Source organism: Micromonospora sagamiensis (assembly GCF_014680085.1).
Taxonomy (GTDB): Bacteria; Actinomycetota; Actinomycetes; order Mycobacteriales; family Micromonosporaceae; genus Micromonospora; species Micromonospora inyonensis.
Genome location: NZ_AP023438.1, coordinates 3,552,273 through 3,667,615, shown reverse-complemented (window position 1 = coordinate 3,667,615; position 115,343 = coordinate 3,552,273). Strand labels below are relative to the sequence as shown.

Genomic DNA, 115,343 nt, shown 5'->3' with positions numbered 1-115,343 from the left:
TCCATCTCCGCCACCACCTCACGCATCACGAAGATGCTCTCCGCCTCCAACGCGTCCAGGTGGGTCGTCTGGTACAGCGCCGATCCGCTGTTCATCGCTGTTCCTTTCCGAGCAGGGACGTCTCCGGTGCGGCCGTCCCGGCGGCGGCCGTGGACAGCTGCCGACTCAGGGCCTCCAGCAGCGGCGCGGCCAGTTCCGGGCGGCAGACCAGCAGGTCGGGCAGGCGCGGATCCACCTCGTTGTAGCTCAGCGCGCTGCCGTCGATCCGGCAGGCGTGGAACCCGGCCGTCGTGGCCACCGCCACCGGTGCCGCCGAGTCCCACTCGTACTGCCCCCCGGCGTGGATGTACGCGTCCACCTCACCGGTCACCACCGCCGCGATCTTCGCCCCCGCCGACCCCATCGGCACCAACTCCGCACCGATGTCCTCGGCCAGGTCGGTCAGGAACGCGGGGGGACGACTCCGGCTCGCCGCCAGCCGGATCGGGCCGTCGACGCCGGCCCGTTCGGTGCGCGGGCGCAGCGGGAACTCCGTGGTCAGCACCCGCCCCTGGGCGGGCAGCCCCACCGCCCCGGCGATCAGCCGGTGCGGGGTGGAGGCGTGCCGGTGCCAGAGCGCCACGTGCACCGCCCAGTCCGAACGGCCCTCCTCGGAGAACTCCCGGGTCCCGTCCAACGGGTCGATGATCCACACCCGGTCGGCGTCCAGCCGGGTCGGCCCTCCCCCGGCCGACACCGAGCGGCGGGAGTCGTCGTCCTCCTCGGAGAGCACCGTGTCGGTCGGCCGCCAGCGGGCCAACTCGGCGAGGAGGAACTCGTGGGAGGCCCGGTCGCCGGCCGCCTTCAGCGCGGCCGGGTCCGCGTGGCCGCGCTCGGCGCGTACCGCGAGCAGGAGTTCGCCCGCGCGGGCCGCGAGCCAGTGGGCGAGCCCGCCGTCGGACTCCGGTGGATTCATCGACATGTGCGCTCCTCGTACGGGATCGGTGGACGGGGTCACTGGACGGCCCGCCGGGTGAAGGACCGGACGCTGAGCCAGGTCAAGGCGGCGGCCATCCCGGTCAGCGCCAGCAGGCAGACCCAACCCGGCATGTGCGGTACGTCGGGCAGCATCGCGCCCCGGACCCCCTCCGAGACGTACGTCATCGGGTTGAAGGCGGTGACCACCTGGAACCAGCGCATCGACTCCAATCGGGGCCACGGGTAGTGGATGCAGCCGGTCCAGATGATCGGCGTGACGATGACCGAGAAGGTGACGTTGATCCGCTGGATCGGGAGGATGGTGGAGAGGGTCATCCCGATGCCGCCGCCGACCCACGCGCCGAGCAGGGCCACCAGCAGGGCGGTCGGCAGGCCCTCCAGCCGCCACGGCGCGGAGCCGACCACCAGGGCCCCGAGCGGGTACATCAGCACCGCCGCGAGCAGGCCCCGGATGGTGGCCACCACCAGCTTCCCCACCGCGACCAGGCTGGTGGGAAGCGGGGCGAGCAGCCGGTCCTCGATCTCCATGGTGAAGCCGAACTCCTTCACCAGCGGCAGGGCGGTGCTCTGCAACGCGGTGGTGAGGGCGGCCAGCGCGATCACGCCGGGCAGGAAGAGGTTGGCGAACGACCGTTCGACGATGCCCTGCCCGCCGAGGATCGTGCTGAACACGAAGAGCATGAACAGCGGGGTCATGCCGACCTGGATCAGGATCACCCACAACTCCTTGCCGGTGACCAGCAGGTCGCGGCGGAGCAGGGCGAGGAAGACCCGGGCGGCGGGCGGGCGGTCCCGGACCTCGCGGCGTACCGGGGTGGGGGTGTCGAGGGCGGTCACCGCGGGTCCCTTCCGGTGAGTTCGATGAAGACGTCCTCCAGGCTCGGCTCACCGATGTGGATGTCGTTGAGCGCCGCCGACCGTCCGGTGAGCACGGCCAACGCCGGACCGAGCAGCGCGGCGGGGTCGGTGGCCAGGTGCAGGCGTACCCGGATCCGGCCCCCGCCGGCCCCGGCCAGGGTGGCGGTCGACGCGTTGCCGTTGGCCCGCGCGCGGGCGGCGAGCGCGGCCAGTGCGCCCGGCCCCAACTTGGCGAGCGCGGCCCGGCCCGCACCGCCCAGGCCGGCACCCCGACCCGCGCCGGCCGCGCCGACGGGCAGCGGCCGGCGTTCCGCCTTGCGTACGCCGTCCAGCTCGCGCAGCGCGGCGACGACCTCGTCGGCGTCGTCGCGGGCGGTCGGGGTGACCGTGAGGTCCAGGATGGCCTGCCCGGCCAGACCCCGGACCAGGTTCTGCGGGGTGTCCAGGGTGAGCAGCTTCCCGTGGTCCACGATGCCCACCCGGTCGACCAGGTTGGCGGCGTCGTTCATCTGGTGCGTGGTGAGCACGATGGAGACGCCGCGCTCGCGCATCTCCCGGATCCGGCTCCAGATCAGCAGCCGGGTCTGCGGGTCCAGCGCGTTGGTCGGCTCGTCGAGGAAGAGCACCTCGGGCTCGTGCATCCAGGCCCGCGCGATCATCAGCCGCTGCGCCATCCCGCCCGAGTACGCCTCGATCCGCCGGTCCGCGCGCTCGGCCAGGCCGAAGCGGTCCAGCAGCACCTTCGCCCGTTCCTCGGCCTCGGCCCGGGGCACCCCGTGGTAGGCGGCGTGGTAGAGGAGGTTCTGCCGGGGGGTCAGTGCGCGGTCGAGGTTGTTGTGCTGGGGCACCACCGCCAGGTGGGCACGGGCACCGACCGGGTCCCGGCTGACGTCGACGCCGCCGACCAGGGCCCGGCCACCGGTGGCCCGGAGCCGCGTGGTGAGGATGCCGATGGTGGTCGACTTTCCGGCCCCGTTCGGCCCGAACAGCCCGAAGGTCTCACCCGGCGCGACGGTGAACGACAGTCCGTCGACGGCGTTGGTCGTGGCCCGGGGGTAGCGCTTGACGAGGTCGACGACCTCGACCGCCGGACCGTCTCTGCTGGGCATGCCTTCTCCTGTTCTCGGTGCGGGTGCCGGTCGGCGTCAGGAGCCGGCCGGTCGGGGGTGCGCGCTGAAGAACTTCCAGATCTCCGCGGTCGCGTCCAACGCGGTCGAGGGGGGTTCGAGGCCGAGAAGCTGCTCGGCGCGGGGGTTCGGCTTCCCGCCCGGCCACTGGTGGCCGGCGTCGGCGATGGTGATCAGGTCGACGGCGCGGCCCTGCGGGCAGGACGTCGTCGACCGGGTCACCGGCCCGTCGGTGCGCTCGGTCGGTGCGGGGCAGTCGTCCACCGCGCGCCACTTCGCCATCAGCTCGGTCAACGGCGGCCCGTCGATCTTCACCGGGTTGCGGCCGGTACCACCGTTGTCACGCTTGCCCGGACCACCCCGGTACGGCATGGTCTCGTCGCGCAGTCCGTGGATGTGCAGCACGCTGACCGGGGCCGGTGACGCGCACTCACCGGCCAGTGTGGTGGCCACCGCGCCGACCGCGGCGAAGAGGTCGGTGTCGCAGGCCAGCCGGTACGCCAGCAGCCCGCCGTTGGAGATCCCGGTGACGTAGGTGCGGGCCGGGTCCACCGGCATCCGGTCGCGGAGGGTGCCGACGAGCGCCTCGATGAAGGCGACGTCGTCGACCCCCTGCCGGACCGGCTGGCCGCAGCAGAGTTCGCTGGCCGCCCAGGCCCGCTTCAGCCCGTCCGGAAAGGCGACCACGAAGCCACCCCGGTCGGCCTCCTCGGTCCAGCCGTACGCCTCCTCGGCCTGCTCGCCGGTGCCGGCCGCGCCGTGCAGCATGACCACCAGCGGCACCGCACCGGTCAGTTGGAGCGAGGCCGGCCGGTACAGCCGGTAGGTGCGCTCCCGGCCGTCGACGGTGAGGGTGTGCTCGCTCGACCCGGCCGGCACGTCGGAGCCGGACGGGCGCCCGGTGGCGCTCGGTGCCGGCGCACCGTCGCCGCCGCGCCGGTCGTCGCCCCCGTTGCCGGTGCACCCGGCGAGGGCGGTCACTCCGACCAGGGCGACGAGGAATCCGGCGAGCAGGGACGGGGAGCGGAGCCGGCGGGTGCCGGCGGGGGCACCCGCGGTACGGGAGGTCGTGGCCTCCCGGCAAAGGGCAGTCAAAGGCATCATATGCCCACTTTCACCGACAAACGTTCGAGGAGTGTTAAGACTTCGCTACGCACCGTGCAAAGTCAGGTTGGGGTCGGGCCCCGGCGGTGGGATCTGCGCCGCGCAGCACCGCCGGGACCCGGTCAGGCGTGACTACCAGCGGCGGGTGTCGTACCGGATCAGTTCCCAGCCACCCTCGGGCACGTCGTCGGTCGGGTCGGCCCGCAGGTTCATCGGGTTCGCCATGCCGAGGTAGAGCGTGGCGCCGTCGGAGACCATGTTGCGGATGCCGTAGTTCAGGTAGTTGCCGACGCCGGAGTCGCTGACCAGCTTCGCCGGCTCGTGGGTGGACTCGAAGACCATCAGGTCACCGCCGTAGACCGGCTCGGGCAGCGGGTCGTCGTCGTCGGCCGCCGCCGCCAGCGACGGAGCGCTGAGCGCCTCGACGCCCGCCTCGGCCGGCAGGCCAGCCATCCTGGCGGCCTCCGCGCCGAGTTCCTTGGCGAGGTAGCTCCAGTCCATCGTGCCGACGTAGAGCTTGCCGCCGGCCACCGCCATCTTCCAGGTGTAGTTCAGGTACGGGTTGCCGAAGCCGGACGACCCGTAGAGCGGGGTCTGCCCGGTCGAGACCTTCGCCCAGGCACCCGCACCGGCGTTCGCCGCCGGGTCGTACGCGGGCAGCTCGGTCGCCCCGTAGAGCAGCTCGATCTTCTGCTTCGGCTCACCCAGCCGCTTGCCCCGGTAGATGCTGATCGACCGCTGGGTGTTCTGGATCGTCGCCTGCCTCGCCTCGTCGGTGGCCGGCGGGTAGGCCAGCAGGTGCTGCCTCGTCGCCTTCAGCGGCACGTGCATGGTGCCCCAGTAGAGGTACCCGCGGAAGGAGACGAGGCCACCCAGGCCGTAGCCGCCGGCGACCACCGGGTCCGGCTCGTACGTGGAGACGTCCCAGACCTGCTGCCAGCCGTCCGCGTCGTCGGGGGTGAGGCCGGGGGCACCGTTGGCGAGCACCGGGCTCATCCAGACCGCGGCGAGCTTGCTCGGCGGGGCGGGCTCGTCGGCGGCGGCGCTGGCCAGCTCGCCGTCCGAGCCGGGCCAGGTGCTGACGACGACCCGACCGTCGTGGACGGTGATGTCGGCGGCCTGCGCCGGCAGGTTGGCGACGACCTGGAAGTTGAACGGATCGGTCTTGCTGCCGACCCAGCGCAGCACGTGACCGCGCAGCGAACCGTTGGCGCCGACGCCGACACCCGCGTACAGGGCGCCCTCGGCCACCGTGAAGTGCCGGATGTTGCCGAACTCGGGGAAGTTCCGCGAGCCCAGGAAGGCCCCGGTGTCGGTGTCGAAGGCGAACATGTTGATGGACTTGCCGATGGCCGGGCCACCGAGCAGGGCCACCCCGCCGAAGCTGCCGGCCGCCCGGATGCCGGTCGTGCTCCGCAGCCGGTCCGAGTGTTCCTTCGCGGCACCGGTCACCAGGTCGCTCTTCTCGGTGAGCTGCTTGGTCTCGGTGTCGTAGCTGTAGAGGCGGGGCATCCGGTGGTCACCCAGATATCCCGGTAGCTGCGGGTTGGTCTTGACGATCTGGCTCTCCTGGTACTCGCAGACCCAGTCGTCGTTGAGGACCGGCTCGTTGCTGCCCAGTTGCCGTCCGCTGGTGAGGCAGTTGACGTTCGCGCCGGTGCCGAAGTAGAGGTTCTTGCCGGCCCGGGTCATCCCCCACAGGTAACCCTGGTTCACCTTGGCCTGCCCGGAGGCGCACGGCGGTCCCGCCGGGTAGGGCTGGCCGACACCGGCGAAGCACTCGTCCGCTTCGGCCTTCGCGATCACCTGCGGGTTCGGCTGGTGGTGCCGGTCGTCCTCGGCGGTCGGCGCGCCCAGCGCGGTCGCCGGGACCGTGAACGCGGTCCCGAGCCCCAGTACGGCGACGGCCGCCCAGAGCCGCCGCGAGTGGATCCGGATTGGTTTCACACTGTCTCGCTTTCGTGCAGGGTTATCGGAGACGGTCCGGCCGAGACGGCCGGACCGGGGGCTGGGAGGTCGACGGGCCCGGTCAGCCGACCGGCTGGCGGGCACGGGACGGGTCGACGACGCGGTCGGCGACCCGCTCGGCCCACCCCTCGGCGTCGTCGAAGTCGAGGAAGCGACCGAGCCGGCCCAACTCGGCGACCGGGTCGGCGACCAGTTCCTCGTACCGCATGGTCAACAGGTGGGCGGGCTTGTGGTCGGCCAGCGCCTGCTCGGCCTGGGCCGCCATGAACGCGCAGAGTCCGAGGTAGCGGCGCAGGTCCTGGCCGCGCTCGCGGAGCGCTTCGGCGGTCAGCCGGTCCGGCAGGTACTGCTCCAGCTCCTCCGGTACGGCGTCACCGGGCTGCACCCGGAACGGGTCCAGCCCGCAGCGGCCGAGGAACTCCACGCGGAGCTGGATGAGCTGGAACGACGAGTGCCGGCTCATCGACTTCGCGGTGGGCTCCCAGTCCCGGGTCAGGTAGACGATCTTCGCCTCCGGGAAACCCCGGAGCAGGTACGGGGCCACGTGGCTGGAGCCTCCGGAGCGCTCCACCCAGCGCTTCCGGCCGGTCAGCACGGCCAGCAGGTCCAGGAAGTCCTGGTGGTGCCGGGCCACGCTCTGCTCGGGGAAGTCGGGCACCCGGCGGGCCAGCTCGTCGAAGAGGGCGTCCGGGTCGTCGGAGACCTTCGACAGGGTGATCGCCAGGATCCGGGGCAGCTCGGTCATCCGGTCGCCCCACCGGCCGGTGGACGGGTAGTGCAGCTCCTTCGGCGGCAGCCCGATCCGGAACAGCGTGGCCAGTTCCGCCTTGGGGCTGGCCAGCACATCCCAGTACTCCGCCCCGGTGATCACCTCGGCGCTGCGCGCCCAGGGTGCCACCGACATGAAGAACTCCTGGGCGGAGAGCGTGTCCGGCTCCTCCGCGATCAGGTCGGAGAGGAGCGTCGACCCGCACCGTCCACTGCTGATGATGATCGACCGACCGGTGATCGGGGTGTCCATCGGGAGTCCTCCTGCGAGTTGCGTGGTCATGAGGTGGTGGTGTGGTCGACGGCGAGTCCACCCGCGACGGCGACCCCGCGCCCGGCGGGAGTCCCTCCTCCGGCGGGCAGCGCGCATTCGGCGGCCAGCCAGTCGAAGACGTGCCGGCGTACCTGCTCGGGCTGGTCGATCAGGACGGTGTGCTTCTCCTCCGGCAGCACGACCGTGCGGGCCTGGGGAAGCAGGGACCGGACCGACGGGGCCAGCTCGTGCACCGCCGACCGGCCGCCGTAGAGGCAGAGCACCGGGCAGCCGATGGCCGCGAGCTGGTCGGCCGGCGGCAGTGCGCTGGCCGGCAGCTCCTCGGCGAGCGTGGTGCTGGTCAGCATCCGTCGGGTGTCGTCGGCCCGGCGGGCGGCGAGCCGCCCCCGGCGGAGCCCGATCTCGGCCACCGCGCCCTCCCGGGGGAGGCGGTCGACGACCCGGGCGAGGCGGACCTTCACCCGGGCCATCCACTCCTCGATCGGCGGGGCCGACTCGACGGCCACGATCCCGGCGACCCGATCCGGGTGCCGCGCCGCGTACCCGAAGGCGATCGTGCCGCCGAAGGAGTTGCCGCAGAGCAGCACCGGACCGGTCACGTCCAGCTCGGTGAGCAGTCCCGCCAGGTCGTCGACGAAGTCGGCGAGGGCGTACCCGGTGGCCGGACGGTCGCTGCGACCGTGCCCGCGCAGGTCGTACAGGACGACCGGGAACCCGGCGGCGGCCAGCGGCTCGGCGAGCGTGAAGTACCAGCTCGCCATGGTGTCCGAGGCCATGCCGTGGATCAGCACGGCGGTCGGCATCGGCGCGGAGCCGTCGGCCGGCGGCGGGTGGGGCGGGTCCAGGCGCTGCGTGTGCAGCGTGATCCCGTTCGCCCGGACCATGGTCACCGGGCGGCCACCTCGACCGTGCCGCCGGCCTTCGCGTCGATCGCGTCGGCGATGTGCGTGACCAGGTGTCCGACGGTCAGGTCGGCGACGTTCTCCAGGTCCAGCTTGGCGACGAAGTGCGCGAAGTTGACGGTGTCCCCGTACCGGGTCTGGAGCCGGCCGGCGAGGGAGACCACGTCGATGCTCTCCATGCCGAGCTCGTCCCGGAAGGTGGTGTCCATGGTGATCTCCTGATCGGCCACGAAGTCACCGAGCACGGCCTGGATCATCTGGGTGATGTCGGCGAGGACCTTGACCTGCGTCGCGGACATGGGGTTGCTCCTTTGCGTTTCGACTGATCGGTGCGGGGGGTCAGGAACGGGTGCCGCCGGGGGCGGTGGCGGGCTCCGGCCCCCAGGTCCAGGCCACGACGTAGCGGCGGGGCGGCAGGTCGTCGGAGTTGGCGACCTCCCGGTGGCCGACCCGGTAGGTGCGGCCGGCCGTCTCGACGGTGAGCGCCTCGTCGGTGGCCGCCCGGACGGCGATCGGGTGCGGGCCGCCGGCCGGGCCGACGCCCTCCGCCTTGCCGACCGCCTCCCGGGCCGCCCGGAACCGGGTCGCCCAGAGCTGGCGTCGCGCGGCGTCCGTGCCGGCCAGCGACTCCAGCAGCGCGGTCTCCGCCGGGTCGAGCACGCAGCCCGCCGGCAGGTCGGCGATCTCGGCGACGTCGATGCCGACGCCGGGTCCACCGATCGGTTCACCGGGGGTACGCGGCTTCGCGATGGCCACGCCGATCTCCTGGCAGTGGGCCAGCGACACGTCGCAGTCGCGCCAGTCCCGGCCTTCGCGGGCCTGGACGAACGGGCGGCCGTCCGGGTCGTTGCCGACGGTCAGCTCGATCGGGTAGATGTCGGTGTGCCCGTCCTCCCAGAGGCGGCCCCGGACGGCGTCCTTGGCCGCGATCCGGCCGAGCATCCACTGCTTGCGGGTCTTCGCCGGGTGCCGTTCGTACTCGGCGTTGGCGGCGCCGCCGAGGATGCCGCGGGCGGCCATGCCCCGGGTGACCAGGTCGGTCCAGCAGTCGAAGGCCATCGTCCAGCCCTCCGGCTGGAACAGCGACATCGGGTACTTCTCCGGGAAGCGCTCGGCGACCCGGGCCTGCGGGTGGCTGTCGAAGCGCCGGTCCACCGCGCCGTTGATCTGCGCCCAGACCCGCCCCTGGTAGCTGAGCTGGGTGTCCGCGACGAGTTGCCCGTCGTCGATGGAGCGGACCCGGGCGACGCACTCGAACGCCCGCCCGGCCGGCGGGGGCGGCCCGAAGAACTGGACGTTGCGGAGGCCGACCGGCAGCGCCACGGTCCGGATCGGCTGGGTGGTGATCAGCCAGTTGCCGATGACCTGGAGCGCGTTGTCCAGCAGCGCGCCGGGCGGCACCGGGGCGGTCACGACGCCCCGCACGTGCATGTCACCGATGGCGTGGATCTTGGTGACCCCCTGGAACCGGGGACCGTGGAACATCAGCCGCTCCGCGTACATCTCGTCCGCGGGGAGGGTGGTCGGACGCTCGGTGGCCGGGTCGTGCGTCCACGGCTGCTCGGTCGGCTCCGGGTAGGCGGTGGCCATCTCGACGGTGGCCCGGGCGTACGAGCCGATCGCGCAGGTGTACCGGTTCGACCCGGCCTCCCGCACGGTGATCTCGACGTCCTGGGCCGGCTCGGCGATCAACCAGCGGTTGAACTTGGCGTCGTGCACCTCGATCACCCGCTGGCCGGGCAGCAGCTGCTCGGCGGCGTCCATCATGTGCTGGACCAGGGCGGTCGCCGGCACCACCGGCCAGCGGTCCTCGATGTTCGGCCAGTCGTCCGGCTGCACGAAGAAGCAGTGGTCCCGCAGGTACGGCATGGTCTCGATGGAGACCCGCAGGGTGACCCGACCGACCTCCCGGCTTGCGGCCGGGGCCGGGCGGGCGGCCGGCGGGGTGGCCGGCCGCTGTGGGGCGACGGTCGGCGGGGTGGCCCGGACCGGCGTGACCGGACGGGCTCCGGCGACCGGCGGGGTGCCGGGCCGGGGCGGGGTCGGTGCGGCGCCCGGTCGGGGTGCGGCGGCCGGCGCGGTGCCGGTGCGGGAGGCGACCGGCGGCACGACGGCCGACCGGGGCGCGGCGGCCGGCGGGGTCGCCGCAGTGGCGGGACGCGGCTGGACGGGCGCGGCCGTGCCGCCCGCCTTGGCCAGCACGCTCGCCGTGCCCTGGGCGGTGTCCCGGAGCAGGGCGGCGAGTTCCGCGGCGGCCCGGGAGTGCCCGGCGAGCTGGTTCAGCGCGGCCAGGGCCCCGGCGGTCTCACCGGTCGCCGCCGGCGCGGCGGGCTGGGCGGCAGCGGCCGGAGCGGCGGCGACCGGGGACCCGTTGCCCGAGGTCGGGAGGCCGAGCAGGCCGGCTGCGTCCTCACCGAGCCGGACCAGCGGCCCACCCAGGTCGAGCTTGATGGTCGGGCCACGCTTGCCGCTGCCCACGGTGCTCTTCGCCGCCGGGGCACGGCCGCCCGGGGTGGACAGCACGCGCAGGTCCGGCGACCCGCCCTCCACCCAGAGCGCGGTCGCCACCCGGCGGAGCTGGTTGAGCCCGCTGCGGTGCGAGACGTTGACCGGGATCGCCAGGTGGTCCTTGCCGCGCAGGTTGTCGTCGACGAGCGAGGCGAGCTGCCCGGCGCCGACCTGGAGGAAGACCCGGAAGCCGGCGTCGTACATGTTGGCGACGGTCTGCCGGAACCAGACCGGCTCCATCATGTGCCGGATGAACAGGTGGCGAATCTCGTCGATGTCTTCGGGACACGGCGCGGCCAGGGTGCCCGACCAGATCGGCAGCTGGCTCGGCTGTACCCGCAGCCGGCCCAGCGCGTCGCCGATCGAACGGAGCCCGTCACCGAAGATCGGGGTGTGGAACGCCGACTTGAACGGCAGCTTCTGGCAGAAGACGTTCCGCCCGCGCAGCACCTCCACCAGCCGGTCGACCTCGGTCTCCGGCCCGTTGACCACGCACTGCTGGGGCGCGTTGTCGTGCGAGAGCACCACCCCGGGGAAGTCGGGCAGCAGAGGCGTGACCTGGTCCGCCGCCGTGGCGGCGGCGGCGAAGACGTACCCGGAGATCTCCACCGACTCGGCGCTGAACATGGCGAGGAACTCGTCCATGCTGGCCCCGTCGGCCTGGCCACTGACCGCCGCGGCGGTCCACTCGCCGATGCTGTGCCCGGCGACCGCGTCCGGCGTCACGTTCATCCGGCGCAGCGCCTCGTGCAGGATCTTGCCCACCTCGATCAGGCCGGCGCCGTGCTGCCCGAGGTCCGCCATCGACCAGGGGCGGTCCGGCAGGCCGAAGTGGGCGGCCAGGTCGGTGGTCCGGGGCGCGAACTCCGCCTCCAGACCCGGGAAGACCGAGATAAGCTTGCCGCCACCGGCCAGCAGCGGGTCCGGGGTGAACCAGATGTCCCGGCCGCCCCGCCACGCCTGGCCACGGGCGACCGTCTTGCGGGCCACGGTCAGCAGCTTGTCGCTGGGATTGACGATGCCGAGCCGGACGCGCTCGGAGCCGTCGACCGGGCCGGGCGCGGCCTGGGCCCGCTCGGCACCGAGCCGGCGTACCGTCGCGTCGTCGGCGGCGAGCAGTTCGGCGAGCGCGGCCGGGGTCGACGCGGCGAGCCAGAGCACCTGGTCCGGCTCGTCCACCACGACCTTACCGTCGGCCGTCGCGGTCAGCCCGGACGTCGGCAGGGCGACCCCGGCCGAGTCGGGCACCTGCTCGACGATCACGTGGGCGTTGATGCCGCCGAAGCCGAAGGCGTTCACCCCGGCCCGGCGCGCACCGTCGCTCTCCCAGGGCTGGGCGGAGGTGATCGGCGCGAACCGGGTCTGGGCCATCTCGGCCCGGGGGTTCTCGCAGTGCAGGGTGGGCAGCAGCACGCCCCGGTAGACGGCGAGGGTCGCCTTGATCAGGCCGGCGGCGCCGGCCGCCGGCATGGTGTGGCCGATCATCGACTTCACCGAGCCGATCACCGGCTTCGGCCCGCCCCGGTACGCCCCGAAGGTCTGCCCGATGGTGGTCAGCTCGGCCGCGTCACCGGTGGGGGTGCCGGTGCCGTGCGCCTCCAGCAGGCCCACCGCGTCCGGCGCGGTGGGGTCGAGCCCCGCCGCCGCCCAGGCCCGTTCGATGGCCAGCACCTGACCGGAGACCGCCGGGTTGAACATGCTCGCCGACTTGCCGTCGCTGGAGACCCCGCTGCCCCGGATCACCGCGTAGATCCGGTCGCCGTCGCGCAACGCGTCGGCGTACCGCTTGAGCACCACGATGCCGGTGCCCTCGCCGATCAGCAGCCCGTCGGCGTTCGCGTCGAACGGCCGGATCTCGCCCTGCCGGGACAGCGCCCGGAGCTGGTTGAACACCGACCAGAAGCTGATGTCGTGCACGTGGTGCACGCCGCCGGCCAGCACCGCGTCCAGCCGACCGTTCTGCAACTCGGTGATGCCCTGGTCGACCGCGATCAGCGACGAGGCGCAGGCCGCGTCGATCGTGTACGCCGGACCGCGCAGGTTGAGCCGGTTCGCCACCCGGGAGGCGGCCAGGTTCGGCACCAGGCCGATGGTCCCCTCCGGCTGGTACGGACCGAGCCGCTCGTCGAACTTCTTGCGCAGCATCTCCAGCCGGGCCGGGTCGACGTCCGGGATCAGCTCCCGGAGGATGCTGATGACCTGGCTGGACATCCGGACCCGCTGGGCGTACCGGGCCTGGGCGGGGCTGAGGATGCCACCCCGGCCCAGGATCACCCCGACCCGCTCCCCCGACGGGAGCCGGTCCGGGCCGCCCGCGTCGTCGATGGCCTTCGCGGCCACCTCCAGCGTGATGAGCTGGTCGGGCTCGATCTCGTGCACCGACGCGGGCATCACGCCGAACTTCAGCGGCTCGAAGGTGGCGTACTCGTCGACGAAGCCGCCCCGCCGGCAGTACATCCGGTCCGCCCGGTGGGCCTGCTCCGGGTCGTAGAACTCCTCGTCCCAGCGGTGCGTCGGCACCTCGGTGATCGCGTCCACCCCGGCGACCAGGTTGCGCCAGTAGCTGTCCAGGTCGCCGGCCCCGGGCATGAGCGCGGCCATCCCGACGATCGCGATCTGCTGATCGGGCTTGGTCACGGCGGTCACCACCCCGACGCGGTGTAGACGACCGAGGTGTCGCCCGGCTCGGCCCAGGCCAGCTCACGGAGCAGGCTGAGCGCGCCCTCCTCCGGGTCGATCAGGCCGATGCCGCGGCGGGCGTACTCCCGGCTCAGCTCGGCGGTGACCATGCCGCCGTGGCCGGCACCCGGGGCCCAGGGGCCCCAGTGGACGGTCAGGCAGCGGATCCCGGTGCTGGTGGACCAGCGGGTGCCGATGGTGTCCAGGGCGTCGTTGGCGGCGGCGTAGTCGGCCTGGCCCCGGTTGCCGTAGGCGGCGGCGATGCTGCCGAAGAAGACCACGAACTTCGGCTGGTCGGGCAGGTCGTCGAGACCGGCCAGCACGGCCCGGGCCCCGTTGACCTTGACGTCGAAGACCCGGGTGAAGGACGCCGGGTCCTTCTCGGCGATCAGCTTGTCCTCGATGATGCCGGCCGCGTAGACCAGGCCGTCGAGCCGACCGTGGTGCCGGTGGATGTCGGCGAGCAGCGCCTTCGTCGCGTCCGCGTCCCGCACGTCGAGGGTGTGGTAGCGCACCTCGCCGCCGAGTTCGGTCAGTTCGGCGATGGTCGCCTCGACCTCCCGGCCGGCCAGGATCGCCGACGCCCGGCGCTCGATCTCGGCCGGGGCGCGCAGCCCCTGCTTGACCAGTGCGGCGCGCAGCTCGGTCTTGTCGCGGGCGGCGGCCAGCTCCGCGTCCTCCGGACCCGCCGGCCGCGGGGTACGACCGACCAGCTCGATCCGGCAGCGGCCGGCCGAGGCGAGACTGCGGGCGAACCAGGGGGTGATGCCCCGGGCCCCGCCGATCAGCACGACCACCGACTCGTGGCTGAGGCCGAGCGCGGCGACCTCGGCGGCCCCGTCACCGGCCGGGCCGGCACCCCGGGCGGCCAGCGCACCCAGGTCCACCTGGACCAGGTCGGCGACGTACCGCTCGTCGCCGCGCCGGGCGACGACCGGGGGCTTCTCCTCGCCGACGGCCAGCAGCTCGTCGAGGAGCTGCCGGGCCAGGACCTCCGGTTCCCCCTCGGCGTCCAGCTCGACGAAGCGGGCGGTCAGGTCCGGGTACTCCCGGGCGATGGTGCGGAACAGGCCGGGCATGCCGTCGGCGGTGCCACCGGCAGCCGGTGCGCCGGCCCCGATCAGCCACCGCGGGTTGGTCGCCAGCACCCGCTTGACCAGCGGGAACACCGACGGCAGCAGCGGTCCTTCGGTGCGGGTGAGCCCGTCGAGCAGCAGGAACCCGTCGAAGCCCTGGTCGGCCTGCTCGCTGTCGAGGACACCGAGCTGTCCACCGGCGCCGTGCTCACCGAGCAGCTCCGCCAGGTGCGCCCCGACGGCTCCGCCTCCGGTGATCAGGAACTGCCTGCCGGCGAGGAGTTCGGCGGGGTCGCCGAGGGGCGCGGGCCGGACCGACTCCCGGGGCACCAGCCGCTTGGGCGGGATGCCGGGGTTCGCCAGTTCCTCGGCCGCTGCCGGGGCGGCGGCCGGGGTCGGCGCGACCTCGGCCGGGGCGGCCGTGGCGTTCATCTTCTGGTCGAGCCAGGTGACCATGGCGCGGACGGTCCGGGCCTTGACCAGGTCCTCCAGCTCCGACTCGTCACCCTCCACCGCGAGATCCAGACGCTGCGCGACCTCACCGGCAACCTCAGCCCGCTTGATCGAGTCGATCGACAGATCCGCCTCCAGATCCAGATCCAACTCGATCAGATCCACCGGATAACCCGTCCGCTCACTGATCACCGCAAGGATCGCGGCCTGGAAGTCCGCCAACGACGCACCACCCACCGGAGCAGCCGGAGCCGCGACAGCAGGGGCGGCGGGGGCGGCGGCGACCGACGCGGACACCGTGACGGTGGCCGACATCTTCGCCTCGAGCCAGGTGACCATGGCGCGGACGGTCCGGGCCTTGACCAGGTCCTCCAGCTCCGACTCGTCACCCTCCACCGCGAGATCCAGACGCTGCGCGACCTCACCGGCAACCTCAGCCCGCTTGATCGAGTCGATCGACAGATCCGCCTCCAGATCCAGATCCAACTCGATCAGATCCACCGGATAACCCGTCCGCTCACTGATCACCGCAAGGATCGCGGCCTGGAAGTCCGCCAACGACGCACCACCCACCGGAGCAGCCGGAGCCGCGACAGCAGGGGCGGCGAGGGCGGCGACCGGCGCGGCGGTGCTGCCCATCCGCTGGTCGAGCCAGGTGACCATGGCGCGGACGGTCCGGGCCTTGACCAGGTCCTCCAGCTCCGACTCGTCACCCTCCACCGCGAGATCCAGACGCTGCGCGACCTCACCGGCAACCTCAGCCCGCTTGATCGAGTCGATCGACAGATCCGCCTCCAGATCCAGATCCAACTCGATCAGATCCACCGGATAACCCGTCCGCTCACTGATCACCGCGAGAATCGCGTTCTGGAAGTCCGCCACCGACGGACCGGCCGGGGCAGCGGGAGCGGCCGGGGCGGGTGCCGGCGGGGCGATGGTGGGCGCGGGAGCGTACGTGGCGGTCGCGGCCATCGCGGACCCACCGTTGGTGGAGACCGCCATCGCCGGAACCGGCGCGGGCTCGGCCGCCGGAACGATGTGCGCCGGGACGATCTGCGCGGGCGCGGGCTGCACCGGAGCCAGCGCCGAGCCGTTCGGGTACCCGTCGGTCCGGTGCGGTTCGGCCGGCTGCCAGACCAGGCGTCCGCCGCTGCCACCGTCGCCGAGGAAGGCGAGCATGATGTCCCGCTGCGAGGCGATCATGTCCCGGGTGGTCCGCAGGAACTCGCCGAGCAGCTCGCCCCGGATGTCCTGGACGACGTGCTGCACGGGGGCGGGAGCGGGGGCAGGGGCAGGGGCGTGGGCGTGGGCACCGTTCGAGGGGCTCATCGGCAACTCCTTGACGATTCGGGGAGGGGTCATGCCACCGGGGAGGCAGTCGCCGTTCTGGTCGCGGACGAGCTGCCCGTCGACCGTCCAGATCGGACGGCGGTGCGGCACTGCGTCGCGGCGCGGACCACCGACCCGTCCGTGGAACAGCCAGTCGGTGCGGATCGGCACTCCGGCGCAGGCGATCTCGCCGACCGAGATGAGGAATCCGCGCAGTCCCTCGGCCGGTCCGCGCTCGGTGGCGACGGCCCGGTACGGCCGGTCACCGAGCACCGCCTTCACCAGCTTGCTGAGCACCTGGCCGGGGCCGACCTCGACGAAGGTGCGGGCACCCGCGGCGTACATGGCCTCGATCTGCTCGACGAAGCGGACCGGTTCCCCGATCTGCTCGGCGAGCTGCTGGCGGAGCTGGTCGAGGTTGTCGACGTAGGGGGCGGCGGTCAGGTTGGACCAGACCGGGATGCGCGGCTCGCTGATCCGCCGGTCGGCCAGCACCTCGGCGAAGCGCTCCACCGCACCGGCGACCAGCGGGCTGTGGAAGGCACAGGCCACCGGGATGAGCTTCGCCGAGAGGCGGGCCTCCTTGAGCGCCACCACCGCCGCCTCGACCTTGGCGGTCGGGCCGGAGATGACGATCTGCTTCGGCGCGTTCCGGTTGGCGAGCACCACCTCGCTGGTCAGCCCGGCGCTGGCCAGCACCTGGGCCACCTGCTCGCCGGTGGCGCTGACCGCGGCCATGGTGCCCGGGTCCTCGCCGGTCGCGCCGAGGATCGCCGCGGCCCGTTCCCGGCTGAGGTCGAGCAGGGTACGGGCGTCGAACGCACCGGCCACGCAGAGTCCGACGAGTTCGCCGTAGCTGTGCCCACCGGTCATGTCCGGCCGGACGCCGAGGCGGCGCAGCAGGTGGTCGACGGCGAGTCCACCGATACCCAGCACCGGCTGGGCGACCCGGGTGTCGCGGACCCGGTCCTCCTGCCGCCTGCGGCTCTCCTGGTCGAAGGCGGTCGGCGGGAAGAGCAGCTCCGCCGCGTCGCGGTCCAGTTCCAGGTAGTGCCGCAGCTCGGGGAAGGTGACGAAGAGTTCGGCGAGCGCACCGGGTCGCTGGCTGCCCTGGCCGGGGAAGAGGAAGGCGACCTTGCCGGGCTCGGCGTCCCCGGTCGGTTGCACCAGACCTCGCGCCGGGTCGTGCTCACCGGCGAGGGCCCGGCGCAGCAGGGTGTCCAGCTCGGCGGTGTCCCGGGCGACGATCGCGACCCGGGTCGGTCCCCGCCGTCCGGCGGCCTCCCCGGCGACCTGGGCGGCCAGCTCGGCCAGCCGGCCCGGGCGGTCCCGGTCGGCGTCGGCGGCGAGCCGGTCGGCCAGCTGCACGATCGCCTGGTGGGCGGCGGCGGAGTCGACGCCGGGGAAGCAGAACAGCTCCGCCGGCCAGGTCCGGCGCGCGTGCCGGGGCTCCGGGGCGTCGCCGTACGCGGCGAGCACGGTGTGGAAGTTGGTGCCGCCGAAGCCGAAGGCGCTCACCCCGGCGATCCGCTCCCGCGCCGGGACCGGCCAGGGGCGGGCCTCGGTGTAGAAGGCGAACGGGCTCCGCTCCGGGTGCCAGGCCGGGTTGGGCCGCTCCAGGTGGATGGTCGGCGGCCGGATGCCGTTGTAGAGGGAGAGGGCCACCTTGATCACGCCGGCCAGGCCGGCGGCGCACTTGGTGTGCCCGATCTGCGACTTCACCGAGCCGAGCGCGCAGCTTCCGGGCTCCGCGCCGGCCTCGGCGAACATCTTCGTGAGCGTCTCCAGCTCGGTCCGGTCGCCGACCACCGTGCCGGTGCCGTGCGCCTCGACCAGGCCGACCTCGCGCGGCGAGACGCCGCTGCGGCGGTACGCCCGGTCCAGTGCCCGGCGCTGCCCGTCCGTCCGGGGCGCGGTGAGGCCGAGGGCGCGCCCGTCGCTGGAGCCGCCGAGGCCCTTGACCACCGCGTAGATCCGGTCGCCGTCCCGCTCGGCGTCGGCGAGCCGCTTCAGCACGATGCAGGTCACGCCCTCGCCGAGGGCGATGCCGTCACCGGTCGAGTCGAACGGGCGGGACCGGCCGGTCGGCGAGAGCGCGTGCGCGGAGGTGAACATCAGGTAGTCGTTGATGCCGTTGTGCAGGTCCGCGCCGCCGCAGATCATCATGTCGCTGTCGCCGCTGAGCAGTTCCTTGCAGGCGGCGTCCATGGCGGCCAGGGACGAGGCGCAGGCCGCGTCGATGGTGTAGTTGGGGCCGCCCAGGTCGAGCCGGTTCGCCACCCGGCCGGCGATCACGTTCGCCAGGACGCCGGGGAAGCTGTCCTCGGTGACCGTCGGGAGCAGTTCCTCCATCTCGGCGGGCACGTCGCCCAGGTACGCCGGGAGCATGGTGCGCAGGGTCTGCGCGTGTCCCATGTCACTGCCGGCCTCCGCGCCGAACACCACGCCGGTGCGGGAGTGGTCGACGCCCGGGGCGTCGTAGGCGTACCCGGCGTCGACCAGCGCCCGGTGGGAGATCTCCAGGGCGAGCAGCTGGGTCGGGTCGATGCTGGCCAGGGCGGCCGGGGGGATGCCGTAGCCGATCGCGTCGAAGGGCACCGGCTCGATGAAGCCGCCCCACTTGGAGACGCTGATCCGGCCGGTCTGCCCGGGGCCGACCTCCGGGGCGTAGTAGAGATCGGTGTCCCAGCGCTGCGGGGGCACCTCGCCGACGGCGTCCGCGCCGCTGAGCACCGTACGCCAGAAGCTCTCCAGGTCCGGCGATCCGGGCAGGATGCAGGCCATCCCGACGATGGCGATGTCCAGCGGCGCGGGCGCCTCCTCGACCTCGGCGGGCGGTGCCAGCCGGTCCCGGATCGCGTCGAGGCTGGCGCCGTGGTAGGTGCGCGCCCCGGCGCTGACCGAGTCGTGCAGCCCGGCGATGGTGGTCGCGTCGTCGCGCAGCACGACGATCTGCCCGGCCATGAACATGCCCTCGGCGGCCTGCTCGTCCTCGCCGACCGAGCGCAGCGTGTCGCCCTCGCGCACGATGCCCTTACTGGCGATCCGCGCCCGGCCGATGTTGAGCTTCTCCAGCTCCTGCCACGCGTCGCGGCTCTCCATCCCGGACTCGCGCAACTCGTCGCGGCGTTGGTAGAAGTCGTCCACGAACGGGGTGGGCAGGCAGCGGGTGACGTGCCCGGGGGCGGTCTCCAGCAGCGCGGTCCGCTCGGCGGCGATCGCCTCGCGCTGGAAGCGCGGCTGGACCGCGTTGTGTTCCACCGCCTCGGCGGTGAAGAGGTACGCGGTGCCCATCAGCACGCCGATCCGCGCGCCCCGGTGGGCCAGCGGGGCCGCCATGGTGGCGACCATCGCGGCCGAGCGGGCGTCGTGGATGCCGCCGGCGAAGAACACCTGGAGTGCCGTGGCCGCGTCCGGTTCGGCGTCGAGGTACTCCTCGAGCACCATCAGCTGGGCCTCCCAGAGCGGGAAGCTGGCCCGGGGTCCGGTGTGGCCGCCGCACTCGGCGCCCTCGAAGATGAACCGGCGGGCCCCGGAGCGCAGGAACTGCCGCAGCAGCCCCGGCGACGGGACGTGCAGGAACGTGGTGATTCCCTGCTGCTCCAACGCCTTCGCCTGCGGCGGCCGGCCACCGGCGATGATCGCGCAGGCCGGACGCAGCTCCCGGATGACCTCCAGTTGCGCCTCGCGTATCTCCTCGGGGGCGAAGCCGAGCACGCCGACGCCCCAGGGCCGGTCGCCGAGGCGGGCGGCGGTCTCGGTGAGGATGCGGCGGGTCTGTTTCGCGCCGTTGAGGGCGAGCGCGACGAAGGGCATGCCGCCGTCCTCGGCGACGGCGGCGGCGAAGCCGGGCTCGTCGCTGACCCGGGTCATCGGCCCCTGGGCGACGGGCACCCGGATGCCGAGGTCCACGGCCAGCGGCGATCCCGGCGCCAGCACCTCACCGGCGGCGTCGTCGGTGGCGGCGTCGAGCATGATTGCCCGGATGCCCCGGACGGCGGCGGCGGTGTCCGGCCAGCGCTCGGCGAAGACGCTGGCGAGCCAGCCGTCCTGGCCGATCGGCACCAGCTCGGAGTCCTCGTCGTGCGGGCCGCCGCGCCGGATCCCCCGGACGCCGTCGACCAGCACCGTCTCGGAGCCGTCCATCCGCCGGATGGCGGTCCGCACGTCGGTGGGCAGCTCGGACTCGGGCATCAGCGCGAGCTGACTGTCCAGGACGACGCCGGCCGCGCCGCCGACCAGACAGGCGGCCGCGGTGCGGGGGCCGACGCCACCGGCGACCCAGACCGGCAGGTCGAGGGTCTCGTCGGCGACGAGTTGCTGGAGCAGGACGAAGGAGCTGAGGTCGCTGCCCCGGCCACCGGCCTCCATGCCCCGGGCGATCAGTCCGTGTGCGCCGGCCTCGGCGGCGGCGCGGGCCTCGTCCCGGCTGGTCACCTCGACCAGCACCCGGTAGCGGGGGGCGGTCTCGGCCACGTCCCAGGGCGAGTCCGACGTCAGCACGACCAGGTCGACCCCGTCGGGCGCGATCCGCTCCACCTCGTCCAGGGTGGCCTGGCACCCGGCCGGTACCCGTACCCCCAGCGGCCCGGGCGACCAGGCGACGGCCTGGGCCAGCGCGCGCAGCGCCCAGTCGTCGCCGCCCGCCAGATCCAACACTCCCACCCCACCGCCGACGCGAGCGGCGGCGGCCAGCCGCGGGGCGGGCTCCAGGGCGCCGCCGGGATTGACGACCATGACGAGGTCGCGCGTGTACGTTGCAGTACTCATCGGGCTCCCACTTCGTTCGCGAGGGTCTCGCGTTGCGACGGGCTGGATCGGTCAAACCACGAGTGACCAGAACCGAATTTGCATGAATCGATGTTGCGCTCCGTAACAAGCTAGTGGCAGCTTGTTACCGAATGATTAACACGATCCCGGACGTGAAGAAGCCTCGCAATCCCTACCGAGCGGGCGGGATATGCCTCAACCGCTGCCAGGAAGAACCGACGAGAACCGGTCGAGAACCACTGGAGGCGGGGCCGGAACGGCCGGCGAGAGGGTTGTTAATTACTCACGAAACAATTAGCCGACCCGGGCCCCCAAAGACCAGAAACACGAGACGCATCCATCTGTCTCAATATCTGGACGGGCTCTTGTCAGGGCGCCCGGCGGCCGTGGACGATCCGTTTTCGTCCCCCAGCCGCCATTCCCTATCGAATAGCTCTGACTTACCCGAGAGTGGGGTGAGGAACCCGGACGACCGGATGCCCTGATCAGCCGACCCGATACGGCCCGCCACCTGCCGCTTCGGCTGACCGACGACCCGCAGGAGCGCCCCCTGGACGCCGGGACCACCCCTCCCGCCGCCTCCCACCTAGTGATAAGTGGCTCGCGCCACAGATCATGCGGCGCCCGATTCAGCCCTTAACGATCGTTTTTCCCGCCACGTCCGGTGAGCGCCGCCTCGCCCCACCCCCGGCGTCCGCCGTACGGGCCGGCAAAGCCCCCGTCACCAGCACGAACGCTCGACCGTCCGGCCCCGAAGGGATTGCCGACGCGCTTGCGTGACGAACCCGCTAACTCTGATTACCTCTTTATGATCGGCGGTTAAAAGTGCGTAAACTCATCCTGCTCGCCCTGGTCGGCTTTGGCGCACAACTTGTTGACGGCAGCCTGGGGATGGCATACGGAGTGACATCCACCACATTGCTTCTCGCCATCAACACCAGTGCCGCCAGCGCGTCCGCGACCGTTCATCTGGCCGAAATCGGCACGACGCTCGTCTCCGGGGCCGCCCACTGGAGATTCGGCAACGTGGACTGGCGGGTGGTGCGCAGGGTCGGCGTACCGGGAGCCCTCGGAGCCTTCCTGGGCGCGACCTTCCTCTCCGGTCTCTCCACCGCCGCGGCCGCCCCGCTCATGTCGCTGATCCTGCTGGCCCTCGGCAGCTACGTGCTGATCCGCTTCACCGTCGCCGGGCTGCCCACCGGACGCGTCGGGCTGCCGCTGCGCAAGCGCTTCCTCGGTCCGCTGGGCCTGGTCGCCGGTTTCGTCGACGCCACCGGCGGTGGCGGTTGGGGCCCGGTCGGCACCCCCGCCATCCTCGCGAGCGGCCGGATGGAGCCGCGCCGCGTGATCGGTTCGATCGACACCAGCGAGTTCCTGGTGGCGGTCGCCGCCAGCCTCGGCTTCCTGGTCGGGCTCGGTTCGCAGAACATCGACTACGGCTGGGTGGTCGCCCTGCTGCTCGGCGGCATGGCCGCCGCGCCGCTCGCGGCATGGCTGGTCCGGAAGGTCCCGCCCCGGGTGCTCGGCTCCGCGGTCGGCGGCATGATCATTCTCACCAACGGCCGGACCCTGCTGCGCAGCGAGTGGATCGACGCCCCGGCGGCTGTCCGGTACGTCTGCTACGCCGTCGTGACGGTCACCTGGGCGGCGGCGGTGGTGTGGTCGGTCCGGCAGCATCTCGCCACCCGGGACGCCGCGGCGGCCGCTCCCGCCGACCGGGCCGGGCTGGCCGACGGGGTCAGCTCCTGACCTGACTCCCGACCGGACAGGACTCGTCGCCCCGGGTCGGTCAGGCCCGCCCAGCGGTGCCCGGCCTGCCGACCCCGGGGCGACGCGGTCGCGCCCGCCCCAGCACCACCACGACCGTGCCGACCAGCAGCACGCCCAGACCGGGCAGGGCGAGCGGCTGCGGGAGCTGCCCCAGCCAGAGCCAGCCGATCAACGCCGCGCCCGGCACCTCCAGCAGGATCAGCACGCTCACCGTGGTGGCCGAGACCCGCCGCAACGCGTAGTTGAACATCGAGTGCCCGAGCAGCTGCGCTCCGGCGACCAGCGCGAGGATCACCAGCCAGGTGTCGGTGTCGTACCCGCCGAGCGGTATCCCGCCGACCAGGCAGACCACGAGCAGGACGGCGGCGCAGACGCTGTAGCAGATCGTGGTGTAGGTGGTGGTGCTCAGCGTGGCGCGGGCCCGCTCGCCGAGGGCGGTGTAGCCGGCGATGAAGACGGCGCCCGCGATGGCCAGCAGGTCACCGGCGAAGGCCCGACCGGAGACGGCGAAGTCCGCACCGCTGGCCAGCACCGCCCCGAGCACCGCGATGCCGATGCCGACCCACACCGGGCCCGGCAGCCGCCGCCCCTGCCAACGGGCGATCAGCCCCTGCCAGACCGGTTGGGTGGCGCCCAACGCGGTCGCGGCGGCGACCGAGGTGAGTTGCGCGCTCGGCATCCAGGTGGCGAAGTGCCCGGCCAGCGCCACCCCGGAGAGCACGCAGTACCAGCCCTCGCGCCGGCCGGCGGCCGACGCCAGGACCCGGAACTCGGCACGGCGGCGGACCAGCGCCCACGGCGCGACGACACCGGTGCCGAGCAGGTTCCGCCAGAAGGCGATGGCCAGGGCGGGCGCGGTCGCGAACGCGATGAGCGGTGCCGACGAGGAGACCGCCGCGACGGCCACCACGATCGCCCCGGTGGTCAGCGGGTCGAGCGGCGGATGCCGCGGTGACGGGTGCACGGAGAACGGGCCGGCGGGTCAGCGGCGGCGTACCCGGTGCAGGCGGAAGGGCTTACGGGTCCGGCGCACGGCGGGCGTGTCCCGGGGCGGCTCGGCCAGCGAGTCGTCCGGCAGGGCGGACCCGGCGAGCGGCGTCCCCGCCGGGTCCAGCCGGCTCAGCACGCAACCGTCCGCAGCCCACCGACCCACCAGGTCGGTGGCGGAGCCGGACGCGTTCAACCGCTTGCCGGCCACCGCCGGGGCCACCGTGGCCCACAGTTCGCTCTCCGGGTCGACCCGGGAGACCCGCGCCGGGAAGGTCACGATCCGGCCGCCGTGGTCGCCCCGGAGGGTCACCTCGGCCTCCGCCGCCCCGGCCAGGTCGGGCGCCGTCTGCTCCCCCGGGCCGCTCACCACGAACAGCGCCCCCTCCAGGGGTACGCACCAGAGCGCGAGCGCAGGGCCGCCCGACACCCGGACCCAGGCCACGGCGGCCTTCTTCGACGCCTCGTCGACCAGGGGCGTGGCCGCCCGCTCCTCCACCTCGTCGCTCACACCGGGAATCCTGCCCTACCCCGGCCCCGCCCGCCGGACGGACCTCCCGCCCCGCACGGCCGACCACGCGGGTGGCGACGCTCCGGCGGCTCGGCGTCCGTGCGGAGCGGGGGATCAGCCGAGGAAGGGCGGGATGTTGATCTCGCCCCGGGCGACCGGCATCACCTGGCCGCTGACCGTCGCGCCCAGCACGGTTCCGCCGGCCGCGGTGACCGTGCAGGCCAGCACGGACGGGCGGTTCAGCTCGAAGCCCTGCTCGACGGTGTACGACGACCGCCCCTCACCGGGTAGCAGGCCACTGGCGACCAGCCACACGCCCAGACCGAGGGCGGCCGAGCCGGTGGCCGGGTCCTCGGGCACCCCCATCCCGGGCACGAACACCCGGGACCGGGCGGTTTGCGTACCGGCGTCCCAGGAGAAGACGCTGACATGCTCCACCCCGTACCGCTCCGCCGCCCTCGCGTCGACCCGCGCGCGGGCCAGCGCGTCCGGGCGGACCGGCAGGTAGGGGAACTCCAGCCCACAGCCGGCCACCCGGGGCGCCGGTCCGGCATGGTCACTGGCCCGCAGCCCGGCCACCTCCAGCAACGGTTCCACGTCCAGCTCCGGTCCGAGCGTCGGCATCCCGCCGGTCAGCGTGGCGGCCGTGCCGGTCACCTCGACCGGCAGCACCCCCGCCCCGCACTCCTGCGTCACCGCACCGATGTCGAACCAGCCCCGCCGGCACGCGGTCACCGCCGCGCCCACGCTCGGGTGGCCGGCGAAGGGCAGCTCCGCCGCCGGGGTGAAGATCCGGGCCCGGTACGTCGCACCGGCCTGGGTGGCGGGCAGCACGAACACCGTCTCGGAAAGGTTGAACTCCCGCGCGAGCGTCTGCATCTGCTCGGTGGCGAGTCCGTCCGCGCCGAACACCACGGCCAGCGGATTGCCGGCGAACGGGCGGTCGGTGAAGACGTCCACGATCTCGTAGGCCAAGGTCGACATGTTGATAAACACTAGGCGCATAGGCTGGTCGACGTGAGCACGCCGACCCGGGTCTACATCGCCCGACTCGCCGGAGTGGCCGTATTCGACCCGAACGGCGACCAGGTGGGGCGGGTCCGCGACGCGGTGGCCCGGCTCCGGCCGACCAACCGGCCGCCCGAGGTGGTCGGGCTGGTCGCCGAGATGCCGATGCGCCGACGCATCTTCCTCTCCATCAACCGGGTCACCACCCTCGAGGCGGACGCGGTGGTGCTCGGCACCGGGACGCTGAACCTGCGTCGCTTCGAGAAGCGTCCCAACGAGCTGCTGGTCCTCTCCGAACTGCTCGACCGCCGGGTGCACCTCGACCCCAACGGGCAGTCCGGCACCGTGGTCGACGTGGCGATGGAGCGCACCCGGGGCGGCGAGTGGTCGCTGAGCCGGGTGGCGGTCCGGGAGCACACCGGCCGGCTCACCCGCCGGGGCCACCTGTACCAACTCGACTGGGCCAAGGTGCGGGGGCTCACCGGCTTCGCCGACACCCGGGGGACGGCCAACCTCCTCGCCGTCCTGGAGGACATGCGCCCGGCCGACCTGGCCAACGCCCTCCAGGAACTGCCTGACCTGCGCCGCAACGAGGTGGCCGCGGCCCTGGACGACGAGCGCCTGGCGGACGTGCTCAGCGAGCTGCCCGAGCACGACCAGGTGGAGATCCTCTCCGCCCTCGGCCGGGAACGCGCCGCCGACGTGCTGGAGGAGATGGACCCGGACGACGCGGCCGACCTGCTCAACGAGCTGCCCCCGCCGGAACAGGACGTGCTGCTCGACCTGATGGAACCGGACGAGGCCGACCCGGTGCGCCAGCTGCTCAAGTACACCGCGGGCACGGCGGGCAGCGTGATGACCTCCGAGCCGGTGATCCTCCCGCCGGACGCGACCGTCGCGGAGGCGCTGGCCCGGATCCGGGAGCCGCAGCTCTCCCCCGCCGTGGCGGCGCAGGTCTTCGTCACCCGCGCCCCGATGACCACCCCGACCGGGCGCTACCTGGGGATGGTGCACTTCCAGCGCCTGCTCCGGGAGCCTCCGGCCGACCTGCTCGGCGGGGTGGTGCTCAACGACATCGACCCGCTGCGCGAGACCACCCCCCTGCCGGAGATCACCCGCCGGATGGCGACCTACGACCTGGTCGCCATGCCCGTGGTGGACCGCAACAACCGGCTGGTCGGCGCGGTCACCGTGGACGACGTGCTGGACCACTCCCTGCCCCGGGACTGGCGGGAGCGGGACACGGCCGCGGACCTGCCCGCGGAACCGCTCGCCGGCTCGCCGACCGGGTACCGGCTGACGGACGGTGGGCATGGCTGAGCAGCGCCGCCCCGAACGGCTGGACCAGCCGGCGGAGCCCCGCACCGTCAAGCTGCCCCGGTTCGACCCGGAGGCGTTCGGACGCTGGTCCGAGGGGATCGCCCGGGGCATGGGTACGGCGAACTTCATCGTCTACATGACGGTGGTGATCGCGGCCTGGTTCGGCTGGAACACCCTGGCCCCCGCCCACCTGCGCTTCGACCCGTACACCTTCACCTTCCTCACCCTGATCCTGTCGTTGCAGGCGTCCTACGCGGCCCCGCTGATCCTGCTCGCGCAGAACCGGCAGGCCGACCGGGACCGGGTCTCGCTCGAGGAGGACCGTCGCCGCGCCACCATGCAGAAGGCGGACACCGAGTACCTGGCCCGGGAGATCGCCGCGCTGCGGATCGCCATGGGGGAGGTGGCCACCCGGGACTTCCTCCGCTCCGAGCTGGCCCGGCTGGCCGAGGAGCTGGACGAGGCCCAGCAGCGCCGCCACCGGCTGGAACGCCGGCAGCAGGAGAAGCCCAGCCAGCGCCCCGACCCGCTCGACGAGCCCCGGGACGAACCGGACGGATTCTGACCGGCGTGCCCGGGCCGCCGACTGGCTCACACCGCCCCCGCTGCCCGTGGTCACGGACGGGCACCGACGTAGCATTGCCGGCATGTCAGCACCCGTCAGCACCGTCTCCGACGCCGTCCAGGCCGCGCTGGCCACCGTCGACGACCCCGAGATCCGCCGGCCCATCACCGACCTCGGCATGGTCCGCTCCGCGGTCGTCGGCGACGACGGCGTCGTCCGGGTCGCGCTGCTGCTCACCGTCGCCGGCTGCCCGCTGAAGGAGAAGCTGCGCAGCGACATCACCGCCGCCGTCGGCGCGGTGCCCGGGGTCACCGGGGTGGAGATCGAGTTCGGCGTGATGAGCCCCGAGCAGCGGCAGTCGCTCCAGGCGAAGCTGCGCGGCGGCGGCTCGGCCGAGGAACCGGTCATCCCGTTCGCCCAGCCCGGCTCCCGGACCCGGGTGTACGCGGTGGCCAGCGGCAAGGGCGGCGTCGGCAAGTCCAGCGTGACGGTCAACCTGGCCGCGGCGCTCGCCGCCCGGGGGCTCTCCGTCGGCGTGGTCGACGCGGACATCTACGGCCACTCGGTGCCCCGGATGCTCGGCGCGGACGCCCGTCCGACCCGGGTGGAAGACATGATCATGCCGCCCCAGTCGCACGGCGTGAAGGTCATCTCGATCGGCATGTTCACCGCCGGCAACGCCGCCGTGGTGTGGCGCGGCCCGATGCTGCACCGGGCGTTGCAGCAGTTCCTCGCCGACGTCTACTGGGGCGACCTGGACGTCCTCCTGCTCGACCTGCCCCCGGGCACCGGCGACGTGGCGATCTCGCTGGCCCAGCTGCTGCCGAACGCGGAGATCCTGGTGGTCACCACCCCGCAGGCCGCCGCCGCCGAGGTGGCCGAGCGGGCTGGGGCGATCGCCCTCCAGACCCACCAGCGGGTGGTCGGCGTGATCGAGAACATGTCCTGGCTGGAGCTGCCGGACGGTTCCCGGATGGAGGTCTTCGGCGCAGGTGGCGGGGCGACCGTGGCCGAGTCGCTGACCCGCACCATCGGCGCGCAGGTGCCGCTGCTCGGGCAGATCCCCCTCGACACCCGGGTCCGCGAGGCCGGCGACGCCGGCACCCCGATCGTGCTCGCCGAGCCGGCCGCCCCGGCCGCGAAGGCACTGGACGCGGTCGCCGACCGGCTGGCCCTCCGCCGCGAGTCGCTGCTCGGCAAGCCCCTCGGCCTCAAGCCCGCAGGCCGCTGACCGACGCCACCCGGCCCCGCCGCTCGCGGATCGGGGTCAGGTAGCTGACCGACGCCATCTGACCTCGCCGTTCACGGCCCGGGGTCAGGTGGCGTCGCTGTCGAAGCTGCGGGGCCGGGGCGGCGTGGAGGTCGGGGCGGCACCGGAACGCAGGTCCGCCGCCGTGGCCACGTCGTTCAGCTCCTTGTGCACGCCGGTGACGTCGGCACGCAGGTCGTCGTAGATGCCCTGCAACGGCTTCCGGATCGCCTGCTCGTCCTCCTCGCTGAGCAGGTGCTTGCGGATGAACGCCTTGGGGTGCAGGTCCTCCAGCTGGATGTCGGTGCCCAGCTCCCGGCTCAGGTCGGTGGTGGCGTTGCGGGCCATGTTGCGCAGGTTGCGCACCATCCGCAGGCCGTCGCTGATGACCGTGGGCAGCCGGTCGCCGAAGATCAGCAACGCGAGCAGCAGCAGCGCACCGATCTCCCACCAGTTCAGGTTGTCGAACACGCGCAGCCTCCTCCTCGGCGTCTGCGGGCAAGCGTACGCACGCCGGAGGGCTTCCGGGAGGGGGTCGCCGCCTACTTGGCGTCCGCGGCCAGCGTCACCGAGGCGTTCTGCAGGGTCGAACCCCGCCGGTACTCGACCGTCACCACCGACCCGGGGGCGAACTTGCGCACCAGGGCGATCAGGTCGGTCGGCTCGGACAGCGGACGCCCGGCCAGCCGGAGGACCACGTCCCCGGCCTTCAGCCCGGCCTCCGCCGCCGGCCCGGAGGGCTCGACCGTGACCAGCCGTACGCCCCCGGTGGCACTGGGGGCGGCACCCGGTCCGGGCACCTCGGCGCCGATCACCGTACGGCGTGCCTTGCCGGTGCCGATGATGTCCTGGGTGATGCGCTTGGCCTGGTTGATCGGGATGGCGAAGGCGAGGCCGATGTTGCCGGCCTCCTGCCCTTCGGAGACCAGCGACTTGATCGTCGAGTTCACCCCGATGACCCGCCCCGCGCCGTCCACGAGTGGGCCACCGGAGTTGCCGTGGTTGACCGCCGCGTCGGTCTGGATCGCCGCGTAGTAGCGGACCGGTCCGCCCGGCTCACCGGCCCGCATGGTCCGGTCCAGGGCGCTGACGATGCCGGCGGTCACGGTGTTCGCCAGGGAGAGCGGCGAACCGATGGCGAGCACCGGGTCGCCGACGGCGAGGGCGTCCGAGTCGCCGAACTCGACCGGCCGCAGCCCCGTCCGAGCGACCTTGATCACAGCGATGTCGGACTCCGGGTCCTGCCCGACCAGGTTGGCCGGGGCGGAAGAGCCGTCGTTGAAGATCACGGTCGCCTTGCCGTTGCCGCCGGCGATCACGTGGTCGTTGGTGATCACGTGTCCGTCGGCGCTGGCGATGAAGCCGGAGCCCTCGCTGGTGCCGGCGGCACTGCCGACCCGGACGGTGACCACGCTGGGCAGCACCCGCGCGGCGACCCCGGCCAGCGAGTCCGGCTTGCGCTGGGCGGCCACCGGCGGGTCCTGTGACTGGGCCCCGAGCACCGTCCCGCCCGCGCCGCCGCGCACCGCGAACGCGTAGCCCAGCGCCCCGCCGAGCGTGCCGGCGAGCAACGCGGCGACCACGGCGATCAGCAACGCCTGGCGCAGCGCCGGTCGGCGGGGCGTGTCCGGGTCGGCCACCGGTTCGGGTTCCGCCCCCCGCACCGGCGCGGCCGGCAGCACCACGGCGGCGGGTGCCACCGGATCCCGCCACGGGTCGGCCAGCGCGTCGGACCACCACGGCGAGGTGGCGCCCGTGGTGTGCACACCGCCGGCCGGTACGCCCCGGCTGTTCGCCGGTCCGCCGTACCCGCCGCCGTTCGCCAGTCCACCGTTCGCCGGTCCGCCGTACCCGCCGCCCGGTGGCGCTCCCCCGGCCACCGGCGACTGCGGCGGTGCGGGGTTCGCGGCGGGCCGGCGCCAGTCCCAGCCGTCGGTCACGTCGGTGCCTCCCAGTCCGTCCCGAGCCCCGTGCGCCGGGGGCGGACCGGCGGCACCGGCCCGGCCGCGACGGACGGGATCACCATCCAGGATTGCACGGATACCCGGCCCCGGGTCGACGGTCGTACCGGGCGTACCCCACACCGACCGACCGCGTGGCTGCGTCCCTCGACCGTCGCCTCTAGGCTCATACGGCGAACCCGCCCCGCTCCACTCCCGCCGCCCCTCGGAGGTGCCCCATCGCCACGGCCGCCAGTTCCGGCAGTTCGACGGCGCAGGCCCTGCAGTTCGCCGAGTCGTACGTCGCCGAGGACCTCGTCCTGCGCACCGCCCGCAGTCTCGCCGAGGAGGTGGGCGTCGACACGGTGACCACCGGGACCGGCGCTGCCCTGCGGCTGCTCGCCGCCGCCGGCAGCGCCCGGGCGGTGGTGGAGATCGGCACCGGCACCGGGGTGAGCGGCATCTGGTTGCTGCGCGGCATGCGGGCCGACGGCGTGCTCACCACGATCGACGTGGAGGTCGAGCACCAGCGGATCGCCCGCCGGATCTTCGCCGAGGCGGGCTTTCCCGCGGGGCGGACCCGGATCATCACCGGCCGCGCCCTGGACGTCCTGCCCCGCCTCGCCGACGGCGCGTACGACCTCGTGTTCGTCGACGCCGAGGTGACCGGGGTCAGCGCCTGCGTGGACGCCGCGCTGCGACTGCTCCGCCCGGGCGGGGTGCTCGCCGTCAACGGTGCGCTCGCCGGCGGACGGATCGGCGACCCCGCCGCCCGCGACATGGAGACGGTGACCCTGCGCGAGGCCATCAAGGCGCTCCGGGAGTCGGACGAGTGGGTGCCCGCCCTGCTCCCGGTCGGTCACGGCCTGCTGGCCGCCATCCGCTGCTGACCACCCCACCACCAGGGCTCTCCACCCACCGCCGGCTCCAGATGCCGCCGGCTTCGGGTGCCTGCAGGGGTCCCCTCCTCATCAAAAAACGGTAGGAAGGGCCCCCTGCAACCACCTCAGACAACCGCCGAGACGACCGCCTCACCGGCAACCACCTCGGGCGGCCGCTCAGCCCAGTGTCGCCAGCCAGCGGAGCAGGCCCCGGACGCCCCAGCCGGTGGCACCCTTGGCGAGTTCCGCCTTGGCGTCGGACGACCAGGCGGGCGCGGACATGTCGAAGTGCACCCACCGGTCCCGCAGGTCACCGGTGAACTCCCGCAGGTACAGGGCGGCGACCACGGAGCCCGCGCCCCGGTTCGGGGCGCTGTAGAAGTCGGCCAGGTCACTGCCGAGGTACTCGACGTAGTCGCCGACCAGCGGCATCCGCCAGGACCGCTCGCCCGCCTCGGCGGCGGTGGCGACCAGCGCCTCGGCCAGTTCGTCGTTCTCGGTGTACATCGCGGCGGTCCGCGTACCCAGCGCGATCGAGTTGGCCCCCGTCAGGGTGGCCAGGTCGACCAGCACGTCGGGGGCGAGCCGGTCCACCGCGTACGCGAGCGCGTCGGCGAGCACCAGCCGTCCCTCGGCGTCGGAGTTGGTGGACTCGCTGGTCAGCCCGCCGTAGTGCTGGATCACGTCGCCCGGACGGAAGGCCGAGCCGGAGACCGAGTTCTCGGCCAGCGGGACGAGGGCGGTGACCCGGACGGGGAGGCGCAGCGCGGCGGCCCCGAGGGTGGCGGCGACCACGGCGGCGGCTCCCGCCATGTCCTTGCGCATCAGCTTCATGCCGGAGAGCGGCTTGATCGAGATGCCGCCGGTGTCGAAGGTGATCCCCTTGCCGACCAGCACCACGTGGGTCGTCGCGCCGGCCGGATGCCAGCCCAGCTCGACCAGGCGGGGGCCCTTGGCCGAGCCGCCGCCGACGGCGAGGATGCCGCCGAAGCCCGCCTCGGCGAGTTCGTCGGGCTGCCAGACCCGCAGATCCACCTCGGGCAGGTCGGCGGCGAGTCCGGCGACCTGGTCGGCGAACCACTCCGGGTTCTTCACCGACGCCGGCATGTTGGTCAGGTCCCGGGCGAAACAGGTCATCCGGGCGGTGGTGCGGGCCGTGTCGAGTGCGCCGTCGTACCGTCCCGGCTCGGCGACCGCGACCTCCAGCTCGGCCAGTGCCGGGCTCGACCCGGCATCGGTCAGCCGGAACCGGTAGGACGCCAGCAGCGCCCCCTCGGCCAGGCCGCGTACCGCCTCCGGCGGCGCGTCGGCCGGCAGGGCAACGGTGACGGTGGGCTCCTCCGCGAGGGCACGGACCAGCGCGGCCCCGGCGGCCCGCCAGCTGGTCTCGTCGCCGTCACCCACGCCGAGCATCAGCAGCCGTACGGGGGTGGCCAGTGGCCGCAGGTGGAGCCGTGTCTCACCGGCGGCCCCGGTCAGCGCCGCCGCCGACACCAGGGCGGTGGCCTCTGCGACCAGGTCGTCGGGGAGTGTTGCCGCCGTCGGGACCAGCGACGCCGGGGCGTCCGTCCCCTCGACGCTTCGGACAGGTAGGACGAGGGTGTCGAACCGGCCGGGACCGGTCACCAGGCGGATGTCCAGCACGCTTTGCCGTACCTCCAGGGATTCTCAGGACACGAAGAGCCTGAGCCACCGGTGTACCGGTGGCTCAGGTTCTTCCGGACCACCCGGGCGGCGGACGCCGCCCGGGCCACTCCTCCATCAGCCGGCGGCTGCCTTCAACGCGTCACCGAGCGCGTTGGCCTCGTCGGGAGTCATCTCGACGACGAGCCGGCCACCACCCTCCAGCGGAACCCGCATGACGATGCCCCGGCCCTCCTTGGTGACCTCCAGCGGACCGTCGCCCGTCCGCGGCTTCATCGCCGCCATGTTGTCTCCCCTCAGACCTACACCAGGGTCGGTGGGTTGCCCCACAGCCACTACGCGTTAAACCCACCACGCGCCGACGCGCGGTGCTGACCAACGATTTTCCCTGATGAACACCGCCGGACCCAAACCGAAGCAACCTAGATGTAACAGCGCCTAGCATATCCCGAGATGGCCTGTCACAATGTGCGGTCATGCAGGCACGGTCGGCACTCTTCGACCTGTACGGCGACCACCTCCGCCCCCGGGGCGGCCGGGCACCGGTCGCCGCCCTGGTCAAACTGCTCGCGCCCCTCGGTATCGCGCCCCCGGCCGTCCGTACCGCGGTCTCCCGGATGGTGCGCCAAGGGTGGCTCGACCCGAGCCGACTCGCCTCCGGACCGGGCTACGCGATAACTCCGAAGGCGGCCCGACGACTGGACGAGGCCGCGTCCCGGATCTACCGCACCGCCCGGACCGGCTGGGACGGCCGGTTCGACCTGATCGTGCTCGACGCGCCGAACGGTCGCCGGGAACGGCAGCGACTCGCCACCACCCTACGCTTCCTCGGCTACGGCACCCTCGACGAACAGACCTGGATCGCCACCCGGGCCGCCGAGGACGTCGACGTCGTGCTGGCCGAGGCCGGCGTCCGGTACGAGCGCTTCACCGCCGCCCACGCGGCCGGCACGCCGGGCGCGGTGGCCATGGTCCGTCGCGCCTGGGACCTCACCGAGATCGGCCAGGCGTACGAGGACTTCGTCGCCGACCAGCGTCCGCTGCTGGCCACGGTCACCGCCCGCAGCGGTGACGAGGAGGCGTACGCGGCACGATTCCGGCTGGTGCACGCGTGGCGTACCTTCCTGTTCAAGGATCCGCAGTTGCCCCCGGCCCTGCTGCCCGAGCGTTGGCCCGGTACCAGCGCCGCCAGTTTCTTCGACCGGCACGCGGCCCGGCTCCGCCCGGCCGCCGACCGGTACGTGGAACAGTGCCTCGACCTGGGCAACCGCGCCGTACGACAGAAGGGTCGTTAGACACGTGACCGAGCCGCTCCTGGTCGACCGCACCGACGCGGTCGTCACCCTGACGCTGAACCGCCCCACGGCCATGAACGCGCTCGACGTCGCGCTCAAGGAGGCCCTGCGCGACACCCTCGCCGAGTTGGAGACCGACCGGACCTGCCGGGCGGTGGTGCTCGCCGGGGCGGGCGGGCAGTTCAGCGCCGGCCAGGACCTGCGTGAGCACGTGGAGACCCTGGAGTCGACCAAGGGCGACCCGCTGGCCACCGTCGGCGCGCACTACAACCCGATCGCCGCCCGCCTGGCCAACCTGCCCAAGCCGGTGGTCGCGGCGGTACGCGGCATGGCCGCCGGGGCCGGGGCGTCACTGGCCTTCCTCGCCGACATCCGGATCGGTGGGCCGAGGACCAAGTTCCTGATGGCCTTCGCCAAGGTGGGGCTGGCCGCCGACACCGGCGCGTCCTGGACGCTGCCCCGGCTGGTCGGGCACGCCAAGGCGATCGAGCTGCTGATGCTGGCCGAGCCGGTGGGTGCCGAGGAGGCCCGCCAACTGGGGCTGCTCAACCAGCTCGTGGCGGACGACGAGCAGGTGCTGCCGACCGCCCAGGAACTCGCCGCCCGGCTGGCCGCCGGCCCGACCGTCGCGTACGGGGCGATCAAGCGCCAGCTCTCCATCGCCGACGCGGGCACGCTCGCCGACGCACTGGCCGCCGAGGCGCAGGCCCAGACGATCTGCGGGGGCACCGCCGACCACCGCGCCGCCACCCGCGCCTTCGTCCGCAAGGAGCAGCCGGTCTACGAGGGGCGCTGAACCGACCCGGCCCGCTAATCCGTTTCCGCTGGTTCCGCCGGTGCCGTTCGCGCTGGCGGGGTCAGCGGCCGGACGACCACCGGGGCTCGGAAGCGCGTCGGCGCCCCGCTCCCGCGTCACGCGGTCGACGAACGTGGTCGCGTGAAGGGAAGCTGGCGCCGGCTTCCCGCCGGCGTTACCCGCGCCGGGGGGGGGACGCTAGTCGTCCTCCTCCGGGTCCTGGTTGGCCTCGGCGCCCAGCACGAACGCCTGCATGGCCAGTTCGTCCCCGCTCGGCGAGACGTACGCGGGCAGTTCCCGGGGGCCCAGCTCACGCACGTACGACCAGAAGATCCGCACCGCCTCGGCCGGGCTCGCCGCCTCGATCGGCAGGTCCAGGCTGACCAGCCAGGTCCGCCGGGGCGGCGGTGGCCCGAGCCGGTCGGCCAGGCCACGCCAGCGGTCGGCGGCGAGCGGGGTGACCGGACCGGCCGGCACCAGCCCGTCGACCGGCAGCGGCTCGTCGAAGAGCCGCCGGGTGTACGACACGACCAGCGGCGTCCGCGTACCGTCGGGGTCGGGGTCGTCCGGATCCTGCTCGGTCTCCCCGCCGGACTCGACCCGGCCGAGCGCGACCAGCGACGGTGGTTCCCCGTCGACGACCACCGCGACCCGGTCGCCGGGGGCCGGTCGGTGCTCGCTCTCCAGCCCGGTCAGCTCCAGCGTGTCGTGGTGGACGAGCCGCTCGGCCTCGTACCGGTCGGCGGGGAGCAGCACGGCCCAGGCGCGGCCGGTGTCGGTCATGTCCGTCATCCCATCACGCCGCCGGGGCGAGGACGACGTGACAGCCGGCGAGGTGGTCGTCGACCATGCCGGTGGCCTGCATCAGGGCGTACGCGGTGGTCGGTCCGACGAAGCGGAAGCCGCGCTTCTTGAGCGCCCTGGCCAGCGCGGTCGACTCCGGCGTCACCGCCGGCACGTCGGCCAGCCGGCCGGGCCGGGTCGACCGGGCGGGCGGGGCGAAGGACCAGAGCAGCGCGGAGAGCCCCGCTGGCAGGTCGAGCGCGGCCCGCGCGTTGGCGATCGCCGCCTCGATCTTGGCCCGGTTACGGACGATGCCCGCGTCACCGAGGAGACGGGCCACGTCGGCCTCGCCGTAGTCGGCGACGGTGGTGATCCGGAAGTCGTCGAAGGCCCGCCGGAACGCGTCCCGCTTGCGCAGGATGGTCAGCCAGGAGAGGCCGGACTGGAACGCCTCCAGCGTGATCCGCTCGTAGAGCGCGTCGTCACCGCGCAGCGGCCGACCCCACTCCCCGTCGTGGTAGGCCGCGTAGTCCGGGGTGCTTGCGCCCCATCCGCAGCGGGCCAGCCCGTCGGCACCGGTAACCAGGTCGTCCACGGCGTCCACGGTAGGTCACCCTCTGCCAGACCATTGCCTCGGCCCGCCGGGCTGCCTATCGTTCTTGTTACCAGTCGGTAGAGGCGCTCTCCGACGCGGCCGGCGACGGTGGGAGGCGCGGCCCGATGAAGGAGTTCCCGGACGTCATCGCCTGGTCGATCCCGGCCTTCCTGCTGCTGCTCGTGCTGGAACGGGTCTCCTACCTGCTGCACCGCGACGACGACGAACTCGGCTACGCGGCGGCGGACACCGCCACCAGCCTGACCATGGGGCTCGGCAGCGTCGGGACGGACCTGCTCTGGAAGATCCCGATCACCGCCGCGTACGCGCTGCTGTACACGCTCACCCCGCTGCGGATCGCCGAGGTCTGGTGGACCTGGCCGCTCATCCTGCTCGCGCAGGACTTCTGTTACTACTGGTCGCACCGGGGCCACCACGTCGTCCGGATCCTCTGGGCCACGCACGTGGTGCACCACTCCTCGGAGCGGTTCAACCTCTCCACCGCGCTGCGCCAGCCCTGGACGAGCGTGGCGGGTTGGATCTTCTACGTGCCACTGGTCCTGGCCGGCGTGCATCCGGCGGTGGTCGCCTTCTGCGGCTCGGTCAACCTGCTCTACCAGTTCTGGATCCACACCGAGCGCATCGACCGGATGCCCCGGTGGTTCGAGGCGGTCCTGAACACCCCGTCACACCACCGGGTGCACCACGCCTCGCAGGGCGGCTACCTGGACCGCAACTTCGGCGGGATCCTGATCGTCTGGGACCGGCTCTTCGGCACGTTCGCCCCGGAACGGGAACGCTGCGTCTACGGCCTGACCAAGAACATCGCCACCCACAACCCGCTGCGGGTGGCGTTCCACGAGTACGTCGCGATCGCCCGGGACGTCCGCGCGGCGGTGTCCTGGCGGCACCGCGCCGGCCACCTGTTCCGCTCTCCCGGCTGGCAGCCGGACCCCGCCGACGGTTCCTGACCGGATCGACGTCCGCCCGGCGCGGGTCAGGGCGTGAGATCGCCCCACCCGGCGTCAGGGCAGGCCGGCGTCAGTCCGCCCCACCCGGCGTCAGGGCAGGCGGCCCTGCTCGACGAGGCGGCCGAACTTCCGCAGCGCCCCGGTCAGGCTGACCTTCGAGCCGGGCCAGAGCACCGGCCAGGCGACCCGGCCGGCCGCGCCACCGGGCAGGTGGAACCACTCGTGCCACACCACCTGGGTCCGGTCGCCCCGCATCGGGGTGCAGCGCAGCACGCCGGGGCCGCGCAGCAGCCGCCCGCAGTGCACCACGCCCACCTCGTACGGCGCGTCGACCCGGACCACCCGCATCTCGTCCCGGAGCGCCGCAGGGCCGATCGCGGTGACCGCCTCGATCAGGCTGCCCTCGCCGCCGTCCCCCTCGACGACCCGGACCCGGGTGAACGGGATCCACTCCGACTGCCGTTCCCACGCGGTGAAGGCGGCGAAGACCCGCTCGGCAGGCGCGTCGACGATCACCGTCGCGGTGACCTCACCGGCACCGGGCTGGGCCGCCTCCCGCAGTTCGTCCGAGCCTCCCGGTGCGGTCACGCCGACTCCGACCGTACGGCGACGTCGGGCTGACCGGCCGGGCGACGGTCCGCCCCGGCGTCGCCCGTGCCACCGCTCCCCTCCGTGCCGCCGCTGTCGACGGCGGTGGTGGTCCCGGCAGCGGGGGTGACGACCTCGGGAGCGGTGTCGATGTCGGGGGCGGTGTCAGCCTCGGGGGCGGCGTCGGCCTCTCCGGTGGGGGCGGCGCCGGTCGTCGGGTGGGTCGGGTCGTCGGGCGCCGGGGTCACCGCGCCGGCCGACGCGGCACCGGCGGGGGAGGCGTCGTCGACGGGGGCCGGCGCAGCGGCCAGGGCGGCCAGTCGGGCCCGTCGCAGCTCGTCGGCCTCGGCCGTGCGTCCCTCCCGCAAGGCGGCGACCTCCGCTTCCAGCACCCCGATCAACTCGGACTTGTACCCGATGTCGTAGGCCGCCCGGCGCAACGCCTGGTCGACCTGGTCCATCCGGTACCCCCGGAGCGCGGTGTCGAAACGAACCGCGCCGATGTCCGACTCGGCGAGCGGACGGCCGCCGGGCAGCGGGACCCCCCGACCGTCCGGTTCGGCCGGGACCAGGCCCGGATCGCGGCCGGTGACCAGAACCGTCACACCGAACACCAACGCCGCGACGGTCAACGCCACGACCAGCAGGAGCAGAAGCTGACCCATGCACAGATCGTGGCATGACGATCGCCGTCGGGCGAGCCCCGAACCACAGCGTGCCGTCGATCGGCCCGGACGGTGGGCCGGGGGCACGCGGTCACGGGCGGACCGGCTAGCGTCGCAGACAGTCGGTTACGGGCGGGGTTCGGGAGGCGGCATGGCCAGGACACTGCGGCTCGGTGCGCGTACGTTCACCCCGGACGAGCTGGTGGTGATGGCGATCGTCAACCGCACGCCGGACTCGTTCTTCGACCGGGGGGCCACGTACGCCGCCGACAGCGCCCTGCGGGCCGTGGAGCGGGCCGTGGGCGAGGGCGCCGAGATCATCGACATCGGTGGGGTGAAGGCCGGCCCCGGCGACGAGGTGGACGTCGCCGAGGAGATCCGCCGTACGGTCGACACGATCGCCGCCGTCCGCGCCGCCTTCCCCGAGGTGGTCATCTCGATCGACACCTGGCGGGCCGAGGTGGCGGTGGAGGCGGTCGCGGCCGGGGCGGACCTGCTCAACGACACCTGGTCCGGCGCGGATCCGGCGCTGGCCCGGGTCGCCGCCGAGACCGGCGCGGGGCTGGTCTGCTCGCACGCCGGCGGGCTGGCGCCACGGACCCGGCCGCACCGGGCCGCCTTCGACGACGTGGTGGCGGACGTGCTGACCACGGTGACCGGGCTCGCCGACCGGGCGGTGGCGCTCGGGGTGCGCGCCGACGGGATCCTCATCGACCCGGCGCACGACTTCGGCAAGAACACCCGCCACTCGTTGGAGATCACCCGGCGGCTCGACGAGCTGGCCGGCACCGGGTGGCCACTGCTGGTCGCCCTGTCGAACAAGGACTTCGTCGGGGAGACCCTCGACCTGCCGGTGTCCGAACGGCTGGAGGGGACGCTCGCCGCCACCGCCGTGTCGGCCTGGCTGGGCGCGCGGGTGTTCCGGGCGCACCAGGTGCGGCAGACCCGGCGGGTGCTGGACATGGTGGCCTCGATCCGGGGGGACCGCCCGCCCGCCCTGACCCGACGCGGCCTGGCCTGAGAATCCTGGCCGCGCCGGACCTCGCCGGGCCTGACCCGCACCTCGCCGGCCCGCGCCGCACCGGGCCGCGCCGGCCCCGGCCGTCGCCGGTCAGCTCCAGCGCAGGATGTTCCGCCGCCAGGCGTAGAGGATGCCGAGCGCGAGCACGGCCACGAAGACGCCCATCTCGGCGACGGTGACCAGACCGAAGCCGGGCCGGTCGAAGACCACCGCCCAGGGGAAGAGGAATACCGCCTCGACGGCGAAGAGCACGTACAGGTACGCGTAGACGTAGTAGCGGATCTGCATCTGGGCCCAGTCGCCGCCCACCGGGTCGAGGCCGCACTCGTAGCTGGTGCGCTTGCCCGGCGGATCAGCCGGACGGGCAGGACGTAACACCCGGTTGGCCGAGAACGCCACAACGAAGAAGAGGACGCTCGCGGCCAACAACAGCCCGAGCGTCGCGTACGAGCCCAGGTATCCGCCCACGATCCGACAGCCTACCGGCCGACCACCGGCCCGAACCCGTTACGCAACTGTTTCCCCGTGGATCAGTGTCGTGCGACAACTGTTACCGAATAATGAACCCTCACCCGCTGTGACCGGAGGAGAGATGACGCGCCCCGACGCGCGCCCGGCTGGGCGCCTCCGCGACCGATGGCTGGTGTCCCTGCTGTCGATCTCGCTGACTGTCGGCGGGGCCGCCGCGGCGGCGGTGTCCCCGAGCCTGGCCACCGCCACGCCGGTGTCTGCCGGGCAGGCATATGCCCCGGCCACCGATCCGGCGGGGAACGGCGACCCGGAGCCCCCGACCGACCCGCCCACCCCGACCGAGCCGGTGCCCACCACCGCGCCGCCGACCGTGGAGCCGCCGGTCGAGACACCTCCACCGCCGACCACCGGCGCACCCGATCCGCTACCCACCGTAGTCGTCACGTCGGCCGCGCCACTGCCCACCGCCACCCGAACCTCGACGCCCCGGCCGCCGCTGCCGACCCGGTCCCTGCCGTCGACGCCCGCCCCCGGGCAGCCGGCTCCCGGCCGGCTCGGTGTCCGGGTCACCACCGGGGACGTCCACCTGTCCACCGGCTACTGGAACGCCGCGAGCACCACGGCCACCCTCCAGGTCACCGTGACCAACACCGGCGGGGTGACCGGCCAGGTCGGCCTGGCGTACACCCTGCCGGCGGGGGTCACCGACGCCGGTACGCCAGGGTGCGCCCCGGCCGGGGACCGCGACTACCGGTGCGGCGCGTGGACGACGGCCCCGGGCGCGCGGTTCAGCAGCCTCATCCGGCTCCGGGTCAGCGGGGACGCCTGGCGGCGGATACCGCTCAGCGGCACGGTCACGGTCACCGCGACCGCCCCGGGCGAGGCCGCCCCGGTACGCGACGACGAGGGCTTCGCGGTCCTCTTCCCGCCCGGCCCGCCGGTGCCCGGCATCGCGCTGGAGGCCGACGAACTGGCCTTCGACATCGGCGGCGGGCCGAGTGCGATGGAGGTCCGGCTCGGCAACACCGGCACGGTGGACGCCGCCGGCCTGGTCGAGGTGGTCCTTCCCGACGGGGTGAGCGTCCCCGAACCGCCGGCCGGCTGCGTGTCCCAGCCGGTCACCGGGCGCACCCGCTGCGAGGTCGGTACGGTGCCGGCGGGCCGGACGGCCGTCCTGCGGCTGCCGGTGGCCGCGACGCCGGAGGCGCAGCTGCGGGCACCACTCTCCGGTGGCGTGGTCGGCCAGCTCGACCCGCGCAACGGCCGGAGTCGCCGGGTGCAGATGAGCTTCCGGATCACTGCCGCCGCCGCGCTCGCCACCCCGGTGGCCGGGATACCCCAGCCGACCGGCTCGCAGGGCGTCCTCACCGGTTCGACCAGAGGCTCGGGTCCGGACGGCGGATTGAGTACGGCGCAGCGGACCGCGATCATCCTCATCGTCGTCTCCGGTCTTCTGGTGGTGCTCGCGCTGACGCTCGCGACCACCTCACTGCGCCGGCGGTTGACCGGACCGCCGGGCGGAGCGACCGGCACCGGAGGCAGCCCGAAGTGATCTTCATCGATCAACTGACGGATCTCCGACCGGTGATTTCGATTACGGCCCTAGCCCCAAAACGCCACAAAACCGTACAGTTCACTGCGTAGGACGGTCCCATTCGGCGGACCTGCGGCCCGATGGGACCCCCTGCCCGACGTAGGCTCCTAGATGTTGAGCGGAGCGGGCCGGGCCGGTTGTCCGGAGGGCCCGCCACAGCAGTGCGTCCAAGGAGGTCAGGTGGCCGGGCAAGGCGAGGCCAGCATCAGGTTAGGCCGCCCGCGCGACCGGGCCGCGCGAAACGAGGTGCAGGCGTGACCAAGCAGATCCGCCAACTCGACCGGGTGGTGATCCGGTTCGCCGGTGACTCCGGCGACGGCATGCAGCTCACCGGCGACCGGTTCACCTCGGAGACGGCGCAGCTCGGCAACGACATCTCCACGTTGCCGAACTTCCCCGCCGAGATCCGGGCCCCCGCCGGCACCCTGCCCGGAGTCTCCAGCTTCCAGGTCCACTTCGCCGACTACGACATCCTCACCCCGGGTGACGCGCCGAACGTCCTGGTCGCGATGAACCCGGCCGCCCTCAAGGCCAACCTGCACGACCTGCCCCGGGGCGCGGACATCATCGTCAACACCGACGAGTTCACCAAGCGCAACCTGGCCAAGGTCGGCTACCAGGCCAACCCGCTGGAGGACGACACCCTCGCCGGCTGGGTGGTGCACCCGGTCGCGCTGACCTCGATGACGGTCGGCGCGCTCGCCGACCAGGCCGTGTCGAAGAAGGACGCCGAGCGGGCCAAGAACATGTTCGCCCTCGGCCTGCTCTCCTGGATGTACTCCCGGCCGTACGAGTCCACGCTGCGCTTCCTGGAGCGCAAGTTCGCGAAGCGCCCCGAACTGGTCGCCGCGAACATCGCCGCCTTCAAGGCCGGCTGGAACTTCGGCGAGACCACCGACTCCTTCTCGGTGCGCTACGAGGTCAAGCCGGCGAAGATGCACCCCGGCACCTACCGCAACATCACCGGCAACGCCGCCCTCTCCCTCGGGCTGGTCGCCGCCGGGGTCCGCTCCGGGCTGCCGGTCTTCCTCGGGGCGTACCCGATCACCCCGGCCTCGGACATCCTGCACGAGCTGAGCAAGCACAAGCGCTTCGGCGTGACCACCATGCAGGCCGAGGACGAGATCGCGGCGGTGGGCGCGGCGCTCGGCGCGTCGTACGGCGGCGCGCTCGGCATCACCACCACCAGCGGCCCGGGTGTCGCGCTCAAGAGCGAGACGATCTCCCTGGCGGTGGCGCTGGAGCTGCCCCTGCTGATCGTCGACGTGCAGCGGGCCGGCCCCTCCACCGGCATGCCGACCAAGACCGAGCAGGCCGACCTGAACATGGCCCTCTACGGCCGGCACGGCGAGGCTCCGGTCGCGGTGATCGCCCCGAAGTCGCCCGCGGACTGCTTCCACGCGGCCATCGAGGCGGCCCGGATCGCGCTGACCTACCGCACCCCGGTGCTGCTGCTCTCCGACAACTACGTCGCCAACGGCTCCGAGCCGTGGCTGCTGCCGGAGGTGGACTCCCTGCCCGACCTGCGGGTCGAGTTCGCCACCGAGCCCAACGGCGAGGACGGCAAGAGCTTCCTGCCGTACCTGCGCGACCCGGAGACGATGGCCCGGCCGTGGGCCATCCCGGGCACCCCGGGCCTGGAGCACCGGATCGGCGGGCTGGAGAAGGCCGACAAGACCGGCGACATCTCCTACGACCCGGCCAACCACGACTTCATGGTCCGCACCCGGGCCGCCCGGATCGAGACCATCCCGGTGCCGGAGGTCGAGGTCGAGGACCCGGACGGCGACGCCCGGGTGCTGGTGCTCGGCTGGGGCTCGACGTACGGGCCGATCGGCGCGGCCTGCCGCGGGCTGCGGCAGCGTGGGCTCTCCATCGCGCAGGCACACCTGCGGCACCTCGCCCCGATGCCGGCCAACCTCGGTGAGGTGCTGCGCTCCTACGAGCGCGTGGTCATCCCCGAGATGAACCTCGGCCAGCTCGCCCAGGTGATCCGGGGCCGTTACCTGGTCGACGCGATCGCGTACAACCAGGTCCGGGGCCTGCCGTTCACCGCCGCGGAGCTGGAGACGATGCTGGAAGAGGTCCTGAAGAATGTCTGAGCCCGTCGCCCTCAAGCTCACCGCCAAGGACTTCAAGTCCGACCAGGAGGTGCGCTGGTGCCCCGGCTGCGGTGACTACGCGATCCTCGCCGCGGTGCAGCAGTTCATGCCCGAGCTGAAGATCCCCCGCGAGAACATCGTCTTCGTCTCCGGCATCGGCTGCTCCTCGCGCTTCCCGTACTACATGAACACCTACGGGATGCACTCGATCCACGGCCGCGCCCCGGCGATCGCCACCGGGCTCTCGGTCAGCCGCCCGGACCTGTCGGTCTGGGTGGTGACCGGCGACGGTGACGCCCTCTCCATCGGCGGCAACCACCTCATCCACGCGCTGCGCCGCAACGTCAACCTCAAGATCCTGCTCTTCAACAACCGGATCTACGGGCTGACCAAGGGGCAGTACTCGCCCACCTCCGAGGTCGGCAAGGTCACCAAGTCCACCCCGGCCGGCTCGGCGGACGCGCCGTTCAACCCGATCTCGCTGGCCCTGGGCGCGGAGGCGACCTTCGTCGCCCGCACCATCGACTCCGACCGCAAGCACCTCCAGTCGGTGCTGCGGGCGGCCGCCGAGCACCAGGGCTCGGCGTTCGTGGAGATCTACCAGAACTGCAACATCTTCAACGACGGCGCGTTCGACCCGCTCAAGGAGCCGGACACCCGCGACGACTTCCTGATCCGGCTGGAGCACGGGCAGCCGATCATGTTCGGCAAGGACGACCAGTTCTGCGTGGTGCACCCGCCGGGCGGCTTCGGCCTGGAGGTGCGCAGGACGGACTTCACCCCGGCCGAGCACATCCTGGTGCACGACGCCACCATCGCCGACCCGGCGTACGCGTTCGCGCTGAGCCGGCTGCCGGGGCCGGACCTGAGCAACACCCCGATCGGCGTGTTCCGCTCGGTCGACCGCCCCACCTACGACAGCGTGGTGCAGACGCAGGTCGCGGAGGCCAAGGCCGCGGTCTCCGAGACGCCGGAGCAGCAGCTCGCCGGGCTGCTCAACAGCGGGGACACCTGGACCATCCTCTAGCCACCGGACGAGCACGACGCAGGGGCGGTCCCGGACGGGGCCGCCCCTGCGTCGTACCGCTCAGGGGGTGGTCGCCGCCTGGGGCCGGTCGTCGCGGACGTACACCAGCATGTCGCCGGTCTCGATGAGGGCGCCGGCCCGGTCGGAGAGGGTGACCACCTTGCCCCGGCGGACCAGCGCGATGACCAGCGATTCCAGCTCCCGGGGCGAACGTCCCACCTCGGCGCGTTCCGCCGAACGCATGGCGAGCGCCATGCCCTGGCCGGGGGTGAGCAGGTCCTCGACCACGTCGATCAGGGGTGGCGCGGAGGTGGAGAGGCCGAGCAGCCGGCCGGCGGTGGCGGAGGAGACGATCACGTGGTGCGCGCCACTCTGCTTGAGCAGCGGGGCGTTCTCGGCCTCCCGGACCGCGGCGATGATCCGGACCTGCCCGGCGGTGAGCTGGCGGACGGTCAGCGCCACCAGCACGGACGCGTCGTCGCTGTCGGTCGCGATGATCACCGCCTTGGCGGACCGGACGTGCGCCTCGTTGAGCACCGCCGACCGGGTGGCCGACCCCTCGATGGCGACCAGCCCGGCCGAGGTGGCCTGCCGGATCGCCGCGCCGCTGCGCTCCACCACCACGATCCTGGACTTGTCCAACCCGTTCTCGAGCAGGGCGGAGATCGCACTGCGGCCCTTGGTGCCGTAGCCGCAGATGATGACGTGATCCTTCACGGTTCTCCCCCACCGGCTCAGCCGACGGCCGGTCCGGTACTGCTCGGTCAGGACTTCCAGGGTGGTGCCGACCAGGATGATCAGGAAGAGCACCCGGGCCGGCGTGACGAAGAGGATGTTGATCAGCCGGGCCGAGTCCGAGGCCGGCGTGATGTCGCCGTAGCCGGTGGTGGAGAGCGAGACCACCGCGTAGTAGAAACAGTCGAGGAGGGTCAGGCCGTCCTCGTTGACGTCGCGGTAGCCGTCGCGGTCCAGGTAGACCGCGCTGACCACGGCGCAGACCAGGGCGACGGCGGCGGCCAGCCGCAGGCTGAGCGCACTGAGCGGCCCTCGCCGCTGCGCGGGAAAGTGAATCACCGTCGGACCCGCCCCGCCTCCGCTGCCGCCTGCACGTGCACAACATAGCCGGTACGCCACAGGTCGGCCGCTGAGGTGGCCACGTACCCCCTGCTTCCTCCCCCGTGGTGCCCACGGTCCGCCCCAGGGGCCACCGCAACCGGCGGAAACCGGCACAATGAGCAGAGTCGGAAGCCGCACCACCGACGAGGAGGCCCGGATGTCGTTGCTACGCCGAGTGATCGGCGGGGTCCTGCGCCGACTTCGCGTCCGGCAGGGCCGCACCCTGCGCGAGGTCGCCGAGGTGGCCGGGGTCTCGGTGCCCTACCTCTCCGAGGTCGAACGGGGGCGCAAGGAGGCCTCGTCGGAGGTGCTCGCGGCGATCTGCCGGGCCCTCGGCATCCGCCTCTCCGACCTGCTCGAGGAGGCCCGCGACGACCTGCGCCGCGTGGAGCCCCGTACACCGGTCATGCCGCCCCGGGTTCCGACGGGTCGACGGGTCCTGCCGACCGGCCCCCGTCCCGCACCGGCCGCGTCCCGACCCACCCCGGTCACCCGTCCTGCTGCGGGCGGATCCACCTGTCCGTCGAACCGGGTCCCGAACGCCCGGGCGGCGGTCGGCCGTCGTCCCGCCGGGACCACCGGCACAGGCTCCTTCGGGCGGTCCCGCCCCGTCCGGAGCGGCGTCGGTCAGCACCGCGTCCTGCTCGTCGCCGGTCGCTCACCCCGCTGCTGACCGGCTTCTGCTCTCGGCAGATATGCCGGCGGCAGAAACCCTCGGCCGCCGGGCCGCGTGGACCGCACGCTTGACGGGCCGGTCCACCGGGCGGTGAACGTCGCCCGCCGGCAGGTACGCGGGGAGGTCCACGGTGACTGTCGGTTACACGGTGCGCATGCTGGAGGTCAACCAGCCGTCCTTCGGTGACCAGGTGTTCGAGCGGCTGCTGCGGGAGCGGATCGTCTTCCTCGGCACCGAGGTGACCGAGGCGTCGGCCAACCAGGTCTGCGCGCAGATCCTGCTGCTCGCCGCCGAGGACGCCGAGCAGGACATCTTCCTCTACATCAACTCACCGGGCGGCTCGGTCAGTGCCGGCCTGGCCATCTACGACACCATGCGCTACGTCAAGAACGACGTGGCCACCCTGGCGCTCGGCTTCGCCGGCTCGATGGGGCAGTTCCTGCTCTGCACCGGGACGCCCGGGAAGCGGTACGCCCTGCCCCACTCGCGGATCATGATGCACCAGCCCTCCGGCGGGTTCGGTGGCACGGCCGCCGACATCACCATCCAGGCCGAGAACATGCTGTTCGTCAAACGCACCATGCAGGAGCTGATCGCCCAGCACAGTGGCCACTCCTTGGCCGACATCGAGCGCGACTCGGACCGGGACCGCTGGTTCACCGCCGAGCAGGCCCGGGAGTACGGGCTGATCGACCGGGTGCTGGAGCACGCCGCGCAGCTTCCCACGAACTGACCGTTCCCGCCCGGCCGGCACGGGGGCGGCCGGGCGGGAACAGGTCCATCGGCCGTCGCGTGGCAGGGCACGGCACCGGTGACGATGGTCGAGGCGAGGATCCGCCGCCAGAGCGGCACTCACGCATCCGCTAGGTAGCGGTCACGTTCCGCTGTACGACTGCACGAGGATTCGGCGCGATGCAAGGACTTACGCCGATATTTTCTCAGTGCATTACATCGGACTGTCAGCTACCCGACAGTGAAAACTCGACCCTTGTGATAGCCGCCCGGCAGGAGGATGCTCGAACGGTCGATCGGCACAGCGCCGCCCAAAAAGGCGGCGCCCGGCTGGCACCGGACGCCGCATTCGACTCGACCGCTCGCGACGGAAGGAGTCATGTTGACTGTAGCCCCTCCTGGGCCGGACTTCGAGACGACGGATCCCGACGAGGAGCCCGCTGCCGAACCGGAAGGGCGGCATCGGCTCATCCTGGCGTACATCAAGGCGCTCAGCCCCATCATCGCCGCGATGGTCGCCAGCATCGGAACGTTGGTGACCGTTCTGGCCCGCTGACCGGCAGGCCCCGCGTCCCGTGCCCGGACGGGTGCGAGGCATCCCTCCCCTTTCCCGCGCGGCCGTTCACCGGCCCGGCAGCGCCCCCGACCCGACCACGGGGCGCGCCCGCGCGGCGGAGGGTTCCCGGCCGGACGGCCGGGAACCCTCCGAGCCCCGCAACTACCGGGGCGCGCCCAGAGCCGAGGGCAGGATCTGCACGTCGTCCCGGTTGACGAACATCACCCGGTGACCGAACTGGATCTGCACGTACTGGTTCTCGCCCCGGATCACCGTCCAGTCGCCCGGTGCCGAACCGTCGAACGTGGTCGCCCGGTAGTACTCGCCGGGCAGCACGTTGCCGACGGCGTACCGCTGACCGGCCGAGAGCGTGTACTGCAGGGGCGAGATCGTCTGGTACGGCACGCCCGCCGGGTACGCCGCCTCCTCCGGGTACGCCCGCCCGTAGACCGGGATCGTCGTCTTCCCCGGCTTCGGGGTGGCGACCAGGCCGACGGTCCACTGCGCGGTCGGCGCGTCGGCCGGGTTGTGGAACCACGCCTTCTGCCCGAGGTACCAGATCGCCGTCCAGTCACCCTGCCGGTCCGCGATCGCGTACGTCTGACCGGTCGACGCCCGCGCGCCGTGGTCGGAGATGTGCATGGTGTTCGGCGTACCGTTCGGGCGCAGGGCGATGTCGTTGACCAGCGGCGCGTCCGGGCTGGGCGCGCTGCGCAGGATCACCGACGACGAACCGCGCGAGGGGCACGGCACCCCGGCGGTGACGCAGCCGGTGAAGGCCGGCCGGTTGGTGGCGAAGTCCGGCTCGATGCGGACCAGCCCGGTCAGCGGGGTACCGGTGTTGATCTCCGGCGCCTTCATCAGCTTGAAGTAGTGGTCCCAGTCCCAGTACGGTCCCGGGTCCCAGTGCATGCCGCGCACGTTCGCCGCGACGGTGCCCGGGATGTTGTCGTGGCCGATGATGTGGTGCCGGTCCATCGGGATGCCGAGCCGCGTGGCGAGGTGCCGCACCAGCTTCGCCGAGGTCCGGTACATCGCCTCGGTGTACCAGGTGCCCTGGGCGGCGAAGCCCTCGTGCTCCAGACCGACGGACTTGGCGTTGACGTACCAGTTGCCGGCGTGCCAGCCGACGTCCTTGGTCTTCACGTGCTGGGCGATGTGCCCGTCGACCGAGCGCAGCGAGTAGTGCCAGCTCACGTACGTCGGGTCCTGGACCAGCTTGAGCGTGGTCGCCCAGGTCGCCTCGGTGTCGTGGATGATGATGTACTCGATCTTCTGCCGGTTGGGCCGGTCGGAGAGATCGTGGTTGCCGTAGTCCCCGTTACCGAGATCCTGGTAGGGGGCCGGGATCCACTCGCAGGAGATGTCGTTCGGGCACTCCAGGCCGTCCGGGCGCGCCAGCTTGCGCAGGCCGAGCTTGTCCAGCCAGGACGTCACCGGGACCAGGTCGGCGTGCGGGGTGAGGGTGATCCGCTGGCCGTCGTCGGTGGTCCGGCTCGCGCCCTCGCGGATCGTGCCGTACACCTCGTTGGCGAAGGCGGCCGCCGCGTCCGCGCTGTCCGCGCCGGCGTAGCGGGCCACCGCGCCGTACCAGGCGGCCGGGTCGCTCGTGCTCCCGGTCGGTCCGGCCAGTTCCCGCTGGTACGACGCGAGCAGCGCCGCACCGCCCCGGATGTTGGCGGCCGGCTCGCCGCGCAGCGTCTCCTCGCTGGTGCCGGTGAGCGTCGCGGCGGCGTCGAGGGTCTGGAGAGACTCGGCCGGCGGCGCCTTCTCGGTCGAGTCGACCGGGTGCGCCGGCCGCGAGTCGTCGCCGCGCGGGTCCTCGTCCTCGTCGTGGTGGTGTCCCCCGGGCAGGGACATCACGTACTCGGCGTCGGTCAGGTGCATCGGGCCGTAGCCGCCGCTGGTGCTGGGCGTGCCGGCGTTGGTGTCCCACCGGGACTGCAGGTAGGAGACGCCGAGCAGCACGCTCTCCGGCACGCCGTACTCCGCGGCCGCGGCCGCGTACTGCTGCTGCCGGGTGACGGACGTGTCGGCCGCCGCAGGGGTGGTGGTGAGGGGAACGATCGCCGTGGCAGCGGCCACGGCGGCCGCGAGCAGAACGCGTCTGCTCGTCGGGGACGTCACGCTGGGCATCGAGCCTCCAGGTCAAATTGATGACTCCGAGGCTCACCCTTACCTGGTAACCAGTTCGGGTCAATACCCTTCGACGTATCACCTCCCGACGAAAGAAAGCTTCAACGATGCGGCGGGACGGTGCGTAGCCACTCAGTGGCGGCGGGACCCGACCCGGGCCACCACCATCACGACCACGAGCACCACGAGCAGGACGACCGAGCCGGCCACCAGGGGATTGACGAACCAGGGCACCAGGTCCGGGCCGCAGGTGGTGTCCTGCAACGGCCACATGCGGTGCGTCCCGTCGGCCGGACCGTGGTATCCGTACCCGTAGCGGTCGGGCCGGACGATCCCGCACCGGTCGTCGGCGTCGGTGACCAGGCCGAAGGTGGTCGTGCCCAGCCCGTACCCGTAGGCGGCGAAGGCCGTCGACGCCGACGCGGCGATCGACAGCCGCAGCGCCCTCGATCGTGCGCCCCGGCCGTCCTGGAGGGCGAACGCCACCCGCACCGCCAGGATCACGGCAGCCAGAGCGAACACCGGCCAGGCCAGCTTCAGCAGCACCAGGCCGAGAAAAACGAAACCCATGACGGTACGCATGACGTCGGCCACCGTACCCGCGCCGGCCCGTCCGGTGTCCGGGACGGCATCCGCCGACGGTTGCTGCGCACAGGAAAGGCCATCGGCAGGTCCGACCAGGGTGGAACGTCGGCCTACCGACCGTGCCCGCGGCGCGGAGACCAGTCGACGCGCCGACCCAGGTACCGTTCGAGCAGCCGGCCGAGCGGGTGTGCCGGCCGCTCCCGGCGGTGCTCCCGGCGGTGCTCCCTGGCGGCACGCTCCACCTCCGTCCGGTACTCCTCGGCGTCGAACCGGAACTCCGGCAGGTCGACCTCCTGCTCGTCGGGGTTGCGCCAGCCGCTCCAGACCACGTGATCGCCCTCGCGGCGTACGGTCACGTAGAGAGCCCCACAGCATCCTTCGGTGCACTCCGCCGTAGCCAGTCGCACCTCGTGCGGTTCGACGTCAGCGATCAGAGACCCATCCGGCCCCAACAGCTCCCCGGGATCGCTGCCGGGTCCAGCCGCGATCGCCTCGGTGAGAATGTCCCGCCCGTCGATCCAGGGCCGGACCTCGACGACGGCGCTCCCCTGTGTCGAGTCGGGAACGACAACGTCAAGAGCAAGACGAGACTTCTCGTACGGCATGGACCGATTGTCGACCCGCACCTCACGCCGTGCATCATCGTCCTTCCGTCGAGCCACAATCGGCGGCTGTGGCTGAAGCGCTCTCGCTACTCTCGCTGGGTGGCCGACGACCTCACGCTCAGGCTGACCCGCGATCAGGCGCTGGTGCTCTCCGACTGGCTCGACAAGGTGATCGGCACCCAGCGGTTCGACGCCATCGCGGACGAGGACGGCGCTGTCTGGTCAGCCCTGCACAGCATCAGCGGCACCCTGGAGACATCGCTCGTGGAGATCTTCATGCCGGACTACCCGGCACGCCTGGACGCCGCCCGTGCGCGTCTCCGCGCCGACCTCGGGGCTGACGTCGTCCAGGACCGCCAGCCACAGCGGAACGTCGGACGCCACGACAGCGGCGACCAGGACGACTGCGAAGAGCCCGGATCTTGACCAACGCAGCAGGCACGCCCTGGGAAACCGCCTTCAAGACCGGTCTGCGGATCGACGCTTGGGCGTATCCACAGGCCGTCGGGCGTTTCTGCTGATCTTCGAGGTGCCCCCGGCAGGATTCGAACCTGCGACACACGGTTTAGGAAACCGATGCTCTATCCCCTGAGCTACGAGGGCGCGAGTGCCCAGTCTAGCGACCTGCGGGTTCACCCGGGTGGCAGGGAGTGGCCCACGTTCACCCACGTCACCCGGACCCCTGTTCCCCCAGCTGAGGACCACACCCGGAGTCTCAATGTGACTCCGGTTGATCTTGGTGGGCAGGGTGGAGCAGCCGGCGGGACCGGGTTGGTTTGAGGCCGGGAAGGACCGCGGTGTCGGAACGGACCGGCATTCGCCGGTCCGTGGTCTCAGCCACCGCCGTGGCGACGGGCGAGGCCCCGTCGCCCACGGCTTGGCGGAGTCAACGTCAGACCAGGCGGATGTTGGCAGCCTGAAGGCCCTTCTGGCCCTGCTCGACGTCGAACTCGACCCGCTGGTTCTCTTCCAGGCTGCGGAACCCGCTCGATGAGATGGCCGAGAAGTGGGCGAAGACGTCAGCGCCGCCACCATCCTGTGCGATGAAGCCGAAGCCCTTGTCCGCGTTGAACCACTTGACTGTGCCGAGTGCCATGTCTTCTCCTTTGAGTAGCGGATGGAGCCACGTACGGACCCTCGGTTGCCGCCGCTGTTGGTCCGGAAGAACCGGCAGGACAAAAAGCGCCTGGCGGGTTAGATACCCACCAGGCGCTGGCAAAGTATGCGACAAACCGAAGGTTGCAACCCGGTGAGGCTAGCACGGGCGCGCCGCGCGGTGTCTTCGCTGTCAGCGCTGACCGCGCCGGCTACCAACCCGCGCGCCGGAAGAGAACGCCGCCGCGCCCCGTGTCGCTGACGTGGTTTCCGCGGCGCTCGCCCGACGACTTTCCGAGCCTCTCCCGCGCGTTGCGCTGGCGGTCGATCCGCCCGTCGCTGTGCGCGGATCCGGGCGCCGCGTGGCGCTGTGGCCTCGTCCGTGATGTGGCGCCGTCGTCGCTACGCGAGGCGTCACGAAGCGACGCTCACCCGGGGCGAGTTCGGTGAGCAGCGAGTCACCGGGCCCAAGCCGGGTGATCGTCGGGTTGATGCCGGCCTGGCGGGTGAGGTCGCGCACGTCGGTGACCTGGTCGTCGGTCATCAGGGTGACGACGGTGCCGCTCGCTCCGGCACGCGCGGTCCGCCCCGAGCGGTGCAGGTATGCCTTGTGCTCGGCGGGCGGGTCGGCGTGGATCACGAGAGCTACGTCGTCGACGTGGATTCCGCGCGCCGCGATGTCGGTCGCGACGAGCGTGCGGGCGTCGCCGGCGGAGAACGCCGCCAGATTGCGGGTGCGGGCGTTCTGCGCCAGGTTGCCGTGCAGCTCCACGGCGGGCACGCCCGAGGCGACCAGTTGACTGGTCAGCTTCTTGGCGCCCCGCTTGGTGCGGGTGAATACGAGCGTTCGTCCCGGGGCGGCCGTCAGGTCGATCAGGACGGGGAGCCGGTCATCGTGACGCACCCGGAGCACGTGGTGGGTCATCGCGGCGACCGGGGACATCGCGGAGTCGACGCTGTGGGTGACTGGGTTGGAGAGGTACCGCCGCACGAGGACGTCGACGCCCGCGTCGAGCGTCGCCGAGAACAGCAGCCGCTGGGAGCGGGGCGGTGTCTTGTCGAGGAGTCGCCGTACGACCGGCAGGAAGCCCAGGTCGGCCATGTGGTCCGCCTCGTCGAGCACCGTGACCTCGACGGCGTCGAGGATCGCGTGGCCGTTCGAAACGTGGTCGGCGAGCCGGCCGGGACAGGCGATGAGGATATCGACCCCGGCACGCAGTGCACCGACCTGCGGCCGCGCGTTCACCCCACCGAAGATCGTCAGGGTCCGCAGCGACAGCGCGGTGGCCAGCGGTGCGATCGTCGCTTCGATCTGGGTCGCCAGCTCGCGAGTGGGCGCCAGAATGAGCGAGCGCGGGCGGCCGGGCAGCCGCGGAGAGGTGCCGGCCGAGAGCCGGGCGAGGACCGGGAGGGCGAAGGCGTATGTCTTGCCCGATCCCGTCCTGCCACGACCCAGCACGTCGCGTCCGGCGAGTGAGTCCGGGAGCGTCGCGGCCTGGATCGGGAATGGCGTGCTGATGCCCGCCTGCTCGAGCGCGGCGACCAGGTGGCCGGGCACGCCAAGGTCGGCGAAGGAGGTGGGTGTGACAAGGGGTGTCTTGCTGGGGCGGCGTGCCACCATGGGAGTCTCCGAACGTGAAAGGGGTCGCCCTGCACGGCGCTGACCGATTGGTCGCGGCGCGTGGTGGTCGACTACAGAGGCAGGCCGTGGTCGGAAAACCGGCGGACTGTTGATCAATCTACCCGCACCCCGGCCCAGGCCGTGCACGATGGCTTTCTGGGTTAGGGTTCGACAGGCCGAGCGAAACGGATCCAACGCCCCCGGCGAGCGGCCGGATCCGCCCCGCTCATTTTCCGCACCCGGCTTGCATGTACGAGCGGGTCGATCGCGCGCTGGCGCGCAAACTTGGAGCAGCTCTTGACTGATGTAACCGCGCATGACTCGAATTTGTTCCGTGCAGCACCGAGAGCAAATGCGGCTTTCGACCATACTTCTGCCGTCGACGTAAGTTCGGCTGCGATGACCCGTCTGCGCACCCCGTTCCGTGTCGAGGGTGACGCCGACCGGAAGCCGACGACTCGTTAGGCATCACGACGCAACGGAGCCCAGTCGGTAAGGGCTACCACCCGTATCGGTTCAACGCGTCGCAGGTACCGACGTCCTGTGCAGGTGGATCAGCACGTCTCCACGACTGGACCACCAGATCGGGCGGTGTCGGTGCACTGCCGCTCGGCCTTGCCCACGCACGTTGTCGCGTCGGCCATCCCGATCAACGTGTCCCCGTCGAGGGTGTTGCCGCGACCCGCGACCGCCGCGCCCATCGTGACCCGGTCGGGGTGGCCGCCCCGGTGCAACAGCACACGGTGTAGGCGCCGCCCGTCTCGGCGCCGGTGATGGAACGTGGTCGCCGCCGGCGCGCTGTTGAATCGCTTCGATCGGTCCGTGGATGCGCTCGCCGGACATCCGCTGGGAAGGACATACGCGCGGCGTCGCGAAGGCGGCGCTCCGCGGATTCGTCCTGTGCCAGCCCGGTCAGGTCTCTCAACTCTCGTCCACAATTCGTGGTCTCCCGATCACACGACCGTCTTCCCAAGATCATTATGGCTCGTTTTTCCGCAGGCGTGCTATACGGTCAGCAGATGAGAATCGAGCGCCACTGGTGGAACGGGGACCGGAGTCCGCGGGGACGTCGCGACGTCTACATCCGCACCGACGGCCAACGATGGGAGGTAGAGGCGCAGACCGGTGGCATCGCAGGTCGGTCGAAGCTACACCCCTGTCCGGGTCGGGCGTCTGCGGAGATCCTCGCCGGCGCATGGCTGGGTGGGCGTCCGGAGTGGCGGGAAATGATGGCCTGACAGTGGGACGTCAGGAGCACTCCTGGCAGACGTCCCGGCCGTCGGCCTGCGCGGCGAGCTGGCTGCGGTGGTGCACCAGGTAGCAGCGCGCGCATCGAAACTCGTCCGGCTGCATTGGCACGACCGCCACGGTCAGTTCCTCGCCGGACAGGTCCGCGCCGGGCAGCTCGAAGTTCTCGGCGGCCTCGGCCTCGTCGAGGTCGACACTTGCTGACTGCGGCGCCGCGCCGCGCGCCTTGAGTTCCTCCAGGCTGTCGTCTTCAACGTCAACGTCAACGGCCGGTCGGCGCGGTGCGTCGTAATCGATGGGCTTGGTCATCGTGATGGCCTCTCCGGCTTTGGTTCACGGGTGTCGCGTCGGTAGCCCGCGGCCCATGTCGTGGCGCTCAAGCGAGCGGTGGAAGGGTAGCGCTCGCCCTTGGATGCGAGGGGCGCCATAGGCAGTGATCGCCATCCCGGCGGAGAATGACTCCCCACTCCCCCGGTCATGGCCTGGCCGGCCCCGACAGGCACTGTGAGACGATGTCCCGGACCGGTCGCTGCCGTCTGTCGCCCTCACGAAGAGGTAATCCGTGACCGCGACGCGAAGTGCGCGCCCGCGTTCTTGCCTCTGAAGGCATCGACATGCTGCGTACCCGCCGCAAGCGCCGAGGCCAACGCGTACGCGGAGAGACGGGTGCGGACGGTACGGCACGAATGCCTCGACGGATCACCCCCCGGCACTTGCTGACGACCCTGGCCGAATACGTCACGCATTACAACGAGCACCGACCGCATCAGGCCCGATATCAGAGCATCCGCTTGGCGCAAACCGCGATGATCATCCTTCGGTTGACTGAGGCCGTCGAAGTACGGAGACCCTGCTGCTCGCGCGCTGCTTCCCCGCCACCATCGCTGCGGACACCCGGAGCCGTGTGCCGACGAAGGCTCCACCAACGGATCAGCCGCTTCGGCGGTTGCCCCACTGGCGCGGGCTCTGGACCGAGCCTCGGCCGTCGGGGCGCTGACCCGAGATCGAAGCATTCTGGGGGCAACCGGGCGGCTCCCCTATCACAACCTGAACAGGACGAACCCCACCAAACTGATCTTCAGCGAGCGATCACAGCAACACCCCGCTGCGACCGGGACACACAGGGCAGGAAACCAAAGTCCGCAGGTCATCAGCCTGCGGACACGCGCGAAGCAGCGTGTTAGGAAACCGATGCTCTATTCCCTGAGCTACGGGGGCGCGAGTGCCCAGTCTCGCGACCAGCGGATTCACCCGGGGTGGCAGGGAGTGGCCCACGTTCGCCCACGTCACCCGTACCCCTGTTCGCCCAGCCCAGGACCGCACCCCGAGCACACGAACCCCGGTTTGCGGCCGGCGGTCGGCCAGGGTGGCCCGCGCTGGCACCGGTCGGCCGCAAACCGCCTCTTCGCGTACCTGGTCATACTCGATTGGGACGCCTCGACCGCGGCTACCTCGGACGGGAACCGGAAGCGGTCAAGAAGTACCTGCGAAGTGTGGGACTTCAGGCCCTTTCTGGGGGCTGTGGACCCAAGAGGAGTGGCCCTTGACGCGGGTTCTGCGGCTGTCTGCGGTGCCCCGCGCGCCTCGCCGCCCTCCAAGGCCGGCTGGGTAGGGTGAGTGGCTGTTCGCGTCCGGCGGGAGGAAGACGATGACCGTGCAGCCATCCCGGCCCACCTTCGGCCTGGACGACTTCGGGCTGGACGACCGGATGCGGCTGTTCGGTTACGTCACGGCGGAGAACCGGTTCGTCTACCTGTGGCTGCTGCGGGCCTTCGACTCGGCGCGGTCCAGCTACCACGTCGTGCTGCACACCTCTGACGTGGCCGCAGCGCTGGTGGCACTGCACGACGCGAACGCCGACTGCCCGGATCCGGCCCGCCTGGAGCTGCCACGGCTGCTCGACGCCCTGGTGGACTGGGGGGTGCTCGACCGAGGGCAGGACGGTTCCCGGGCCACGACGCTGGCGGAGTACCGCAACCGGCACTCGGTGTACCAGTTCACCGAGGCGGGCTACCGGGCTCACCGGGCGGTGGAGGCGGTGTTGTCGGCGAGCATGGACGACTCGACGCTGTCGCGGTTGGTCTTCGCCGATCTCCTGGCGGATCTGAGCGCGCTCGCATCGGCCAACGAGGCCGGGGACGCGGAGGAGGTGTACCGCAAGTTCAACCGGCTGGACCGGGCGTTGGCGGACATCGCCGAGCGGGCCGCCCGCTTCTACCACATGCTGGGCGACCTGGGACGGACCAACGACGTGCGGCCGGAGGCGTTCCTCGCCCACAAGGACGCGCTGCTGGCTCACCTGCGGGACTTCCACGACGAGTTGCAGCGGTACACGCCCCGGCTGCGCGCGGCGGTGCACGAGGTGGAGGCGACCGGGCTGGATCGGCTGATCGAGGCGGCCGCCGAGGCCGACGAGCGCCTGTTCCACACCCCGGTTCAGCGGCTGGACGACTGGCGGCGGCGCTGGGCGGGCCTGCGGTCCTGGTTGGCGCCGCCGGGTCCGGAGCAGCTCAGCGAGGCGGACCGGTTGTCGGACGCCACAATCGCCGCCATCGGTGACGTCCTCGCCCTGTTGCGCCGGGTCACCGAGGCTCGCCGTGGCGGGGTGAGCCGGGAGTCGCAGCTGCGGCACCTGGCCGCGTGGTTCACCCGCACCGGCACCCAGGAGGCCGCGCACGCCCTGTTCGACGTCGTGTTCGGCCTCGGCGCTCCCCGCCACGTCGGGGTGGCGCACCCGGATCCGGAGGCGATCGCGAGCCGGCTGTCGTGGTGGGAGGCACCGGCGGTGGAGTTGTCCCGCACCCTGGTGGCCACCGGTCGGGCACCCGGGCAGGGGCGGGGACGGCCGGCCCGGCTCGACCGGGTCGACGACCGCCGACACCGGCTGCGCGGCGACCAGCTCGCCCGGGAGCGTCGGTTGGCCGACGCGGCGACGGCGCTGGCCGACGCGGGAGTCGATGAGCATCGGTTGGACGGGCCGCAGACCCAGGTCCTGCTGCGTCTGCTCGACATCGCCCTGGCCGCCCGGGTCGGTGGCGCGACCGCGGTGCCGCTGGCGGCCGCCGCGCACGGCGTCCGGCTGACCCTGACCCCGGCACCGGGACGGTTCACCACGGTGCGCACCGTCGAGGGCCGGCTGCATCTGGACGGGTACGCGCTGACGGTCACGGCCGCGCAGCACACTGCGGTCCGCCGTCCCGAGTTGGTGTCGGCGTGACCGCAGAACCGAGCGGGCTCCGGCCTGCGGTGCACCGTTTCGCCGTCGACGTCCCGGAGTTGGAGTTGGCGGACTACCAGCGGGCGGTCCGGCTGGTTCTGCGCCACCCGCTGATCACAGCGACCTGGCCCGACGAGCGGGCACTGCCCCGGGTGCGGCGGTTCGCCGGCACCCTGCGCCGGGATCTCTCCGAGGCGTTCGGCTACCGGCTGGAGCTGCACGGTGCGACGGCCCGGTTGGTGCGGGTGAAGGACCAGCTCGACGGCACCCAGCCGGCGGTGTCCCGCACCGGGCGGCAGTTCGACCGGCAGCGCTACGCGTACCTGGCGTTGTGCCTGGCCGTGCTCGGTCGCGCCGGTATCCAGATCACCCTCAGCGAGCTGGCCGACTCGGTGGCCGGTGACGCGAACCGGATCACCGGTCTGGGGCTGGATCCGGACCACGGCCCGGACCGGCGGGCGTTCGTGGACGCGGTCGGTTGGCTGGAGGAGCGGGGCGTGCTCCGGCTGGCCGACGGCTCCAGCGCCGCCTGGGCCAGTGACCCCGGGGCGGGTGAGGCATTGTACGACGTCGCGCGGGACGTGGTGTTCGCGCTGTTCCGGCCGACCCGGGTGGTGCAGCACGTCGAGTCGGTGTCGGCGCTGCTCGGCCGGGCGATGACCAGCAGCGGCAACGCCGAGCGCCGGCAGGCGGCCCAGGCGGCCCGGCGGGCGGTGGTGGAGTCGCCGGTCGTCTACCACGCCGACGTCGATCCGGTGGTCGCCAACCATCTGCGCGGCTCGGCGCTCGCCGCCGATGTGGCCCGGTTGACCGGTTTGCGGGTCGAGCGCCAGGCCGAGGGGGTGCTGTTGGTGGACACCGCCGGGTTCACCGGGGAGCGGTTCCCGGGCACCGGCTCGGTGGCGCAGGCCGCGGTGCTGCTGGCGGTGGAGATGGCCGACCGCGTGATGGATCCGGACGGTCGCCGGGTCAAGCGGCTCACCCCGCCGGACGGGAACAGCCGGCAGCAGTCGCTGGTGGGTCAGATCGACGCCGGCCTGCCCACGGCCACCCTGGTGCGCCTCGACGACACCGGCCCGGCCGAGCCGTGGAACACCGAGGACCAGGGCGGCCCCGACGAGAGCGACAGCGCCGGCCGGTTGCCGTTCATCACCGACAGTTTTCTGCGTACCGCCGTCGGCGAGATCCTTGAGCGGTACGGGACCGCGTTCGGGGCCCAGTGGCACGCCGACCCGGACCGGCTACGCGCCGAGGCGGTAGCGCTGCTGGAACGGTTCGGCACGGTCACCGCCGTGCCGGGCGGGGTGCTCGTCCGGCCGCTGGTGGGCCGCTACCGCCACACCGTCGCCGCGGTCAAGCCCCGCACCGTTACCGAAACCCTCTTCTGACCTGACCTCGGGAAGTTGACTGTGATCGAGCACCGTGCCGTCCGCCGGTTCGCCCCCACCAGGGCCGGCATCATCAACCTGTGGGACTACCGGGACGAGGAGTTCCTGTTCGTCGACGGGTGGTTGGTGCTGCGCGGGCCGAACGGCTCCGGCAAGACCAAGGCGCTCGAGGTGCTGTTCCCGTTCGTGCTCGACGGGCGGATCGAGCCTCGCCGGCTGAACCCGTTCGCCAGTGAGGACCGAACGATGAAGTCGAACCTGCTCTACCGGGGGCAGGAGGTCACGCACGCGTACGTGTGGATGGAGTTCGGCGACGGCGAGCAGTACGTGACGGTCGGCATCGGGTTGCGGGCGCACCGGCACGTCGATCGGGTGACCCGCTGGCACTTCGTGGTCGACGGCCGGGTGGGGGTGGACTTCTCCCTGCTGGACGCCGACGACCGGCCGCTGAACCGCCGTGACCTGATCGACCGGTTGGGTGCCGACGCGGTACGGGATTCGGCGGAGGACTACCGGCACCTCGTTGACGCCCGACTGTTCGGCCTCGGTCCGGCCCGCTACGAGCAGCTGCTGGATCTGGTGCTGACCCTGCGAAAGCCACAGTTGGCCAAGGACCTCAACCCGGTCGAGCTGTCCCGCACCCTGCAGCGCGGGCTGCGCCCGGTCGAGGACCACCTGCTGGTGGAGGCCGCCCGCTCGTTCGACGACATGGAGGCGGTCGCGCGTACCCTCGAAGGGCTGGTGGCGGCGGACGGCGCGACGGTCGCGTTCCTGGCGGTCTACTCGACCTACCTGCGCACCCACGCCCGGGCGGCGGCCGACGCCCTGACCGCCCGACGCGACGCGGTCGCCACCCGGTCGGTCGCACTGACCGACGCGCGTCGCGCGGCCCACGCGGCGGCTGAGGCTGAGTCCGAGGCCGGCACTCGGCTGCGGGCCGTCGAGGGCGAGCCCGGACGGCTCCGCGCCCACCTGGACAGCCTGAAAGCCTCGGCGGCATACCAGTCCCACGAGCAGCTCGCCGACCTGGAACGGCACGTGCACGACCTGGCCGAGGCAGCCGAGCGTGCCGACGAGGCCGTCACCGCCGAGGAGACCACGGTGGCCCGGCGGCGTGCCGAATGGGAACGGGCGACGGTAGCGGCCCGGGACGCGCGGGCGGCGGCCGACCGGCTCGCCGCCGAACTTCTACTCGACGCCGAGACGGCCGGGATCACCTGGAGCGCGGACGACGCCGCACCGGACGACCTGGCGGCCCGGGTCACCGCCCGCGTCGCCGCTCGCCGCGATGACGTGCGCGCCATCCGCGCGCAGGTGGCGCGGCATGACCAGGCCGAACGGGACCACTCCCGGGCCGCCGCCGACGCGGCCGCCGCCACGGCCGCCGTCGCCGACGCCGAACAGACCGAGCGCCGCGCAGAGGATGCCGTGGCGCAGGCCCGCACGCGGCTGCGGGAGCAGATCGGGCAGTGGGCGCGGAACAATGTCGGGCTGCTGGCCGACATCGAGCGTCCCGATCTGGCGACCCGGCTGGCCGCCGCCGTGGACTCGGTCGGCGAGCCGGGCGCGCAAACCCCACGGGAGGTGTACGCGGAGGCCACCGTCACCGCTGTGGCCCAGCGACGGGACCGGCTCGCGGCGCTCGCGGCGCACCGCACCGTGCTGGCCGACCGACGGGCCGAGGTGGCCGCCGAACGGGACCGGATCGCCGCCGAGCACGACGACGCCCCGCCCGTCCCGGCCACCCGGCCGGCGCCGCGCACCGGCCGACCCGGTGCGCCGCTGTGGCGGCTGGTCCGCTTCACCGATGGGGTGACCGGCACGGAAGCGGCGGCCATCGAGGCGGCGATGCACGCCGCCGGGCTGCTGGACGCCTGGCTGCACCCGAATCCCGAGACCGCGACGACCGCGCTGGCCGGCGACGACCTGGACGGCTACCTGCTGCCGCTCCCGCCGCACCGGCGGCCGACCGGAACCACCCTCGCTGACGTGCTGGCCGCCGAGGAGCAGGACGACGTGCCCGCCGGGCGGATCGGCGAGGTGCTCGCCTCGGTGGCGCTGGCGGATGTCGCCACCGAGTTGAACGCCGAGCTGGTGACGGTCGGGATCGACGGCCGGTACGCCCAGGGCGTCGGCGTCGGCCGGTTCGCCAAGGCCTCCTGCGAGTACATCGGTGCGACCGCACGGACGGCCCGCCGCGCCACCCGGGTCGCCGAGTGCGACCGGCAGCTGGCGGCCGTCGACGCCGGCCTCGAGGCCGTGGACCGCGAACGTGGGTCCGTCGAGGCGCTGCTGGCGGCGGTGGACGTGGCCGGCGCGCAGCTGCCGCCGCCCGGACCGGTCCACGCGGCGCTGCGGGAGCTGGACCGGGCGGCCGCGACGCTACGCGCCTGGCAGGAGGCCAACGTGGCCGCCGCCGCCCGGCTCGACCAGACCCTGGCCGAGCGGGCCGCGGCGACGGCCGCGCTGCGTCGGACGGCGGCGGAGCGGTCGCTGCCAGTGGACCGACTCGATGACACCGCCGAGGCGGTGGATCGCTTCGACAAGCGCGGCGTACGCCTGGAGAGCGCGCGGCCGGCCGCCATGCGCGCCGCCGAGCAGGAGGAGCAGGCGCGGCAGCGGCACGACGAGGCGGTCGACCGCTTCACCGCCGCGCAGGACACCGCGCGCACCGCCCGTTCCCGGCACCGGGAGAAGGCGGAAGCGTACCGGACGCTGCGCGACAGCGTCGGCGCCGACGCGGAACGGGTGCTGGCCGACGTGGCCCGGACCGCCGACGCGATCACCGAGGCGGAGCAGGCCGTCGAGCAGGCCCGCGCCCAGTTCGGTGCCGCCCGGGAGCAGCGGGCCGCCGCGCTGACCCGGGTGGAGCTCGGCGAGCAGGCCGTGACCGCCGCCGTCGCCGAGGCGCAGCACGATGCCCAACGACTGCGCCCGTACGCCGAGCCGGACCTGCTGGGCCTGCTGCGTTGCCCCACCGACCTGCGCTGGCCGGCGCAGGCCCCGGGCGACGAGCTGGATCCGCAGGTGGCAGCGCTGCACGAGGCGATCCTCGCCGCCACCCGCGAGTTGAGCCCCACCGAGTCGTCGCTCAAGCAGAGCGCCACCCGGCTGACCACCGCGCTGTCCGAGTTGCAGGCACAACTGCCGGCAGCCGGCCTCGACCACCGGCCCGAGTGGGACACCGACGACGGGGTGATCGTGGTCCGGGTCGCCGACGAACAGGGGCTGAGCCCGGTCGCCCACTTCGCAGACCGGATCGCCCGCGAGCGCCGCGACCAGGAACAACTGCTCACCGACTCCGAGCAGCGGGTGCTGGAGGACGCCCTGCTCGGGCAACTCGCCCGGCAGATTCACCACCGCACCATCGAGGCCCGCGACCTGGTGACGGCCATGGACAGCCAGATGCGGGCCCGCCGGATGTCCTCCGGACTCACCGTCGGCGTCGGCTGGCGGCTCGCCGACGACCTCGACCCCGAACAGCGCGACGTCTGCAAGCTGCTCGAACGCGACCCGGCCCGGCTCGGGCCGGCACAGCTCACCGCCATGCGCCGACACTTCGCTGCCCGGATCAAGACGGCCCGGGCGGCAGCGCCCGAGCGGCCGTACCGGGAACTGCTCGGCGACGTCCTCGACTACCGGCGGTGGCGAACGTTCGCATTCACCCTGCACCGACCCGGCGGCGGCACCGAGGCACTGACCCGAGCCCGGCACAGCCAACTCTCCGGCGGCGAGCAGTCGGTCTCCCTGCACCTACCGCTCTTCGCCGCCGCCAACGCGCTGTTCGGCTCGGCGCGGCCGGACGCTCCCCGGCTGCTCGGCCTCGACGAGGCGTTCGCCGGCGTGGACGACACCGGCCGAGGTGAACTGATGGCCCTGGCGAGACAGTTCGACCTGGACCTGTTCATGACCGGCTACGACCTCTGGGCCACCCACCCGGCGGTCAGCGGCGCCGCCCACTACGACCTGTCCCACTCCGCGGTGGAACATGCCGTATCCACCGTGCTGCTGGTCTGGGACGGCTCGACCAACGTCGCGGACTTCGACGGAACGCTGGCTCGCGCGCTCGGCTCCCCGGAGACCCGCCGCGCCCCGGGTGGTCGCGGAGAAACCGACCGGACCGGCGACCTGCTCGACCTCGTGGACGAATGACCAGCGGGCCCGACGACCGGCGGCCGGACCGGCCCGACCGACAGGCGTTGACCGAGCAGCCGGACCAGCCTGGCGATCACGGCGGATCGACGAACCTGGTCGAGCATCCTGGCTGGCGGCGGTTGCTGACGGCCGCACGGCGCAGCCTGGAACGCACCGGCGGCCGGCTCGACACCGCTGTGACGCTGGCCGCTCCCACGGACGACGAACGTCGGGTGATCATCGGTATCACCGGCACCCACCGCTCCGCTGCGGCGGCCCGCCTCAGCATCCGGCTCACCGAGGTGGACGAGCACCTACGGGCGGCACACCGAGTCGGCCTGGCCGACGTGCTCACCACGACGGCTCCGCTGCGTAACCGGCCGGCCGAGCTGAAACGCGAGGCGGTGGCCCGCGACGCCGTCCTCGCCGTGGCCAATGGCGGCCGGCACGCCGGCGCCGCCTGGTATGCCGAATGGCTCGACGGCCTGCGTCGCGACGGCACCCTCACCCGCGTCGTCCGGACCGGAATGCCGTTCGGGGACGTGGTCCGTGTCCTGGACGCGCTGCCTGCGGCCGACGAGCCGATGCCGGTCTTCGCCGACCGGGTGCTGGACGATACGAAGGCACTCACCGAGGATCCGCTGCGTGGGCTCGTCCTCCGTGCCGTCGCCGCGTGGCAGCAGACAGCGCCACCGCTGGACAGCGAGCAGGAACGGGCGTTGTGGGAATCGGTCGGGCTGGTCCCGGACGACCTCGCCAGCCAGGTACTGGCGCTCAACGTGCCGGCCACCGGCGGCCTGGTCGGGCGGTGGCTCACCGAGGCCGCCCGGGCGGGCGTACCGATGCGGGTCACCCTGCACCAGCTGCGCCTGGCACCGCTCACCGTGACCTGCGACGAGGTCTACGTCTGCGAGAACCCCGCCGTGCTACGCGCGGCCACCGCCGCGCTCGGGGACCAGGCTCCGCCGCTGATCTGCACCGAAGGGGTACCGTCGGTCGCCGTGCACACGCTGCTGCGTGCCGCCCGAGGGGCGGTGATCCGGTGGCGTAACGACTTCGATTGGACCGGCGTGCGACTGACGGCGGCGGCTCTCCAGCGGTACCCGGGTGCGGTCCCGTGGCGGATGACAGGGGCCGACTACCTGCCGGGGGCGGGCACCGGCACGGCCCTGCTCGGTACGCCCGCCCGGACCCCGTGGGACGAGTCGCTGGGCGAGTTGATGCAGCGGACGGGCCGAGCGGTGATGGAGGAACGGCTGGTCGACCGGCTGGTCGCCGACCTGCGCACGGCCGGAGCCAACTGATGGTCCGGTCGGCTTCGTGGACTTTACGCGGTGTCCCGCTCCGGGGCGGCGGCGACTGACCCGGCTCGGGCAGAGCCACTCGGTCCTGCTCCACCCGGCGTGGGTTCAGAACTCGAAGACCACGCGGGCGGTGACCTTGCCGGCGAGGACGTCCTCCATGGCCTGGTTGACGTCCTCCGGCTTGCGGATCTGCGACTCCACCCTGGTGCGGCCGGCGGCGTGTAGCGCGAAGACCTCGGCCAGATCGGCGCGGGTGCCGACGATGGACCCGAGCACCGACCGTCCACCCATGATGGTTTCGAAGATCGGTAGCCGCATCGTGTTCTCCTTGGGCAGCGACACCAGCACCAGCCGACCACCGCGGCGCAGCGACGCGTGCGCCTGCTCGAACACCTTGGGGGGCCCGGCCAGTACCACGGCCACGTCGGCCCCGCCCAGCGCCTTGATCGCCGCGACGGGGTCGCTGTTCGCGGCGTTGACCGCATGCCGGGCGCCGAGTTCGCGGGCCAGGGCGAGCTTCTCGTCGGTGACGTCGACCGCGATGGCCTCCCCGCCGAAGATCTGCGCGTACTGCAACGCCAGGTGACCCAGGCCGCCGATGCCGAAGATCGCCACCCGCCCGGTGGGACGTACGTTCGCCACCTTGATGGCCTTGTAGGTGGTGAGGCCGGCGCAGGTCAGCGGCGCAGCCTCCAGCGAGCTGACGCCGTCGGGCACTCTGACCACGTACCGGGCGTACGCGACGGCGTACTCGGCATGCGCGCCGTCGATGCCGTAGCCGGTGTTCTTCTGCGACTCGCACAGGGTTTCCCAGCCGCTGACGCAGTAGTCGCACACCCCGCAGGCGTAGCCGAGCCAGGGGACCGCGACCCGGTCACCGACGGCGACCTCGGTGACCCCGGTCCCGGTCTGCTCGACGACACCCACACCCTCATGGCCCGGGATCAACGGCAACGTCGGCTTGACCGGCAGGTCACCACGCGCGGCATGGATGTCGGTGCCGCACAGACCGCTGGCCTCGATCCGCACCAGCACCTGCCCGGCGTCCGGTGTCGGGACCGGCCGCTCCTGGACCTGCAGTGGCGCGTCGAAACTGGTGACGACCAACGCTTTCATCACGGTCCCTCCTTCGTCGCGTGTCCGGCACCTGGCTCACCCGACGACGCGAGCACCGGTCAGGCCTGCCGGGCTCCAGGCCAGGGTAACGAGGGGAGCGGTGGCTGGTGGCGGCTTTCGTAGGGAAGGGTCTGGCCGGTACGGAAACTGCGGGCGTCGACGGGATTAGGGATGGTGGGTCCGTAGTTGTACCAGTTCGTGACTGACGTCGTCCCGCCCTCCCCGCTGCTCGACATCCGGCGGATCTTCCTGGAGCCGCAGGCCGCCGCGCTCCCGCGCGGCCAGCAGGTGCTGGCTCGGTTCCCCGACGCCGAGCGCATCGAGATCGACAGCCACACCCGCATCCCCGAGCTGTACGGCGACGAGACGAACGTGGCCCGCTGGGTGCGGATCAAGACCGAGACCCTCGTGCTCGGGGTGAAGAAGTCGCTCACCGCCCGGCCGAACGGTCGCTCCGGCGACTTCATCGCCCCGTCCACCGCCAACGGCTGCGCGATGGCGTGCGCCTACTGCTACGTCCCCCGGCGCAAGGGCTACAGCAACCCGATCACGGTCTTCACCAACATCGAGCGGATCACCGGCTACCTGTCCCGCCACGTCGCCCGGCAGGGTGTGAAGGACATTCCGGACCAGTGCGACCCGCACGCGTGGGTGTACGACATCGGCGAGAACTCCGACTGCTCGCTGGACGCCCGGATCAGCGACAACGTCCGGGACCTGGTCGCCTGCTTCCGCGACCTGCCCACCGCCAAGGCCAGCTTCGCCACCAAGCACGTCAACCGGGACCTGCTCGACTGGGACCCGCGTGGGCGCACCCGCATCCGGTTCTCGTTGATGCCCGCCTCGGACGCCAAGCTGCTCGACATCCGCACGTCACCGGTCGCCGAGCGGATCGCCGCCATCGACGACTTCGTCGCGGCCGGCTACGAGGTGCACGTCAACTTCAGTCCGGTGGTGGTACGCGACGGCTGGCTCGACGACTGGGCGGAGCTGCTCGACCAACTCGACGCCGGGATCGGTCCCCGGGCCCGGGCGCAGCTCGCCGCCGAGGTCATCTTCCTCACCCACAATGACCGGCTGCACGAGGTCAACCTCGGCTGGCACCCGAAGGCCGAGGAGCTGCTCTGGCGTCCGGACCTCCAGCAACCCAAACGCTCGCAGAGCGGCGGTTGGAACCTGCGCTACCGCACCGGGCACAAGGGCCGCTACGTCGCGGCGTTGACCGGGCTGATCGCGGCGCGCGCACCGTACTGCCGCATCCGCTACGCCTTCTAGGCTCTCACCCTCGCGCGGAGCCGCGTCCTGGCTACCGGCTCGCCACGTAGACCGTGTTGGCGGACTCGCCGCCGGTCAGACAGTTGTCGAACCTGACCACGTGGGCCCGCACGGCGACGAACACCTCCTCGAGCATGGCGGTGAACTGCTCGTCGGGCGCAGCGTCCGACCACAGCGCGAAGACACCCCCGGGCCGCAGTTGGGCGGCGAGCCGCCGCAGACCGGCGGGGGTGTAGAACGCGGCGTGGCGGGGATGCAGGACATGTCGGGGCGTGTGATCGATGTCGACCAGGATGGCGTGGAAGCGCCGGTCAGGCAGCTGGGGGTCGAGGCCGGCCGGGTCGTTCACCATCGCGAAGAAGTCGCCCTGCACCAGACGACTGCGCGGGTCCTCGGTGATCCGACCGGCCATCGGCAACATCCCGCGCCGGTGCCAGGAGATCACCTCGCCGAGCGCCTCGACCACGGTCAGCGACCGTACCCGCTGGTCGTCGAGCACGGCTGCGGCGGTGTACCCGAGGCCGAGACCTCCGACGACGACGTCGAGATCGACCTCTTGCAACTCGGCCAGGCCGAGCCGGGTGAGTTCGACCTCGGCCACCGTGAACAGGCTCGACATCAGGTACTCGTCGTCCAGCTTCACCTCGTAGACGTCGACGCCGAGCGCCGGGTCCAGCCGGCGTCGCAGGCTGATGGCGCCGATCGGCGTCTCACGCCAGTCGAGTTCCTCGAAGCGGCGTCCCATCGTCTTTCCTCACTCTCACACTTCGGCGCGGGGAGCCGGAACGACCGCAGCGGCGACGCGGGGTCCCGCCGCGCGGTGAGCGCCACCGCGCGGCGGGACCCGAACGTCAGCGTCGGGGCGACGGCCTCAGGAACTCGCCACCCATGTACGGCCACAGCGCCTCGGGCAGCCGGACCCGGCCGTCCGGAAGTTGCCCGTGCTCGATCAGGGCCGCCCACACCCGCGGAGTGGCCATCCCCGAGCCGTTCAGGGTGCGGACGAACCGGGGCCGCCCGTTCTCGGCCCGGTAGCGGATGTTGCTGCGACGCGCCTGGAAGTCGGTGAAGTCCCCGACCGACGAGACCTCCAGCCACTTGTCGACCCCCGGCGAGTAGACCTCCAGATCGAAGATCCGCGACGAGGAGAACGTCAGGTCGCCGGTGCACAGGTCCACCACGCGGTAGGGCAGTTCCAGGGCGAGCAGGGTCCGCTCGGCGTCCGCGAGGAGGGCCGCGAGTTCGGCGGCCTCCTCCTCCGGACGGCAGATGCGCACGAGCTCCACCTTGTGGAACTCGTGGAGGCGCTGCATTCCCCGGGTGTCCTTGCCGGCGCTGCCGGCCTCCCGGCGGAAGCAGGCCGTGTGGGTCATGTACCGCAGCGGAAGCTGTGCGTCGTCCAGCAGCTCGTCGCGGTGCAGACCGGTCAGGGGGACCTCACCCGTCGGTACAGCCCACAGGTCGTCGACCGTCGAGTACGTGTCGTCGCGGAACTTCGGCAGGTGACCCGTGCCCACCATCGTGTCGCCCCGGACGAAGTGCGGTACGACGGTCTCCTCGTAGGTGTCCCGGTTCAGGTCGAGGCCGAGCTGCACCAGGGCCCGGAGCAGGCGTGCCCCGTCCCCGCGCAGCACCGAGAAGCCGGACCCGCTCAGCTTGGCGGCCCGCTCCGGCTCGAAGATCCCCAGCTCGCCGGCCACCTCCCAGTGCGGCCGGGCGGACGGGTCGGGCTTGGCCTCCGGACCGCCGTACCGGAGCACGACGTTGTGGCTCTCGTCGCTGCCGACCGGTGCCTCGGGAGCGGGCAGGTTGGGCAGCACCAGCAGCAACTGGCGCTCGTGCTGCTCGGCCTCACGGAACCGCGCCTCGGCGTCCGCGACGTCCCGCTTCAGGGCGATCAACTCCTGGCGGATCTTCTCCGCCTCGTCACCACCCCGCGCGATGATCTTGCCGGACTCCTTGGAGCGGCGGTTCATGGTCTCACGCAGACCGTCGAGCTCGAGCCGTACGGCCCGGCGCCGTTCCACGGCGTCCCGGGCGGACAGCACAAGAGACTTCTCGACCCCCTTGGTCGCCAGCCGGTCGGCCACAGCTTCCGTGTCTGTCAGCAACTGCGTGAGGTCAAGCACCGCTTGTCCGTCTCTTCCCATTAGTTTGGATCACATATGCCGGAGTAAGGAAGCATAGCGGCTGGACCTCGTCCGGCCCGGCCGGACGGTGCTCCGCCCCCGCCTCCCGGCCGGCCCCGGGGCCGCCCCGACGGCCGGACACCGGACGGGACCGGCCGTCAGCCCCTGAGCCGAGCCGGGGTTCGTACGTCCGGGAGGGGTACGGGTTCGCGCCGGATGTCGCCGACCCGGCCCATTGCCAGGCTGGGGTGATGATCCTCGATGATGCCCGGGCGGCCGGGCCCACCTCGTACCCCTGGTTGCGGCCGACCGCCGTGGCCGCACCGCTGCTGCTGCTCGGCTACGGCCTGCTGCGTCTGGTCGACGGCCTGGACGGGCACCGCGACAAGGGCGGCTGGGAGTGGAACGTCGGACATGTGTTGTTCCTGCTGGGCATTCTGGTGTTCGCGGCGCTGCTGGTGCAGCTGCGCGGCCTGCTGGGGACGCGATCCCCACGTGCGGTGCGGGCGCGAACCGCGCGCCACCCGGCGGCGCGATCACCGCGGAACGGCGCCGTACCGGATGTGGCGACGATGGCCGGGCTGGCGGGGGCGGTCGCGTTCGTGTGGGTGATCGTCGGGGACCTGTTTCCCCGCTTCGCCGAGGCGGTCGAGACGCCGGATCTGGTGTTCCTCGGCGGGCCACTGTTGTTCCAGCTCGGGTTGCTGACCCTGCTGGTGCTCGCGGTGCGGGCCCGGATGGCCCCGGTGTGGGGGCCGCCGCTGGTGCTGGCCGGCTTCGTGGCGATCGCCGTGTCGCTGGATCTGCTGCCGGTCGGCGCCGCTCTGGTCCTGGCCGGACTGGCACCGCTGACTCCCGCCCCCCGCGCCGGCTGAACCGGCCCCGTCCGGCGCGCCCCGCCGGCCCGGCACCGGCCGCACCGGTCGGGGCTGACGGTCAACGCCGGTTCAGCTCCGACTCGAGGCGTTGGATGAGGGTCTTGCGGGCCCGTCCACCACGCTCGCGCCGCAGTTCCGTCCTGAGCTGACGCGTGTCGAGGCCACGGACGAGTTTGCCCGCCTCGGCGACCGTCAGGTCCGACAGTCGCTCGGGCGCGGTGACCTCCTTGCGGGCGCGACTGGCCGGCCCCGTGTTGCCGACGTGCTGCTGGCCGCTCCGGGAGGCCTTCCGCTTCCTGGTGTCGGTCGCGCGCCGCTCCTCGGCGGAGAGCCGCTCCCAGGCCCGCTTGGGCAGGTACCGGCTTGTCTCGCCGTCGTGACGTGCCTGGGCGGAGCCCTCCTTCGTCTGCCACTCCTCGGCACCCCACCGCCGCAGGGACCTCTGCCGTTCGTCCCTGGGCCCCTGGTAGCCGCCGCCGCGTTTCTGGTACTCCTTGGTGAGCAGCTGCGACTTGCGCGCCGACCACTGCCCCGGCCTGCCGCCCCGGTCGGAAGCCTTGATCTCCTCTTTGATCTGCTCCCTCAGTTCCGGCTTCGTGTACCGCGCCATACCGTGCCATTACCCGGCGTGGAGCGAACATCACGCGTACCGGCACCGTCGCCGGGATCGAGGCGGTCGCGCCGGTGGGCCGGTGGGCCGGACACCCCGGCCCGGCCCACCGGCAGCACGTCACTAGTCGAGTTCCGGCAGCGTGGCCTTGCCGTTGTCGACGAAGGCGAAGGTCGTCTCCGGTCCCCCGTCACCCGCAGCCTGGGCCACCAGACCGCTGCTGGCGGTGGTCCCCAGGCGGACGTTCCCGGCACCACGGATCGCGTACGTCGGGCGGCCCTGCTTGTCCGTGGCCCGCATCCGCTCCAGCGTGAAGAGCTGCCCGGCCGACGACGTGTCGCAACCGGCCGCCACGACAGTGGCCGGGCTGGTGCCGTTGTCCCGCAGGCCCATGCAGAAGGGCTCACCGCCGCTGCCGGCCTTCGCCGTCTTGATCTGATGCCGGCCGCCGTCCACCGGGTCGAGGACGAACAGGGCGTACTCCGCCTCACCGTCGGTCAGGTTGAGTCGTCCCTTGGCGTCGACGGCCAGGATCGACTCGAACGAACCGACCGGTGCGATGACGACCTGACGTTCACCCCGCAGGATGGCCTCGTTCCCACCGCCGCCGCCTCCCGCCGCTGGCGGACCGGTGGTCGCGGACGGCGTGGTGGCGGACGGCGTGGTGGCGGACGGCGTGGCCTGCGGGTCACCGGTCGGGACACCTGCCGTCGAGCCGGTCGACGATGCCGCCGGCTCACCGTCCGGGTCGGCGGCACACGCCTGCTGGGTCAGCAGCAGGCCGGCGCAGAGCGCCGCCGTCATGCCGGCACGGGTGGAACGGGCGATCGGACGTTGCATTTCCGGTGCCTCCTCGATCGGTGGAGCCGTCCGGTTCGACGGCGCATCGTCGGACATTCCGTATGCTCGTTCTCCATCGGGCCTAAACCCGACGAAGGTCACAGGCGACACCGGTGGCGGCCGGGAGTCCCGCCGCTGTCCGATACCCGTCACCGGGGTCAGCGGCATTCGGGCGCGGCATCGAACGGTGCCCGGACGCCGCCCCAAGCTGGGACGAATCCGCTCCCCTCGACCCGTCGTCCGGGCCGCGCCGGTCCGGAATCCGTCGCAGGGCCCCGGAAAACCGTGCGTCGACTGTGGATCGCCTTCCGTAACGTCGGGCACGGCGGGAAGGCCGCACCGGTTCGCCCCGAGCACGTCGACACCCGGGTGTCGTCACAGGTCCGGATGACCGGGGTCGACCTGATCTCGGACACCCAGGTCCGGGTGACCGCCGCCGAGGACCAGGACGGGTTCGCCGGCAACTGGGCACCCCGGCGTACGCGATCTGCGCCTGAGCCGCTGTGCCTCGGGGACGAGGCACCCGATCGCCCCGTCCGGCACCGCACCCGGGCGGAGAACCCTCCGCCCGGGTACCGGCACCGTCCACCACCGTCCGGCCGGACGGGTGCGGTCACTCGTCGAGGTTGTGTTCCTTGCGGATCTCGCTCGCCTCGTCCGACCGGCCCAGCTCGTCCAACGCCTGGGCCAGCAGCCAGGCCGACTGCTCCGCCAGCCGCGATCCGGCGGGCAGCCCGCCGAGGACCCCGCGCAGCAGCCGCTCCGCCTCCGCCGGCCGGTCGAGGCGGAGCAGCAGGTCGCCGGTGAGGACGTCCACCTGCGCGGCCTCGCCGAACGCCTCGATCGACCGGAGCCGGTCGGGCAGCCCGGCCAGCCGGTCGAGTGCCTCGTCCAGCCGGCCGGCGTCGGCCAGCACCCGTGCCCCGGCCTCGGCAGCCAACGCCAGCTCGTACGTCACCGGCGGCTCCTGGTCCGGCTCCCCGGCGAGTGTCGCCGCGAGGCGGTCCACCTCCCCGACCGTCCGCACCGCCGCCGCGCTGTCGCCGGCCCAGAGCCGGGCGTACGCCTCACGGCGGCGCGCCCGTAGTTCGTCGAGCGCCAGCCCGGCCAGTTCGTACGCGTGCGCCGCCTCGACGAACCGCTGCGCGGCCTGGGCGTCCCGGTCGGCGTCGTAGAGGATGCCGCCGGCCTCCTCCAGCACCTGGGCCCGGTGCGGGAGGTTGTCCGGTCCGTCCAGGTTCTCGGCGAGCTGGGCCAGCAAGGCCAGCGCCGGGTCGATCTCGCCCAACCCCTGGTAGATGCCGGCGAGCAGGTGCCGGCAGCGGTCCGCCTCGGCCTGCGCGCCGAGCCGGTCGAGCCCGAGCACCGCCTCCTCGGCGACCTCGGCGGCCTCGCCCAGCCGCCCGGCGACCCGGTACGCGTTGGCCAGCTCCCAGCGCAGGAAGGCGTCCCCCTCGGCGCCGCGTTCCACGCAGAGCGTCACCGCCTCGGCGAGATCGTCCACCGCCTCGCCGGCCCGTCCGGTTGCCATCAGCGCCCGGGCCCGGGTGACCCGGGCCGGCAACGACACGCCGGCCGACGCCACCGCCAGCGCCTCGTCGCAGGCGGTCACCGCCTCCGCCGGGTCGTCCGTCGACCGGGCGTACGCCAGGCAGGCCGCCGCCAGCAGGTCCCCGACGCCCAGCTCGCGGCCGAGCCGCCGGGCCTCCTCCGCCGCCTCCCGGCACTCCTGTGGCCGCTCCAGCGCGTCGAGCGCCTGGACACGGTGCAGCGCCACCCGCGCCGCCAGGTACGGGTCGCCGCCCGCGCCGGCCGGCACCCGGTCCAGCGCGTCGAGCGCTTCCGCCCAGCGCTGCCCGTACAACAGCGCCAACGCGACCCGGTCGTGGGCGGCGGCGCGGAGCCGGTCGTCCCCGCTCCGCTCCAGCGCCTCGGCGGCCGCGCCCACCAGCGCCAGCCCTTCCTCGGTGCCCTCCTCGGTCATGGCGAGCAGGACGCCGACCCGGCCGGCCACCACCTGGGCCCGGACCTCGTCGCCCAGCTCCTGGTACGCGGTCAGCGCCGCCCGACCTGCCCCGATCGCGGCCGGGATCTCCTCGGCGTCGCTCAGCTCGGCCGCCCGCAGCTCCAGCCGGTGGGCCGCCGTCGCCGGGGACGGCTCGGTGCCACCGAACCGCGCGTCGTAGGCGGCCAGGGCGGCCCGGAAGGTGACCGGGTCGTGCCGGCGCCACCGCTCCTCGGCAAGGTCCAGCAGCTGGTCGGGGCTGGCGTCAGTGGGGATCTCGGCCGGGGCGGGCGGCGGTCCGCCCGCTGCCGTGATCCCGCTCGCCGTCGCTGCCGCCGGGGCGCCCCCGGCGGGGGTGGCGGTCGGGCGGACCGGACGGCGGCGCAGGCTCGCCGAGAGCGGCAGGTGCTCGCCGGTCGGTCGGGCCGCGAGGCGCTGGGCGATCAACTCGGACTGGTGGGTGGTGCCGTTGCGGGCGTCGAAGCGGGCGGCCAGCGCGGTGGCGGTCTCCGCCAGCTCGGCGGCGAGCCGCCCGGCCGGGACGTCGGCCGCCGGTCGGTCGGTGGCGGCCCGCCGGTAGACCGTCAGCTCACCGTCCACCTGCCGCAGCGCGGCGGACGCGGCGGCGGCGAACTGCATGGCGGCGGCGGGCGACGGCGCCCGGTCCAACCAGTCCAGGTGCCGCTCGACCAGCTCCAGGGCACCGGCCTCGTTGCCGGTGACGGTGCGGAACTCGACGTGGTCTGCGATCTCCCACAGGTCGGCGAGGTTCCCGCGCATCCGGCGGTACGCCTCCCGGTGCGCGTTGCGCGCGTCGTCGTGCCGGCCGGTGCGCAGGTACGGCACGAGGAGCGTGGTCAAGATCGCCTGCGGCTGCTCGTTGCAGTTGAGCCGCCCGGCGAGCACCGGCTCGGCCAGGGCGACCGCGTCGGCGTGCTGGCCGGTGTCGGCGAGGTACCGCACCTGGGTGGTGGGGTCGCAGCCGGCGCAGTCGGAGAGGTCGTCACGCGGAGTGGTCTGCCAGAGCTGGTACCAGTGCGCCGCCGCCTCGGCGTCACCGACGTGGTCGGCCACCATGAACCGGTGCTTGTGGACGGCCTGGAGGCTGTGCCCGCCCGCGCGGTAGCGCCGCTCCATGTCGTCGAGCACCGCACGGGTGCGGTCCAGCGGCACCTCGGGGAAGTTCAGCAGGGCGTTGATCATGTACTTGAAGTGCCACAGCAGCTGCCGGGCGGCGCGGGCGTGGTAGGGCTGCGGATCCCGGTCGAACTCGGCCAGGCACCAGGAGAAGGTGACGAACGACTTGGCCGGCTCGCCACCGTAGACGTACGCGGTGGTGCACTGCATCCGGGTGACGAAGGCGAGTTGCCGGTCGTCGGTGGTGTCGACCCGCCGGATCAGCTGCTCCAGGGCGGCGATCTGCCCCGCCCCGTACGGCATGTTGTCGATCTCGCGGAGCACCCGCCACAGGTCCTCGTCGGTGGTGGACACCATTCACTCCCGTCCGGGTACGGCCCGGCCGAGCAGGCCGAGGAAGGAACTGTTCAGCAGCGCGGCGTCGGCCGCGCGGATCGGGTGGTGTCCGAGCAGCAGCGCCTGGCCGTACAGCGCCTCGACGGCGAGTCCGACCAGTTCCGGGTCGGTCAGCGTGCTGACCCGGCGGACCAGCGGGTTGCGATGGTTGAGCACCAGTTGCGGGCGGTCCGGCGGGGCGGTGGCGGCGAGCGCGTCCAGCACCCCGCCCCACAGTTCGTCGGCCCGGTCGCGGCTGGCCGCGAGCTGGTCGTTGAACGCCGCCGACCGGCTGACCAGGTAGAGCGCCGGCAGTGACACCGGGTCGTACGCCCGGAACACCACCTCGCAGCCGGTCCGGTCCAGCGCCCGCTGGGCGGCGACGAGGAACGGCCGCAGGGCCAGCTCGACCTGCGGGTCGAGGCCCTCGAAGCGGGTGGTCAGGTCGCTCGGTTCCAGCCGCTCGATGAGCACCGACCGGTCGACCGTGGGCAGGCGCTCGATCAGCTCGGTGTCGTAGGTGTAGCCACCGTTGACCACGGGCAGATCCTGCGCGGCGGCCACCGCGGCGAGCTGACGGAACTCGTCCAGGCTGGCGGCGTACCGGATGAGGCCGTGCCGCTGGCGGAACTCGGCCAGGGTCAGCGTGCCGACGTTGGTGTCCATCGGCCACCACTGGTCGACCAGGCGCAGCATCTCGTCGTCGTGCAGCGCCAGCGCCTTCACCCCGAGGTGGTGCACCTGGAGGAACTCGGCCAGCCGGCGCGGGGCGTGCTGCGCCAGCCGGACCAGCCAACCGCGCACCTGCTCCCCGAGCGCCTCGCGGGTGGCGGTGAGCAGGGCGTCCTCGTAGAGCGCCTCCCGGCTGGCGGTCGGCCGCAGCTCGCCGGCGTCCACCACGCAGTGGGCGAAGAACGCCCAGTCCGGCAGCAGGCCGTCGGCGTGCTCGGCGAGCAGCATCCGCTTGAGGTACACCCGGTGGCCGGCCCGGGCCGCCGGGTTCACCGGCTCGGACAGGATGAACGCGACACCGGTCAGCCCCGCCTCCGGCACGGACAGCGGCAGCACGTCGAACGGGTCGACGCCGAGCGTCTGGCGCGCGTACCGGACCAGCGCGGCGCGGTCCACCGGCGCGCCGGGCGTGGTCGGCCACGGCGGCGGGCCGGCGGTGGTCACCACGTCGCCGACCCGGACGGTGACCGGCAGCAGCGAGCCGAAGAGCCGGGCCAGGTCGGTGACGGTCGGGGTGGCGAACCACTGCTCGGCGTCCCGGCGCGGGACCAGCGTGACCGTGGTGCCCGGCTCGCTCCGCCCGGCTCCCGGTGGGGCCGGCGCGACCGCGTACCGGCCGTCGGAGTGGCCGGTCCAGCACACCGTCGGCTGGTCGCCGTGCCGGGTGACGACCCGGATCTCGTCGGCCACCAGGAAGCAGGAGAGCAGCCCGATGCCGAACTGGCCGAGGAACTCGTGCCGGGAGAAGCCCAGCTCGTCCCGTTTGGAGCTGCGGCCGATGGTGGCCAGCAGCTCGTGCACCTGAGCCTCGGTGAGGCCGATGCCGGTGTCGTGCACCCGAAGCGTCCCGTCGCCGGTCAGCTCGGGTGGCTCGATCCGGATCAGCGCGGGCGCGTCGGGCTCGGCCGCGCGCCGTGCGGTGATCGCGTCCACCGCGTTCTGCATCAGCTCGCGGACGTACACCCGCGGACTGCCGTAGAGATGGTGACTGAGCAGGTCGACCACGCCACGGAGGTCGACCTGGAAGGTGTGGTCCACGCCTGAGTGCTCCCCGTCCAAGGTCGGCGACCACCGTACCCATGGGCCCCGACAGTCCCCCGACCGCCCGGCGGATCGTCCGGGATCCGGTGCCGCGCGCGGCCCCTGGGCTACCCGGATCGGACGTGGACGGCACCGGGCCGGTGGCCACCGGGACGCCGGGCTCCGCGCGGGGTCAGCGTTGCCAGCGGACCACGCCGCCGACGACGGTCAGCGCCACAGTCAGGTCACGCAGGTCGGCCGGCTCGACCTGGTACGGATCGGCCGGCAGCGCGATGAAGTCGGCGAGCATCCCCGGGCGCAGCCGTCCCTTCAGGTGCTCCTCGTAGGAGGCGTACGCGCCGGCGGCGGTGAAACCGTGCAGCGCCGCGTCCAGGTCGAGCCGCTCGTGCGGGTCCACCCCGCCGGGCGGGGTGCCGTCGGGCTGCTGCCGGGTCACCGCGGCATGGATGCCGTGGAAGGGATCCGGGTCCTCGACCGGGGCGTCCGAGCCGAACGCCACCGTCGCGCCGGTGTCCAGCAGGCTGCGCCAGGCGTACGAGGCGAGATCCCGGCCGGCGAGCATCCGGCTGGTCAGGGGGATGTCACTGGTGCAGTGGGTCGGCTGCATCGAGGCGGTCACGCCCAGCCGGGCGAGCAACGGCACGTCCGCCGGGCGCAGGTGCTGGGTGTGTTCGATCCGGTGCCGCAGTCGTGGCACCGCCCCGGCGGCGGCCGGGTCGGTGCAGGCGGTCTCCTGCCACCGGGCGTACGCGCGCAGCACCATCCGGTTCGCCGCGTCACCGATGGCGTGCGCCGCGACGGCGATGCCCGCCCCGGACGCCTTCGCCACGAGCCGTTCGAACTCCTCCACGGGGGTGACCGCGATGCCGTGGTTGTCCGGCTCGCCCTCGTACGGCTCGGTCATCAGGCAGGTGTGCGAGCCGAGCGCCCCGTCGGTGAAGATCTTGACCGGCCCGGTACGCAGCCAGCGGTCCCCGTCGCCGGTCGCCCAGCCCAGGTCGATCGCCTCGTCCAACGCGGTCGACGGAATCGACTTGTGCACCCGCAGCGGCAGCTCGCCCCGGGCGTACAGGGTCTCGTAGGCGGCCCGGCAGTCCTGCCCGTCGAGGTCGTGGATGCTGGTGAGGCCGACGGCGAGCAGCCGGGGCAGGTGGGTGCGCAACTGCTCGACCAGGTCCCCGGTGAGGGAGGAGCGCATCAGGTCGTAGGCGGCGTCCCCGGCCGCCTCCCGGAGGATGCCGGTCGGCTCGCCGTGCTCGTCGCGGACGATCTGCCCGCCGACCGGGTCGGGGGTGCGGGCGTCGATGCCGAGCCTCCGCAGGGCGGCGCTGTTGACCCAGGTCGTGTGCCCGTCGATGCTGGGCAGCACGGCGGGCCGCTCCGGGCAGACCCGGTCCAGGTCCGTCCGGGTCGGCTGCACCGGCCGGGCCCACTTGTGGCTGTCCCAGCGACCGCCGAAGAGCCAGGCGTCGGGCGGCAGGGTGGCGGCGTGCCGCGCGATCCGGGCCAGCGCCTCGTCGAGGCTGGTGGTGCCGCGCAGGTCCACCTGTTCCAGGCCGCGCACGTAGAGCGCCGAGTGGATGTGGCTGTCGATGAGACCGGGCAGCACGGTCATCCCACCCAGGTCGACCCGGCGCGCCCCGCCGCCGGCGCGGTCCCGGCACTCGTCGCGGTTCCCGACGGCGACGATGCGCTCGCCGCGCACCAGCATCGCCTCGGCGCGCGGGTGGGCGGGGTCGAGCGTGTGGATCCGGGCGTTCTCGAAAACCGTGTCGGTCATGGGGCCTGATTCGACGGTCGGGCAGGGACCACCATGCTAGTGCCGGACCAGGGTGGTTCGCGGTCCCGGCGTCCGCCGGTCCGGGCGGACCCGCACCCCGCCCGGCCCGCCGGCCTTCGGAACGGGGCGGGGCGGGTCCGCGCCGGCATCGGCACGGGCCCGCCCCCCCTCGGCCGCGACGCGGCCCGTCGGCGGGTGGCTAGCGGGGAGCGCTGCCGAACGCGCTGGACAGGTATCCCCGGGCGTCGGCGATGGCACCCTCGATGATCCGGGCCGCCTCGCGGGCCTCCTCGGGCCGGTGCCCGGCCTGCACCTGGAGCCGGAACCGGGACGACCCGGTCGGGGTCACCGGGAACTCCACCATGAACGCGAGCACCCCCCGGTCGAACAGGAGCCGGTTCGCGATGCGGGCCAACTTCTCGTTGCCGATCAGCAGCGGCACGATCGGGGACGGCTCGCCCATGCAGGTCAGGCCCCGGCTGGTCAGGCCGTCGCGCAGCGCGTCGATGGCGCTGAAGAGCTTGGCGCGCAGGGCGTCCCCCTCGGCCGACCGGATGATCCGGGTGGCCTCCAGCACCACCGCCGTCTGCACCGGCGAGAGCGCGTTGGAGAAGAAGTGGGAGCCGCCGAACATCTTGATGTACTGCTTCAGCGCCGGGGAGTTGGAGGCCACGAAGCCGCCGTTGGAGCAGAACGTCTTCGAGAACGCGCCCATCACGATGTCGATCTCGCCGAGCAGGTTCTGCATGCCCAGCACGCCCGTGCCGCCCGGCCCCATCGAGCCGAGGTCGTGGGCCACGTCGACCAGCAGGGTGGCGTCGTACTCCCGGCAGACCTGCTGGAGGGTCACCAGGTCGGGCCAGTCGGCGTCCACCGAGAAGAGGCCGTCGGTGACCACCAGGATGCCGTTGCGGGTGTCGGTGGCCCGGATCTCGGCCAGGTGCCGGCGGACCGCCTCGACGTTGAGGTGCTCGTAGCGCACCACGTTGCGGGTCGCGGCCCGTGCGCCCTGTTGCAGGCAGGAGTGCGCCAGCCGGTCGATGAGGATGTGGTCGGACTGGCGGACCAGCCCCACCACCGCGCCGAAGCCGGCCGCCCACCCGGTGGGGAAGAGCGTCACGTGGTCGAGCTGCATCAGGTCACCGAGGGCGGCCTCCAGCTCGTTCGAGATGTGGGTGTTGCCGAGCACCATCGGCGAGCCGGCGCTGTGCGGCCCGTAGTCCCGCATGGCCCGGGCCGCCGCCTCGCGGATTCCCGGGTGGGTGTTGAACGACAGGTAGTCCTGCGAGTTGAAGTTGATGCCCCGGGTCCGCTTGCCGAGGTCGTTGGTGATCTGGGCGACGCTGTCCGGGGCGGCCTCCAGCACCCGGGAGTACTGCCAGGTCTCGGTCCGGCGGCGGGCCTCCACCCAGCCGTAGAAGTCCTCGGTGCGGGCCAGCAGGTTCCGGCCGGCGGGCCGGTAGAAGTCGTACGCGTTCTTGTCCAGCGCGTACTCCTCGTCGGGGTCGACGGGGTTGCGCAGGTGGGCCGGCTCCCACATCTCGGTCAGGTCCTCGACGATCCGGGCGAGTTCGCCGTCGGCCCCGGACGCGTCGAGGTCGGCGAAGTCCTCCCAGGGGATGTGGCCGGCCCAGTTGCGGGTCATCTCGGAGACCTCGATGGCGGTCTTCGCCATGGTCTCGACGTCGCCCCGGCGGGCCGCGTCGAGGATGGCCTCGATCAGCTCGCCGTCGTCACGCTGGTGCAGTTCGATGGTCATGGTGTCGTCTCCCGGGCGTGGTCAGGCGAAGAGGTTCTGCTGGTACGAGCGGGACGTCTCGGCGAAGTTCTCGAAGACCGGGTGGTCGGCGGAGGACTCCTTCGCGGCGTCGTTGAGCAGGAAGAGGTTGGACGCCTGGAAGAACTCCGACACCGGGGCGATGTCGGCGTGGGTGGCGATGAACCGGTCGGTCTCCTGCTGGTTGCCGCGCAGGGCGACGAAGAGTTGCAGTTCGTCGTGCCGGTACGGGCGCATCTCGGCGAGCGTGCACACGTAGTCGTAGTAGGCGGCGGCGTTCTGGCTGCGGCGACGGCCCTCGTACGCCGTCATCGCCTCCTCGACCGACGCGTCACCGGTCAGCCACCGGTCGAGCGCCGCGCTGGCCAGTTCCGCGTCGCGGAAGGCATGGGTCATGCCGATCGCCGTGCACTGGTCCTTCGACGACTCGGCGTCACCGACCAGCACCCACCCCGGCCCGTGCAGCTGCCGGAGGAAGCCGGACTGGTCCAGGGTGCCGTAGATCCGTTCCTCCCGGGTGCCCCGGGTGCGGACGACCTCGCCCAGCTCCGGGCTGACGAAGTCCAGCGCCTTCTGGAAGTTGCCCGGCACGTCGGCCCGGAACTCCCGCGACCAGTCGCTCGGCCCCCACACCAGGACCATGTTCTGCTCGAAGTTCGTCGGCACGACCGCACAGGCGAGCCGGCCCCGTCGGTGGATCTGCCCGGGGCCGAGGTCGAAGCCGGAGAAGTAGCTCCAGTAGGCGAACGTGCACCGGGGTCGCTCGTCGTACTTCGGCAGGTCCAGGGCACGGGCGACGAACGAGTTCCGGCCGTCCGCGCCGACCACGACGCGGGCGCGATCCTCGAACGTCTCGCCGCCGGCCGCGCGACCCCTGACGCCGACGACCCGACCGTCCTCGATGATCAGTTCCCGTACGGTGACGTTGGTGCGGACCTCGGCGCCCGCCTTGGCGGCGGCCTCGACGAGGATCTGGTCGAGCACCCGGCGGCGGACGGAGGCGAAGCTCCGTACCACCCCCGAGTCGTCGCCGTGCAGGTCCCGGAAGTACTCCCGGAGCAGCTCCGTCGGCACCGAGCCGGTCAGCCGGATGCCGTCGTTGACCACGTCCACGCTCTCGTGCGTGGGGGTGACCGCGGTGACCTGGTCGAGCAGGCCCCACCGGTTCAGGTAGGACATCCCGTGCGGCCAGAGGAAGTGCGTCGAGATGACGTCGCTGGGGAACGACGAGCGGTCCACCACGAGCACCCGGTGCCCGCGCCGGGCGAGCAACAGGGCGGTGGAGGCGCCCGCACAGCGCGCACCGACGACTATCGCGTCGTACATGTTCGTCTCGATCCTTCGATGGGGTCCGTGTCCTCCGCCGGCTGGGCCACGGGAGCTGGGCGGCCGGCCGGCGGGAGGCGCCGCGCGGGGTGGTCACCAATCGCGCGGCAATGGACAGACACCGTACACAGTGGATCGCTATGGGTGTTAGGCGTCGGTCAGGACGTGGCGGCCCGGGGCGGCGGGGCGGCTCCGTCCGGTCCGCCCTCCGGGTCGTACCCGGCGGCCTGGAGGGCGAAGAGTTCGGCGTACCGGCCGCCCGCCGCCGTCAGCTCGGCGTGACTGCCGGCCTCCACGAGCCGGCCGTGGTGCAGGACGAAGATCCGGTCGGCGTGCCGGACGTTGGCCAGCCGGTGGGTGATCAGGATGGTGGTGGCCCGTCCCTGCCGGTCCCGGATCGCCTGGAAGAGGGCGTCCTCGGCCCGGGGGTCGAGCGCGGAGGAGGGCTCGTCCATGATCAGCAGATCGGCGTCCCGGAGGAACCCCCGGGCGGCGGTGATCCGCTGCCACTGGCCGCCGGAGAGGTCCTGCCCATGGGCGAAGGTCCGGTCCAGCAGCGTCTCGTAGCCGTACGGCAGGTCGCGGATCATGTCGTGGGCGACCGCGCGGGCGGCGGCGGCCTCGATCCGGTCCTGCCGGGCCTCGGTGTCCACGTCGCCGAGCGCGATGTTCGTCGCGGCCGTGAAGGGCCACTTGTGGTACTCCTGGGTCACCACGGCGATCCGGGCCCGCAGCCCGTCGGCGTCCCACTCCGCCAGCGGCCGTCCGTTCCACTCGATCACGCCCGCGCTCGGGCTGCGCAGCATGGCGATGATCGCGGCCAGGGTGGACTTGCCGGAGCCGTTCTCCCCCACGAACGCCACGGTCTGCCCGGCCCGGACGGTCAGCGTGACGTCGTCGACGGCGGGCGTGTCCCGGTCGGGGTAGCACAGGGTGACTCCCCGGACGGCGATCTCCCGCAGGGGTTCCGGGGTCGCCCGGTCACCGCCCGTCTCGGGCAGGTGGTCGGCGGCCCGGGCCAGGAAGCCGGTGTAGTCGCCGACGTGCTGCCCGTCGGAGTAGACCTCGTCGACCTGGTAGGTGACGGTGGACAGGGAACGCTGCGCGGACTGCACCGCGACCACGCAGGTCGCCGCCGCCGCGAGCGGGATCTGCCCCTCGACGAGCAGGAAACCGAGCAGGGCGTAGACGACGCCGGTGGCGAGCCCGCCGACCACCGCGCCGACGCTGGTCATCGTGGTGACCCGGCGGGCCAGGTCGAGCTGGATGTCGGTCTCCACCCGCATCACCCGGTCGTACTGGTCGAGCAGGAACCGGCGCAGCCCGTACGAGCGCAGCTCCGGGGCCGAGTCGCGTTCGGCCATCAGCCGGTGCAGCAACCACTGCCGGCGACGGCGCACCGACCCGGCGGTGTACGTCTGGTAGCGCAGGTGTCCGGCGCGCAACGTGGCCCACGCCTTCGGCAGCGTCGCCACCAGCAGCGCCAGCAGCAGCAGGGGATGGATCACGAGCACCGCCACGGCCACCGCGAGCAGGCCGGCCAGACCGGCGAACAGGTTCATCGACGCCCGCACCAGCGAGATCACCGAGTCGCTGCCCCGGGACGCCCGTTCCATCTCGTCGGCGAAGGCGTCGGCGTCGAACGCGTCCAGCCGGACCGCCGTGGTCACCTCGAACAACCGGCGCTCCACCGCCCGGCTGACCCTCGGGGTGAGTCCGTTCTGGGCGTACCCGGTGGCGATGCCCATGCCGGCCCGGACGGCCGTCACCGCCGCCAGGGCCAGCAGCGCCGGCAGCGCGGCGACCACCCGGTCGGCGGTCGGGCCACCGGCGAACAGTTCCACCAGCACCCGCTGGGTGGCGAGCAGCCCGAACGCCGACATCACCCCACCGCCGACCGTCGCGACGGCCACCACGGAGGTGCGGAAGCGGTCGGCCCGCCAGCTGACCCGGACCGCCTCGGCCACCAGCCGGGGCAGTTCGGCCAGGACCGCGAAGAGCCCCGCCTCGGCGCGGGCCCGCACCCCGGTCTCCCACCACATCGCCCGCAGCTCGGGCAGGACCGACTCACCGGACGCACGGCCGAGCCGTCCGGGATCGTCCCCGCCGGCCGGGCGGGCGGATTCGACGGCGGGTCCGGTCACGGACGCTCCTCGAAGGTGTCGGGACGACGGGTGCACGGTCACCGTCACGAGCGGGGCGACCCCGGCAGTGGGCCGCTCCCGTCGCCGACAGTGCCGACCTCACCACTTAACGCCATCGGGGCGGCCGGGGAAAGCAGTTGGCTCCACCGGAGAGGGCCGACGGGTCCGACGAACGCCGACCGGGATGCCCGGTGGCCGGGAGGACCCGACTCCACGGCCACCGGACGGCTCCCGGCGGACAGCGCGACCCGGGCGCTGTGGGCCGGAAGTACGGTGACGACCGCGACGCGCAATTCCCACCGCGATCGTCGCGACACAACGGAACGAGCAGCCGTCCGATGTGGACCCGTGGTGCCGGAACCGTAGCAACGGAAACTGGGAAATCGCTGACAGGATTCGCGCGTCCCGGCCGCAACGCGCATTGCCGGGCCGGTCACCACCGCCACCACCAGCGGAGAACGGCCGGCGGGACGACTGGCACGGGCCGGTCATGATGAGCTGATGATTCGCTTTCTGTTGAACCTGCTCTGGCTGATCTTCGGTAGCGGAATCGTGCTGGCCATCGGGTACGGAATCGCGGCGCTGGTCTGCTTCGCGCTCGTCGTCACGATCCCGTTCGGGGTCGCGGCGTTGCGGCTGGCCCGGTACTCGCTCTGGCCCTTCGGTCGCACCCTGGTCGACAAGCCCGACGCCGGTCTGCCCTCCGGGGCGGCGAACGTCGTCTGGCTGCTGGTGGCCGGCTGGTGGCTCGCCCTGGCGCACGTCCTCGCCGGGGTGGCCCAGTGCGTCACCATCGTCGGCATCCCGTTCGGGGTGGCGAACTTCAAGCTCGTCCCGGCCGCACTCTGGCCCCTCGGGCGGCAGGTCGTCGAGACCCCCTGACCGGCGTCGCGCGGGTCAGGGGCGTTCGCTGATCCGGTCCAGGTGCGCGGCGAGTTCGTCGGTGACCAGCAGGTCCGTCCGGATCTGGTCGTGCGGGTACGCGGCCCGTCCGACCATGTGCGCGGCCACCGGCGCACTCGCCAACTGGAACGCCCCGACCAGCACGAGGGTGGTGATGTCCACGCCGGTACGCAGCCGCAGCGCGCAGCCGAGCAGGACCAGCAGCAGGCCGAGGACCTGGGGTTTGGCGGCGGCGTGCATCCGGGAGAGCAGGTCCGGGAAACGGACCAGGGCGATCCCGGCGGCGAGGCTGAGCAGCGCCCCGGCGATCAGGCAGACCGCGGCGGTGGCGTCGAGGACGGCGTCGAGACTCACTTCGGGCTCCTCCGCGCGGCGAAGCGGGCGACGCTGACCGAGCTGACGAAGCCGAGGATGGCGAGCACCACCAGCACGGGCAACGCGGTGGCGTCCCGGCTGTACGCGGCCTCGGTGGCGATGGCGGCGACGACGACGGCCAGCAGCACGTCGGTGGCGACGGCCCGGTCGAGGATGGACGGTCCCCGGATGATCCGGATCAGGGTCAGCCCACCGGCCACGGCGAGCAGGACGGTGACGGTCACGGCTACGGCGGTCATCTCGGTGCCCCTTACAGCTCGGCCGGCGGTGACGTGCCGGTGTGGGTGGCTTCGATCGTCAGGCGTCGTTCGTCCTCGGAGCCGACGGCGGCGATGATCCGCTCCTCCAGCTCCAGGACCCCGCGCCGGAACCGCTCGACCTCCTCGATGGTGCGGACGCCGAGCACGTGGATGTAGAGGGTGCCGGTGGCCCGGTCCGCCTCCATGATGAGGCTGCCCGGCACCAGCGACAGGGCCTCGGCGGTGAGGGTGAGGTTCAGGTCCGTGTTGACCCGCAGCGGCACGGCGATGATCGCGCCGCGTGGCTCGTGCCCGAACCGCAGAGCCAGCCAGGCGATCTGGAGGCTGGCCACCACCAGGTCGTAGAGGAAGCGGAGCCCGAAGCGGAGCAGCCCCAGCGGGTGCAGCCGACCGGCGAAGGTCACCGGAGGCAGCGGGAAGACGACCAGCAGCACGCCGGTGACGGCCAGCCCGCTGATCAGGTTGGCCCAGGTGAAGGTGCCCCAGAGCAGCACCCAGACGGTGACCAGGCCGGTCACCGCGACCACCAGGTTGCGTCGCCGGGCACGGCGGGTCAGCGGCGGGTTCGGCGGTTCGATCGGCTGGCCCGGCGTCGTCGGATCGGCACTCACGGCGTCCCCTCCGGATAGACGGCCTCCACGTACGGGGTACGGCGCAGCAGGTCGTCGGCGGCGTCGGTGCTGATGTCGAAGAGCGGCCCGGCGACCACCGTCAGGGCCAGCCCGAACACCACCAGGGCGGCGGTCGAGGCGATCATCAGTCGAGGCAGCAGGACGCCCGGCGGCCCGGCCGGATCCCCGTGGGCCCGGTCCGCGTCGTCGGCACCCCTGGCCGGCGCGCCCTCCGGGGTCGGCATGTCCGGATGCGGTGCCCGCCAGAAGGCCAGGTTCCACACCCGGGCGATCGCGTACAGGGTGAGCAGGCTGGTGACCAGGCCGGCGGCGACCAGCGCCCAGGCCAGCGGCCCGCCGTCGTCGACCCCGGCCTGGACGAGACCGAGCTTGCCGAGGAACCCGGAGAAGGGCGGGATGCCGGCGAGGTTGAGCGCCGGCACGAAGAAGAGCACGGCGAGCAGCGGGGAGAGCCGGGCCAGCCCGCCGAGCCGGTCCAGGGCGGTGCTGCCGCCCCGCCGTTCGACCAGGCCGGCGGCGAGGAACAGGGTCGTCTGGATGGTGATGTGGTGCACCACGTAGAAGATCGCGGCGGCCAGGCCGAGCGAGGTGGTCAGCCCCACCCCGAAGAGCATGTAGCCGATGTGGCTGATCAGCGTGAAGGAGAGCAGCCGTTTGATGTCGGACTGGGCGACCGCGCCGAGGATGCCGACCAGCATGGTCAGCCCGGCCACCCAGAGCAGCAGGTCGGCGGTCCGGCCGCCGGGGAAGAGCAGCGTCTCGGTGCGGATGGTCGCGTACACGCCGACCTTGGTGAGCAGGCCGGCAAAGACCGCGGTGACCGGGGCGGGCGCGGTCGGGTAGCTGTCCGGCAGCCACGCCGACAGCGGGAAGACGGCGGCCTTGATGCCGAAGGCGAGCAGCAGCATGCCCTGGAGGACCAGCCGCAGGTCGTCCGGGAGGGCGTCGAGCCGGCCGACCAGCTGGGCGAGGTTGAGCGTGCCGGTCGCCGAGTAGACCAGCCCGATCGCCACCAGGAAGATCAACGACGACAGCAGGCTGACCACGACGTACGTGGTGCCCGCCCGGATCCGGGTCTCGGTGCTGCCCAGGGTCAGCAGCACGTAGCTCGCGACCAGCAGGATCTCGAAGCCGACGTAGAGGTTGAACAGGTCGCCGGAGAGGAACGCGTTGCACACGCCGGCGGTGAGCACCAGGTAGGTCGGGTGGTAGACCGACAGCGGCGTCTCCTCGTCGCCGTCGGCCATACCCTGCCCGATGGAGTAGACCAGCACGCAGAGGGTGACCGTGGCGGAGACGACCAGCATCAGCGCGGCGAGCTGGTCGGCGACCAGCACGATGCCCAGCGGTGCGACCCAGCCGCCCACCTCGACGACGAGCGGGCCGTCGACGGTGGAGCGGACCAGCAGCAGCGCGGAGACCACGACGGTGGCGGTGAGCACGGTGAGGCTGACCCAGCGCTGCGCGCGGGGCCGACCGGCGAGCATGAGGGTGAGCGCCGCGCCGAGCAGCGGCATCACCACCGGCATCGGGACGAGGTGGTTCATCCGGCCCTCCCCGCGTCCGCGCCGGACGGGGTGGGCACCGGGTCGTCGTCCTCGCCCGGCTCACCGGCGGTCTGCTCGTCGGCGGTGCCCGGCCCCTCGTCCCGGTCGGCCAGATCCATGATCCGGCGGTCCTCCACGTCGTCCTGCACCTCGTCGTGGCCGTTGAGGTGCCAGCTGCGGTAGGAGAGCGCGAGCAGGAAGGCGGTCATGCCGAGGGTGATGACGATGGCGGTGAGCACCATCGCCTGGGGCAGCGGGTCACTCATCTCCTCCTCGGGGGTGGTGCCGACGATCGGCGGCCCGCCGGCCCGCCCCCCGGTGAGCAGCAGCAGGTTGGCACCGTTGCCGAGCAGGATGACGCCCATCAGCACCCGGGTGAGGCTGCGCTCCAGCAGCAGGGTCACCCCGGCGGCGAAGAGCACACCGACCACGACGACGTAGGTGAGGTTCGGGGTCATACCAGCTCCTTGTCCCGCACCTCGGCCGGTACGTCGCTCCGTTCGGTCTCGTGCTGCCGGTCCATCTCCGCGCCGAGACTGCGCAGGATGTCCAGCACCAGCCCGACGACGATCAGGTAGACGCCGACGTCGAAGAAGACCGACGTGACGAAGTGCAGGTGCCCCACGACCGGCAGATGGAGGTCCAACAGGGCGCTCTGGAGGAACTCCCCGCCGAATGGGATGGCCGCCACGCCGGTGCCCACCGCCACGAACAGCCCCGCGCCGAGCAGCTTGCCCGCGTCGACCGGGGCGGCGCTGTTCAGCTCGGTGCGCCCGCCGGCCAGGTACCGCACGGTCAGGGCGAGACCGGCGACCAGGCCGGCGGCGAATCCGCCCCCGGGGGCGTTGTGGCCGGAGAAGAGCAGGTAGATGGAGAAGACCACGATGGCGTGGAAGAGCAGCCGGGTGACCACCTGGAGGATCACCGACTGGCGGCGGGTGGTCGCGCCGGTGGTCAGCCAGCGCGGTCGGGACGGCGTCGCGGTCGTCGCCCCGGGGATGCCGCTGCGCCGGTCCAGGTCGCGGGAGCGCCGGAAGATCAGGCTGGCCACGCCGGTGGCGGCCACCACCAGGACGGCGATCTCGCCCATGGTGTCCCAGGCCCGGATGTCCACCAGGGTCACGTTGACCACGTTCTTGCCGCCGCCGTAGGAGACCGCCTCGTCGGGGAAGCCGACCGAGATCGGTTCGGCCTCCCGGCCGCCTGCGGCGACGTACGCCATCCCGGCGGTGACCGCGCCGACGGCGATGCCGAGCCCGATCCGGCCACGCCGGCTGGAGCGGATCGGCCGCTCCGAGAACTTCTCCGGCAGTCGGCGCAGGACCAGCACGAACATCACGATCGTGACGGTCTCCACGAGGAACTGGGTCAGCGCCAGGTCGGGCGCGCCGTGCAGGACGAAGAGCACCGCGGTGCCGTAGCCGGCGACCCCGACCAGGATCATCGCGGTCAGCCGGCGCAGCGCCCGGGCGGCGGCGACCGCGGAGACGATCACCACGGCGCCGGCGACCGCCTGGAGCGGGGTGTCCCAGGCCCGGAACGTTCCGGACCACGGGGTACCGGCCAGCAGCGCACCGCCGGGCAGGACGACCAGCACGAGCAGGATGACGCCGAGGTAGAACGGCAGCGAGCCACGCTGGGTCGCGCCGGTCAGCTCCACCGCCAGCCGGTCCACCCCGTTGACCACCCGCTGGTAGGCGGCGGCACCGTCGAACGGCAGCCACGGGCCGGCCGGCAGTCGCCTGCGGTGCGTCAGCAGGAACAGCCCGGCACCGGCCGCGACGGCCGCCACCGAGAGCCCGAGCGCGAGCGTCGGCCCGTGCCAGAGCGCCAGGTGGTACGGGGTTCCGCTGGTCGGGTAGAGGTCGGCGTACGGGGCGAGCAACCGGTCGACGGCCGGTGCGGACACCCCGACGCCCAGGCCGGCGGCGGCGAGCAGGGCCGGTGCCGCCAGGAACGGCCAGCGCACCGGGTGCGGCTCGGTCGGTGGCACGCCGGGCTTGGCGGCGAAGGCGCCCCAGAGGAAGCGCAGCGTGTACGCCACAGTCAGCGCCGAGCCGAGGACGAGCCCGGCCAGCACCACCCGGTCGGCGGTGCCGCCGTGCCGGAACGCCTCGTAGGCGGCTTCCTTGGCGACGAACCCCGCCATCGGCGGCAGGCCGGCCATGGACGCGGCGGCGAGGGTGGCGACCACCGCCAGCGCCGGGGAGCGTCGGCCGAGCCCGCTGAGTTCGCGCAGGTCACGGGTGCCGGTGGCGTGGTCGACGATGCCGACGGAGAGGAAGAGGGTGGCCTTGAACAGCGCGTGGGCCAGCACCATCGCCACGCCGGCCAGCGCGGTGTCCCGGGTGCCGGCGCCGAGCACCACCATCAGCAGGCCGAGCTGGCTGACCGTGCCGTACGCCAGGAGCAGTTTGAGGTCGACCTGGCGCAGCGCGGACCAGGCCCCGAGGAAGAGCGTGACCAGGCCGGTGGTGAGCAGCACCGGCCGCCACGGGGCGACGTCGGCGACCGCCGGGCCCAGCAGGGCGACCAGGAACACGCCGGCCTTGACCATCGCCGCGGCGTGCAGGTAGGCGCTGACCGGGGTGGGGGCCGCCATCGCGTTGGGCAGCCAGAAGTTGAACGGGAAGATCGCCGACTTGCTCATCGCGCCGAGCAGCACCAGCACCAGCGCCACGGCCAGGTACCCGCCGTCGGGGAGGTTCTCGGCGATCCGCGACCAGCGGTAGGTGCCGGCGTGCTGGCCGAGCATGATGAACCCGGCGAGCATGGCGAGACCGCCCAGCGTGGTGACCAGCAGGGCCTGCATGGCCGCCCGACGGCTGGCCCGCTTCGTCGGGTCGTACCCGATGAGCAGGTAGGAGAAGACGGTGGTCAGCTCCCAGAAGACGTAGAGCAGCAGCAGGTCGTCGGAGACCACCAGGCCGAGCATCGCCCCGGCGAAGGCGACGAAGACCGCCGCGAACCGGCCCAGTCCCGGGTCGTCGGAGCTGAAGTAGTGCGCGCTGTACGCCAGCACCAGCGCGCCCACCCCGCCGACGAGGACGACCAGCAGCCAGGCCAGGGTGCCCATCCGCAGGGCGATCTCGAGCCCCAGCCCCGGCACCCAGGGGAGGGTCTCCACCACCGGGGTGCCGGAGCGCACCTGCCCGGTGTGGGCCAGCGCCCAGACCAGGGTCGCCGCCGGCACGGCTGCCACGAGGTAGAGTGCCCGCCGCCCCCAGGTGCGTACCAGTGCCGGGGCGACCACGGCTGCGAGCGCATGGACCGCCACCAGTACCAGCACACGACCTCCCCAAGATCCACCCGACTTTCCCGCAACACTATCCAGAAGATGGGAAATCGACACATTTCGATTCGGGTGAGTCATCGACCAACCACGTTGCGCGACACCCCGTGACCTGCGGATCCGGTCGGGAGCAGCGGTCGGTCAGTGCCCGTCCGGGCGGTCCGGGTGCCGGTGCGGCGACCGCGTGTGCGCGTCGTCACGGTCGATCCGCAGTTCCCGTTCGAGTTCGGCGATGACCGCGCGGAGGTCGTCCAGCCGCTGGGTGAGCGCGATCCGGTCCACCTCGTCCGGCACGCCGTCGCCGTCGGCGTCGTAGTCCGGGGCGAGCCGCTCGGTCATCTCCAACCGGCGGGCCTCCTCCATCGAGTTCACGATGACCGCGATCAGGATGTTGAGCAGCAGGTTCACCGTGATCAGCACGTAGCTGACGTAGTAGAGCAGGGTCCACGGGGAGACCGCCATGCCCTGCTCGATCAGGTCCGGCAGGGTCTCCAGGGAGAGCAGCACGAACAGGGTCAGCAGCGACCGGCCGATGTCCCCGTACTGCTCCGGCTGGCTGTCGGCGAAGATCAACCAGCCGGCCATGCCGTAGACGTAGAGGGTCACCACGGCCAGCGCGAGGAAGCCACCGACCCCCGGCAGGCTGCGCCACAGTGCGGCGACGATCGTGCGCAGGCCCGGGGAGAACCGCACCAGCCGTACCATCCGGGCGACCCGCACCACCCGCAGCAGCGCGGAGTCGCCGTGCAGGCCGGGCAGGAAGATCGCCGAGATCACCAGGAAGTCGAAGACGTTCCAGCCGTGGCGGAAGAAGTCCTGGGGGCGGCGGCCGTAGGCGAGCAGCCGGATGACGATCTCGGCGACGAAGGCGGCCCGGAAGGTCCACTCGAGTCCGCGCAGGATCGGCCCGGCCGCTCCCAGGTGCGGGTACGTCTCGACGCCGAGCACGATCCCGTTGGCGATGATCACCACCACGATGGCGACCTCGAACGGGCGGGACCGGGCGATCCGGCCGCACCGGTCGGCCAGGCGCGGCCAGCCGGCGGCCGGGTCGGCGACGCCGCTCACCGGGCCGCGACCGCCGGGGTGCCACTCATCCTTCGGCGTCCCGCTCGACCTCCCGGCGCAACCCGTCGGCCTCCATGTCCAGGTAGCGGTGGATCAGCCGGCCGCCGAAGAGAGCGGTGAGCCGGGCGAGCGGCCCGTCCATCCGCAGCGTGAGGGTGGCCTCGCAACGTCCCGGAGCGGTCGGGCGGGCCCGGTGGTCGCCGGTCGTGCGGACCCCGGGGCTGGTCGCCGTCCAGACGAAGCCGGTGTCGTCGACCCGGGTGACCGTCCAGGTGTTCGCCGGCAGCCGGTGCTGCTTGAGCCGGACGGTCTCGCCGACCGTGAGCGGCCCCGACGCCGGCCGGTCGACCCGGGCGACCGACGCGTTCCAGCGCGGCCAGCCCGCCACGTCCCGCAGCACCCGGGCCACGTCCTCGGCCGGCGCGGCCAGCTCCACCCTCCGGTGGTACGCGATGCCCAACGTCCCCACGACTCCTCCCCGTCCGGCCCCGACGTGGTCGCCGCCATCGGCGCTCCGGCCGGTACGCCCTGCGTCCACCGCCCGGCACATCGCCTCGACGCGGTCCGGTCAATCATGAACGGTGCTCACTGCGGGGCAGGCCACCGGGGCGGGTGTTATTCGGGTTGGCGCGGCCTTCGTCCGGGCCTACCCTGCGGCGAGGCCGTCCGGTTCCCACGCCGGACGGCCCCGGTCCCGCCCGCACCGACGCTGAGGAGCCACCCGTTGGATCTCGACCGCAGTCACGTCATCCGTGAGGGCGACCTGCGCATCCTCAACCCGTTCGACGCCGGCAAGCTGGCCACGCTCGGACGGGCGATCCGCCTGCGCCCCGGCATGTCCCTCCTGGACCTCTGCTGCGGCAAGGGTGAGCTGCTCTGCACCTGGGCCCGGGAGCACGGCATCTCCGGCACCGGTGTCGACGTCAGCACCGCGTTCACCGCCGCCGCGCGGGACCGCGCCGCCGAACTGGGGGTGGCCGACCGGGTCCGGTTCGTGCACGGCGACGCCGCCGCGTACGTACCCGGGGAGCCCGTCGACGTGGCCGCCTGCATCGGTGCCACCTGGATCGGCGGGGGTGTCGCCGGCACGCTGGAGATCCTGGAACGCGGGTTGCGCCCCGGCGGGATGCTGCTGGTCGGCGAGCCCTACTGGCGGCGGACGCCCCCGGACCAGGCGACCGTGGAAGGCTGCCACGCCACCTCCCGGGACGACTTCCACGACCTGCCGGGTCTCGTCGAGCTGTTCGGGCGGTGCGGTCTCGACCTGGTGGAGATGGTCCTCGCCGACCAGGACAGCTGGGACCGGTACGCGGCGGCGCACTGGCTCAACCTGCGCCGCTGGCTGGACGACAACCCGGACGACGACCTCGCCCCGCAGCTACGCGCCGAGCTGACCGAGGACCCGGTCCGCCACGTGAAGTACGTCCGGGAGTACCTCGGCTGGGGGGTCTTCGCGCTGCTGCGCCGCTGATCCGGGGCCTGGGCCGGTCAGTCGCCGGTGATGTCGCGATGGACGGCGACCGCCGCGCCGACCAGCGCCAGGGTCGTCCAGCCCACGAAGACGGCCAGGCTGCGGCCGTCCCCCGCGCTGCCGTCCAGGAAGGCGGTGAACGGCAGCGGCTGCTTCAACCGGCCCAGCAGTCCCTCGACGAACACGAACCACCCCGCACAGCCGAGGAACAACCAGGTGGTGCGCCGGACGACGGCCGCCGTGGCGACGCCGAAGACGGCCATCACCGGCACCGCCACCAGGGCGGCGGTCCAGCGGTCGGGTTCCCCGCCGGCCAGCACGGTCACCCCGCTGAGCGCGGCGACGGCGAGCCCGATCAGCACGTACGCCGCCACCTGACCGGCCAGGGCCCGCAGCCGGTGCGGCTGCCCCAGGTGGAGCAGCACCGCCGTCCGGTGCTGGACGTGCTGGGCCGTGCCGACGACCCCGACGGCGTACGCGCCCAGGCCGACCAGCAGGGCCCACATGTCGGGGCTGAGCCAGCCGAACAGCAGGCCCACCGCGACCACCACGATCAGCGAGACCACCGAGGAGCGCAGGGTCAGCGCCCGGTACAGCTCGCTGCGCAGGACGGCGGTCACCGGGTGGCCGCCAGGGTGAGGAAGATCTGCTCCAGGTCGGGCGTACGCACGGTCAGCTCGTGGACCGGCACCTGCGCCCGGAAGGCCAGCTCACCCACCTCCTCCGGGGAGAGGCCGGCCACCTCCAGGGCGGTCCCGTCGGTGGTGATCCGCCCGCCCGCCTGCGTCAGGGCGTGCCACAGTCGGCGCGGGTCCCGGCTTCGGACGCGTACCCGGGCCTCGGCGTCCCGCGTCAGCTCGGCGAGCGACGTCGCGCGGACCAGCCGCCCTCTGGCGATGATCACCACGTCGTCGACCAGCTGCGCCAGTTCGGCCAGAAGGTGACTGGAGATCAGCACGGTGCCCCCGGAGCGGGCGTGGTCGCGCAGCAGCCCCCGCAGCCAGGCGATGCCCTCCGGGTCGAGGCCGTTGGCGGGTTCGTCGAGCACCAGCACCGGCGGGTCGCCCAGCAGGGCGGTCGCCACCGCGAGGCGTTGCCGCATGCCCAGGGAGTACCCGCCGATGCGCTGGTCGGCGGCGTGGCCGAGGCCGACCTGTTCCAGCAGCGCGTCCACCCGGGACCGGCCCGCGCCGGAGAAGACCGCCTGGGTGACCAGGTGCGCCCGGCCGGTCTGCCCCGGGTGGCCGATGCCCTGCTCCAGCACCGCGCCGACCCGGCGTACCGGGTGCCGCAGGTCGCGGTACCGACGGCCGTCGACCAGGGCCTGCCCGGAGGTCGGCGTCACCAGTCCGAGCAGTATGCGCAGGGTGGTCGTCTTGCCGGAACCGTTGAGCCCGAGAAACCCGGTCACCCGACCGGCAGCGGCGGTGAAGCTCACCCGGTCGACGGCGCGGACGCTGCCGTACGTCTTGCTGAGTTCGCGGGCTTCGATCACCTGGCGTCGTCCCCTGTGGTCCGTCAGCGACTCCGGACCGAGAGCCTACGCGCCAACTCGATTAGCTCCACCCGCGCGTCGTCCACGATCGACGCCTCGTGGAGCGCGGCCACGGCCTCCTCGGTCCGTGCCGCGATCATCTCCTCCACCCGCCGCAGGCTGCCGGAGTCGACGATGATCTCCCGGAGGACGTCCGCGCCGGCCCGGTCGAGATGTGCATCGCCGTGCCACCGGTCGATCGCGGCGACCTGCGCGGCCGTGGCGGCCTGCCGGGTGAGCGCCATCAGCACGGTCGCCTTGCCGTCGCGCAGGTCGGTGAGGCTGGACTTGCCGGTGAGCGTGTCGTCGCCGAAGACCCCCAGCACGTCGTCGCGGAGCTGGAACGCCTCGCCGAGCGGGATGCCGACCCGGGAGAAGGCGGCCAGCTCGGCGCTGCCGGCGCCGGCCCACGCGGCGCCGATCTGGAGCGGGCGCTCCACCGTGTAGCGGGCGCACTTGTAGCGCAGGATGCGCAGGCAGTCGGCCAGCCCGGCACCGGCGGCCTCGCCCCGGAGGTCGAGGTACTGCCCCATCACCGCCTCGGCGCGCATCCGCTGGAACAGGGTCCGCACCCGGGCCACCCGGTCGGCGGTGCCACCGCTGGAGAACAGCTGCTCGGACCAGACCAGGCAGAGGTCTCCCCAGAGGATCGCCGTGTTCCGGCCGAACCGCTCGGCGTCACCACGCCAGCCGCGTCGCCGGTGCCGGTCGGCGAGGTCGACGTGCAGCGTCGGCCGACCGCGTCGGGTGTCGCTGCCGTCCATCACGTCGTCGTGGATCAGCGCGAAGGCATGGAACAGCTCCAGAGCGGCGGCGACGCGCACCACCCCGGGGCCGTCCCCGCCGCAGGCCCGCCAGCCGAGGTGGCAGAGGGTCGGCCGGGTCCGTTTACCGGCCGTGCCCAGGACGAAGGAGCGGAGCAGTTCGACCCCCTGCCGCCAGTCCTCGTCGGCGGACGTGTCGAGGTGTCCACCGAGGAAGTCGGCGAGCACCGCGTCGACCTCCCGCCGGAGCGGCCCGTCCCCGGTATCGGCGGTCGGCGCTGTCGGGCCTGCGGTGACCGCCGGGGTCGCACCGCCGAGATTGATCATGAATGCTCTCCCCTCACCCGTCGGACGGGGGCGGACCACGACCGTGTGGGCCCGGCGGGTCGCGTCGCCGACGTCCGCCACCGACGACGGTGACGCGCCGCGCGACCGGTCGGGCAATGGCACGCAACAATTCGGCAGCGCTCGATGGATTGTATCGGAACGAGACTCCGGCGGCGGCCCGCCACGGGCATTTCCCCGGATCCCGTCCCGCCCGCGACGACGTCGCGCACACCGGCCGTTTCCGCAGCTCAAGCAGGATCCGGGCGGAACGACGAGGGGCGCGCCCACCCGACCGGCGCCACCCAACCTTGACATGCCCAACTAAGGTTAGGTTAACCTAACCGGCATGAGTGCTCGGGACAGTCGCGCCGAGGGTCTGCGCGGCGTGGATCTGCGTCTGGGCTACCACGGTGCGACCGTGGTCCACGGCGCCGCCATCACGTTGCGCCCCGGGGCCGTGACCGCCCTGGTCGGTCCGAACGGCAGCGGCAAGTCGACACTGCTGCGCGGACTGGCCCGGCTGCACCCGCTGGAGCACGGCGAGGTGCAGCTCGCCGACGGCACCCCGGCCCGGACGCTCACCGCCTGGGAGTTCGCCCGCCGGGTCACCCTGCTGGCGCAGAGTCGTCCCACCCCCAGCGGCGTGACCGTCCGGGACGTGGTCGGCTACGGCCGGCATCCGTACCGGGGACGCTGGCGGTCCGGCGACCCGGACGGTCCGGCCATGGTGGACCGGGCCATGGCGACCACCGGCGTGACCGCGATGGCGGACCGGCCGGTCGACGAACTCTCCGGCGGGGAGTTGCAGCGGGTCTGGCTGGCCACCTGCCTGGCCCAGGACACCGGCGTGCTGCTGCTCGACGAGCCGACCACCTTCCTCGACCTGCGCTATCAGGTCGAGATCCTCGACCTGATGCGGGACCTCGCCGACGACGACCACGTCGCCGTCGGGGTCGTCCTGCACGACCTGAACCAGGCCGCCGCCGTCGCCGACGAGGTGGTGCTCCTGCACGGCGGGCGTGTCCGGGCCACCGGCACGCCGAGCGACGTCCTCACCGAGGAGGCCCTGACCGAGACGTACGGCATCCGCATCGAGGTGACCGTCGACCCGCTCAACGGACTCCTCTCCACCCGACCCGTCGGCCGGCACTCGACCCGGGCCCTCGCCTGACCCGCCCACCGATCCACGAACAGAGAAGACCGTCATGATGCGTACCCGTGCGACCCTCCTGGTCGCCGCCGTCGCCGCGCTCGCGCTCAGCGCCTGCGGCACCACCGAAGAGCCGGCCGCGAGCTCCTCCTCCGCCGCCGCGTCCAGCGGCCCGGTCACCGTCACCGACAGCCGGGGCAAGGCCGTCACCCTCAAGGCACCGGCCACCAAGGTCGTCGCGCTGGAGTGGGCCGAGGTCGAGACGCTGGTCGCCCTCGGCGTCATGCCCGTCGGCGCGGCCGACACCAAGGGTTACGCCACCTGGTCCCGCGCCGCCAAGCTCGACGCCAGCGTCAAGGACGTCGGCACCCGGTCCGAGCCGAGCGTCGACGCGATCGTCGCGTTGCAGCCGGAGCTGGTGGTGATGGAGGCCGAGCGGGGCGCCACGCTCGTCGACCAGCTGGAGAAGTACGTGCCGGTGCTGGTCACCAAGGGCAGTGACGCCAAGGACAACCTCGGCCGCATGCGGGCGGACGTCACCATGATCGCCCAGGCGACCGGCAAGGCCAGCGAGGGCGAGAAGCTGCTCGCCGACTTCGACGCGGCGATCGCCGACGGCAAGAAGAAGATCGCCGACGCCGGGGCCGCCGGGAAGCAGTTCACCGTCGCCGACGGCTGGAAGGACGGCAGCAACATCACCGTCCGGATGTTCGGCCAGGGCGCGTTCGTCTCCCAGATCGGCATCCAGCTCGGGCTGAAGAACGCCTGGACCGGCAAGGTCGACGAGATGTGGGGCCTGGGCCAGACCGACGTCGAAGGGCTGACCGTCCTCAAGGGCCAGGACCTCACCTTCTTCTACAACGCCTCGGACGGCGACGACGTCTTCAAGACGGGCCTGTCCGGCAACGCGATCTGGAAGTCGCTGCCCTTCGTGCAGCAGAACAAGCTGCACCGGTTGTCCGACGGCATGTGGACCTTCGGTGGGCCGCTCTCCGGCAAGCAGTACATCGACGAGTTCGTGAAGGTCTACACGGCTTGAGCCAGCTCAGCGCACCCGTCAGGTCGGGGTCGGCCACGCAGCCGACCCCGACCGGACCGCTCGCTCCCACCCGGGTCGTCACCGCCTTCGTCGTCGCCACCGCCCTGCTGCTGGTGGTCACGGCGGTGCACCTCACCCAGGGCACCTCCACCGTCGGCGCGCTCGACCTGCTGCGCCTGCTCACCGGGTCGGACGACGAGGCGGCCCGGGTGCTGGTCGCCTCCCGGATCCCCCGCATGCTCGCCGGGCTGGCCGTCGGTGTCGCGCTCGGTTTCGCCGGAGCCGCGCTCCAGTCGCTGGCCCGCAACCCGCTGGCCTCCCCGGACACCCTCGCGGTCAACGCGGGGGCACACCTGGCCATCGTCGCTGTGGCCGCGTTCGGCATCTCCCTGCCCGCCCTCCCGGCGGGCGGTCTGGCCTTCTGCGGCGGCCTCGTGGCGGCCGGGCTGGTGATGATGCTGGCCACCGGCGGGCAGGCCGGCACGACCCGGCTGATCCTCGCCGGCTCGGCCACCGCGCTCGCCCTGAACTCGTTCACCATGCTGCTGATGCTCCTGTTCGAGCAGGCCACCATCGGCCTGTTCGCCTGGGGCAACGGCTCGCTGGTGCAGGCCGACCTGACGGCGTTCACCCAGCTCGCCCCGGTGATCGGGATCGCCGTCGCGCTGCTGGTGGCGCTCGGGCACCGGATGGACGTGCTCGCCCTCGGCGACGACACGGCCACGGTGCTCGGGCTGGACGTCCGGCGCACCCGGCTCGTGGTGATCCTCCTCGCCGTCCTGCTCTCCGCCGCCGCGGTGACCCTGGCCGGGCCGATCGGCTTCGTCGGGCTCTGCGCGCCGGTGATCGTCCGGCTGCTCGGCCGGATGGTGCCCGGGGTGCACCGGCACCGGGTCCTGCTGCCGCTCTCCGGCATCGTCGGCGTGCTCATCGTGCTCGGCTCGGACGTGCTGCTGCGGGCCGTGCTCGGCGGCCAGGCCGGCGTGGACGTGCCGACCGGCGTGGTCACCACGCTCTTCGGCGCGGTGCTGATGGTCTGGCTGGCCCGCCGCTACCGGGACGCCGGCCCCACCCGCCGGCCCCCGGGCGGGCACGCCGCCGTCCGCTCCCGCTCCTTCCACCTCGGCGTGGTCACCGTCGGTGCCACGGTGACGGTCGGGGCGGTGGTGCTCGGCATGCTCGCCGGGGACACCTGGGTCCTGCTCGGTGACGTGGTCAACTGGGTGCAGGGGCGCACCGGACCGGCGTACACCTTCGTGCTGGACCAGCGCTGGCCCCGGGTCGCGGCGGCGCTGCTGGCCGGCGCGGCGCTCGCGGTCGCCGGCACCACCGTGCAGGCGGTCTGCCGCAACCCGCTCGCCGAGCCGGGCATCCTCGGCATCACCGGCGGGGCCGGCATCGGCGCGGTGGCGCTGCTGACCTTCGTTCCACTGGCCGGGGTCGCGGCCATCTCCGGTGCCGCCGGGCTCGGCGCGCTCCTGGCGTTCGCCCTGGTCTACGGCCTGGCCCGGTACGGCGGCCTGAGTTCCGACCGACTGGTGTTGATCGGTTTCGGGGTGTGGCAGGGCGGCACCGCCGTCATCACCTTCATCATCGTCACCTCCGACCCGTGGAACACCGGCAAGGCGTTGACCTGGCTCTCCGGCTCCACCTACGGCCGGACCGGTCCGCAGGTGCTCCCGGTGGCGATCGCGCTGCTGCTGAGCATCCCGGCCGTCGTCGCGGCCCGGCGGGAACTCGACCTGCTGTCGTTGGACGACGACACGCCCCGGGTGCTCGGCGTCCGGCTGGAGCGCACCCGGCTGCTCGCCCTCGGCGCGGCGGCACTGCTCACCTCGACCGCCGTCAGCGCGGTCGGTGTGATCGGCTTCGTCGGGCTGGTCGCCCCGCACGCCGCACGGGCCCTGGTCGGTGGCCGGCACTCGCGGGTGCTGCCGGTCGCCGTGCTGCTCGGCGCGGCCCTGGTCAGCCTCGCCGACACCCTCGGCCGCACGGTCATCGCCCCCGCCCAGGTGCCCGCCGGCCTGGTCACCGCCATGATCGGCACCCCCTACTTCGTCTGGTTGCTGTGGCGCTCGCGCGGCGCGGCGACCGGTCCCCGATGAGTCCCCGACCGGTGGTCCGGCACACGCGCCGACCCACCGGCCACCGATGAAGGAAGGCCGCCATGCCGAGCACCCTCTCCGTCGCGCCCTGGCGCGTCTTCGCCGTCGAGGTCCGTGCGCTGCGCCGGCTCAGCCCGTCGTTCCTGCGGGTCACCTTCGCCGGCTCGGACCTCGACCGGTTCGCCGACAACGGGTACGACCAGCGGATCAAGGTGGCGCTGCCGCGCACCGGGGAGACGGTGGCCGAGCTGCCGTACGGCCCCGACTGGTACCAGCAGTGGCGGACGCTGCCGGAGGAGGCGCGCTGCCACATCCGTACGTACACGGTCCGGGCGGTCCGGCAGGACGTCCAGGAGGTGGACGTCGACCTGGTGCTGCACGGCGACGGCGGACCGGCCACCCGGTGGGCGCGGCGGGCCCGGCTCGGTGACCGGCTCGCTCTGGTCGGCCCGGACGCCGGATACGACGGGGTGCACGGCGGCGTCGAGTTCCGGCCCCCGGCGGTCGGGACGCTGCTGCTCGCCGGGGACGAGACCGCCGCACCGGCGATCTGCGCCATCCTGGAGCGGCTGCCGGCCGACGCCCGTGGTCACGCCCTGATCGAGGTGCCCGACACCGGTGACGTCCTGCCGGTGACCGCTCCGTCCGGGGTGACCGTGACCTGGCTGCCCCGGATCGGCGCGGCCCACGGCAGCCGGCTCGCCCCGGCCGTGGCGGCGCTCGCCGGGGAAGTGCTGCCGGCCGTCCGGCCCGCTCTCGCGCTGGCCGGCGGGGTCACCGCGGCACCGGCCGGGTCGCTGGCCGAGGTGGACGTCGACCGGGACATCCTCTGGGAGGTGCCGGACGTGCCCCCCGCCGCCCCGCTCTACGCCTGGCTGGCCGGCGAGGCGGCGGTGATCCGGGGGCTGCGCCGGCACCTGGTCACCGAACGGGGACTCGACCGGAGCGCGGTGGCCTTCATGGGCTACTGGCGGCTGGGCCGCACCGCCGACTGACCCGGGCCCCCGACCGGGTCGGCCCGGTCGGGGACGTCCAGGAAGAGGAGTTGGGCGCGTTTGTGCGGCAGGTCGACCTGTGGGCCGGGGACGAAGCCCGCGCGGACCAGCCGGGCGATGGCCCGGTCGTTACGGGCGTCCGGCTCGGCGACGATCCGCCGCCGGGACCCGTCGGTCAGGACGAAGTCGAGGAACGCGCCCAGCACGGTGCCGGTGAAGCCCGGCTCGGTGCCGCCGTCCGGCGGGCCGACCATCAGGTGGATGCCGAAGTCGCCGGGGCGCACCTCGTAGCACTCGCCCACCGGGTCGGCCGCCGGCTCGTACGTCTGGAAGAGCCCCACCGGGCGGCCGTTCCGGTGGATCAGGTACGCGTGGTGGGTGGTCAGCGAGTCCACGTAGGCGTAGATCTCGCGCACCCGCTCCCGGCTGGCGTCCCGCATGCCCCAGAACCGGGACCGTTCCCGGGTGACCCAGTCGTGGATCAGGTCGGCGTCGGCGGCCGGGTCGACGGGTCGGATCGTCACCTCCCCGAAGCCGTCGATGTGTCGTCGCCACACCAGGTCAATGGCCTTCGTCATCTCGCTCCTCATTGAGCCGCTGCCAGTCGGTGACGACGGGGACGAGGTCGCCGCGCAGCCAGTACGGCAACTGGTCGCGTCGGTGCGGGTCACCGGGCACCCCGGACGCCCCGAACGGCACGATCCACCGGCTGTCGTCACGCCGGCCCAGGTCCCAGGCGAACCGGGCGGCGGATGCCCGGAAGCAGAGGTGGGTGGCGCCGGGGACGCTGGAGGTGGCGAGCACGCAGTCGTGGTCGCCGGCCAGGCCCGGCCACTGCTCCCCCTCGTCGGGCAGGGCCGCCCAGGGGGCGAGCCGGTGCACCTCCGCCCACCGGACGGCCGGCGCGTCGGCCACCTCGTCGAGTGCCGCGCGGGCGGCGGCGACCCGGTCGGTCGCGGGCAGGAGATCCGTGGTGAGCAGGTTCTCCAGCGCGAAACCGACCTTGGGCACCAGGGCGAGCCAGGGGTGGAACAACGCCGGGTACCGGGTCGGGTCGGCCAGCGGGGTCAGCGTCGGGTGCGCCGCGAGACGGCGTACCACCACGGCCCGGACGGCCGCGAAGGCGGCGGCGTCGACGCTGTCGGCGCGCATCTCGCGGTCCCAGGCCAGCAGCCGGTCCCGCAGCGCGGCGGCGGGCGGGGTGAGCCCGTCCAGACCGGCGAGGAGGGCCAGCAGCGGCTCGGCGGACGCCAGCCGGGTGTCGGTGTGGACGGTCGCCTGGTCGTCGGCGGACCAGTCCGTCCGGTCAGTGAGCAGATCCCGGATCCGGTCGGCCCGGTGGGGCGGGGCGAACTCGACGCCGAGCGGCGTGGCGAGGCCCCGTTCGTTGGCCATCACGGCGAGGTCGTGCACCTCGGCGCGGGGCGGGTCGTGCCAGCCGCGCCACTCGTGACCGGGCTCCCAGGCCGGGACGACCCCCAGCCCGTTGGCCCGGTCCCGGGCCGGGACGACCCCGGCGACCCGGTGCAGCAGGCCGCCTTCGGTGTCGGCGGCGAGCACCACGTTCACCGGTTCCACCCAGTGCTCGCAGGCGGCGTCCACGTCGGCGACCCGGGTGGCGGCGAGCAGCGCGGGCAGCGCGGCGAAGCCGAGGTGCCCGGAGACCCGGGGCGGGTAGCGGAGGCTGACCGCCTGGTCGTCGTCGGGCCCCCCGATGATCACCGGCCCGCGGTCGGTCTCGATCACCTCGACCTCGACCGGGTCACCGCCGGCCACCTCGACCGTCTCGACGTGCCGCTCGGCGGGGCGCCAGCCGTCCGGGCCGTACGCCTCGACGGTGTCGCCCCGGCGGCGCAACCGCTCGGCGTAGAGGTCCTGGTAGTCGGCCATCGCGTTGGTGATCGCCCAGGCCACCGTGCCGGTGTGTCCGAAGTGGGCGATGCCGGGCACACCCGGTACGGCCAGCCCGACCACGTCGTACGCCGGGCAGGCCAGCCGGATCTGCTGGTAGATGCCGGGGTCCTCGATGAACCGGTGCGGGTCCCCGGCGACGATCGGCACGCCGCTGGCGGTCCGCGCCCCGGTGAGCAGCCAGCCGTTGCTGCCGGCGGTGCCGGGGTCGTCGGTGGCGAAGAAGCGGACGGCTTCCGCGCCGAGATGGCGGGCGACCTCGGTCCGCCAGAGCTTGCTCGGGAAGCCGGCGAAGAGCACGTGGTGGGAGAGCCAGACGGCGAGCGGTGTCCAGGGCTGCCAGCGGCCGGGAACGAGTCCGGTGGCGGCGAACTGCGGTGCCCGGCGGGCGCCGGCGGCGAGGCCGGCGTTGACGCCGTCGACGTACGCGTGCAGCCAGGCGGCGGTGGCCGGGTCGAGGTTGTCGTGGCAGCGTCGGGCGGTGTCGGCGAGCCGGGCCTGCCGGGCGAACCGGTCCCAGTCGAGCGCCTCCGCGCCGAGGAAGGACGCGCTGGTCCCCTGTGACCGGTGCCGCTCCACCTCGATCTGCCAGGCCCGGTCGACCGCGGCGTTGCGTCCCTGGGCGAAGGCGAGCGCGTGCGGATCGCCGGCCCGCAGGTGCGGGATCCCCCACGGATCACGGAAGACCTGATGTTCCACCCGACCCCTTCCATCGATAAGGTTTGCCTAACCTACGTAACCCAGGGCGTGCACACAATCCCGCCCGGTCACGGTACGCGATTCGATCACAACTCCTTGACAAGAAGTTAGGTTAGGGTAACCTAACCACGGCTTGCTGCCAGTTGTCCGTTGCGGACCACCGGCCGGCTCTGACCGTCTCCACGCGACCGTTGAGGAAACCGTATGAACCTCCAGGGGCACGAGGCCGCGCCGATCATGGCGCGACGCCGGCCGACGGCCGCCCGCGCGTACCTGCTCAACCAGGGCACGGTGGACGACTACCGCCGGACGGTGAGCGCCGGGGTCGACCGGGTGGCGGGCCGGGTCGCCGGAGCCGACCGCCCCTTCACCGGGATCACCCCGGACCGCCTCGCCCCCGAGATCGACCGGATCGACCTGGACCGGCCGCTGCACGACCCGGCCGCCGCCCTCGACGAGCTGGACTCGGTCTACCTCCGCGACGCCGTCTACTTCCACCACCCCCGCTACCTGGCCCACCTGAACTGCCCGGTGGTGATCCCGGCGCTGCTCGGCGAGGCGGTGCTCAGCGCGGTCAACTCCTCCCTGGACACCTGGGACCAGAGTGCCGGCGGGACGCTGATCGAACGCCGTCTGATCGACTGGACGGCCGACCGGATCGGCCTCGGCCCGACCGCCGACGGGGTCTTCACCAGCGGCGGCACCCAGTCCAACCTCCAGGCCATGCTGATGGCCCGGGAGGATGCCTGCGCGAACCAGCCGCTGCCCCGGGCGGAGCTGCTGCCCCGGCTGCGCGTGCTCGCCTCGGAAGCCGGCCACTTCAGCGTGCAGAAGTCGGCCAAGCTGCTCGGGCTGGCCCGGGACGCGGTGATCACCGTCGAGACCGACCCGGACCGGCGGATGCGCCCCGAGGCACTGGCCCGCGAACTCGACCGCTGCCATCGGGCCGGACTGATCGTGATGGCGGTGGTCGCCACGGCCGGCACCACGGACTTCGGCACCATCGACCCGCTGCCGGCCATCGCCGAGCAGTGCCGGGCCGCCGGGGTCTGGCTGCACGTCGACGCCGCGTACGGCTGCGGGCTGTTGGTCTCCACCACCCGGCGGCACCTGCTCGACGGCATCGAGCAGGCCGACTCGGTCACCGTGGACTACCACAAGTCCTTCTTCCAGCCGGTCAGCTCCAGCGCGGTGCTGGTACGGGACCGGCGGGCGCTGCGGCACGCCACCTACCACGCCGAATACCTCAACCCGGCCCGGATGGTCGAGCAGCGCATCCCCAACCAGGTCGACAAGAGCCTCCAGACCACCCGCCGCTTCGACGCGCTGAAGCTCTGGCTGACCCTGCGCATCATGGGCGCGGACGCCCTCGGCGAACTCTTCGACGAGGTGGTGGACCGGGCCGCCGACGCCTACACGCTGCTGTGCACCGACCCACGGTTCGAGGTGGTCACCCGGTCACAGCTCAGCACCGTGGTGTTCCGGTACCTGCCGGCGGAACGTCACCTCGCCGACGACGCCAACCTGCACGCCCGGGAGGCGCTGGCCGCCTCCGGTGCCGCCGTCGTCGCCGGGACCAAGGTGGACGGCCGGCACTTCCTGAAGTTCACCCTGCTCAACCCGGAGACCACGATCGACGACATCGCGCACGTCCTCGACCTGGTCGCCGCGCACGCGAGCCGGTACATCCGGGCGCGGACCGCCGCCGAGGTGTCGGTGCCGGCCCCCGGCGTCGTCGCCGAACCCTGCCACGTCGGCTGACCGCCCTCGCCCCTCGTTCCCTGGAGAGCCGCATGTCGACCCACGACTTCATCGCGATCGGGCTGGGCCCGTACAACCTGGGCCTGGCCTGCCTGACCGAACCGATCGCCGACCTGGACGGAGTCTTCCTGGAGGCCCGCCCGGACTTCGACTGGCACCCCGGGATGCTGCTGGAGGCCACCCGGCTCCAGACGCCGTTCATCGCCGACCTGGTCACCCTGGCCGACCCGACCTCGCCGTACTCCTTCCTCAACTACCTCAAGGAGTCGGGGCGGCTCTACCCGTTCTACATCCGGGAGAGCTTCTTCCCGCTCCGCCGGGAGTACAACGACTACTGCCGCTGGGCAGCCGGCAAGCTGGGCTCCCTCCGCTTCGGCCAGCAGGTCACCTCGGTCGAGTACGCCGACGGCGGCTACACCGTCCACGCCACGGTCACCGCGACCGGGGAGGCCGTGGAGTACCGCGCCCGGCACCTGGTGCTGGGCACCGGCACCCCGCCGTACCTGCCGCCGGCCTGCGCGGGGCTCGGCGGCGACATGATCCACAACGCGTACTACCTGGAGCACCGGGACGCCCTGCGGGCCAAGCGGAGCATCACCGTCGTCGGCAGCGGACAGAGCGCGGCGGAGATCTACCACGACCTGCTCGGCGACCTCGACGGTCACGACTACCAGCTCAACTGGGTGACCCGCTCGCCGCGCTTCTTCCCGCTGGAGTACACCAAGCTCACCCTGGAGATGACCTCCCCGGACTACGTGGACTACTTCCACGCCCTGCCCGAGGAGACCCGCTACCGGTTGGAGTCCGAGCAGAAGAACCTGTTCAAGGGGATCAACTCCGACCTGATCAACGGGATCTTCGACCTGCTCTACGCCCGCAGCCTCGACGGCCCGATCCGTACCCGCCTGCTGACCAACACCGAGCTGACCAGCGCCGCGTACGACGAGGCGGCCGTCAGCTACCGGCTCGGGCTGCGCCACGTCGAGCAGGGACGGGACTTCACCCTCGACACCGAGGGGCTGGTGCTGGCCACCGGCTACCACTACCGGGTGCCGGACTTCCTCGAACCGGTGCGGGACCGGATCCGCTGGGACTCCCACGGCCGCTTCGACGTGGCCCGCAACTACAGCGTCGACCACACCGGGCGGGAGATCTTCCTCCAGAACGCGGGCACCCACACGCACAGCATCACCTCGCCCGACCTGGGCATGGGGCCGTACCGCAACTCGTGGATCATCCGGGAGCTGACCGGCCGGGAGCACTACCCGATCGAGAAGCGCATCGCCTTCCAGGACTTCGGGACGCCGGCGGGTACGGGTTCGTGACCAGCGTCGTCTACCGCCGGGTCGACCACCGGCTCGGCACGTTCGCCCTGCGTACCCTCGATCCGGATGCGGACGCCGCGCTGCTGCACGGCTGGGTGACCCACCCGAAGGCCGCGTACTGGCTGATGCTCGACGCGGACCTGGCCCGGGTCGCCGCCGAGTACCGCCGCATCCACGAGCACCCGCACCACGACGCCTTCGTCGGGCTGTGGCGGGACCGGCCGGCGTTCCTCGCCGAGCGGTACGACCCGGCGCGGGTCGAACTCGTCGGCCTCTACGACGCCGCCGAGGGCGACATCGGCATGCACTTCCTCTGCGCGCCCGCCGGGACGCCGGTGCACGGCTTCACCCTCGCCGTGATCACCACGGTGATGGCCTGGCTCTTCGCCGACCCGGCGACCCACCGGGTGGTGGTCGAGCCGGACGTGCGCAACACGGCGGTGCACGCCCTCAACGCCGCGGTCGGCTTCGAGGTGGTCGGTCCCGTCGCCAAGCCCGAGAAGGAGGCGCTGCTCAGCGTCTGCACCCGGGCCATGTTCGAGCAAGCCACCGGCCTGGACACCACGGTCCGGCCGTTCCCGGAGGAGTCCCGCGCGTGAACCCCGTCGAGTCCGTCGCCGCCCCGGCCCCGGAGCCGTCCGTCGGCCTCAACCCGGAGCTGTCCGTCGCCCACCTGACCCCGGAGCGCTGGGACCGGGCCAACCGGCTCCTGGTGCGCAAGGCGCTGGCCGAGTTCGCCCACGAACGACTCCTCACCCCCGAGGCGGTCGGCGACGATCCGGGCGACGGGGCCCGCGCGTACCTGGTCCGCAGCGACGACGGCGACGTCGAGTACCGGTTCACCGCCCGGCTGCTCTCCCTGGAGCACTGGCACATCGACCCGGAGAGCATCACCCGCCACCACGACGGCGCGGAACTGCCGCTGGACGCCCTGGACTTCTGCACCGAGCTGCGCGGCGCGCTCGGCCTCTCCGACCGGGTGCTGCCGGTCTATCTGGAGGAGATCACCTCCACCCTGGCCGGTACCGCGTACAAGCTGAGCCGACCGAAGGTGAGCGCCGCCGAGCTGGCCCGCGCCGACTTCCAGGCCATCGAGACCGGCATGACCGAGGGACACCCCTGCTTCGTGGCGAACAACGGGCGGCTCGGCTTCGGCATCCACGACTACCACCGGTACGCCCCGGAGGCGGCCCGACCGGTCCGGCTGCTCTGGCTCGCCGCGCACCGCGACCACGCCACCTTCACCTGCGCCGCCGACCTCGACTACGACGCCCTGGTGGCGTACGAGCTGGGTGCGGAGACCCTGGACCGGTTCGCCGCCACGCTCACCGGCCTCGGCCTCGACCCGTCCGACTACCTGCTGATCCCGGTGCACCCCTGGCAGTGGTGGAACCGCCTGGCGGTCACCTTCGCCGGCGAGGTGGCCCGGCGGCGGCTGGTCTGCCTCGGCGAGGGACCGGACGAGCACCTGGCGCAGCAGTCCATCCGCACCTTCTTCAACGTCAGCACGCCGGAGCGGCACTACGTCAAGACCGCGTTGTCGGTGCTGAACATGGGCTTCCTGCGCGGGCTCTCCGCCGCGTACATGGAGGCCACTCCGGCGATCAACGACTGGCTCGCCGAGCTGTTCGACGCCGACGAGGTGATCAAGGAGACCGGCCTGACCATCCTGCGCGAGCGGGCCGCCGTCGGCTACCGGCACCGGCAGTTCGAGGCGGCCACCGACCGGTACTCGCCGTACCGGAAGATGCTCGCCGCGCTGTGGCGGGAGAGCCCGGTGCCGGGCCTGGCCCCGGGCCGCCGGCTGGCCACCATGGCGTCGCTGGTGCACGTCGACGCCGACGGGCGCTCGCTGGCCGCCGCGCTGGTCGAGGAGTCCGGGCTGGCCCCCGAGGTGTGGCTGCGCCGCTACCTGGACGCGTACCTGGTGCCGCTGCTGCACGCCTTCTACGCCTACGACCTGGCGTTCATGCCGCACGGCGAGAACGTCATCCTGGTGCTCGACGGCGGAACGGTCGAACGGGCGATCTTCAAGGACATCGCCGAGGAGATCTGCGTGATGGACCCGGCGGTGGAACTGCCCGAGACGGTCCGCCGGGTCCAGGCCGAGGTGCCGGAGGAGATGCGGCTGCTGTCGATCTTCACCGACGTCTTCGACTGCTTCTTCCGGCACCTCAACGCCGTGCTGGCCACCGAGGGTGTCCTCGACGAGGAGACCTTCTGGCGGACGGTGGCGGCGTGCGCCGCCGACTACCGCGACCGGGTGCCGCACCTGGCCGACCGGTTCGCCCGGTACGACCTCTTCGCCGACGAGTTCGCCCTGTCCTGCCTCAACCGGCTCCAGCTGCGCAACAACGAGCAGATGGTCGACCTCGCCGACCCGTCCGCCGCCCTCCAACTGGTCGGCGCCCTCGCCAACCCCCTCGCCCGCTTCGCCCCGCCGGCCGGGTGAGTCTCCGAGATTCCTCCGGCGCGGATGCCGAGATCGCGGTTGGTGGCTCCGACCGGGGTGGCAGCACCGAGAATGGTGCGGTGGCCCTGAGGAGCAGACCATGAGGTACATGCTGTTGATGCAGTTCAGCGGAGCGTTCGCCGAGTTCCCGCCGATCCACACCTGGCAGCCGGAGGAGATCCGGGCCCACATCGGGTTCATGGGCGACCTCAACGCCAGGCTCATCGCGTCGGGGGAACTGGTCGAGGCGCAGGGCCTGGGCGGATCGGAGGAGGCCAAGATCGTCCGGGCCGGTGAGGGCGGCCGACCGGTGATCACCGAGGGTCCGTTCCCCGAGTCCAAGGAGTTCCTCGCCGGCTACTGGATCGTGGACGTCGAGTCCTCCGAGCGGGCCGTCGAGATCGCCGCCCTCGCCTCGGCCGCGCCCGGTCCCAACGGGCGGCCGGTCAACATGCCGATCGAGGTGCACCCGGTGCTGTCCGCGCCGCCGCACGACATGTGACAGCCGCCCGCCCCGCCGACGCGGGCCTAACGTCGCGCGCGGTCGCCTCGGGTCAGCAGGAAGCCGAGGGCGATCATGCCGACGCCGAGGAACAGGTGCAGCCAGTTGTCGGCGCTGTTGAGCGGTACGAAGTTCGCGCCGCTGTCGTGGTCGATCACCAGTCCGTAGAGCCAGAGCACCAGGTAGAGCGCGCCACCGCCGACCAGGTACGTCCGTGCGCCCGAGACGGTACGTGCCAGGGCGAGCCCGGCGACGCCGAACGCGAGGTGCACCAGGTTGTGCAGGATCGACACCTGGAACAGGCCGAGCAGTTTCGCCTCGGACTCGTGCCCGGCGAACCTCATCGAGCCGTAGTCGCTGGTGATGCCGGGAATGAAGCCGAGCACCCCGACCAGCAGGAAGACCACGCCGACCGCCTGGGCGGCCCGGCGTACCGGGTGGGGGGCCCGGGTACGGGCGCTGGTTCTGGTGGCCATCTCCGTCACCTCTCCGTCGAGGAATCCGGTGGCTTCTCCCCCTTTCCGACCGCCCGAAACCCGGTCCGGCCGAACGGTCCTCCGGCCGGACGCCCCGGATCGCCAAGATATTGACGCTCAGCGAAGTCACGGTTATCGTCCGTCATCGTTGCCAGCTTCGATCTCCGCCCTTCGAGCGCATGCGAGGTTCCAATGCGACGACCCGTGGCCAGCGTCCTCTCCCTGGCACTGCTCGGTGTGGGCCTCGCCGCCACGCCCGCCCAGGCCGCGACGCCCCTGCCGGTCTCCGGTGTGACCGCCAGTGCGCACGACGGCAACGTGCCGGCCAACGCGATCGACGGCGACCTGAACACCCGCTGGTCGGCCGAGGGCGACGGCTCCTGGATCCGTTTCGACCTCGGGGCGAGCACCACGGTCGGCTCGATCGCCGTCGCCTGGCACCAGGGCGACACGCGGGTGCAGACGTTCGCCGTCCAGGTCTCCAGCGACGCCGCCACCTGGAACACCGTCGTCAGCCAGCGGACGAGCAGCGGCAGCACCCTGCAACTGGAGACGTACGGCTTCGCCGACCGCACCGCCCGGTACGTCCGGGTGGTCGGCTACGGCAACACGTACAACGACTGGAACAGCATCACCGAGGCCCGGGTGTACGGGGCGGACGGCAGCGGCGGGACCTGCGCCGTCCCCGCCGACGTGCTCGACCTGACCAACTGGAAGATCACCCTGCCGATCGGAGCCTCGGAGAGCCCGACGGAGATCAAGCAGCCCACGCTGGACAGCTACCAGATCTCCCCGTGGTTCGTCACCGCCGACTCGTGCCGGGCGGTGCAGTTCCGCGCCCCGGTCAACGGGGTGACCACCAGCGGCTCCAGCTACCCCCGCTCCGAGCTGCGCGAGATGACCTCCAACGGGACGGCCAACGCGGCGTGGTCCTCCACCTCCGGCACGCACACCCTGACCGTGGACCTCGCCTTCACCCGCCTGCCGGCCACCAAGCCGCACGTCGTCGGCGCGCAGATCCACGACGGCAACGACGACGTGACCGTGTTCCGGCTGGAGGGGACGAACCTGTACGTCACCAACGGCGACACCACCCACCACAAGCTGGTCACCAGCGGTTACCAGCTCGGCACCCGTATCCAGGTGAAGTTCGTGGTCAGCGGCGGGCAGGTCAGGGCGTACTACAACGGCGTCCTCCAGACCACGATCAGCAGGAGCTTCTCCGGCGCGTACTTCAAGGCCGGCGCGTACACCCAGGCCAACTGCACCAACTCGTCGCCGTGCAGCAGTGACAACTACGGCCAGACGCTCATCTACGGCCTGAGCGTGACGCACTCCTGACCGCCCGGGGCGACCCGGACCTCCACCGACGCGTGCACACCGACGAGGGCCCCTTCCCGGCTCGGGAAGGGGCCCTCGTGGCTGTCGGTGTCTGGTCGTCACCTGGTCCAGAGTTCGGCGACCAGGTCGGCGGCCTGCTTCTCCCACTGGGCGTAGTGGTCGGGGTACGCCGACACCTGCACGGTCTGCGCGGCCTGGGTCAGCGGCATGTCCTGCCAGCCGTCGACCTGCTTCAGGCCCTTGAGGAACGCGGTGGTGGAGTACTCCGGGTCGGTGATCTGCTCGACCGTGCCCCACCCGCTCGACGGGCGCTGCTGGAACAGGCCCTGCGAGTCGTGGTCGTTGCGGTCACCCAGGTGACCCAGGTTCTCCAGCTTCGACTCCTGAAGGCTGGTGGCGATCGCGACCACCGCGGCCCGCTCGTCCATCCCGGCCTTCTTCGTCGCCTCGACGATGGCCTTGGCGTTGGCCTTCTGCTCACCGGAGAGCGGAACCGTCGACTGCCCGGCCGGCACACCATGCGGCAGCAACTTGTCCATCGACACCTGCTGCCTGTCGGTCGACACCTGCTGGGTCGCCGCGACCGGCTTGGTGGTCACTGCCGGGGTCGTGTCCTGCGACAGACCCGGACCGGCGGCGATTCCCGCCACGGCGGTCAGACCGGCGATGGACAGCACACCACGCTGGATAAGCTTGTTCATGGTCAAAGCTCCGTTCGGGGGGTCGACGCACACACCCGGACATACCGCCCACGCAGGCGGGGAGGGGACCGGACGGCGCGTAAGCACCACACGTAAGGGCGCTCTGAGAACGTTCCGGGGGACATTCGCGACACACCGGAGAGGGGATCGGGGGATCCACCGGGCCCGCCGGGCGGGCTGCTCCATCGGCGTCGACATGGTGTAACGACCGACCGGCCGACCCCATTCCCGGGGCCACCCGACCCTCCCGCACGCTCACCAGCGGCGGGTCACGGCCGCACGGGGATACAACCGACGCGCCCCCGCAGCCATTCCCGCGTCTCCGGCGTGACGTCGGGCCATTTTCGGTCGACCGGCGGGGCGACGCGGTGACATCGTGTCCGGATGCCGGTACCTTTCCACACGCTCACGCGGGGGCAGTTCGACCTGACCTGGTCGTTGTTCGAGTACCACCTGGAACGACTCGAACCGGAGGATTTCCGGTGGGAGCCCGCCGCACTCTGCTGGACGATGCGGGGCGGCCCGGTCGGCGGGTGGGCGCCGGACTGGGCCGACACCGAGCCGGACCCGGTCCCGGTGCCCACGATCGCCTGGCTCACCTGGCACCTCGGCTGGTGGTGGAGCGTGACCATGGACCATCTCCAGGGCCGTCCGCCGCGCGAACGCAGCGACATCGCCTGGCCCGGCCCCGGTGACGCGACCGTGTCCTGGCTGCGCGGCCTACGTACGGAGTGGCTGGCCGTGCTCGACCGGCTCACCGACGCCGACCTCGACCGGCCGGCGACCTTCCCGTGGCGGGACGACCCGGCGCACACCGTGGCGCACACCCTCGGCTGGGTCAACGCCGAACTGATGAAGAACGCCGCCGAGATCGGCCAGCTCCGGCTGCTGCGCGCGGCGCGGGCGGCCGACTGACCGGAACCCGGCCGATCCGCTCAGGTCACCGGCGTCTTTCCCTCCGTACGCGACGCGTCGGGCCGACCAGGGTCGACCCGACGCGGAAACGCGGACGTCAGCTGCGGAACACGTCCTTGATCTTCTCGCCGGCCTGCTTGAGGTTGGCGCTGGCCTGGTCCTTGTGGCCCTCGCTCTCCAGCCGCTCGTCGCCGGTTGCCCGGCCGGCACCTTCCTTGACCTTGCCGGCCGCCTGCTCGGACGCGTTACTGATCTTGTCATCGATACCCATGCGGCACCTCCGGAGTCGCGGGTGTGGAACCTCGTCGTCCTACCCGGTGACTCCTACCCCCACCGCCCCGACCCAACCCTTTCCCCTGTTCGCCAGGCGTGGCCGGGCCGGTCGGACCGGCTACGCCACCGGGCGGAAGCCCCGCAGGCGCAGGCTGTTGGCGACCACGAAGACCGAGGAGAAGGCCATCGCGGCTCCGGCGATCATCGGATTGAGCATCCCGGCGGCGGCCAGCGGCAGCGCCGCCACGTTGTAGGCGAAGGCCCAGAACAGGTTGCTCTTGATGATCCGCAGCGTCCGCCGGGAGAGGCGGATCGCGTCGACCGCCGTCATGAGATCACCCCGGACCAGGGTCAGGTCGGACGCCTCGATCGCCGCGTCCGTGCCGGTGCCCATGGCCAGTCCCAGGTCGGCCTGGGCGAGCGCGGCGGCGTCGTTCACCCCGTCCCCGACCATCGCCACGACCTTCCCCTCGGCCTGGAGCCGTCGGACCACGTCCACCTTCTCCGCCGGCAGCACCTCGGCGATCACCTCGTCCACCCCCACCTCGGCGGCGACCGTGCGGGCCACGGCGGAGTTGTCACCGGTCAGCAGCACCGGAGTCAGACCGATCTCACGGAGCCGGGCGATCGCGGCCCGGCTGGTCGGCTTGACCACGTCGGCGACGACCAGGACGCCACGCGCCCGGCCGTCCCAGCCGGCCAGCACCGCCGTCCGCCCCTCGGCCTCCGCGTCACGCACCGCCCGTTCGACCCCCTCGGGTACGTCGAGACCGCGCTCGCGCAGCAGCCGTACCCGGCCGACCACCAGCTCCCGGCCGTCGACCGTGCCGGTGACGCCGAGCCCCTCGGCGTTGGCGAACCCGGTCACCGGGGGCAGGGTGCCGGCGCGGGCCGCCCCGGCGGCCACCGCCCGTGCGATCGGGTGTTCGCTGGCCGCCTCCAGCGCGCCGGCCAGCCGCAGCAATTCGTCGGCGTCCTGTCCGTCGGCCGGGAGCGTGTCGACCAGCGTCATCTTCCCGGTGGTGACGGTGCCGGTCTTGTCCAGCACGACGGTGTCCACCCGCCGGGTCGACTCCAGCATCTCCGGCCCCTTGATCAGGATGCCGAGCTGCGCGCCCCGGCCGGTGCCGACCAGCAGGGCGGTCGGGGTGGCCAGGCCGAGCGCACAGGGGCAGGCGATGATCAGCACCGCCACGGCGGCGGTGAACGCGGCGGTCAGGCCGGCATCGCGGCCGAGCCAGTAGCCGAGGGTGCCGACCGCGAGGGCGATCACGATCGGGACGAACACCCCGGAGATCCGGTCGGCCAGCCGCTGCACGGCGGCCTTGCCGGTCTGCGCCTGCTCCACCAGCTTCGCCATCTGGGCGAGC

The 115,343-nt window shown here is 72.6% G+C and carries 95 protein-coding genes and 1 tRNA gene (2 of these 96 cut by a window edge); 35 read left to right on the top strand and 61 right to left on the bottom strand.

Annotation, left to right across the window (positions count from 1 at the left end; all coding sequences use genetic code 11):
• From cysD to IGA62_RS16120, 11 genes are all read right to left on the bottom strand, one after another.
• Positions 1-95, bottom strand: the start of a protein-coding gene (gene cysD / locus IGA62_RS16180) for a sulfate adenylyltransferase subunit CysD (RefSeq protein WP_145820258.1). 820 nt of this gene lie to the left of the window's left edge; 95 of the gene's 915 nt are visible here — the first part of the coding sequence; the start codon lies at positions 93-95; its stop codon lies beyond the left edge, outside the window.
• Complete coding sequence (locus IGA62_RS16175; protein ID WP_145822189.1) at positions 92-955, bottom strand: 3'(2'),5'-bisphosphate nucleotidase CysQ; 864 nt, start codon at positions 953-955, stop codon at positions 92-94. The genes cysD and IGA62_RS16175 overlap by 4 nt, the downstream gene beginning before the upstream one ends.
• 38 nt (positions 956-993) lie before the next feature.
• Positions 994-1,815 (bottom strand): ABC transporter permease, encoded by an 822-nt coding sequence (locus IGA62_RS16170; RefSeq protein WP_091456640.1) that lies wholly within the window; start codon positions 1,813-1,815, stop codon positions 994-996.
• A complete protein-coding gene (locus IGA62_RS16165) occupies positions 1,812-2,945 on the bottom strand; it encodes an ABC transporter ATP-binding protein (RefSeq protein WP_145820260.1) in 1,134 nt (377 codons plus the stop codon). Before IGA62_RS16165 ends, IGA62_RS16170 begins: the two co-directional genes overlap by 4 nt.
• Positions 2,946-2,981: 36 nt before the next feature.
• On the bottom strand, positions 2,982-4,058 hold the full coding sequence (locus IGA62_RS16160) for an extracellular catalytic domain type 1 short-chain-length polyhydroxyalkanoate depolymerase (RefSeq protein WP_269780450.1): 1,077 nt from the start codon (positions 4,056-4,058) through the stop codon (positions 2,982-2,984).
• A 141-nt stretch (positions 4,059-4,199) separates the two neighbouring features.
• The gene (locus IGA62_RS16155; RefSeq protein ID WP_232624666.1) at positions 4,200-6,014 is read right to left on the bottom strand and encodes a hypothetical protein; all 1,815 of its coding nucleotides are present in this window, start codon (positions 6,012-6,014) and stop codon (positions 4,200-4,202) included.
• 82 nt (positions 6,015-6,096) lie between these two features.
• Complete coding sequence (locus tag IGA62_RS16150; protein WP_145820263.1) at positions 6,097-7,056, bottom strand: sulfotransferase domain-containing protein; 960 nt, start codon at positions 7,054-7,056, stop codon at positions 6,097-6,099.
• Positions 7,057-7,082: 26 nt separating this feature from the next.
• Positions 7,083-7,961 (bottom strand): alpha/beta fold hydrolase, encoded by an 879-nt coding sequence (locus IGA62_RS16145; RefSeq protein WP_232625088.1) that lies wholly within the window; start codon positions 7,959-7,961, stop codon positions 7,083-7,085.
• A 2-nt stretch (positions 7,962-7,963) separates the two neighbouring features.
• On the bottom strand, positions 7,964-8,278 hold the full coding sequence (locus IGA62_RS16140) for an acyl carrier protein (protein WP_145820267.1): 315 nt from the start codon (positions 8,276-8,278) through the stop codon (positions 7,964-7,966).
• 40 nt (positions 8,279-8,318) lie between these two features.
• Positions 8,319-13,124 (bottom strand): type I polyketide synthase, encoded by a 4,806-nt coding sequence (locus IGA62_RS30580; protein ID WP_198501073.1) that lies wholly within the window; start codon positions 13,122-13,124, stop codon positions 8,319-8,321.
• A 5-nt stretch (positions 13,125-13,129) separates the two neighbouring features.
• On the bottom strand, positions 13,130-20,794 hold the full coding sequence (locus tag IGA62_RS16120) for a type I polyketide synthase (RefSeq protein WP_232624664.1): 7,665 nt from the start codon (positions 20,792-20,794) through the stop codon (positions 13,130-13,132).
• Between the two features lie 825 nt (positions 20,795-21,619).
• Between IGA62_RS16120 and IGA62_RS16115 the strand changes: the two genes are divergently transcribed.
• Positions 21,620-22,543 (top strand): sulfite exporter TauE/SafE family protein, encoded by a 924-nt coding sequence (locus tag IGA62_RS16115; RefSeq protein ID WP_145820269.1) that lies wholly within the window; start codon positions 21,620-21,622, stop codon positions 22,541-22,543.
• A 40-nt stretch (positions 22,544-22,583) separates the two neighbouring features.
• Here IGA62_RS16115 and IGA62_RS16110 read toward each other — a convergent pair whose 3' ends face one another.
• The 3 genes from IGA62_RS16110 to IGA62_RS16100 all read right to left on the bottom strand — a co-directional run bounded on the left by IGA62_RS16110 (position 22,584) and on the right by IGA62_RS16100 (position 25,046).
• Complete coding sequence (locus tag IGA62_RS16110; protein ID WP_145820272.1) at positions 22,584-23,528, bottom strand: DMT family transporter; 945 nt, start codon at positions 23,526-23,528, stop codon at positions 22,584-22,586.
• An 18-nt stretch (positions 23,529-23,546) separates the two neighbouring features.
• Complete coding sequence (locus tag IGA62_RS16105; protein ID WP_145820273.1) at positions 23,547-24,062, bottom strand: hypothetical protein; 516 nt, start codon at positions 24,060-24,062, stop codon at positions 23,547-23,549.
• A 114-nt stretch (positions 24,063-24,176) separates the two neighbouring features.
• Positions 24,177-25,046 (bottom strand): PhzF family phenazine biosynthesis protein, encoded by an 870-nt coding sequence (locus IGA62_RS16100; protein ID WP_145820275.1) that lies wholly within the window; start codon positions 25,044-25,046, stop codon positions 24,177-24,179.
• A 33-nt stretch (positions 25,047-25,079) separates the two neighbouring features.
• On the opposite strand from IGA62_RS16100, the gene IGA62_RS16095 reads away from it, so the two are divergent.
• The 3 genes from IGA62_RS16095 (at position 25,080) to IGA62_RS16085 (ending at position 28,186) form a co-directional block, all read left to right on the top strand.
• A complete protein-coding gene (locus IGA62_RS16095; RefSeq protein ID WP_145820277.1) occupies positions 25,080-26,390 on the top strand; it encodes a magnesium transporter MgtE N-terminal domain-containing protein in 1,311 nt (436 codons plus the stop codon).
• On the top strand, positions 26,383-26,955 hold the full coding sequence (locus IGA62_RS16090; protein ID WP_145820280.1) for a DUF1003 domain-containing protein: 573 nt from the start codon (positions 26,383-26,385) through the stop codon (positions 26,953-26,955). Before IGA62_RS16095 ends, IGA62_RS16090 begins: the two co-directional genes overlap by 8 nt.
• Before the next feature lie 82 nt (positions 26,956-27,037).
• Positions 27,038-28,186, top strand: a complete 1,149-nt coding sequence (locus tag IGA62_RS16085; RefSeq protein ID WP_145820282.1) for a P-loop NTPase — start codon at positions 27,038-27,040, stop codon at positions 28,184-28,186.
• A gap of 84 nt (positions 28,187-28,270) precedes the next feature.
• On the opposite strand, the gene IGA62_RS16080 is transcribed toward IGA62_RS16085, so the two are convergent.
• The 3 genes from IGA62_RS16080 to IGA62_RS16070 form a co-directional block, all read right to left on the bottom strand.
• Positions 28,271-28,675, bottom strand: a complete 405-nt coding sequence (locus IGA62_RS16080; protein WP_145820284.1) for a Sec-independent protein translocase family protein — start codon at positions 28,673-28,675, stop codon at positions 28,271-28,273.
• A 71-nt stretch (positions 28,676-28,746) separates the two neighbouring features.
• Positions 28,747-30,159 (bottom strand): S1C family serine protease, encoded by a 1,413-nt coding sequence (locus tag IGA62_RS16075; protein WP_186500352.1) that lies wholly within the window; start codon positions 30,157-30,159, stop codon positions 28,747-28,749.
• A gap of 172 nt (positions 30,160-30,331) precedes the next feature.
• Positions 30,332-30,472: a hypothetical protein gene (locus tag IGA62_RS16070; RefSeq protein WP_176737868.1), complete on the bottom strand. Its 141-nt coding sequence runs from the start codon at positions 30,470-30,472 to the stop codon at positions 30,332-30,334.
• Between IGA62_RS16070 and IGA62_RS16065 the strand changes: the two genes are divergently transcribed.
• Positions 30,426-31,034, top strand: a complete 609-nt coding sequence (locus IGA62_RS16065) for an O-methyltransferase (RefSeq protein ID WP_145820289.1) — start codon at positions 30,426-30,428, stop codon at positions 31,032-31,034. The genes IGA62_RS16070 and IGA62_RS16065 overlap by 47 nt on opposite strands.
• A gap of 168 nt (positions 31,035-31,202) precedes the next feature.
• Here the strand turns inward: IGA62_RS16065 and IGA62_RS16060 are convergent, their stop codons facing one another.
• Together IGA62_RS16060 and IGA62_RS16055 are read right to left on the bottom strand one after the other, a co-directional pair.
• Entirely contained in the window at positions 31,203-32,669 is a 1,467-nt protein-coding gene (locus IGA62_RS16060) for a leucyl aminopeptidase family protein (RefSeq protein ID WP_145820291.1), read from the bottom strand.
• A 117-nt stretch (positions 32,670-32,786) separates the two neighbouring features.
• Positions 32,787-32,954 (bottom strand): DUF3117 domain-containing protein, encoded by a 168-nt coding sequence (locus tag IGA62_RS16055; RefSeq protein ID WP_007455245.1) that lies wholly within the window; start codon positions 32,952-32,954, stop codon positions 32,787-32,789.
• A 191-nt stretch (positions 32,955-33,145) separates the two neighbouring features.
• Here IGA62_RS16055 and IGA62_RS16050 point away from each other — a divergent pair, with 191 nt between their 5' ends.
• Positions 33,146-33,964: a PaaX family transcriptional regulator gene (locus tag IGA62_RS16050; protein WP_145820293.1), complete on the top strand. Its 819-nt coding sequence runs from the start codon at positions 33,146-33,148 to the stop codon at positions 33,962-33,964.
• A 4-nt stretch (positions 33,965-33,968) separates the two neighbouring features.
• Complete coding sequence (locus IGA62_RS16045; RefSeq protein WP_145820295.1) at positions 33,969-34,760, top strand: enoyl-CoA hydratase-related protein; 792 nt, start codon at positions 33,969-33,971, stop codon at positions 34,758-34,760.
• Positions 34,761-34,958: 198 nt separating this feature from the next.
• Here the strand turns inward: IGA62_RS16045 and IGA62_RS16040 are convergent, their stop codons facing one another.
• Positions 34,959-35,552, bottom strand: a complete 594-nt coding sequence (locus IGA62_RS16040; RefSeq protein WP_145820297.1) for a hypothetical protein — start codon at positions 35,550-35,552, stop codon at positions 34,959-34,961.
• 4 nt (positions 35,553-35,556) lie between these two features.
• Positions 35,557-36,138, bottom strand: coding sequence for a DNA-3-methyladenine glycosylase I (locus tag IGA62_RS16035; protein ID WP_145820299.1), 582 nt, complete (start codon positions 36,136-36,138; stop codon positions 35,557-35,559).
• Positions 36,139-36,263: 125 nt separating this feature from the next.
• Between IGA62_RS16035 and IGA62_RS16030 the strand changes: the two genes are divergently transcribed.
• Positions 36,264-37,109, top strand: a complete 846-nt coding sequence (locus IGA62_RS16030) for a sterol desaturase family protein (RefSeq protein ID WP_145820301.1) — start codon at positions 36,264-36,266, stop codon at positions 37,107-37,109.
• A gap of 90 nt (positions 37,110-37,199) precedes the next feature.
• On the opposite strand, the gene IGA62_RS16025 is transcribed toward IGA62_RS16030, so the two are convergent.
• Both IGA62_RS16025 and IGA62_RS16020 read right to left on the bottom strand, forming a co-directional pair.
• Entirely contained in the window at positions 37,200-37,697 is a 498-nt protein-coding gene (locus tag IGA62_RS16025) for an SRPBCC family protein (protein WP_145820303.1), read from the bottom strand.
• Positions 37,694-38,362, bottom strand: coding sequence for a DivIVA domain-containing protein (locus IGA62_RS16020; RefSeq protein WP_145820305.1), 669 nt, complete (start codon positions 38,360-38,362; stop codon positions 37,694-37,696). The genes IGA62_RS16025 and IGA62_RS16020 overlap by 4 nt, the downstream gene beginning before the upstream one ends.
• A gap of 151 nt (positions 38,363-38,513) precedes the next feature.
• Between IGA62_RS16020 and folP the strand changes: the two genes are divergently transcribed.
• Entirely contained in the window at positions 38,514-39,383 is an 870-nt protein-coding gene (folP, locus tag IGA62_RS16015) for a dihydropteroate synthase (RefSeq protein ID WP_145820307.1), read from the top strand.
• A gap of 90 nt (positions 39,384-39,473) precedes the next feature.
• On the opposite strand, the gene ndhC is transcribed toward folP, so the two are convergent.
• Entirely contained in the window at positions 39,474-39,851 is a 378-nt protein-coding gene (gene ndhC / locus IGA62_RS16010; protein WP_091456552.1) for an NADH-quinone oxidoreductase subunit A, read from the bottom strand.
• Positions 39,852-40,026: 175 nt separating this feature from the next.
• On the opposite strand from ndhC, the gene IGA62_RS16005 reads away from it, so the two are divergent.
• The 3 genes from IGA62_RS16005 (at position 40,027) to IGA62_RS15995 (ending at position 44,577) form a co-directional block, all read left to right on the top strand.
• Complete coding sequence (locus IGA62_RS16005) at positions 40,027-41,406, top strand: hypothetical protein (protein WP_232624663.1); 1,380 nt, start codon at positions 40,027-40,029, stop codon at positions 41,404-41,406.
• A gap of 296 nt (positions 41,407-41,702) precedes the next feature.
• The gene (locus IGA62_RS16000; RefSeq protein WP_145820311.1) at positions 41,703-43,550 is read left to right on the top strand and encodes a 2-oxoacid:acceptor oxidoreductase subunit alpha; all 1,848 of its coding nucleotides are present in this window, start codon (positions 41,703-41,705) and stop codon (positions 43,548-43,550) included.
• Positions 43,543-44,577, top strand: a complete 1,035-nt coding sequence (locus IGA62_RS15995) for a 2-oxoacid:ferredoxin oxidoreductase subunit beta (protein ID WP_145820314.1) — start codon at positions 43,543-43,545, stop codon at positions 44,575-44,577. The genes IGA62_RS16000 and IGA62_RS15995 overlap by 8 nt, the downstream gene beginning before the upstream one ends.
• A 60-nt stretch (positions 44,578-44,637) precedes the next feature.
• Here the strand turns inward: IGA62_RS15995 and IGA62_RS15990 are convergent, their stop codons facing one another.
• Positions 44,638-45,651: a potassium channel family protein gene (locus IGA62_RS15990; RefSeq protein WP_145820316.1), complete on the bottom strand. Its 1,014-nt coding sequence runs from the start codon at positions 45,649-45,651 to the stop codon at positions 44,638-44,640.
• 157 nt (positions 45,652-45,808) lie between these two features.
• Here IGA62_RS15990 and IGA62_RS30775 point away from each other — a divergent pair, with 157 nt between their 5' ends.
• The 3 genes from IGA62_RS30775 (at position 45,809) to IGA62_RS15975 (ending at position 47,657) form a co-directional block, all read left to right on the top strand.
• Positions 45,809-46,366: a helix-turn-helix domain-containing protein gene (locus IGA62_RS30775; RefSeq protein ID WP_377464824.1), complete on the top strand. Its 558-nt coding sequence runs from the start codon at positions 45,809-45,811 to the stop codon at positions 46,364-46,366.
• A gap of 157 nt (positions 46,367-46,523) precedes the next feature.
• Positions 46,524-47,102 carry an ATP-dependent Clp protease proteolytic subunit gene (locus IGA62_RS15980; RefSeq protein WP_145822194.1) on the top strand — a complete coding sequence of 193 codons (579 nt, stop codon included), beginning with the start codon at positions 46,524-46,526 and terminating at the stop codon, positions 47,100-47,102.
• Positions 47,103-47,480: 378 nt separating this feature from the next.
• The gene (locus IGA62_RS15975) at positions 47,481-47,657 is read left to right on the top strand and encodes a hypothetical protein (RefSeq protein ID WP_176737725.1); all 177 of its coding nucleotides are present in this window, start codon (positions 47,481-47,483) and stop codon (positions 47,655-47,657) included.
• Positions 47,658-47,819: 162 nt separating this feature from the next.
• On the opposite strand, the gene IGA62_RS15970 is transcribed toward IGA62_RS15975, so the two are convergent.
• The 3 genes from IGA62_RS15970 to IGA62_RS15960 form a co-directional block, all read right to left on the bottom strand.
• Entirely contained in the window at positions 47,820-49,793 is a 1,974-nt protein-coding gene (locus IGA62_RS15970; RefSeq protein WP_145820318.1) for an N-acetylmuramoyl-L-alanine amidase, read from the bottom strand.
• A 132-nt stretch (positions 49,794-49,925) separates the two neighbouring features.
• Positions 49,926-50,375: a hypothetical protein gene (locus IGA62_RS15965; protein ID WP_145820320.1), complete on the bottom strand. Its 450-nt coding sequence runs from the start codon at positions 50,373-50,375 to the stop codon at positions 49,926-49,928.
• Positions 50,376-50,488: 113 nt separating this feature from the next.
• The gene (locus IGA62_RS15960; protein WP_145820322.1) at positions 50,489-50,734 is read right to left on the bottom strand and encodes a hypothetical protein; all 246 of its coding nucleotides are present in this window, start codon (positions 50,732-50,734) and stop codon (positions 50,489-50,491) included.
• Between the two features lie 348 nt (positions 50,735-51,082).
• Here IGA62_RS15960 and IGA62_RS15955 point away from each other — a divergent pair, with 348 nt between their 5' ends.
• On the top strand, positions 51,083-51,409 hold the full coding sequence (locus tag IGA62_RS15955) for a hypothetical protein (protein ID WP_145820325.1): 327 nt from the start codon (positions 51,083-51,085) through the stop codon (positions 51,407-51,409).
• Between the two features lie 104 nt (positions 51,410-51,513).
• Here IGA62_RS15955 and IGA62_RS15950 read toward each other — a convergent pair.
• The 5 genes from IGA62_RS15950 to IGA62_RS15930 all read right to left on the bottom strand — a co-directional run bounded on the left by IGA62_RS15950 (position 51,514) and on the right by IGA62_RS15930 (position 55,256).
• A tRNA-Arg gene (locus IGA62_RS15950) sits at positions 51,514-51,586 on the bottom strand.
• A 289-nt stretch (positions 51,587-51,875) separates the two neighbouring features.
• Entirely contained in the window at positions 51,876-52,079 is a 204-nt protein-coding gene (locus tag IGA62_RS15945) for a cold-shock protein (protein ID WP_091456013.1), read from the bottom strand.
• Positions 52,080-52,271: 192 nt separating this feature from the next.
• Positions 52,272-53,699 (bottom strand): DEAD/DEAH box helicase, encoded by a 1,428-nt coding sequence (locus tag IGA62_RS15940; RefSeq protein ID WP_145820327.1) that lies wholly within the window; start codon positions 53,697-53,699, stop codon positions 52,272-52,274.
• 554 nt (positions 53,700-54,253) lie between these two features.
• Positions 54,254-54,439 carry a hypothetical protein gene (locus tag IGA62_RS15935; protein WP_145820329.1) on the bottom strand — a complete coding sequence of 62 codons (186 nt, stop codon included), beginning with the start codon at positions 54,437-54,439 and terminating at the stop codon, positions 54,254-54,256.
• Positions 54,440-54,947: 508 nt separating this feature from the next.
• Entirely contained in the window at positions 54,948-55,256 is a 309-nt protein-coding gene (locus IGA62_RS15930; protein ID WP_145820331.1) for a DUF4193 domain-containing protein, read from the bottom strand.
• A 1,339-nt stretch (positions 55,257-56,595) separates the two neighbouring features.
• Here IGA62_RS15930 and IGA62_RS15925 point away from each other — a divergent pair.
• Genes IGA62_RS15925 through IGA62_RS15910 form a run of 4 tightly spaced genes read left to right on the top strand, consistent with a single transcriptional unit; the run spans position 56,596 to position 64,990 of the window.
• Complete coding sequence (locus IGA62_RS15925) at positions 56,596-58,164, top strand: TIGR02677 family protein (RefSeq protein ID WP_145820333.1); 1,569 nt, start codon at positions 56,596-56,598, stop codon at positions 58,162-58,164.
• A complete protein-coding gene (locus IGA62_RS15920) occupies positions 58,161-59,552 on the top strand; it encodes a TIGR02678 family protein (RefSeq protein ID WP_145820347.1) in 1,392 nt (463 codons plus the stop codon). The genes IGA62_RS15925 and IGA62_RS15920 overlap by 4 nt, the downstream gene beginning before the upstream one ends.
• Positions 59,553-59,573: 21 nt before the next feature.
• Entirely contained in the window at positions 59,574-63,704 is a 4,131-nt protein-coding gene (locus IGA62_RS15915; RefSeq protein WP_145820349.1) for a TIGR02680 family protein, read from the top strand.
• A complete protein-coding gene (locus IGA62_RS15910; RefSeq protein WP_145820352.1) occupies positions 63,701-64,990 on the top strand; it encodes a TIGR02679 family protein in 1,290 nt (429 codons plus the stop codon). Before IGA62_RS15915 ends, IGA62_RS15910 begins: the two co-directional genes overlap by 4 nt.
• A 105-nt stretch (positions 64,991-65,095) precedes the next feature.
• Here IGA62_RS15910 and IGA62_RS15905 read toward each other — a convergent pair whose 3' ends face one another.
• Positions 65,096-66,106, bottom strand: coding sequence for a zinc-dependent alcohol dehydrogenase (locus tag IGA62_RS15905; RefSeq protein WP_145822195.1), 1,011 nt, complete (start codon positions 66,104-66,106; stop codon positions 65,096-65,098).
• 198 nt (positions 66,107-66,304) lie between these two features.
• Between IGA62_RS15905 and IGA62_RS15900 the strand changes: the two genes are divergently transcribed.
• A complete protein-coding gene (locus IGA62_RS15900) occupies positions 66,305-67,381 on the top strand; it encodes a spore photoproduct lyase family protein (RefSeq protein WP_145820354.1) in 1,077 nt (358 codons plus the stop codon).
• 31 nt (positions 67,382-67,412) lie between these two features.
• On the opposite strand, the gene IGA62_RS15895 is transcribed toward IGA62_RS15900, so the two are convergent.
• A complete protein-coding gene (locus tag IGA62_RS15895) occupies positions 67,413-68,126 on the bottom strand; it encodes a polyamine aminopropyltransferase (protein WP_145820356.1) in 714 nt (237 codons plus the stop codon).
• Positions 68,127-68,232: 106 nt separating this feature from the next.
• A complete protein-coding gene (gene serS / locus IGA62_RS15890; RefSeq protein WP_280526179.1) occupies positions 68,233-69,531 on the bottom strand; it encodes a serine--tRNA ligase in 1,299 nt (432 codons plus the stop codon).
• Positions 69,532-69,761: 230 nt separating this feature from the next.
• Here serS and IGA62_RS15885 point away from each other — a divergent pair, with 230 nt between their 5' ends.
• Positions 69,762-70,385, top strand: a complete 624-nt coding sequence (locus IGA62_RS15885; protein ID WP_190289183.1) for a hypothetical protein — start codon at positions 69,762-69,764, stop codon at positions 70,383-70,385.
• A gap of 61 nt (positions 70,386-70,446) precedes the next feature.
• On the opposite strand, the gene IGA62_RS15880 is transcribed toward IGA62_RS15885, so the two are convergent.
• From IGA62_RS15880 to IGA62_RS15845, 8 genes are all read right to left on the bottom strand, one after another.
• The gene (locus IGA62_RS15880) at positions 70,447-70,998 is read right to left on the bottom strand and encodes a DUF5872 domain-containing protein (RefSeq protein WP_145820360.1); all 552 of its coding nucleotides are present in this window, start codon (positions 70,996-70,998) and stop codon (positions 70,447-70,449) included.
• A 123-nt stretch (positions 70,999-71,121) separates the two neighbouring features.
• Entirely contained in the window at positions 71,122-71,838 is a 717-nt protein-coding gene (locus tag IGA62_RS15875; RefSeq protein ID WP_145820362.1) for a hypothetical protein, read from the bottom strand.
• 613 nt (positions 71,839-72,451) lie between these two features.
• Entirely contained in the window at positions 72,452-75,334 is a 2,883-nt protein-coding gene (locus IGA62_RS15870; protein WP_232624662.1) for a hypothetical protein, read from the bottom strand.
• A 3-nt stretch (positions 75,335-75,337) separates the two neighbouring features.
• Complete coding sequence (locus IGA62_RS15865) at positions 75,338-77,125, bottom strand: HSP90 family protein (protein WP_145820366.1); 1,788 nt, start codon at positions 77,123-77,125, stop codon at positions 75,338-75,340.
• Positions 77,126-77,300: 175 nt separating this feature from the next.
• The gene (locus tag IGA62_RS15860; protein ID WP_145820368.1) at positions 77,301-78,908 is read right to left on the bottom strand and encodes an amidohydrolase; all 1,608 of its coding nucleotides are present in this window, start codon (positions 78,906-78,908) and stop codon (positions 77,301-77,303) included.
• A 199-nt stretch (positions 78,909-79,107) separates the two neighbouring features.
• Positions 79,108-80,667, bottom strand: a complete 1,560-nt coding sequence (locus IGA62_RS15855) for an aminotransferase class I/II-fold pyridoxal phosphate-dependent enzyme (RefSeq protein ID WP_145820370.1) — start codon at positions 80,665-80,667, stop codon at positions 79,108-79,110.
• A gap of 21 nt (positions 80,668-80,688) precedes the next feature.
• A complete protein-coding gene (locus tag IGA62_RS15850; protein ID WP_145820372.1) occupies positions 80,689-82,011 on the bottom strand; it encodes an NAD(P)/FAD-dependent oxidoreductase in 1,323 nt (440 codons plus the stop codon).
• A 158-nt stretch (positions 82,012-82,169) separates the two neighbouring features.
• The gene (locus tag IGA62_RS15845; RefSeq protein WP_232625086.1) at positions 82,170-84,071 is read right to left on the bottom strand and encodes an ABC transporter ATP-binding protein; all 1,902 of its coding nucleotides are present in this window, start codon (positions 84,069-84,071) and stop codon (positions 82,170-82,172) included.
• A 585-nt stretch (positions 84,072-84,656) separates the two neighbouring features.
• Between IGA62_RS15845 and IGA62_RS15840 the strand changes: the two genes are divergently transcribed.
• Positions 84,657-85,037 carry a YccF domain-containing protein gene (locus IGA62_RS15840; RefSeq protein ID WP_186500058.1) on the top strand — a complete coding sequence of 127 codons (381 nt, stop codon included), beginning with the start codon at positions 84,657-84,659 and terminating at the stop codon, positions 85,035-85,037.
• Between the two features lie 15 nt (positions 85,038-85,052).
• Here IGA62_RS15840 and mnhG read toward each other — a convergent pair whose 3' ends face one another.
• The 8 genes from mnhG to IGA62_RS15800 form a co-directional block, all read right to left on the bottom strand.
• Positions 85,053-85,412: a monovalent cation/H(+) antiporter subunit G gene (gene mnhG, locus IGA62_RS15835; RefSeq protein ID WP_145820376.1), complete on the bottom strand. Its 360-nt coding sequence runs from the start codon at positions 85,410-85,412 to the stop codon at positions 85,053-85,055.
• On the bottom strand, positions 85,409-85,672 hold the full coding sequence (locus IGA62_RS15830) for a monovalent cation/H+ antiporter complex subunit F (RefSeq protein ID WP_145820378.1): 264 nt from the start codon (positions 85,670-85,672) through the stop codon (positions 85,409-85,411). Before IGA62_RS15830 ends, mnhG begins: the two co-directional genes overlap by 4 nt.
• Positions 85,673-85,683: 11 nt before the next feature.
• The gene (locus IGA62_RS15825) at positions 85,684-86,304 is read right to left on the bottom strand and encodes a Na+/H+ antiporter subunit E (RefSeq protein ID WP_232624661.1); all 621 of its coding nucleotides are present in this window, start codon (positions 86,302-86,304) and stop codon (positions 85,684-85,686) included.
• Positions 86,301-87,872, bottom strand: a complete 1,572-nt coding sequence (locus IGA62_RS15820; RefSeq protein ID WP_145820380.1) for a Na+/H+ antiporter subunit D — start codon at positions 87,870-87,872, stop codon at positions 86,301-86,303. The genes IGA62_RS15825 and IGA62_RS15820 overlap by 4 nt, the downstream gene beginning before the upstream one ends.
• Positions 87,869-88,330, bottom strand: a complete 462-nt coding sequence (locus IGA62_RS15815; RefSeq protein WP_145820382.1) for a Na(+)/H(+) antiporter subunit C — start codon at positions 88,328-88,330, stop codon at positions 87,869-87,871. Before IGA62_RS15815 ends, IGA62_RS15820 begins: the two co-directional genes overlap by 4 nt.
• The gene (locus tag IGA62_RS15810; RefSeq protein WP_145820383.1) at positions 88,327-91,161 is read right to left on the bottom strand and encodes a Na+/H+ antiporter subunit A; all 2,835 of its coding nucleotides are present in this window, start codon (positions 91,159-91,161) and stop codon (positions 88,327-88,329) included. Before IGA62_RS15810 ends, IGA62_RS15815 begins: the two co-directional genes overlap by 4 nt.
• 144 nt (positions 91,162-91,305) lie before the next feature.
• Positions 91,306-92,232, bottom strand: a complete 927-nt coding sequence (locus tag IGA62_RS15805; RefSeq protein WP_145820384.1) for an ion transporter — start codon at positions 92,230-92,232, stop codon at positions 91,306-91,308.
• A gap of 25 nt (positions 92,233-92,257) precedes the next feature.
• Positions 92,258-92,701 (bottom strand): SRPBCC family protein, encoded by a 444-nt coding sequence (locus tag IGA62_RS15800; protein ID WP_232624660.1) that lies wholly within the window; start codon positions 92,699-92,701, stop codon positions 92,258-92,260.
• Between the two features lie 255 nt (positions 92,702-92,956).
• Between IGA62_RS15800 and IGA62_RS15795 the strand changes: the two genes are divergently transcribed.
• Complete coding sequence (locus tag IGA62_RS15795; RefSeq protein ID WP_145820386.1) at positions 92,957-93,703, top strand: SAM-dependent methyltransferase; 747 nt, start codon at positions 92,957-92,959, stop codon at positions 93,701-93,703.
• A 17-nt stretch (positions 93,704-93,720) separates the two neighbouring features.
• Here the strand turns inward: IGA62_RS15795 and IGA62_RS15790 are convergent, their stop codons facing one another.
• Genes IGA62_RS15790 through IGA62_RS15780 form a run of 3 tightly spaced genes read right to left on the bottom strand, consistent with a single transcriptional unit; the run spans position 93,721 to position 96,328 of the window.
• Complete coding sequence (locus tag IGA62_RS15790; protein WP_145820387.1) at positions 93,721-94,323, bottom strand: hypothetical protein; 603 nt, start codon at positions 94,321-94,323, stop codon at positions 93,721-93,723.
• Positions 94,320-95,225 (bottom strand): ATP-binding cassette domain-containing protein, encoded by a 906-nt coding sequence (locus IGA62_RS15785; RefSeq protein ID WP_377464850.1) that lies wholly within the window; start codon positions 95,223-95,225, stop codon positions 94,320-94,322. Before IGA62_RS15785 ends, IGA62_RS15790 begins: the two co-directional genes overlap by 4 nt.
• Complete coding sequence (locus IGA62_RS15780) at positions 95,222-96,328, bottom strand: polyprenyl synthetase family protein (protein WP_145820389.1); 1,107 nt, start codon at positions 96,326-96,328, stop codon at positions 95,222-95,224. Before IGA62_RS15780 ends, IGA62_RS15785 begins: the two co-directional genes overlap by 4 nt.
• 346 nt (positions 96,329-96,674) lie before the next feature.
• Here IGA62_RS15780 and IGA62_RS15775 point away from each other — a divergent pair, with 346 nt between their 5' ends.
• The 4 genes from IGA62_RS15775 (at position 96,675) to IGA62_RS15760 (ending at position 101,617) form a co-directional block, all read left to right on the top strand.
• On the top strand, positions 96,675-97,499 hold the full coding sequence (locus tag IGA62_RS15775) for an ABC transporter ATP-binding protein (protein WP_145820390.1): 825 nt from the start codon (positions 96,675-96,677) through the stop codon (positions 97,497-97,499).
• Between the two features lie 34 nt (positions 97,500-97,533).
• On the top strand, positions 97,534-98,517 hold the full coding sequence (locus IGA62_RS15770) for an ABC transporter substrate-binding protein (protein WP_145820393.1): 984 nt from the start codon (positions 97,534-97,536) through the stop codon (positions 98,515-98,517).
• The gene (locus IGA62_RS15765) at positions 98,514-100,622 is read left to right on the top strand and encodes an iron ABC transporter permease (protein WP_145820396.1); all 2,109 of its coding nucleotides are present in this window, start codon (positions 98,514-98,516) and stop codon (positions 100,620-100,622) included. Before IGA62_RS15770 ends, IGA62_RS15765 begins: the two co-directional genes overlap by 4 nt.
• A 62-nt stretch (positions 100,623-100,684) precedes the next feature.
• On the top strand, positions 100,685-101,617 hold the full coding sequence (locus tag IGA62_RS15760) for a siderophore-interacting protein (protein WP_145820398.1): 933 nt from the start codon (positions 100,685-100,687) through the stop codon (positions 101,615-101,617).
• Here the strand turns inward: IGA62_RS15760 and IGA62_RS15755 are convergent.
• Together IGA62_RS15755 and IGA62_RS15750 are read right to left on the bottom strand one after the other, a co-directional pair.
• On the bottom strand, positions 101,587-102,195 hold the full coding sequence (locus tag IGA62_RS15755; RefSeq protein ID WP_145820400.1) for a GNAT family N-acetyltransferase: 609 nt from the start codon (positions 102,193-102,195) through the stop codon (positions 101,587-101,589). The two genes, IGA62_RS15760 and IGA62_RS15755, sit on opposite strands and share 31 nt — an antisense overlap.
• Positions 102,179-104,227, bottom strand: a complete 2,049-nt coding sequence (locus IGA62_RS15750) for a penicillin acylase family protein (RefSeq protein WP_145820402.1) — start codon at positions 104,225-104,227, stop codon at positions 102,179-102,181. Before IGA62_RS15750 ends, IGA62_RS15755 begins: the two co-directional genes overlap by 17 nt.
• Positions 104,228-104,431: 204 nt before the next feature.
• Here IGA62_RS15750 and IGA62_RS15745 point away from each other — a divergent pair, with 204 nt between their 5' ends.
• From IGA62_RS15745 to IGA62_RS15725, 5 genes are all read left to right on the top strand, one after another.
• Positions 104,432-105,988 (top strand): pyridoxal phosphate-dependent decarboxylase family protein, encoded by a 1,557-nt coding sequence (locus IGA62_RS15745; protein WP_145820404.1) that lies wholly within the window; start codon positions 104,432-104,434, stop codon positions 105,986-105,988.
• A 32-nt stretch (positions 105,989-106,020) separates the two neighbouring features.
• Positions 106,021-107,313: a lysine N(6)-hydroxylase/L-ornithine N(5)-oxygenase family protein gene (locus tag IGA62_RS15740; protein WP_145820406.1), complete on the top strand. Its 1,293-nt coding sequence runs from the start codon at positions 106,021-106,023 to the stop codon at positions 107,311-107,313.
• On the top strand, positions 107,310-107,912 hold the full coding sequence (locus tag IGA62_RS15735; protein ID WP_145820408.1) for a GNAT family N-acetyltransferase: 603 nt from the start codon (positions 107,310-107,312) through the stop codon (positions 107,910-107,912). Before IGA62_RS15740 ends, IGA62_RS15735 begins: the two co-directional genes overlap by 4 nt.
• A gap of 59 nt (positions 107,913-107,971) precedes the next feature.
• Positions 107,972-109,765 carry an IucA/IucC family protein gene (locus tag IGA62_RS15730; protein ID WP_232625085.1) on the top strand — a complete coding sequence of 598 codons (1,794 nt, stop codon included), beginning with the start codon at positions 107,972-107,974 and terminating at the stop codon, positions 109,763-109,765.
• 100 nt (positions 109,766-109,865) lie between these two features.
• The gene (locus IGA62_RS15725) at positions 109,866-110,267 is read left to right on the top strand and encodes a YciI family protein (RefSeq protein ID WP_145820412.1); all 402 of its coding nucleotides are present in this window, start codon (positions 109,866-109,868) and stop codon (positions 110,265-110,267) included.
• A 26-nt stretch (positions 110,268-110,293) separates the two neighbouring features.
• Here the strand turns inward: IGA62_RS15725 and IGA62_RS15720 are convergent, their stop codons facing one another.
• Positions 110,294-110,743, bottom strand: coding sequence for a DUF4383 domain-containing protein (locus IGA62_RS15720; protein WP_145820414.1), 450 nt, complete (start codon positions 110,741-110,743; stop codon positions 110,294-110,296).
• A 192-nt stretch (positions 110,744-110,935) separates the two neighbouring features.
• Here IGA62_RS15720 and IGA62_RS15715 point away from each other — a divergent pair, with 192 nt between their 5' ends.
• Positions 110,936-112,084, top strand: coding sequence for a polysaccharide lyase family 7 protein (locus IGA62_RS15715; protein WP_145820416.1), 1,149 nt, complete (start codon positions 110,936-110,938; stop codon positions 112,082-112,084).
• A gap of 98 nt (positions 112,085-112,182) precedes the next feature.
• On the opposite strand, the gene IGA62_RS15710 is transcribed toward IGA62_RS15715, so the two are convergent.
• Positions 112,183-112,785, bottom strand: a complete 603-nt coding sequence (locus IGA62_RS15710; protein ID WP_145820418.1) for a hypothetical protein — start codon at positions 112,783-112,785, stop codon at positions 112,183-112,185.
• A gap of 384 nt (positions 112,786-113,169) precedes the next feature.
• On the opposite strand from IGA62_RS15710, the gene IGA62_RS15705 reads away from it, so the two are divergent.
• A complete protein-coding gene (locus IGA62_RS15705; RefSeq protein WP_145820420.1) occupies positions 113,170-113,700 on the top strand; it encodes a DinB family protein in 531 nt (176 codons plus the stop codon).
• Positions 113,701-113,797: 97 nt separating this feature from the next.
• Here the strand turns inward: IGA62_RS15705 and IGA62_RS15700 are convergent, their stop codons facing one another.
• The gene (locus IGA62_RS15700; protein ID WP_145820422.1) at positions 113,798-113,971 is read right to left on the bottom strand and encodes a CsbD family protein; all 174 of its coding nucleotides are present in this window, start codon (positions 113,969-113,971) and stop codon (positions 113,798-113,800) included.
• 120 nt (positions 113,972-114,091) lie between these two features.
• A protein-coding gene (locus tag IGA62_RS15695; protein WP_145820424.1) for a heavy metal translocating P-type ATPase crosses the window boundary here: on the bottom strand, positions 114,092-115,343 show its 3' portion. The gene runs 1,004 nt beyond the window's last position; the window shows 1,252 of its 2,256 coding nt (coding positions 1,005-2,256); its start codon lies off the right edge, out of view — the gene reads right to left on this strand; its stop codon occupies positions 114,092-114,094.

Coding starts and splice junctions, on each gene's coding strand:
- IGA62_RS16175 (WP_145822189.1), bottom strand. CDS start 955: ATGAATCCACCGGAGTCCGACGGCGGGCTCGCCCACTGGCTCGCGGCC.
- IGA62_RS16165 (WP_145820260.1), bottom strand. CDS start 2,945: ATGCCCAGCAGAGACGGTCCGGCGGTCGAGGTCGTCGACCTCGTCAAG.
- IGA62_RS16150 (WP_145820263.1), bottom strand. CDS start 7,056: ATGGACACCCCGATCACCGGTCGGTCGATCATCATCAGCAGTGGACGG.
- IGA62_RS16145 (WP_232625088.1), bottom strand. CDS start 7,961: ATGGTCCGGGCGAACGGGATCACGCTGCACACGCAGCGCCTGGACCCG.
- IGA62_RS16140 (WP_145820267.1), bottom strand. CDS start 8,278: ATGTCCGCGACGCAGGTCAAGGTCCTCGCCGACATCACCCAGATGATC.
- IGA62_RS16120 (WP_232624664.1), bottom strand. CDS start 20,794: ATGAGTACTGCAACGTACACGCGCGACCTCGTCATGGTCGTCAATCCC.
- IGA62_RS16100 (WP_145820275.1), bottom strand. CDS start 25,046: ATGTCGACCTTGGCCTACGAGATCGTGGACGTCTTCACCGACCGCCCG.
- IGA62_RS16090 (WP_145820280.1), top strand. CDS start 26,383: ATGGCTGAGCAGCGCCGCCCCGAACGGCTGGACCAGCCGGCGGAGCCC.
- IGA62_RS16085 (WP_145820282.1), top strand. CDS start 27,038: ATGTCAGCACCCGTCAGCACCGTCTCCGACGCCGTCCAGGCCGCGCTG.
- IGA62_RS16055 (WP_007455245.1), bottom strand. CDS start 32,954: ATGGCGGCGATGAAGCCGCGGACGGGCGACGGTCCGCTGGAGGTCACC.
- IGA62_RS16050 (WP_145820293.1), top strand. CDS start 33,146: ATGCAGGCACGGTCGGCACTCTTCGACCTGTACGGCGACCACCTCCGC.
- IGA62_RS16040 (WP_145820297.1), bottom strand. CDS start 35,552: ATGACGGACATGACCGACACCGGCCGCGCCTGGGCCGTGCTGCTCCCC.
- IGA62_RS16030 (WP_145820301.1), top strand. CDS start 36,264: ATGAAGGAGTTCCCGGACGTCATCGCCTGGTCGATCCCGGCCTTCCTG.
- IGA62_RS16020 (WP_145820305.1), bottom strand. CDS start 38,362: ATGGGTCAGCTTCTGCTCCTGCTGGTCGTGGCGTTGACCGTCGCGGCG.
- folP (WP_145820307.1), top strand. CDS start 38,514: ATGGCCAGGACACTGCGGCTCGGTGCGCGTACGTTCACCCCGGACGAG.
- IGA62_RS15995 (WP_145820314.1), top strand. CDS start 43,543: ATGTCTGAGCCCGTCGCCCTCAAGCTCACCGCCAAGGACTTCAAGTCC.
- IGA62_RS30775 (WP_377464824.1), top strand. CDS start 45,809: ATGAGCAGAGTCGGAAGCCGCACCACCGACGAGGAGGCCCGGATGTCG.
- IGA62_RS15980 (WP_145822194.1), top strand. CDS start 46,524: ATGCTGGAGGTCAACCAGCCGTCCTTCGGTGACCAGGTGTTCGAGCGG.
- IGA62_RS15975 (WP_176737725.1), top strand. CDS start 47,481: ATGTTGACTGTAGCCCCTCCTGGGCCGGACTTCGAGACGACGGATCCC.
- IGA62_RS15970 (WP_145820318.1), bottom strand. CDS start 49,793: ATGCCCAGCGTGACGTCCCCGACGAGCAGACGCGTTCTGCTCGCGGCC.
- IGA62_RS15965 (WP_145820320.1), bottom strand. CDS start 50,375: ATGCGTACCGTCATGGGTTTCGTTTTTCTCGGCCTGGTGCTGCTGAAG.
- IGA62_RS15945 (WP_091456013.1), bottom strand. CDS start 52,079: ATGGCACTCGGCACAGTCAAGTGGTTCAACGCGGACAAGGGCTTCGGC.
- IGA62_RS15940 (WP_145820327.1), bottom strand. CDS start 53,699: ATGGTGGCACGCCGCCCCAGCAAGACACCCCTTGTCACACCCACCTCC.
- IGA62_RS15930 (WP_145820331.1), bottom strand. CDS start 55,256: ATGACCAAGCCCATCGATTACGACGCACCGCGCCGACCGGCCGTTGAC.
- IGA62_RS15925 (WP_145820333.1), top strand. CDS start 56,596: ATGACCGTGCAGCCATCCCGGCCCACCTTCGGCCTGGACGACTTCGGG.
- IGA62_RS15910 (WP_145820352.1), top strand. CDS start 63,701: ATGACCAGCGGGCCCGACGACCGGCGGCCGGACCGGCCCGACCGACAG.
- IGA62_RS15905 (WP_145822195.1), bottom strand. CDS start 66,106: ATGAAAGCGTTGGTCGTCACCAGTTTCGACGCGCCACTGCAGGTCCAG.
- IGA62_RS15895 (WP_145820356.1), bottom strand. CDS start 68,126: ATGGGACGCCGCTTCGAGGAACTCGACTGGCGTGAGACGCCGATCGGC.
- serS (WP_280526179.1), bottom strand. CDS start 69,531: ATGGGAAGAGACGGACAAGCGGTGCTTGACCTCACGCAGTTGCTGACA.
- IGA62_RS15885 (WP_190289183.1), top strand. CDS start 69,762: ATGATCCTCGATGATGCCCGGGCGGCCGGGCCCACCTCGTACCCCTGG.
- IGA62_RS15880 (WP_145820360.1), bottom strand. CDS start 70,998: ATGGCGCGGTACACGAAGCCGGAACTGAGGGAGCAGATCAAAGAGGAG.
- IGA62_RS15875 (WP_145820362.1), bottom strand. CDS start 71,838: ATGCAACGTCCGATCGCCCGTTCCACCCGTGCCGGCATGACGGCGGCG.
- IGA62_RS15860 (WP_145820368.1), bottom strand. CDS start 78,908: ATGACCGACACGGTTTTCGAGAACGCCCGGATCCACACGCTCGACCCC.
- IGA62_RS15855 (WP_145820370.1), bottom strand. CDS start 80,667: ATGACCATCGAACTGCACCAGCGTGACGACGGCGAGCTGATCGAGGCC.
- IGA62_RS15850 (WP_145820372.1), bottom strand. CDS start 82,011: ATGTACGACGCGATAGTCGTCGGTGCGCGCTGTGCGGGCGCCTCCACC.
- IGA62_RS15840 (WP_186500058.1), top strand. CDS start 84,657: ATGATTCGCTTTCTGTTGAACCTGCTCTGGCTGATCTTCGGTAGCGGA.
- IGA62_RS15830 (WP_145820378.1), bottom strand. CDS start 85,672: ATGACCGCCGTAGCCGTGACCGTCACCGTCCTGCTCGCCGTGGCCGGT.
- IGA62_RS15820 (WP_145820380.1), bottom strand. CDS start 87,872: ATGAACCACCTCGTCCCGATGCCGGTGGTGATGCCGCTGCTCGGCGCG.
- IGA62_RS15815 (WP_145820382.1), bottom strand. CDS start 88,330: ATGACCCCGAACCTCACCTACGTCGTCGTGGTCGGTGTGCTCTTCGCC.
- IGA62_RS15780 (WP_145820389.1), bottom strand. CDS start 96,328: ATGATCAATCTCGGCGGTGCGACCCCGGCGGTCACCGCAGGCCCGACA.
- IGA62_RS15775 (WP_145820390.1), top strand. CDS start 96,675: ATGAGTGCTCGGGACAGTCGCGCCGAGGGTCTGCGCGGCGTGGATCTG.
- IGA62_RS15770 (WP_145820393.1), top strand. CDS start 97,534: ATGATGCGTACCCGTGCGACCCTCCTGGTCGCCGCCGTCGCCGCGCTC.
- IGA62_RS15760 (WP_145820398.1), top strand. CDS start 100,685: ATGCCGAGCACCCTCTCCGTCGCGCCCTGGCGCGTCTTCGCCGTCGAG.
- IGA62_RS15755 (WP_145820400.1), bottom strand. CDS start 102,195: ATGACGAAGGCCATTGACCTGGTGTGGCGACGACACATCGACGGCTTC.
- IGA62_RS15745 (WP_145820404.1), top strand. CDS start 104,432: ATGAACCTCCAGGGGCACGAGGCCGCGCCGATCATGGCGCGACGCCGG.
- IGA62_RS15740 (WP_145820406.1), top strand. CDS start 106,021: ATGTCGACCCACGACTTCATCGCGATCGGGCTGGGCCCGTACAACCTG.
- IGA62_RS15725 (WP_145820412.1), top strand. CDS start 109,866: ATGAGGTACATGCTGTTGATGCAGTTCAGCGGAGCGTTCGCCGAGTTC.
- IGA62_RS15720 (WP_145820414.1), bottom strand. CDS start 110,743: ATGGCCACCAGAACCAGCGCCCGTACCCGGGCCCCCCACCCGGTACGC.
- IGA62_RS15715 (WP_145820416.1), top strand. CDS start 110,936: ATGCGACGACCCGTGGCCAGCGTCCTCTCCCTGGCACTGCTCGGTGTG.
- IGA62_RS15710 (WP_145820418.1), bottom strand. CDS start 112,785: ATGAACAAGCTTATCCAGCGTGGTGTGCTGTCCATCGCCGGTCTGACC.
- IGA62_RS15705 (WP_145820420.1), top strand. CDS start 113,170: ATGCCGGTACCTTTCCACACGCTCACGCGGGGGCAGTTCGACCTGACC.
- IGA62_RS15700 (WP_145820422.1), bottom strand. CDS start 113,971: ATGGGTATCGATGACAAGATCAGTAACGCGTCCGAGCAGGCGGCCGGC.